Below are 115,343 nucleotides of genomic sequence, written 5' to 3'. Positions count from 1 at the left end.
CAAGTTGACCGGCTGTTCGGTGATGTCGGATTCGCTCGCGTCGGATGCCCTTAAGGTACAAGGCTCGGCTGGTTTACACGCGGATTGCCTGATCACTGTCGGCGGCCTGGTCCTGAACAACCCGGTCACCACAGTTTGCAAGGCCCCCGCACGCGCTGCGGCGGCCGTGGCTGGCGGCGTCGAGGGCACCGCGCTGTCGGCGAAGCTGGCGAAACTCGCTTTCCGAATCGAAGAAGCTCGAACAGACCCATATGCCCGTCCAGGTCGAGATGGTGAGGCGCGCCGACGACGCCGGACGCGATTGGACGGCGAGCCGTCAAAGGGAACAAAAACGGTTAAAGTCTGAATTGCCGGCCTGGCATTCAGACTATTGCCCTCTACCCCAATACCTAAGTGATTGATTTGATGGCGCGAGTGACGGGGCTCGAACCCGCGACCTCCGGCGTGACAGGCCGGCACTCTAACCGACTGAGCTACACCCGCGCACTGACGAGCACGTGTCAGGCGTGTTCGTCGTTGGGGCGCTGGATAAGGGGTTCGTTTGCGGGTGTCAAGCGCGGCATGTGAGCATAACAGCAATCAGCAGAAGGTTTTTTGACAAGTGCGCCGGCATTGGCGAAATCCGTCCGATAGCGGGTGCGCCGGCTGTTCATTGGGCCTTGCGAATAGAGCTCTAACTGCTTAAAGGTCCGGCCCGGAGCGGGCGATTAGCTCAGTTGGTAGAGCGCTTCGTTTACACCGAAGATGTCGGCGGTTCGAGCCCGTCATCGCCCACCATATAACCTGCTGAATTTTAACGCTTATTTCCGATCGTGGGTTGCTTCACATTTCTCCAGATGGGCGCCCTAGCTACAAACTAGCAACTGGTGCATTTGAGTGACTCCCCCTATTCCAGCTCGATAACGCCAGACAATGGGGCGGGAATCAATCATTCTCGGATGGTCCTTCCACTGCCAAAATTTGAAGGCTCTCGATCTCCTGCATCACCTTGCCGGCAATGCCCTGTAAGTCCCCGTACATACCGACTGTGGACTCGATGACGCTCTGGATCTGTGCCTCTCGCTTAGCCCAGAGCCGCGTAGTGGCCTTGCGTTCTCGGGCAAGGTCATCCTGCATGTCGGAGAACTTCTCCACGATGGCTTCGATGCGTTGCCGAAAGCGTGGGCCCGTCAGGTACCCATAGACCAAGTCCATCTTGGAAGCTTGACCTGTCTGGGCGAGGCGAGAGTTCGCCAGGGCGATAAGCGATTGTCGCAGCATCACCGCGATAGGAAGCGCGCATCTCGGATTTGCGATGTAGACACCGTCGATCAGGTCGAAAGTTTCTACGCCAGGGGGTAAGGCTTCTGAAATCATCAAGGCTATGTCCGCCTTGGCGGCACGCTGATCGCTTCTCAGTTTTGGCAGCCACCCCTGGCTCCAATTCTTGGTCCTTTTCGATTCCCAAAGGATCGAGCCGCACTGTTGACCGGCCGGTCCGACGACGCGCTGCAAGACATCGCCACCGAACTCCCCCTTGGCGACTGGCTCGACGATATCGACTGGGAACCTGGCGGCTATGAGGGACTCTAGCTCAAGCTCTAAAACCTCGCCCTGGAGCTGCTGCGAGCCCTGTTCTGCGCGGCGCTTCAATTCCTCAATCTGCCGCTGCATGCCCGAGATCTGCTCCTCCTTCTCGGCGACCTTCATCCGCAGCCCTTCTTCGGCTTCGGTCTTGGCCTTTGAGCGCACCAGCTCCAATCCCTCCTGGACGCGCTTCTCGATCGTCAGCGCGATCTCACGCCGTTCATCGTCCAGCGCGCGCTGCTGTTTCAGGAACTCCGCTTGCTGCTGTTGAGCCTCGGCTAGTTTTTCATCTCGGGCCTGCAACGTGGCCTTTAGTTCCGCCAGCTTCTTGTCCCGCTCTTCCAGATCGACCGAGACCAACAATTTGGCTTTGCGGGCTTCGTCGGCCTCTATGCGACCACGTTCAATGCTGACCTTCTCGGCAACTTCACTCTCGATTGCGTGTTTCGCTGCATCGATCTCGGCTCGCTCGCGCTCCAGCTCATTTTCCTTGGCGGCCATGGCTGCATTGCTCTGAGCAAGGCGGCGTTCGTAGTCCTCTCTCGTCGCCGCAATCAATGGAGCCGCAAGGGATTCGTTGAGCTTGATGCTCGTCTTGCAGCTGGGGCAACTGATCGTCGGTTCGCTGAAAGTCCTGGGCTGTTCCGTCATCGCGATCGGCCTCGCTGAGAATCTCCACTAGTCCAACTCAGTTTAACCTAGGTCTTCCTATCAGAAAAGAACAAAAGGCGAACATTTGTGCTAATCCAAAGCTGATTTCTGAAGGGCAGGGCCGAAGGAATGAACACGGCCTTCGAGCGCTTTGTTTTGCCCTCTCGAACGCCGCGACGCGACGTGAGAGCGTCAAATGACCTTTTAGACACACCTTGGTTTTCCTGGCTGGCGGTGGTCCTCAGCCTGATCGGCTTGGCTGTCTCGGTTCTAAAATAGGGTCTCCCACAGAATTTCTGGCCTTTGAGATCAGCCGGCGCACGTCTTCGACGGTGATCATTTCGGCCTTCGAATGGATCATCGCGTGGCAATTCGGGCAGACCGGAACGAGGTCGTTTACGGGGTCGACGTGGTATTGCTCGCCGATTTCCGAGATCTTGCGGCGGTGATGCACATGGATGAAACCGGCCCCCCGTTCACCGTACATCTTCTCGAAGTCGAGATCACACGCCTGGCACGTCACTCCGTAATGATCGAGGCAGGCCATTCGTGCAAGGCGGTTGCGCTCATACTTGTTGACCGTCACCTGCATTGCAGCGCCTTCGGGATATTCGGGTTGCGGCGGAAGCTCGTCCGGGAAAGTGGTGCCGCCTGAAGCTTCTCTGTTGAGCGCCCAAAACTGGATTTTCGGGCTTCCCCAGCCTTTCGGCGCCCGTCCAAAGCCGACCCGATCGGTGATCTCCACATCCTCTGTCAGATGCCTCAGCAGTTGCGAAAAGAAGCTGTTGGCCGAGTAGTTCCGCCCGGATCCTTTTCCGCCCGTACCATAGTCTCTGATGACCTCCTGATACTTGGCAGGCAACTCTCTAGCCACTACCTCAACAAACTGAGCCGTCGAGAAGCGGCCGTTACCGATTTGATGAAGGACCGTGTCGCGCTCTTCTTCGGATAGAAAATCCTGCAAGGCTGGCATCGGTCGCTCCACTTTTGGTTTCTGGGTGGCGGCTTTCTCCCACAGATGCCCAAACGTGCCTAGACGTGCGGAATATCATCCCCCGGCTATCCGCGAGATTCTGCGTTTTACAAAACAGCAGATGAGTCACGGGAAATGGCCGACACCGATAGCATCCAGGCAAAGGAAACTGGGCGCCGCGTCAACTTGATGCTGACCAGCGCCCTGGTGGAAATTGCCACCGCGTGATCCTGCCTCCGCGTCAAATGTGAATGCGCGGCCGTCCACAACCCGTACACGTCCGGCCGCGGCCCGACCTAAAGGGGTTGGGCGCCGTTTTGCCCAGCGTTGATGACCTTGAGTTGTTCCAAGCAGCCGACAACTACTTCGCCGAGGCGCCTGGGTTCATCGGTCGAAAATTGCCAACGACCTTCTGACCCTGGGAATTGCAGGATCACTCGATCGATTTGATCGTCGAGCAGAAGCGGTTCGGCAATCAGCTCAAACATCTCGGGTGTAAGCTGGGCAACTATCTCATGATTGAGCACCGTCGCGTTCACGGGTATCGGCCCGGGTGCTCGGATTATGAATCCGTTTGCCTCGCGAAAGAATGCTAGGCCGACAGCCTGATTGTCTTCGATGTTCCATGTCTGATTGCTGGAGTAGACAAGGGACCGATCACCAAACAGGCGTATTCCGAATTTCCGACCGGAGACGTCAGACTCCAGCTGACAATAGGATTCCTCGTCTGACTTGGTCAGTAATACGGTCCAATTTCCTTCGGACCCGAGAACCTCTCCACCACTGTTACATCCAATTAATAGGACCGTCGGCAACGCTGCGAGAGTCTTCAGATACGTCTTCGCTTTCGTGAAAATCCTCATGTCTCCAAACCCCCTTGGAATCTCGAACCTTCGCCGACGTCTCCGTGGCCTATTTAGGTTCTCAAATGGCTGATGATCCTGGTCCCGCGACAATTGTTTCCGTCCACGGACGGCTTCAGGGCCTAAGTGACATTTACATATTATAGTTGATAAACTCAAGCCAGCGTTTCCGCAATTGCTAGTCCCTATGGACATACGGAAACTCGTCGGGCGGAATCTTTCGAGAATTCGGAAGGCGACCGGTCTCACTCAGGAGGTCGTCGCAGAACGCGCGAATTTGAGCCAGCAATACGTCAGTGAACTGGAAACCGGAAAACGAAATCCAACGGTGGAGACCCTGGTGATTTTGGCCCAGGCGCTCGGGGTAAGCCACCTCGACCTCGTCAAACCGGACGATCAATTTCATCAAGAAAACCCGAGCTAAACGCCCAAAAACGGCATTTCAGTGCCTATTTGGCTTGAATATAGGAATATATGCCTATAATCTGGAGTTGTCCCCATCTCTGGAGCGCAACCCGATGTCTGGTCGTCAAGCCAAGGTCGTCACCGATTCAATGTTGCGCAAAATGCTTGCGCAAACGCGCAAATCATCGCGTCCGATGAGGGATCGAGTGATTATCCTCCTCTCCTGTAAGGCTGGGTTGAGGGCCTGCGAAATCGCCGGATTGGAGTGGTCTATGCTCCTCGATCCAAAGGGAAGGATCGGGAACCTGGTTGTGATCGAGGACCGTATCGCGAAACGTCAATCCGGACGTCGTATTCCGCTCCACCCTAGCCTGAAGGGTGCGCTCTCCCTTTTGAGAGAGCAGGAGGGTACCGACGGACCTGTGATCCGTTCAAGCCGCGGCGGCGCGATGAAGCCGAACAGCATCGTCAATTGGTTCGTCGAGCTTTACAGCGAGTTGAACTACGAAGGGTGTTCGTCTCATTCGGGACGGCGCACCTTCATCACGACGGCGGCACGGTCCGCGCACCGCGCAGGGGGATGTCTTCGCGACGTACAACTCCTTGCCGGACACCGGTCGCTATCGATGACCCAGAGTTACATCGACGGCGATACGGACGCCCAACGCCGCATCGTTTCCATGATCTGAGACAGCGACGATGTCTGACCGAAACGAAGTGGTTAGTGGGCCGATCGCGCGCGCGCGCGTTTTAAGGGTCCCCGTCGCTGAGAAGATCCTGGCACCTTTCAATCAAGGGGATTTGGATAGCCTCTGTGGCGTCTATTGTGTGATGAACGCTGTCCGGTTTTTGGTCCCGGAGCTTGGGCGCGAAAAGTCGATTGGCCTGTTCCAAGTTCTGTCGGAGAGCCTCACGACAAATAGCGTGACGGCGCATGAGACGGTTGGGTTGGGGATCGAAATCCCTACCGTCCACGCTCTTGTCGAGGCCGCCCGCGGTTACCTTCAAGAGGTAGTCGAGGCGCCGATCAGCGTGGCGATGTTGACGTCGAAAGTCCGTCGGTTCGACGATCTGTGGGCCGCGTTGCGCGAAGGTCTGCGCGGCAATCAAGTCGCTATCATCGGTCTCTCTGGTCGCCACGATCATTGGACGGTCGCCTATCGAATGACTGCTCGCACGATCCGGTTGTTCGACTCCGACTCGATGAAGGTTCTGCAACGGGCGCGGTGCTCGCTGCGAGACCCGAGAGTTCCTTACCAGATCGATCCTGATGAGATCATTCTCATTCGAAGGGGAGGGGTAGTTGGTAGTAGGTTCTAGTAGAAACCTTGGCGGTGGTTCCGACTGTCAGAGGTTGGTCCGGATGGGATCATTCTCGATCGAAGGGCAGGTAGTAAAATCTAGTAGAAATTCCGTCGATCGTTCCATCGGGGTGAAATCTCACTTCCACACTGAGAGAGCGCGGTCGAACGCAGCGGCGCTACTGGAACTCGGCCGGTGACGTTGGACGAGTACCTCACCTATCGGGAAATGGTCAGGGAACTCGACCCAGAGGCTTTCAAACGTGTGCGAACAAAGTTGCCGCCAACCGACGCAACGGATTTCGCCCTCCGAGTGTCATACGTGATCCTCAACAGTGGGATGAGGTGGACGGTTACCCAAGACATCTGGTCACGGATGAAACCATCTCTGGTCGATACGGGTGAGGTTGGGGAGACGTTCGGTCATCCTGGGAAGAGGAAAGCCATTAACCTGGTCATGTCGAACCGTTCGGGGCTTTTCGAAAAGTTCAAATCAGCATGGGCACTCGGGCCGGAAAAGGTGGTCGAGTACTGCGAGACCCTTCCTTACGTCGGTGGGATCACGAAGTACCACCTGGCTAAGAACTTGGGGATTGATACCGCAAAACCAGACGTCTGGCTCGAGAGGGTCGCAGCCAACTCTGGTGAGGCTGTGCAGGAACTGTGCGCGCGACTTTCGCAACTGGCCGGCGACAGTGTCTCGACCGTTGACTACGTGATTTGGAAGGCATGCCAGCAAGGGTGGTGGCCTCTCGTAGCATCGCCGAGCGACGATCCTAAGAACGAATGACCGCGTCCGCCGCGGGCTGACGACTCCAGAGCAAAACAGAAAAGCGGGACTGACCGTCAATAGGGCCGGCCAGAAGGGTCCCCTCATATCAAAGAAAGGGAAACCATGACGAAGGAGAAATCAGACATGCTCTTTGGCGAAGCTACTGACATCAACCAGGCACACGACGAAACCATCCTTAAGATCAGATCACTAAACGACGATCTGAGGATCAGAAGCCTTGGCGGGGTTGTCGTCATTACCGACGGGATCGCTGCACTTGGTCCCTCGACAATCAGGGACATCATATCAGCCGTAACCTCCTTCGACGGGTTCACTCCCGAGAACGATCCCTATGGTGAGCACGATTGCGCAGTCATGACCTTCAGTGGGATCAAGATCATCTGGAAGATCGATTACTATGATCTAACCCGCCGCTATCATTCCACAGACCCATCTGACCGAAACGTCACATCGCGGGTCATGACGATCATGAGGGCCGACGAATACTGATCCGGCCGATCATAGACATTACTGATACGAGCCGCCCCCGCCTGAATCCGGCAACATCGCCACTGGCGTCTAACCCATGGCCCGCGATTGTGGGACTCGGGCCAGATCATCACGTTCGAGGCAGCCCACATCGTTTAAAAGAACTGGCGCAAACGCCAATTAGCGAATGCTCTTTGTAGCTTATTACTTCTGACCGCAAGTGTTATAGCTATAATAATAAGAAACTCTTGCTTGGTTTCTCGTCCCGCAATTGCTGCAAATGAGTTCTGTATCAATGGTCTGCGTAAGTGGTTCTTCGGAATCAAAAAACGCAGACATGAATTTTCGAGAATGATAACCTTGGTCGAAAGCTGTTTTCACGAAATCAAAAAAAGTGAGTTTTGAACCACAATTAGTGCATGAATCCGGTAAACACCCAAATACCGGACTTTTTTTCTCGATTGAATCCAATGAAGTTCCAAGAAATTCGGCGACAGCTTTGTTCACCTCGGTCGGTACCGGGCGAGGGTCAACCATGAATTCGCCTCCCTGTGATTTTTTGTAAAAGCACTCGAACTGGATGCTCCCAAACCAACTCTAACTTTAACAAAATTCGTCCCGACCGCCAAGCCGAATTCCATCAAGCGATTGAGGGCAAATCGCGAAATATAGGGTTTTTGCTACGCTCCAATATTCATGACGTCGGACCTGGAGACCTGGAGTGTCGAAGTTTGGTTATGGCGCTCTTTCGTGTAGTGAGGAATTTGTCCACTCCCCAAGGAGCCAGTTTCATAGCTGCAGTCGCAATGGTCTATCCGGGTGTCGTGGATCAGAATGGCTGAATTTCGGGGCCACCAGCAAACGGCCTGGTTGCATTTGTGGGGCAATAGGGGGCTGACCAAGCAAACAGTCCGGCGTTCCCTTGCCGCATTTATGACGGGGGTTTCCCATGCGTCGCCTCTGACACCATTCCGTCTCGCCGGGAACTCGCCCCCCTGTACACGGTCTCCTGGTAATCAGTGCCTCGCTGGTAAGGCTCGCGTCCGGCGCCGGAGATGAGGCTGCACAAGTCATCCGCGGAGAGTTCCTGCCCGTGTTCGGCGCCAGCGGCGCGCGTGATCGACTCGTTCATTAGAACACCGCCGAGATCATTGGCGCCTGCTTCGAGACACAGGGCCGCGCCTTGGGGTCCCATTTTCACCCAGGAGGCCTGGATGTTGGTAATCCCAGGGTCAAGCGTGAGGCGAGCCACCGAATGCATGAGAAGTGCCTCGCGGAAGGTTGGTCCCTTGCGCGAACGGCCCTTGAGATAGATCGGCGCTTCCATGTGCACGAACGGCAAAGGCACAAATTCGGTGAAGCCTCCGGTGCGCGCCTGCAGATCGCGGACGCGCAATAGATGACGTGCCCAGTGACGATAAGCGTCCACGTGGCCGAACATGATGGTCGCGGTGCTCTTGAGTCCGACCGAATGCGCTGCTTCCATGACCTCGAACCACTCAGCAGTCGAGATCTTATCGGGGCAGAGAACGGCACGTACCTCGTCGTCGAGGATCTCGGCAGCCGTACCCGGCAAGCTCGCGAGTCCCATGGCCTTCTGGCGCACGAGATAATCGCGCAGTGAAAGGCCAAGTGTCTCTGCCCCGTGCCAGATTTCGAGCGGAGAGAATGCATGCACATGGATATGAGGGGACGCGGATTTCACCGCTCCAACGATCGCGAGATAAGTGTCCCCTGTGTAGCCGGGACGGATACCGCCCTGGAGACAAACTTCCGTCGCGCCACGCTCGGAGGCTTCCTCGACCCGTTTCGCGATCTCCTCGAGCGCTAGATCATAAGGCTTGTCGCGATGACCGATATTATGTCGCCCCTTGGAGAAAGCGCAGAACTTGCAACCATATGTGCAGATGTTCGTGTAATTGATGTTGCGATTGACGACATAGCTCACGCGGTCGCCAACGCGCAGCTTGCGCAAATGGTCCGCAGCTCGGCAGAGCGTACTGAAATCAGCTCCACGCGCTTCGAACATCGTGACAATCTCGGCTTCGTCGGGCGGGCTGCCGTCCATGACCTTGCGGATGATACGGTTGATTGCGCGGGAGGCGTTCGTCTTGCTTGAGCGCAAGAGCGTAGTGGCAGGCGTCGGCAGGGGCTCGAGGCCCCCTGGTGCCCAGCCATCCTCGCGCGCAAAGCCGCTCGTATCGATCATCCGCAGAACTGGTGTTTGCAGTTGCGGGGAGAGCCAGCGTTCTGGCTCTAACGCGAAGTCGGGATAGATGGCGACACGCTCGACGAGCGAGCGTCCGGCCTGCTCAGTCGCTTGGCCGAGCGCGACAAGATGCGGCCAGGGGGCCTCGGGATTGACGTGATCCGGCGTCACCGGCGACACTCCGCCCCAATCATTGATGCCTGCATGGATCAGCTCGCCCAGACTCTCGGGGCGCAAATTCGGCGGCGACTGGATGTTCATTGTAGGCCCGAAGAGAATGCGGGCCACAGCGATCGTCCAGACCTGTTCCTCTAGTGTCGGTTCCGGCGCGTTTTCCATGCGCGTACCGGGCTTTGCCCGGAAATTCTGGATGATGATCTCCTGGATATGCCCGTAGCAGTCATGGAGATCGCGGATAGCCAGAAGCGCGTCGACTCGCTCTTCTCGCGTCTCACCAATTCCGATTAGTATTCCACTGGTGAATGGTGCACCGGCGCGCCCCGCGGCTTCGATCGCCGCGAGGCGCGCCGCAGGAGCCTTGTCCATCGAGCCGAAATGCGGGCCGCCTCGCTGCGACAATCGATGAGAGGTGGTTTCGAGCATGAGGCCTTGCGAAGCCGATACGCTGCGCAGCCGCCGCGACCAGGCTTCATCCGTCAGACCCGGATTGAGATGCGGCAAAAGCCCCGTCTCCTTGAGAACGAGACCAGCAATTTCTTCGAGATAAGAGAGCGTACTGGCGTGCCCGAGATCAGCAAGCGCGTTGCGGGCGGCAGCGTAGCGCCGCTCCGGCCTGTCGCCCAGAGTGAAGAGCGCCTCTTTGCAGCCTTGCTCTTGGCCGCGCCGTGCAATGTCGAGCACAGCTTCACGAGAGAGATACGCAGCTTCATCACGGCGCGGCGCGTGGGCAAAAGCGCAATAATGGCAAACATCGGCGCATAGCTGCGTCAGCGGGATGAAGACCTTCTTGGAGAAGGAGACGTTGGCTCCGTGGCCGACCAGGCTGAGGCCTTGCGCGACCGCACTCAAATGCCCTTTGGCCTCGCAGTTGACCAGGGCTAACGCCTGTTCGCGATTAACCTTTTTTCCAGCCTCGACCGTGTCGAGCAATTCGTCGATATCAATGCCGCGCCTCATGGCTCGGTTACTCCCGCTTCGCGTCCATGACCGTTTCGAGCGCGCCCTGTTTCGTGCAAGAAACCGTAGCGGGCTCCTTCGCGGCTTCGCTCCATTAAGATCGCCAGATCGTTCGGCTCGTCGATATCGGTAGCGACGCCCTTGAGTCGGATCGCCCGAGGAGAAAGGCCGCGCGCTCGCGCTTGTGCGCAATGGCGTTCAAAGCTGCCTGGCCCGAAGTTCGGCGGCAGCGCATCAGGGGGCGACAGCAGAAGTGCGTTTGTGCCGTTTCCGTCCCGAGAGGGAACGATCGTCATATATGATGGCTCCGCCGGATGTGCCGTCGCCATGATCTCGGCAAGCTCGGCGGGTGTTACGAAAGGCAAGTCCGCTGGAATGAATAGCACCTGCCCGGCACCACGCTGCTTTGCGTATGCTGCGCCGAGCGCCAACGCGGCGTTTAATCCGAGGCGCCTTTCTTCATGCAACACCGTCGCGCCTCTGCGACTTGCAAGCTCGGCGACCTCCGGTTCGGCGGTGACTACAAGCACGGCGTCAATAGCAGGTGTCACCGCCAGTGCGTCGAGCATATCCTTGAACATCGCGAAGACGAGGCAACGGCGTTGTGTTGGGGAAAGGGCAGACGAGAGCCGCGACTTCGCGTCAGCGAGTGTTTTCACTGGAACTATGGCGCAGCTCGCGTAGGGCTTCGCCTTGCCGCCGCGCAGCCTGTTCACCGCTGAGCCCCCTTGCGCAGTTCGGCGCAGAAATCGAGGCAGGCTCGCGCCAAGGAGATTTTGTCGTCGAGACTTCGCATCAGCGTGTTGGTGACGAGAGTGGGAAGCATGAGATCAACTGCCCGCCCGGCATCACACTTGTCGAGAACGAACGCGCTGAGCAGCCCCGCATAGTGCCGAGCGACCGTAACGGCGTCGGCGCTGCGCCCTAGCTGCTCCATGATTTTCGCGGTAGGCCCTTTGACAGCTTTGCCGGCGATGATGGGCGAGATTGCGATGACTGGTGCGTCGCAGGCCTTTAAAGCCTCCTTGATCCCAGGAACGGCAAGGATTGGATCGACGCTGAGATAGGGGTTCGAGGGACAGATGATGACACCCGACAAGTTGGGCTCTGCAAGCGCCGCGAGAGCGATTTGGCAGGGTCGCGCAGAGACAGCACCATCGAAGTTGATAGCGGAGATCCTCGGCCTGCACTGCTCACGTACGAAGTATTCTTGGAAGGCGAGCCGGCCGAGATCTGTGTCGACGATCGTGCGCACCGGATCATCGCTCATTGGGAGCACCTTGGCGGCAATACCGAAGCACTCGGCATAATGGGCCGTGACCGCCGTCAGACTCTCCCCGGCCCGAAGGCGGCGAGTGCGCTCCACGTGCATTGCGAGATCGCTGTCGCCCAACCTGAACCAGCCGGGGCTGCCAAGCTGAGCAATGGCGGCCATGAAGTTCCAGCTCTCGTCGCGCCTTCCCCACCCAGTGTCAGGGTTCACGAGATCGGAGAGAGTATAGATCGTCGTGTCGATGTCTGGCGAGACATAGAGGCCGAGGTGCTCGAAATCATCACCCGTGTTGACGATGATAGTGAGGCGGTCACCAAGGAGATTTGCAAGACCTAGAGAGAGCTTGGCGCCGCCCACGCCGCCGGAAAGCGCCACATAGCGCCCTTCTTGCAAACATTTGTCGCCTGCGCTCATCGGAAGAGATCCTGGTTCTTCGGTCTAGCCAAAGCCGATGCGGGACTAGGTTTGTCTTTCCAGTCGAGGCCTCGCACGAGAGCAGCGGGATAGCCCTCTGCAGCCTCCCCCATTACCAGAACGGCGGCTGCCGCAACTGCGTCGGCGAAGCCCGTCTCGGTTGCTTCAAGGATGCGCCCGGAGAGATCTGCTTCGCCCCGATGGTCACACAGCGAGGGGATGCCGGCCGCTCCAATGGCGAGGCCGACCGTACCGAGCCGCCAGGCGCGGCCAACGCTGTCCGAAACTATCAGGCCGATGTCGCTTCCAAAATGTGCATCGATTCGGGATTTGAGCCGCTCTGCACTTGCCTGTGGATCGAGCGGCAGGAGCAGTACTCGGCGGCCGTGATCCTCGGCTGAAAGATTTGATTGGTCGATGCCAGCATTGGCCATCACGAAACCATGCCGCGTCTCGACAACAATTACTCCAGGTTTCACCCGAACAACTTCAACGGACTCCTGCAAGATCGCCTCGATAAGGCGCTCGTCCTTATGTGTCATCTGAGCGAGCTCACGCGCACGGGGCGAGGGGGTGAGGCTAGAAAGGTCGAGAAAATGCCCCTCGGCTTTCGACACGACCTTCTGTGCAATCACAAGGATGTCGAAGCGGCGCGGCACAACGTACCCCCGCTCGAGCGCCGCGATCAGAAGTGCCGCGAGATCGTCTCCAGGCTCGACCATTGGAATGCCTTGCAACGCAGTGATGCTAACCGAGGGCACACTCAATGGCGCTCGTCCTGAGAAGCCGGCTGCCTATTGTCCGAGCAGCCCACGCGCGGCTCCGATGCTACATCCTGCGCCATCGGGATTCCGGTAATGCGAATGCCGGAGCCATTCACCTTGTAGGCACGATTGATGCCAATGAGAACGCAGGTCATCGCCTCGGCCGCGGCGGAGTTCGCGAGTGGGCCGCCATGAATACCTCGTAACCCCATCGCCTCAGCAAGCCCGATCGCCGTCTCCCTATCCTTCACATCGTCCCCGAACACCAGCACGTCGCAATGGATGTCGTCTCCCCTCTGGAGCTTGAGGGCGGCGACATTATGGAAAGCCGAGACAACGCGGGCCTCTGGGCCCAACCGCTTGCGCGCGGCGGCCGCAGCTGAACCCTCAGGTGGGAGCTCGACACGCGACATCCTAGAAGACTGAATCGGCACAGTTGTATCAATGACCAGCTTACCGACAATGTGCGGCTTGATGGCATCGAGGATGGCGGCCTGGCTCTCCCATGGCACGGTGACTAGCACGATGTCAGCAGCGGCAGCAGCGTCTTCGTTCGCTGCGCCGCGCGAGGCCGGCGCGCCGGCGGTATGGGCGATGCTGCGCGCAGCTTCCTCTGCCTTGTCGGCGACGCGTGAGCCGATGATCACGGGATAACCAGCCCCGGCGAAACGTCTGGCAAGTCCGGAGCCGAGGGCGCCCGTTCCCCCGATGATGGCGATGGTCGGCTTAAAAGCACCCATGATTAGTGCTCACTTTTGGTTGTTAGCGGTACCAGTCGGATGCCGGTAACCTTCATGCGAATCGCCGATCGACGGGACGTTAAATCTCAATCATCGGTGTCTTCAATCCTTGGCGTCATCAAGGCTCACCCAGAACTCCGCTTGGAGGCGTATCTGCGACAGGCCTGCGACGACGTCGACGGGGAGCGCAAAGATTCTCGCCATTCGCGTTGTGCGCCCGGATTGGCGGGGGTGCTCGAAACCAAAACAAATGCGATCACCGTTTCCTACCGATAGCGGGTTTCAGAGAGTCGAGCTAGGAGCTGATCACTTGAGCAAGCAGCATTGCAGAAACAACTGCAAGCCACACAGAAGCAAATCTTTGGACGATCGAAAGGCGCCGGCTGCCGCCGCTCATTTGAATCACCGTTCCAGCAGTACCCCAGACCAACGCTGCAGCCATTACCATGAGGCAAAAAAGTCCGAGTCGTTCCTTGAAATGTGGTTCGTCGGCCGTGGGCAGAAGAACGAGACCAATGATTTGTGCCTTAGGATTCAGCAACGTTGTCACATAAACTCTACGCGCCGTCACTTCGCCGAAGGAGCCAGCACCGTCTCGACGCGCCCAAAGGCTGATGGCGAGATACATCACCCAGAGCGCGGCCAGAACCTTTAATCCAACCGCCGCTCGGGGCCAGGGCTCTAGCAGCTTACCGTTCAAATACACCAGTGGCAAAATAGCCGAAAGATACCCAAGTAACTCTGCTGGCATCATTTGGATAACAGAGTGCAATCCTTGTCTCGCCCCGCGAAGAGCTATTAAAGCGTTCGTAGGTCCCGGGGAAAGAAGAATCGCAATTGCAGCAAGAACGAAAGCGTAGTTCTCCATCGCTCAACCTTGCGTTCCAGATTATCGTTTGATTGCGCCTAACGACACAAACTGCTCTCTTCCGTCAACTAGGCAGGTAAATTCGAATGATCCGTCTGTCACATGACCGGCACGGCCCGGGAATTGAAACGGCCAGCCCTATGCCCCGTGAAGCTGATTTCGAGACGGCCGGCCCGGTTTCAATCTCATAGCTTTTATCCGTGCTTTTCGAACTCGACGACCGCATTCTAACAGGACGAAGGAGATTGACATTAGGAGATTTTATATTCAATATTTTGGTGACGGACTAGATGGGGAACTCCGATGGCAGAGGACGTGATCACCCTTCACCAGAAGCTGACGGATCTTATAAATTCTCCTGACCGAGGTCCTGAAGCGAAGGCTGCTGAGGATGCTCTTTTTGCGCCGAGTTCAGTCTATGTGAGCTACCCACCTCAATTCACGGCTCCCGTCAGCGATATTCCCGATTTTAGGATTGATAACCTGCATGAGGGGGTGTCCGGTCGAACAGTATTCGCTGAGGCCGTCATGTCTGGAACGTATCGAGGCACCAAGGGGTGGTTAGGAGCGAAGTCCTCTGGGGTAAAGTTCTCGATGCGTGTGGTTACGGCCACAACATTCAACGAAGCAGGCCTCATTACTCGAAGGGCCCTATATTGGGACAAAGAATCGATTCAGCGTCAGCTCGACGGCTCCTCACCCGCCACGGACTCTCAGCACAACGTCACTTTTGAGCTAACAGACAGTGACAAAAATCTTTTAGCTGAATTTGGTGTTGTAGCTAGGTACGCGGCTGAGTACGGCTACTACTAGACTTTGGCGAACCTTATGGCGGCAGAGATAGAGCTCCAGCCGCGAACTCGTGTGGTCGAGTCTAACGGGGCGCTTTATCTTCGCCTTCTTGACAAATTCGCGAAAATTGAACCCGCGGATGATTTTTCGCGGCGGTTGGTTAGGTCGCTATTTTCCGGCGGAAGCTTGGCAGACGTACTTAGTCGAGCTGCTCCAACGCCTGTTGAGAGCGCATGCCTCGCTATAATCGACGCGCTTATAGCTGAAGGCTTTGTCACTGAAAGGCCGACAACCTTAGGTTCGCTTAAGAGCGACTTTGATAGGTTTGAGCGCGAACTAGCGTATCTTGCTGCATGGGAGACCGGTGCCAACACGAGATATCAGATGCTCGAGCGAGTTCGGTCGGCGAAGATTGGAGTCTTCGGTCTAGGTGGCATTGGCAACTGGGTCGTTGCCGGCTTGGTCGCCATGGGCTTCCGTAAGTTTTGCCTTGTTGACCCGGATATAGTTGAAATTCACAATCTAAATCGCGCGATCTTATTTTCTCCAGCTGATGTTGGTACTAAAAAAGTTGAGGCCGCATCCGCCTTCATAAGGAGGATGGACGCCACGTCAGAAATTTCGTGTAACGACATTTTGATTGATGGATCGGACGCTTGCAGAAGGGCTTCTTCTGGATGCGATCTCGTCATTAGCCAGATCGACAAGCCTCTCGAAAATATTCAGCATTGGGTTACAAGAGGATGTTTAGAAGCCGGCGTTCCGCTCTTGCTTGTTAGCAGCTTAAGCGTAGGACCGTTCATGATTTCACGAAATTGCGGCTGCGTCGGCTGCTATCAAGCATCTCAAATGGATCGCCTGTCAATTGCCGGCAGGATCGAATATGTTGATCCGAGCTACCCCCGCCCAGAAAGTTCAATCTGTTACCGTGCGTCTATAACTGCCGGCGTAGCGTGCAGAGAGGTAATGGCCTTCATTTCGCGCGGACTGGATTTGACAACTCGCGATCGCGTCTGGCGAATGCATGAGCAGACAATGGAAGCTGAGTTGGTGCCATTCTCCAAACGAGCCGACTGCTCAACTTGCACGATCTTTTCAAAACAGGAGAGTTCAGATGTTCGCTACGCTCCGGGCTAGCAATGACCCTAACGTCCGCCGCTATGCTGAACTACTTGAGCATTCGGTTTTTGCGTCCGCACCGCGGATTTTTGGAGCAGCCTCCAAAGCAAGTGGGCAACAGTACTCCGCCATCCTGGCAGCACTGCGCGAGTTGACGGAACCTCAACGTCGATCGTTATTTCTCCACCCATATTTTACGACATGGTGGCACCAGGTGTATCATGCAATCGCTCGGCATGATCGAGGTTCTTCTCTTGAAGACCTGCTGCCGCACCTCGGTAGATTCATAGTTGGACAAGTAATAAGGCTACCAGGCGCGAGTCTGAGCAGGATCAGTATTCCTTTAGTAAATGGGTGTGAGCTACGGTTTCCCGGCGTCCAAACGCACTTGAAACTGTCGGCCCCAGAGATATGCCTGGTCAGTTCGTCACCCAAAGGCGATCTCACTCTAGAATGTGGCGGCGAAAGCTGGGACCTGCGCGATCTGCTAAGAGCTGGGAGCCAGAAGTCGCAGATATCGGTTTTGAGGGTGAGGCGGTCCGCGTTCAATGGAATTGAAGTGGATACAGAAGACCCTTTCATGGAGGAAACGTTTGCGTGGCTGCGAGATCGTGCAAGGGAGCACGGTCACACCGATCAGATTTTTGGAATAAGCATGACCGCCCACCGTAGAGGACAGCTTGCTGCAGCGGCTAGAGTTGCAAAAACGGTCTCCCCGAATCTTTGGGAAGAAGTGATTAGCTACGTTCAGCTTCTTGGCTTGATGAAGTCACCCAACGTCTCAAGCTTTACGACAACCAGAATGCCGGGTGCACTGCTACTGTCAGAGTCGAAGCATGCTTTTTCAGATCCTCTTTTCACTGCGGAACACTTTATTCATGAGGCTTTACATCAACGTATGTTGTATCAGCTAGCGGTGCAGAACCTTTACAATAATAATGAAGAGGATGAGATCTGGTCGCCTTTTCGCCAGCAATCACGTCCTATCCGTTACGTGGTCCAAGGAGCTTACGTGTTTGCAAGGCTTGCCGAGTTTCAACTGCTAGCTGCGAGTATATTGAAGGAAGAAATTGCGGCTAAACGGTTCCATGAGGTGCAGGCGATGGTGGCAGAATCGATCGATGGCTTGCACCGGCATGCTAGTCTGACTGCGGCTGGTTCCACTTGGTTTGGGCAACTGAAGACTCTGCACCAGAGACTCAACACCCAAGCGGCGATCTGAATGAAGCCCGATTTCGGCTATGACGTTGTCGTCATCGGCGGAGGCCCCTCAGGCTCCGCCACTGCAACGTGGCTCGCTCGTGCTGGTTTGAAAACCGCGCTCCTAGAGGAGAAGAGGTTTCCGAGGTTTCACGTAGGCGAGTCGTTGCTGGCGATGTCTACCCCGATCCTCGATGAGTTGGGCCTCGTCCCGCGTCTGGATAGCGAGTTTCCACGCAAGTACGGTGCTTTGTTCGTGTGGGGACAGGATCCTCGTCCCCGAGAGTTGTACATGCCCGGCGTGGGGTTCGCATATCAGGTCGAACGCTCGCGCTTTGACCACCTTCTACTCGAGAATGCTCGGGCGGCTGGCGTCGAGATATACGAGCAATGGCGAGCAACAGATGTATCGTGCGAAGACAATAGAGTCCAAGGAACTATCGCCAAAACCGTCGCAGGCCAATCCAGGAAGTTCAGATCTCATTATGTTGTGGACGCAAGTGGGCAGTCCAAGCTTCTTTCTAGGCGCCTAGGGCTTCAGAGAGAAAAGTTGGGCCCCGAACAGAGAGCAACGTTCAGGCACTACGCTAGCTCGAAGCGCCTTAGGGGTGCTCAAGAATATCACATAGTGACAGAGGCGGTGGGCCAAGGTTGGTTGTGGCACATCCCCCTAACACAGGGGAAAGTCAGTGTTGGATTTGTGACTATCGCCGGCGACCGAGTTAGCGAGGTTGGAGATGCGCTGAGCGAGGCGATACGATCGAGCAAGATTATACAAGATTTACTGGCCGACGCACAGCCACTTACTGCCGGCTCCCAGATGGTCTACAGAAATGAGATCGGGGAAAAGTTGTCCGGTCCTGGTTACTTCATCGTTGGTGACGCCGCTGCGTTTGTTGATCCACTGCTGTCGACCGGAGTGCATGCGGCACTATATGCTGCGAAATTTTGTTCGGCCGCTATAAGTTCGATAATTCGTGGGTCTGTTGCCGAAGAAATCGGTCAAAAGTTCTATGATGACGCTATTCGGCGCCATATGCACCGGGTCTCCTCTCTTATATCGTTCCTCTACGCGATAGGCGGGAAGTCGGGCGAGGTATGGACCGCGCGAAGCGCTTTGCTAGGTGCAGATATAGAAACAATTGTCGGCGGCGTGGGTCGGGTATCTCTTCCATTCCTTTATGGCGGCCTCGATCACCTTAATATTGGCAGTGAAATGGCACGTGTTGTTGAGAGCCGGTTCCGTAAGCCATCGCTAAGTTTGTCTCCACGCGACGAAATTCGTATTGCAAGTAACGTTCGTATTGATAGGTCCGCCCACCCGCGCGGGGGGGTATTGGTTCCAAGCTTATCGGCATATTTTCTCGGCGATCAATATCCAGTTATCGAAATTGAAGAAGCGAGTCTGGGGGGGCGCGTCCTGTGTTGGCTGAATGCGCCATGCTGCTTAGGTGATCTTATGAACAGCGTGCAAGCAGAAGTAGGCCGAACTGGCCTAAGTGCATTTTTGGAGGGGATTAAACTTTACGCTGACCTAGGAATCATTGAAACAATCTAGGAGTTTATAGGCTTTTGACAGCTGGTCGTTACAGATTTGGTGTTATTTTAGTATTGATATTGCCTAAACGAGGTCGGATGGGAAGCGGAACGTGTTAGGTTTAGCGCATTGGGGTCCATATGTTGACCTTTCCGAGCCCGACGGCGCTGCGGCTATACACACGCACGCGACTTATCATGCCTTCCTGCATCTGAATGATGGATGTGAACCTTGTCTTTTCCAGATCAGCCCATCTCCAAACCTGAGAGACAGCGTTTTGGAGTTCCTTTCCCGACAGGATCTCATTGCCCATTCGCCCGGTGACATTCCTGATTATCTGAGATCAAGAAACTGGCAGAATGTTGTGGAGTTGGTCGATCGTGCTTCACGACTGCCCGACGAAATTAATTTAAAGCTTGTAATGTTGCTGGGTAAACTCGGTATGTACGAGGCCGTGCTGTCAAATTTTGGGCATCCCAGCGATGCTGAAATCAGCAAATCTCCGTATTCCGCCCGCCTCGCGCTAAGGAGGTGTCAGGCGTTGGCCTGGCGCGGCCCCTCCGACTGGGAGAATGCGAACATGGAAACAGCGCGAATTCTTAAGCTCTCTATGGATCCTGTAGTTCGTGTACACGCCGCCCTCAGCTTGGTGGTTCATTTCTCAAAGCGAGAGTTCGATTTGGCTAGGGCGGCGGATGCTGGTTCGGTGCTTGTGGCAGATCTCAAGAAAATGGATTTCGAAAGGACGCCTCACCTTTGTCTAACCGGGAGCAAGGGCTACCGTGCACTTGCGTTTATACCCTATCATCGTGGCGATCGAGATGAGGTTCGACGCCTTCTCCAGACCGCAGAAGCATTGCACAACTCAATCCCGGCCTCGGATAACGGGGCGCTCTTAAAACAGGAGAACTCCCATCCCCTATACGAGACACTTGGCAAAGAGGCGCAATGGCGAGGAGACTTTGATCGTGCTTACGAGTTCGCCGAGTATTTGGCGGTAATCGATGGTGGAGACCCAAAGGTCTATCTCCAGTGGGGAAACGTCTGTGCGAATATGGGGCGATTGACGGAAGCGGTGACGCGATATAGGAGTGCCATCGCTTTGGGGCCCCCTACGCAGGCGCTTGCATGTCTCAAGCTTGGTGCCATCCTGGAAGCCGCAGGAGATTTCATCGGCGCGGCTCAGGAATACGTCGCTAGTGTTAAGTTGGAACCGCGCAATCGCATTGGGCGCAAAAATTTGAGACGCGTAGGTCTATTATTAGAAAACTCGGACTTGATAGCTCAAGCTGGGTCTATACACTAATCGTTGCAGTATGGCATGACGTCATTTGCGAACATCCGATAGGCGCGGCGCTTAAGTTCTGCCGTAGGATAGGCTGCCTCTAACAAAATCTGGCTTATGCTCAATTTGCGTAGCTTGCGGCAATCCTCCACTAGGTTGCTGACGGTGCCATGCATCATCAAGCCATCAACCGAGGTATCCCTAAATGAAAATGTAAGACGTATGCTTAATTCTAATTCGACCATATCTCGGCCAGCGCGGATGGCTGCCTCTTTCAGCTGTCGCAGAGAGCTATTTAGTTTTTCTTCTGAGTTAGTTGCGCCATGCCATCCGGTGCCGAGCGTTGCAGCGCGCTTAAATGCTGCAGGTGAATGGCCGCCAACCCAGAGCGGCACGCACGCTTGAACGGGCTTAGGGTACATTGCCGATGGGCCGAATGAGAAAAATTCGCCGTGAAAGACTACACGTTCCGACAGCCAAGCGGAGCGCATTACACGAATCGCCTCATCAGACCATCGGCCCCTGCGATTGAAATCAATTCCTAGTGCTTCCACCTCTGGTCTAAGCCATCCGACACCCACACCTACGATAACGCGGCCCGCGGAAAGCACGTCCAGAGTTGCAATCGCCTTAGCGAGCGGTAGCGGATGCCGATGCGGGAGTACCAAAACTGATGTTCCCAGTTTGAGCGAGCGAGTTTGAGCAGCGACAAAAGCTAGGGTAACCAGCGGGTCGGGGCAGGTTTGGTGTGGATCAAGGTCAACTGGCACATCATCGCGGTTGTATCTCTGAGGCACATCCCAAGGCACAATTACGTGATCGCTTGTCCACACGCTGTGATACCCTGCCTGCTCCATCTCAATGACCCAATCGATAAGCTCCTTGCCCCCCGGGGATAGCTTCGAGCCAGGCAGATGGAAACCAAATTTGATCTTCGGAGACAATGCGGTAGGCTCAGACATGATGCACTAGCCACCTATTCAAGGGGACTGCCAATGCTCTCGCTTTGGGGACGGCCCGAGTCGACTTGCGTAGCGAAGGTTGCGTGGACGTTATCAGAGCTAGGATTGTCATACCATAGCATCGAGGTGGGAGGTCCGCACGGCGGTACGCGTGACCCGAGATATCTCCGTATGAATCCGACCGGACTTATTCCCACTCTGGAGCATGATGGATTTTTTATTTGGCAATCGAATGCAATTCTCCGCTACATATGTAACTCGTTCAATGGTCGGCGATTTTATCCCGAGAATCCTCATAAAAGGGCGCTAGTTGATCAATGGATGGACTATTCAGCGATAGAACTGCAAAATTCCATTGGTTTATTTCGTACACTTGTTCGTCGTGATAACATTGGAGAATCAGTCGACGTGGCGTTGAGATTCGCCAATGAAAGGGTAAGCGTACTGTCCAGCACGCTCGCTCGATCGGATTATTTGGCAGGAGATGATTTCACGTTGGCAGACCTTTCGACTGGGCCTCTAATCCACCGATGGAATTTAATGATTGGGCGAAACGCACCTGGCAATTTGGCGGAGGTTACCGCCTGGTACGATCGTTTACTTCAGCGACCTGCGTTTCATCAGAAGGTTGTTGAGAAGGTTTCAGTCTGAGACCACTCCTAAAGCGGAAAACGCGCAATTCTTGCCGAGCATGGTGATTTGCGACAGCCGAACTTTGGGGCTAGGGCGTTGCAATCACGGAATATTGAATCATCCGGGCTGCACCCTGAGCCGTCAGGAAAAGATCGGGAACAGGGTTTGGCAAATAGTCAGGACATACTTGTTCCCGAATTCGACCGAAAGGTGATACGAAAAAGCAGATCGCAGGCCGCAAAGGTATCGAAGCGACTAGTCCGTGATTGTGTCAAAGACATATTGCTTGCGAGGCCTTCAGGGTCGCGGCCTGCGGATCAAGTCCTTGCACGTGCAGTTGATTTATATCGCGAAGGACCGATTGACCGCCGAAGGTTGAAGGCGGCCATCGCGCAACTTGAAACCAATCTTCGCAACGATATCCCCGATCTCGTTGTACTACGCGGTCCCAAGACCGTATCGGCTAAGCCAACAGCAGCTGGGGCTGATGGTTTACGAAACTCACGCAATCTTCGAAGGTGAACAGCAGTTCATCTCCGCAATGAATCACAGCGTGATACTGACTAATAACAACATCATTCTCATATCGGGGCTACTGCCAGGGGTCCGGCCGCATCTTTTCGAGCGTGTTTTTGAACATGGTGGCTCGCAGAAGACCCCTGGCGGAGTCCAACTCCACCTCTCCGATCTTTGGCCGACGCTCATTTGGATGAGAGCCGAGCAAAGAGGGCAGGGGCGAGGTAATCCGCTGAGGGTTACGATGACTCCCTTCCGTGACGGACTCCTTTTCGGGAGTCTTCAGAAAGTGACTATTCCTCCGGCCGGCCCAACAGTTTCAATTGTCAGCGCCCGCGGCCAACAAACTCGCGAGCTGCGCGACTACTACGGAGTTCTCAATGGGCACCGCCTGTGGGCGATGACTAACACTTTGGTGGATGGGTGGCTGCTGTCGCTAGATCAAGCGCAACTACGGGATATTCTGAATAGTTACATGAGCGCCTACAGCGATGTCGTAGCGGACAATAGCTGGCGGTGGGGTATTGGATTTGGGCGAGAAGGATCCCGCGGTGGCGATGGTAGCAAAGACCTTTCGTTTGACCGTTCCACATCACGCTCGCCGAAGCGCGGCCCTCGCCGGCCTGGAGGCAATTTTAACATCGGATCCATGGCAGAAAGTGGGATGAAAAAGCCTCTCCAACCTGAGGAGTGCTCATGTCGCGCCGGCCATTTTTGTGTTGGACCGCGAGGAGGGCACTTTTGCATCACTGACAGCGGCGCCAAGAGCTACCTCCGCAACTAGCTCGGTTACTGGGCTCTCAACCATGGATTCAGTGTGAAAACCCAATTTCACACTGTAGGGTAGGGGCTGGTGATCAAGGAGAAGCCGTCGGCGAACTCGGATCGAGTTCGGGCGCCCGCACGCGATAACCTTTCGACCCCTCGCGCGTTATGGCGCCAACCGTGGATGAACGCGACCACGACATAGCTTTGATGCTGATTAGCAGCGAGGGAGGAGGCGAGCTCATCAACCTGGCGCGGGTCATAGAGCCAGCCCTGATCGTCGAATTCCAGGATGGCCAGGTCATATCCCCCCTGGACATGCCGCTCAACAGCATTGCCGCGCCGGATGGCGCGATCGGGTACGCAAAATTTTCCGAGGAGGCGGTCGAGGAAATCCATTCTGTCCATCTACAGTCGGTTGCGGTAGGCAGGCACAGACGGTAGCGTATTCCGGTAGAAACGGCGCCGTCAGCCTAGACACGTTACTTGTCACGCACTTGCAGTTTGTAGTAGGTGGCTGAGTATATATTATGTGCGAGCTATTGGCACTTGGACAGCGCTGTGACGTAGAAGTTTTAGCTAGAGACGGTGCTTCCTGACCCGCGAAACGCGGAGTACGGCCCTCCGATCGCGGGCTCCATCCGATGAATGCCGCGCCGCAACTCGATGGGAAGTGCAAATGTAGGCAAAGAGCGTAGAATGGCCGCCGATGGGGGCAATCCGGAAGTAAATATGGTCGGTGCACTTACCCTCTGCTGTCAAATCTCACGATTGCTGCTACAAGATCATAGGCGTTAGCAAGATCGCGATGGGGGAAGCGATGCCGACTGTAACCGTACCTGCCGCCAGCGCAGAGGTCCGAGACCGCGTGGAGCCACTGCTAGCCGCGGTTTTCGAGCAGGCATCTGGCCTGGACAATATTGCCCTCAGCCCACTATCCGCCCACGTCCTGCTTGAGTGCGTCAGATTTATGCCGGGGAAGCTCAACGAGCGCGACATACTTTCCACCTCGACTGTATTCCTGACGACCCTGCTGCTGGCCCGCAGGCTGGCCACCCCCAGTTCTGGCACAGAAATCTCGGGCGCCGAACTCGACGAACTGCGGCGCTGGGGTGAACTCGTCCTTGATGGCTTTTCCACTCGCCTTGACGCCGCGGCCGCAAGCTTCTTTCAAAAGCCCCCCGTGCCCGACATCTTGCTGTTCGATGGGATCGAGCCGGGAATGACTCCAGTGGGCGTGCAGCTCGGCCCCGGCCTGACGCACGTTTTCCAGACCCTTGGGAGCCACCGTGAAATCAAGCTCGCGGACGTCGTCCTGCGCAGCCTCGACGATCCGGAAGCGCAACTGCCCCGTCGCATCGAAGAGTGGCAATTGGGCGCCCTGGTCAGGGGAATGAAGGGTGTCGCGAAGACCAATGTAGGTCGCATCCCGAGGATGACCCGGGAGGCAGATGACAAGGAGCTGTCGCTTTCCATCCAGGAATACGCAGAGGCGCTGGCAACAGTCCTTCGCAGCGCTGAGGGCGAGTTCACTTTTGCCCTCTTTGGGCCGTGGGGAAGTGGAAAGACGACTCTCACGCGGCTGCTCAAGCCTTTGCTCGAAAAGCCAGGCTATTTCGTCGAACAGACCGGGGCATCCAAACAGCGGTTTGCGAGGTGGCGCTATGAGGTTGCGGGCCACAATGCCTGGAAATATCGGCAGCCGCCTGAGGCCTGGGTCTATCTCTACAAGAGCCTCGCCGAGCGAGCTGGCGCCGGCCTGCGCAGTTACGACAAAATGGCTCTGGCGGCCAGAGCCTCCCATTTCCGGTATGGACCATGGCCGCTCGTCGGCGCGCTGGTGTCGCTCGCCGTCTTGGCGATGCCTCTCAGCGCAACCCTGCAATTGGCAGGGGTCCTGGCGACGTTGATCGGCGCCGGCGCGCTCGCGCACGTGGCGGCAATCGCACCCAAGGTGCAGACTAAGGTCAAGGCCATCTTTGAGAAGAATGCGAAGCTGAGCACGGGGCCGGAGCGGCTTGGCATGCTGGCGCTGATTGGAGAGGATGTGAAGGCGCTGCTGTCCGCCTGGACGAAGAAACTCCCTGGTGAGCGGTCAAAGGACGGCCAGTCTCCATCGGTCAACGAGCGCGAGCGATCCATGCGGACCAAGCTCGTGTTCCCCCTTGTGGTATTAGCGGGCGTGGCAGGTGGCTGGGCCTACGGTCTGTACAGCTCGCCTGACCCCCCAAAACCCGGTATTCTCGTCCAGAGCCTCGAAACGGTCGCCCGTATCCTCGCTGGGCCCGATAGCACCAGCAAACCGAAAACCGACTCAATCGATTCGGAAAATTGGATTCTGTTGGCCTGGATCGGCCTCGCCTTGGTGACGATGCTGGGCCCCTGGTTGATCTCGGCGCCAGGGCCGGATCGTGTACTCTTGATCGTCGACGACCTCGACCGCTGCGGCCCGGACGACATGCTGACCGTCATTGAGAACATGAAGCTGTTGTTGGTCGACGACCCGGTTCTCAACAACAGATTGCAGGTGCTAATGCTGGTCGACGAACGCGTTCTCGCCTTTGCGATCGCCAAACACTATACGGAAATGATCGCCGAACGGGCAGCTGATATTGTCGGCGTGAGCGCCGACAACGCACGACTGATTGCGGAACAGGAGATCATTGCCGAGCAAAACGAGAAGCTGTTCGCCTGCCACCTGCGCTTGCCGGTGCTTAGCGATCGCGACGTTGCGACCTTGGCCGTAAAGCTTTCCTCCCGCGAGCTGGAGGAAAACGAAGAGCAAGACAGGCAGGCCGCCGACAGGCGACGCATTGACGAGCTGCACCGGGCGGAAAGGATCCTTCAGAATGCGATAGCTGCCCAAGAAAGTGCGAAGTCGACCCTCGAGTCGGTGCGTGAGGGGCAGAAACGACCAATTATCGACATTGATGCGCCATCCTCGCTGCCAGTACCGAAGAACTTGCAGAGGCTGGGCGTTGATGGGTTGCCGCCATCGGCGCAGGAAAAGGCCGCCAGGATGCGACAGAAGGCGGCGGCCGAGGCGTTCAACGACAAGCTCGCCGCTATGACGGCCGAAGAGCGGCTCGCCGACAATCCCGACGTGGTCAGGCGCTACGACCAGACGGTCGCGATGGTGGAGCAGGCGCGGGGGGGCCTGGAACGGGCTCGAAATCGACCGGCTCAACTGGAAGTCATCCAGGAGGACACTCCGACCTTTCCTTTCGACGAAGGCGACGTGCGCTTCACGAGGGATGAGGTCGCAGAGCTGGGAAGGCTCGTGCCAGACTACTTCCGAGCGATCAACAGGCGCCCGTCGCCACGTGCTATCCGCACCCTGCTCTTCAAGATCCAGCTGTTTCGGTTGTTGCTGCAAGTGCGCGCGCCGAACCGGCCATTGGAGAGTTTCTCGATCGTCAGCATCTTAGACGCTTTCAGGCAGGCTGCAGACATCGAACCGACCGCAAAGCAAGACGAAGAGACCGTCGTGATCGCGCGGCAGGTCATTTAGCTCAATGCTGTCTTCCAACGTTTAGGACTACAAGAGACAACCAAGGAATAGCAAATTGTCAAAGGAAGATGCTTCTAATGGCGTCTTCGAGGTGACGAACATCATCGAAGGGCAATGCGATATCGACGCGTTGTTTTCGGAAGATGGCGATCCCCTGGTTAGCGGTAGGCGCCACTATCGGCCTGAATGTGTCGTCCAGCCATGTCCGCATATGCTCTACGCGCCGGGCCAGGAGTGTCTTTGTGTTCTGATCCCAGCGCCGCAGAAGACCCAATACAACCGCATCTTGTGGTGTCCAGTCGCGCTGACGCGAAACTTCTAGATAGCGGGTGTTCCAGACCAAATTCGGACGCCGTGGGTTGGGATTGAGAAGGTCAACGATATTAGCTGGTTGCGTTGTTGTAATTTTTTCTCCGTCGGCATCGGCGACAAATACGCCATGCAGCGGATATAAGGGCGGAATATCATGGTGCCAGGGCAGCACTTTCACCTGTAATGATGGTTCGGTAAGCGCGAGCAAGAAAAACTGCTCTGCCTATATGGGTGGTAGCGCAGGGCTCGTTGACAGCCAGCAAACGGAAATGTCGCCAACCAACGTACCTGAGGAGTGCTCATGTCGCGCCGGTCATTTTTGTGTCGGACCGCGGGAAGGGCACTTTTGCATCACGGACAGCGGCGCCAAGAGCTACCATCGCAACTAGCAAGGTTGCTGTGCTCAGAAGTCAATCATGGGGTCGGCGTGAAAGACTAATTTCACACTCTAGGGTAGCCTCGTCGGCGGGAGAGCCTGACTGGTAGATGCTGCAATCGGTTCGAATAGGTTTCTGAATGAGGCTGTGCATCCATCGCGGCAGCAAGGAAATTGGAGGCAGTTGCGTAGAACTGGATCAGGATGGATATCGAATCCTCCTCGATATCGGCCTTCCGTTGGATATTGAATTTGACGAGGCCGCACTGCCCCCTGTTAAAGGCTTACGGGAGCCAGATCCAAGCCTGCTCGGGATCGTCCTCAGTCACAGCCATCGAGATCATTGGGGTCTGCTCCCCAAAATAAAACATCCGATCGACGTCCATCTTGGCCGGAGGGCGCTTGCGGTCATGCGCGCAGCAGCTCCTTTCATGCCGGTCGGCTATGCGCCCGCTCCGTCAATCACCTATGAGGACCGAGAGCCCTTCGTGTCGGGGCCATTCCGGGTGACGCCGTATCTGACGGACCATTCAGGCTTCGACGCGTATTGTCTTCTCATCGAGAGTGGAGGCAAACGGCTCTTCTACTCCGGCGACCTACGCGCACATGGGCGTAAGGCGAAGCTCTTTGAGCGCCTTGTTGCACAGCCGCCAGAGTTCATAGACGTCATGCTTATGGAAGGTTCGAGCTTAGGGAGGCTTGAAGGAAGGAGTCGATTTGAGACCGAGGGCCAAATAGAGCAAAGGCTGGTCGACGCCATCGGCCGCACACAAGGAATGTTGCTGGTAGCCTGTTCGGTGCAGAACATTGACCGGGTCGTCAGCGTCTACAGGGCAGCCAGACAATCGGGACGGCAGTTGATCGTGGATGCCTACGGCGGCGAAGTGCTCCGAGCAACGGGAACTTCTACAATCCCAAAGCCGGCTGATGATTGGGAGGATGTGAAAGTCTACATACCGCAATCGCAGCGGCGCATGCTGGTTAGGAACCAAATTGCGCCAATCGTCGATGCTTACAAAGGTCGTCGCATTTTCCCCGAGATGTTACCGGCCGTGGCTGGGAAGTCAGTAATGATTGTGCGCCCCTGGATGCTGAATGATTTGGATAGGGGAGGTGCCCTTGTCGGCGCCCGGGCTATCTGGTCACAATGGGAAGGCTATCTCACCAGGGAACCCGGCATCAAATTCAGCGCCAACTGTCGGGAGCTCGGCATACCGACGGAAACAATTCATACATCCGGCCATGCCGACATTCATTCCCTCAAGAGGTTTGCTACTGCGTTAAGCCCAAAACGGTTAATTCCAATCCATACGTTTTTTCCGGACAGGTTCGGCAGCTTGTTCGACAATGTCACACCAGCGGTAGATGGCCAGTGGGAGCAGATTTGACTCAGAATGTGCTTCCCTCAAATGGCAGCTCGGTGCGTACTTCCGAAAGCGCGATGTCGTAGATATGGTCCAGGCACCCCGCTGCAGAGCCGAGCACTCTTTGCATGACGGTGCTTGCGCAACTCGGACAATATGCTGAGAGTGAATTACGAACCAAACTGAGGGCTTACAAACTTGACAACTGCTATCCGGCCGCCGCGTCTCCTTGGCAAGCCTTTTGAGAACGATCTGCTGGTCGGCCCTCTAAAGCCATTCCTCGACCTGGTTCAACGCGACCGGGATCTAATTGCAGAGATAAGACGCGAACTCCTCGATATTTACTGCAAAGGTCAGCGACTCGTCAGCATCCGGCCAAGCGGCGGATCATATCGCTTTGACTCGCACGAAAAGTTCTGGCCTCAGAAAAGCCAGACCTTCTCTACTGTCGACGCGGTAGCAAGCTTCTGCAGCGACGCTGTACCCTTCATCAAGCAGCGAATTGCAGAGCATGGCCCTCGGGGCAAGGAGATCGAATTCGAGCACCTTTTAGTCCGGGCCAACAATCTGGAGACGCTCAACACAGACTACATCGCGGTGGACCGGCAGGGGATCAGCGAGGAAGGAAAAGGCCGGACCGATGTGGTTGGCGTCTACTGGCCGGGACACCGGCGTGGCTCGGGAGATCGTCTCGCTCCGGCACTTATTGAGGTAAAATATGGACTGAAGGGCGGCATTGAGGATGTGGCAGACCAAATCGCGCGCTACTTCGACGATATGCGAACAACTCTGCCAAATTTTGTCGATGACCTTCAGAACCAACTTCGTCAAAAGGCTCGGCTAGGTTTGCTGTCTGGGCTGAGCAAGGGCGCTCAGGAGAAGATCCAACGCCTTGCCATATCCAACAGGATTGAAGACGTAAGAGCTGTCGTCGCACTGATAGATTTTAATCCGAGGGCAAGGCGTCTAAACCTGGAGAAACTGCGGGCCCTGCCTTTTGCGAATCAAATTGATCTGTTTCACCTTGGGCTAGGCCTATGGCGAGCGAACTCCTGTTTTCGGGTACAATCAGAGGAACCGTTGGAGGCGCTTACCGCGAAGTGATCCGCGCCTTCCGTTCCTGGGTCTGTTCCTGCTGCCGACAACGGCCGCAATTTGGCGCTTTGCGGTTAGGCTGCTATCGTTCCCCCACATCAAACCAATCAGGTGATTAATCCCGCGAGTTATCGGTTTGGCGCTCGCCGGGCGATCAACGCGTCACGAGGCGAGGGGAGGTTCAGTGTGAAAACCCAATTTCCCACTGAGACCGTTATCGGGAACGCAGCGAGTTTGCGCGTAACGTGGAAAGACAAAGTCGATCAACAGCGTGATGTCAAACCGATCGGAATATCTCAAGGGTTTTCGGTCGGCGTGGCAAGACGGTTCGGATGGGTGATCGAGTTTTGCCAGGCTCTTCCATATCGATGGCATCACAAATTCCACTTAGCAATGTATCCAGGTGTGAGCGTGACAAAACCTAATGTTTGGCTGGAACGGGTTGCAGCACGGTAGTGAAACAGTTTCAAGATCAGTGCAAGCGGTTGTCGAACAGTTCGGTGAAATGTCTCCAGGGTCGATTATGTATCTCCAATGCATGTAGTAGGAGAGGGAAATTCAAATCCGAGCTTGTTCATTCCCAGTTTTTTCAGACCGCCTATGCCAAGGCTTTTGTTAAAGCCTCGCCAATTTTGGAAAGAAGAAACGCACGTAGACGACCACAGGAGTGCGCCCGAGAGAGGTGGGCTGCCGGCTCTTAACCTGTGCGGCGCTGCGGCGAACGACGCCGTCGATCCCAAGGGCTTCACCGTTTCACCGATGCGCGCGCTCGGCGCGGAACGTCATGGTGCGTTTTGTCGACAAGAAGTTCGGCACGGACTATCCGTTGCTCACGAACATGCCCAACTCGGTGATATCCCCGCATAGCGGCGGTCCATTTCGACCAGCCAGATCCTAAAACGTCTCGACAGTCTCTTCCTGGCTTGTAACGATGCTGCCGTCGAGGGGCAAGTCAGACTAGGAAGAGTGCAGGCGCACGGAGGATGCCGTCAGTTGGCTAGGCGAGGCGAAATAGGTAAGCAGGTCGGCGGGTTCCTGTACGTCCACCGGGACGCGCTGCCGCACGTGTCCGAAGAAATGAGGCAGGCGGTCGCCCGCGCCGAGGCCGCGGCTTCTGGCTTCGCGTGGAACGTCGCCAAGGTCTCGCCCGAGCGGCAGTCGCTTCTCCTCTACGAAGACTTCTCGAAGTCCGCGTTCCCCGCCTTGCTCCGGTCGCTTTCCTTCGACGCGGACGGAGTTCCTTCCGTCATCGACTACTCCCGGCGCGACAACCCGCCAATCCTCCACCGCAAAGAGACGCTGCTTGCACCTGGTGACCCACGCATTCCGGCCTTTGCAGCGATAACGCGCAAGGCAGAGGAGTTCGGACTGTTCAACGACACCAAGCGCATCGGCACGCGGGCCAACTGGACGGCCATGCTTGCAAAAGCCGGCCTCCGGGTGGACGGCCCCCGGTTAGCGGCGACGGGCGAATCCGCAGTGGACGTCGCCAGGGAGAAGACCGCCATATCGAGGAACGGGCTCTCCCAGCCTGCCTCGATGATGATCCGGTACGGGATGCTGCAGCCCGGACACGAACTTTTCGACTACGGCTGCGGACGCGGGGACGACGTGGCCACCCTGCAGGCCAACGGCTACTTCGCCTTCGGATGGGACCCGAATTTCCTGCCCGACGGCGAAAGGAGGCGTGCCGACATCGTCAATCTGGGCTTCGTCATCAATGTCATCGAGGACCCTCACGAGAGGGAAGAGACCTTGCGCGCCGCCTGGGGCTTCGCGGCCAGAGGCATGACGGTGTCCGTGATGACCGCCGGGAAGTACAACATTGAGCATCACACCGCAGTCGCGGACGGCTACCTTTCCCGCAGGCAGACTTTCCAGAAGTACTTTTCACAGGAGGACCTGACTGAGATGGTCCAGCGTGCCACTGGAGAGCGTCCGATCGCGCTAGCCCCGGGCATAGTGGCCGCGTTCAGAGACAAGGACCTCGAGCAGCAGGTGAGCTTCCGGAGGAGATCGAAGGCGACGATATACGCCAACCTCGCCATTCCGTCCCGCGATCCCTCGCGCTTCCTTCTCCGTCCGAAATCTAGGCCTGTCGCCGAAAGGGCGAGCGAGGAACTCGAGGCGATCTGGAGGACAGCCCTGAATCTGGGAAGGCTCCCGCAGGATGCCGAAGTCGAACCGTCTGTGCGTGCCGCTCTGGAAGAAAAGGGTATAGCCATCGGCCGCGCGTTGGCGGCCTGTGCACGGGAAATAGCCGATCCAGCGCAGCTGAAGGTTGCCGGCGATGCCCGGCGCGAGGACCTTGTCGTGAACTTCGCTCTAACGCTGTTCCCCGGCGCCTTGAAATACGGTTCACTGCCCAGCTCAATTCAGCGAGACATCCGCACCTTCTTCGGCTCGCTCGCCGGCGTCGTCGACGCAGCTAAGGCAGAGCTGCGGGCACTCCGCGATAGGCAAGTGCTCGCAACGGCGTACGCCGACGCAGCAGCGACGGGCTTTGCGAGCTACGAGGACGGCATCGTTCGCTTCTTGTCCGAAAACCTGGAGCAGCTTCCGGTCAAGATCAGGATCGTGGCAGGGTGCGCCGAGATTGTGCACCCAGGGTTCTCTCTGCTGGACTTGGTCGAGATCGGCCCAGAACCGTGGCTCGTGCGTGGGCTGGAGTGTGACGTGGACGATAGCGCCCTTCCGGCAATCAGGTCGTCGGTCGAGGTGGACCTTGCTCGGTCGCGGTCCCGCAGGAAAACGTTCGAGAGCAGAGTGCTATACCTGAAGTCCCGGTACCTGCAGCGAGGCCATCCCGGTCTGGAAAAGCAGGCGGCTGCCGACAGGAAACTTCTGGAACTTGGAATAGTGGACGCCAACGGCAACGGCCCTCCGGCCGATAGGATTGCCGCCATGCTGGCTCACCGACCCGGACGGGAGCCATCAACCACTAGGTCACCAACAGCGCCGACCCGAATCCTATGAAAAAGGCTATAGCTAGCTGTGGAGCCTCAACAGGTTGTCCAGGGTTAGATCGAGGCGACTGATAGGTGGTTTCGACTTTAGGGCGCCATGTGGGCGATGCCAATGTATCTATGCAGCCAGACAGGCAGTTCGGCGGCGCGGTGATCTGAAGTTGGATAGGCGATGGCATAGGCCCATTCGCGCAGCGCCGTCTGGATGAAGCGCTCGGCCTTGCCATTGGTCTTGGGCGTATAGGGCCTTGTCCTGACGTGCTTGAGGCCGAGATCGCGGCAGGCCTTGGCGAAGGCCTTCGATCTGTAGCAAGAGCCGTTGTCGGTCATGACGCGGGCTATCGTGACGCCGAGGCTGGCGTAGTAGGCGACCGCCGCCTTGAGGAAGGCGATGGCGCTCTCCTTTTTCTCATCTGGCAGGATCTGCGAGAAGGCGATGCGGGAGGCGTCGTCGATGCAGACATGGACGAACTCCCAACTGCTGCCGCGCGAGCTGGCATTGCCGGTACGTTTGCCGGTAATGCGATGACCGATGCGCTCGAAACGGCCGAGCTTCTTGATGTCTATGTGGATCATCTCGCCGGGATGCTCGCGCTCGTAGCGCCGGATCGGTTCGGCCGGTTCGATATCCCTCAACCGCGACAGTCCGGCACGCTTGAGAACCCGACTGACTGTCGCGGGCGAGACGCCAACCTCATGGGCAATGTGCTTGCCGGTCCAACGTAGCCGCCGCAGCGCCACGATGCGTTCGGCGATCGACGCAGCGGTGGCCTGTGGCATATGGGCGGGCCGCGAGGAACGGTCGATCATGCCGGCTCGCCCTTCGGCTCTATAGCGCTCGACCCAGCGCGCCACGATCTTGCCCGACACACCATACGTTCGCGCCGCATGGGCTTTGGAAAAACCGCCTTCTATCACCGCCAGCGCCATCTCCTCTCGACGCAGCCGCGTGAGACGGGCATTCTTGTGGATGTTCATTCGGACCCTCCGGTGAGTGCTGAAGCCTGGTAACTCCAGTCTCCTCGGTCCGGTCCGAATGGACAACCTCCCGAAAGCTCACAGCTAGCCTACCCTGCCGGTACCCAGGTATGTCGGGGGAGGGATCCTCGATTGAATCACTAATTCAGACAGGTGATCGTCAAAATTTTGGAAAGAAATGCTAAAATTCTTCTCAACCACGGTACCCTTTGGCATTGGGATGTTCCAGGCGTGACAAGTGGGAGCTAGGGACAAATTAAGCGAGTTCAACTGTAGGCCAACTAAACTGCGGCTAAGCCCAAAACGGTCGGATCAAAGTCGCGCGCTGAGAGGCTCCTCATCGCCGATGACAAGCAGGAGACGGCGATTTCAACATCGGATTCAGTGGAAAAACGGCCCAATGAAAAGCGCAGACATTCTGCGGCGTCGGCGGCACTCAGGCCGATGGCGAGGACCACATGTGACGGGCCAAGCATCCCTGAGGTACATGCTGAGCCAGTTGAGGCCGCGACAAGCGGCTGAAGACGCATAAGCAAGTCACTCGCGCTTACTTTTGGAATCCTAATATGTAAGCAGCCCGGATGCCGTGGAGTTTGTTCACAAGACACTCTCAGTTCGGCAAACACGTCCTTTAGGCGTCGAGCTAGCGCGTCACGCAGGTCACCAACACGCCTGCGCTCGACCTCCCCTTCAATCGAGATCAACCGACACGCCTCGCCTAATCCGACACAGAGCGGAACCGGTAGCGTTCCCGGCCTCAAGCCCTGCTCTTGCCCTCCTCCAAACATCAATGGCTTTGGTCGCCAAGGGGCATCCAACGCGACGATTAGGGCGCCAATACCCCCCGGTGCATAGATTTTGTGTCCTGATAGACTCAGCGCGTCGGCACCCCACTCCGTCATATCGACATGCGTTGCGGCTAGCGCTTGAGTGGCGTCGACATGGAAAAATGCGCCAGCACTTCGCGTCAATCGTCCCACTAACGCGCTTGGCTGGATTGTCCCAATCTCGTTGTTCACTGCCATAACGGATACAATCGCTACTTCGTCGTCAAGCATCGCCTCAAGAGCCTGAATATCCGTCAGGCCATCATGGGTGACGGGCACCACTTCGACTACAAACCCGAAACGCTCCGCCGCATACGCGGCGGCAGACACCGACTTATGTTCGATGGCGGATACCAAGATCCGGCGGCGGCGCGGGGGCGCAGCCATCGCCGCCCCCAAGATCGCGATGTTGTTCGCTTCTGTGGCGCCGGAAGTGAAAGTCACCTCTTCAGCGACGGCATTGAGGCTCTCAGCGACAAAACCGCGAGCGGCTTCGACTCTGCTTAGAGCCGCCCACCCAAAAGCGTGCTCTTCAGAACTCGCATTTCCGGGCGCATCATACGCCGCGTCCACCGCGATTCGCACTCGTGGGTCGAGTGGTGTCGAGGCCTGATAGTCGAGATAGACTGCTTTTTGAGCCATACCGGAACCAATCCACTGGTGAGCTTCGCCAGGAGGTTGACATAGCCCCTCAAAGCGGTTCATTTCAACTGGTATCAACGTCCAGTGAGTTGCCATGTCCCGAAGCCTTCTCGATAGCTCCGACAGCCGGCTGCAGTTTGCAGGTCACGAGACTTTTCCGCTTCGCTATGGTTGGCTAAAGAAAGCATATGATGCTGTCAGAACATCTCTAAGTAACGATAGTCAAATCTGCAGTGTCTTTACTGATGATTCAGCAATTGCTCATTTTGGTGTCGGTCGCAATATGGTCCTTTCAATTCGGCACTGGGCGATCGCAACCGATGTGCTGTCTGCGGAAGACCGTCCGGGCGAGCGCGCCGCTCGAATAACCACTGGAAAGTTAGGCGATCTACTGTTCGGAGATTCGCTCGATTCGTATCTTGAGCACCCCGGATCACTCTGGCTTCTACATTGGATGTTAGCCGGAAAGCCGGGCCGGGCGACCACTTGGCACTGGGCGTTCAATGAGTTTCACGAACCGACGTTTGATCGCGAACTCATGCGTCGCCGCTTGAGTCGTCGTTGTGAGGAACTCGTTGATGCAGGCCGGCTCGGCAAGGGCCGAAGCATTAGTGGCATCACCATACGCCGCGATGTCGATTGCCTCTTGCGGACCTATTTCGCCTTAACAGGGGGGGCGCGCCGCGTACCCGAGGATAGCATTGAGTCGCCGCTCGCTGAACTTGGGCTGGTTCAAAAGGCCGGCGTTGGCGAGCTGTTTCGTTTCCGTCGCGGACCTAAGTCGTCCCTTCCGGACGAGGTATTTTTGCTCGCCTTGGTCGATTTTTGGCGGACTTACTATCCGTTGCGGCGCTCGTTTTCCGTCGATTTTCTGACATTTGAGCGAGGTTCCCCCGGGCAAGTCTTCTTGTTGGACGAAGAGGCTGTAGCTGAGCGATTAATCCGGCTTGATGCATTAACAGATGGCGCTCTTAGGTGGGATGAGTCTTCCGGAATGCGACAACTCTACGCGCACAACCTCGACGACATCGACGAGTGGGTTGTTCTTCGAGCCATGTTCCGGCGAGATCTCAGGTCGGCAGCAGCATGACTAAAATGCTCAGCGAAACGGTACGCGTCGCCCGGCGCTTCACCCGATCAATTAGGCTGGACACCGACCTTGGTGATCCGGGCGCACTGGAAGGGTATATTTGTTCTCAATCCGCCGTCGACGCCTTGTTGATCATGGGCCGCCATCGGGAGGCGACCGCACATAGTGCCTTTACTTGGACTGGCCCTTATGGCAGCGGAAAATCTAGCTTGGCAGTGGCCCTGGCTGCTTTGTTGGCAGGGCCCGCAGAGCGCGTCGCGAGGTTATTTGCTGACGCCAATCCAGACGATGCGTCTGAAATGATCAGCCTGTTTCGTCCGACTTCTAAACCTTGGTCAATTGTGCCGGTGGTCGGACAACGGGCCGATGCCGCTACCGTGCTGAGGTCTGCGATTGAGACTTCGCTGCGGGAAGAGCTCCCTCAACAAAGGGCTAAGGAAAGTTTCGCAGCATGGATTGGTCGGGCGGCCACCGAGGTTTCGTCGGGGGGCATAGTGCTTCTCATCGATGAGATGGGGAAGTTCCTTGAGCACTCCGCCATAGACGGCGGTGATGTGCACGTCTTTCAGGACCTCGCTGAAGTAGCTGCCCGCTCTCGTGGCCGCCTCATCGTAATCGGCATCTTGCATCAGGCCTTTGACGAATATGCTCATCGGATGTCGCGGGAGGCGCGCGATGAATGGCTGAAGGTTCACGGGCGTTTCCTCGATATCTCCATCAGCCTCGCTGGCGACGAGCAGATCGAATTGATATCACGAGCGATTGAATCGGCGGCTAAGCCGCGCGGTAGAGATCCTGCGGCATCGGTAGTAGCCAAAGCAATGCGTGGTGCGCGGAGCGGCCATACTGAATCTTTGGAGCAGCGGCTTACCGCTTGTTGGCCCCTGCATCCAGTTGTTGCTGCCCTTCTAGGGCCTATTTCTAGGCGGCGATTTGGTCAAAGCCAGCGTAGCATCTTTGGCTTTCTTACCTCGGCTGAACCCTTCGGCTTTCAAGAATTTCTCGGGATAACGCCTGCAGACGGGTCGGTTTTTTCTCCGGAACAGCTGTGGGACTATTTGCGATCAAATTTAGAGCCCGCGATTCTAGCATCGCCTGATGGACACCGATGGTCGACGGCGGTCGATGCCGTTGATCGATGTGAAACTCGAGGTGGAACAGCGAACCATCTACGAATCTTGAAGGCGATTGCGCTCCTCGACCTCTTTAAGGATCGCTCAGGGCTCCCACCCACGCCTGAGATTATCGCGTCCTGCACCACCAATGGCCAGGTCGACTTCGAGGCCCTCCTTGAGGACCTTGCAACCTGGTCGGTAGTCGTGTTTCGCAAACACGCCGGCGCCTTCGCGATCTATGCCGGAAGCGACTTCGACATTGAGCAGGCCGTGGACAGTGCGAGGAAGGCCGGGGTCTCAATCGATTACCGACAGCTGGCCAGGCAAGCCGCGCTGCAGCCCATCTTGGCAAAGCGTCACTATGAGATCACGGGCGCGTTAAGGTGGTTCGAAATTGATCTCGCCCCGCTCCATGAGGCGGAGGAGCGGGTCCGAGCTTACCGTCCAGCCGCTGGTGCCGCCGGGTTGTTCTTGCTACTCGTAGGCGCTAACGGCGAGCCTCAGTCAGAGGCACGCAAAATTATTAAGGCTGCGGCGGGCTGGGCTGGGGATCGCCTGATTGTAGTCGGATGGACGCGCGATAGCTTTCGACTTCGTGAGATGGCAGGCGAGCTCACAGCTCTAGAATATGTTCGAGCTACTCGGTCTGAGCTGGAAGGGGATGCGATCGCGCGACGTGAGATCGATGCTCGAATCTCGCGGTTGTCAGCCGATCTCGAAGATCGGCTTGGTGAAGCGATTGATGTGGTCGACTGGCGCCTTCCTACCGGCGCCGATGTCAGCACACACTCGCACCTCAGTGGGCAGGCAGCGCTGAGTATATTGGCATCACGCCTAGCGGACTGGCGCTATCCAAAAACACCTCACCTTAGAAACGAACTCGTCAATCGTACCCGACCATCGTCAAATGCTGCCGCGGCGACGCGGGCGTTGTTGAAAGCCATGGTCGAGCAGAACGGCAAATCTCGTCTGTCGATGGAAGGCTATCCGCCGGAGGCAGGATTGTACTCTAGTCTGCTTGAAGCGACCGGATTGTACACGTCCGATGACGAGGGCGCTTGTCGCTTTCGGGCTCCTGTCGACGGCGATTGGCACCGGCTGAGCGCTCTCTGGACCGCGGGTGAAAACCTGCTCAAGAACTCGGAAATAGGCGCTTCGCTGTCCGAACTGTTTGCGCTGTGGCGAGCCCCACCATTTGGTGTGCGTGACGGCCTCCTCAGCATCCTTGGCGTAGCGTTTTTGCTCACAAACGTTGAGCGAGCTGCGATCTATCTCGAAGGCGTTTTCCGTCCCCAACTGGACAGCTTTCTCGTCGATCGGATTCTCCAAGATCCAAGCGCAGTGAGGGTCCGACTTATTGAACTCTCTGATCTCGATGCGAATCTCATCTCAGAGTTGGCTCGGCGGCTGACCACGGAGGAAGTCAGCGTTGCTCCTTCGGCGCTCGATGTAGCCAAGGCGCTAGTAAAAAACATTCGGGCGCTGCCCGCTTGGACGACACGAACGGCAACCTTGTCAAAATCGGCCACGGCATTGCGAAACCTAGGTCAGAAGTCGCACGATCCGAACCAACTCCTGTTCGAGGACCTGCCGCGCGCGATCGGTCAGGGCTGCAATGATCAAGGAGCACTATTGGCTAGCGCTGTGGAAGTGGCGCTCAGAGAACTGGAGGGCGCCTACGCCAAAATGCTCGCTGATCTGGCCATGACGTTGATGACGGAACTCCGGTTCAAGGGCGCAGCGGCGTCAGATTACGAACTGCTACACAGACGCGCCGACAACGTGAGGGGACTGTCGGGTAATTTCCGTCTTGACGCACTTGCGACGCGGCTTTCGACTTACCAAGGCGACCTAGATGACATCGAGGGTCTCGCCAGCCTCGCGGCTAACAAGCCGCCTCGGGATTGGGTTGACCGAGATATTGATGCAGCGAGAATCGAACTGGCGGCACTTGCCCAGCAATTCCTTCGAGCAGAAGGCTTCGGGCATTTGAAGGGACGTACAGACAGTCGAGTGACTATGGTCGTCTACATGAGCGACCCATCCTTCCCAGAACCCGTGACGTCAGAGATCGAGTTAGATCCTGCAGAGCGCCAGAAAGCTGATGAACTATTCCTAAAGTTGGTTGCTCTCCTCGGCAAGGAAGGTGCGGCCGACAAGGTGGCGCTTGGCGCCATCGCGAAGCTCGGTATGACGCTGAATGCGGAGCAAACCTCTCGAACCAAGCAGCGAGCGCGGGCCTGAAATGACGGAAAAGCACGTCCTTGGCATATCCGGTGGCCGCGATAGCGCTGCGCTTGCAATTTACATGCGACAGCACCATCCAGATTTGGAAATAGACTACTTCTTCACCGATACAGGAAAGGAGCTGCCGGAGGTTTATGAGTTCCTCGGTCGGCTGGAAGGTTTTCTCGGGAAGCCAATACTTCGGCTCAATCCAGATCGCGATTTCGACTTCTGGCTACGCGAATACAAAAACTTCCTACCTTCTCCTCAGACTCGGTGGTGCACTCGACAACTCAAGATTAAACCCTTCGAGAATTGGGTGCGTCCGTTTGTGAAGGCTGGCTATGTGGTCAACAGCTACGTCGCCATCCGTTCCGATGAGGATTATCGTGAAGGTTACGTCTCAGGGCAGGAAAATCTCCGCATCCACTTGCCCTTTCGCACAGACGGGATCGACAAGGCCGCAGTTATGGAAATCTTGGAGGCCGCTGGGGTTGGATTGCCCGACTACTACCGTTGGCGATCCAGAAGCGGCTGTACTTTTTGCTTCTATCAGCAAAAAATTGAGTGGGCGCGGCTGCTTGATGAGCATCCAGATGCATTTGAAGAAGCGAAACGGTACGAAAAGAATGCACTTGAACATGGATCACCCTTCTCTTGGAGCCATGGTGAGTCATTGGAAGACTTGGCAAAACCCCAACGGCTCGAGCAAATCCGTCTAGAGCACGAGAAACGGGTAGCCCGTCTGATAGCCCGACGCCCCGTGAACGCTCTGCTTAATGATGAACCTTTAGAACTGGACGAGATCTATGGCCAAAGCAAAATGTGTGTAACCTGCCATAAATGATCGAGCGTTGATCTCGCCCCTAGCCAACCTTTCCCTACTGGCTTAGCGTTGGGGGCACGAAACGCCGCCCTTAATTATGAGCGCACGACGCTTCTTTGACAGGATAAGCATAGCCTTAATGGCCTCTCGCTGCCGATTCGGCCCCCTTTTCAGTAACAATGTGAGCCGGGTTCGGTGAAATTCGATCAGTTTTTAACGCGCGCCGACGATGAGATTTTGCAGGCCCTGCTTGGTATTAGGGTTTTAAGACTTCTTAGAGCGCTCGACAGCACAGGGTTTAACCAAGGTCGGCAACGCTCGCTTCTGGTAGAGCAGACTAAGCCACAGACACTTCTAGCCAATTCGAAAACACGGGCATTGCTCTTAGACCTTCTTCGCCCCACGGAAGCGGAGCAGCTGTGTCGCGTATTGGGGCTGCGCACCGAGCGGCCATACGAGGTTCTGAAGACCATTAAGGTATCCGGTGATCGGCTGATAGCGCTGTTGGCGTTTTTCGAGCTGTCGCCGCTACAGGAAGAGGCCCGCGAAGAGATCCCCGCGTCGAGACTAGTTGAGCCTGTTTACGGACTATTTCCTCACCAGGAGCGCGCCGCCCGAAAGACTATCGCCGCTCTTATATCAGGTCGCAAGCGTGTTCTGTTGCATATGCCGACAGGTGCCGGGAAAACCCGAACAGCAATGCATATCATTGCTGAGAACCTACGATTGTTCCCGGACAAGTCGGTGATCTGGCTCGCGCACAGCGAAGAACTCTGTGATCAGGCCGCCACGGAGTTTGAGAAGGCATGGAGAAGCCTTGGCAGTCATCCAGTCGTGATAAGGCGGTTTTGGGGGGGGCGGTCGCTAGAAATTGACGACGTGCGAGGCGACTTCATTGTCGCGGGGTTGCCTAAGATGAATGCCACCGTGCGGCGCAGCCTCGCTACTATTGGGCGGCTTGGTGCCGGAGCGTCGCTAGTCGTTATGGATGAAGCCCACCAAGCCGTGGCGCCGACCTATCGGCTCATCCTTGATGCTCTTGTTTTGCCCTTCCCTTCAAGTTCTCTGCTGGGTCTGAGCGCCACGCCAGGTAGAACCTGGAACGACCTTGATGCGGATCAGGCGCTAGCCAACTTCTTCGGGCGTCAGAAAGTCTCGCTTCATATTGAGGGATATTCCAACCCGGTCGAATACCTTATTCAAGAAGGATATCTGGCAAGGACGATTTTTAGGCCGCTGTTGCTTGCAAGCGGTGTGACAATGACTGAGAAGGATCGAGCACGGCTAAAGGAAGAGCTCGAAATTCCTACTGAAATTTTACAGCGCTTGGCGGAAGTAGAGGTTCGTAACCTAGCAATTCTGTCTGAGATCGAACAACTTGCAAAGCGTCACCATCGAATCATCGTGTTTGGCACGACGGTCGAGCACTCCGATCTTCTAGCTTACACCCTTCGTGCCCGAGGGCTTTGGGCCAAGTCCATTACGGGGTCGACGCCAGGTTTGGAACGTCAAGCGACACTCCAAGAATACAAAGCGCCCTCTGAAGACGTCCGAATAATCTGCAATTTCGGCGTTCTAACGACTGGGTTTGACGCGCCAGAAACAAGCGCCGCCGTAATCGCGCGGCCTACGATTTCCTTGGTTCTTTATAGCCAGATGGTGGGTCGCGCGATCAGAGGGACCAGGGCGGGCGGCAATGCCGAAGCCGAGATAGTCACGGTGGTCGATAGCGGTCTGCCTGGCTTTGGTGATATTGGGGACGCGTTTCTCAATTGGGAAGATGTTTGGGGAGAGCCATGAACTTTTCGATCGTACCCGCGCATTTGGCGGTCAAGGCTATGCGCGACAACGGATACAAGAACGCCGCCTATGCAATTGCGGAGTTGATGGACAATGCCATTCAGGCCGGCGCTAAGAACGTCGAGCTATTGTGCGCTGAACAGACCACACAGTTGGCGCAACGCACCAGGCGCCGCGTTCACCAGATTGCGGTGCTCGATGACGCGTCCGGAATGGATAAAGACACTCTTCGCATTGCTCTGCAGTTTGGGAATGGTACGCGCCTCGACGAGGCAAACCAAACGGGGATCGGGCGCTTCGGAATGGGGCTTCCTGCGTCTTCAATTTCCCAGTGTCAAAAGGTTGAGGTGTGGTCATGGCGCGGCGGCGTAGCGAACGCGATTTACACCTACCTCGACCTAGGCGAGATCGCATCCCAAAAGATGACTGAAGTGCCTGAGCCGACAGCCAAGGCGATTCCAAAACTTTGGAAAAGGGCCGGCAACGAATGGGGGGAATCCGGCACGCTGGTTGTCTGGTCTATCCTCGATCGGTTGATGTGGAAGACTGCGGCCACAATCATTGACAACTCGGAATTCGTGATTGGGCGCATGTACCGGCGGTTTCTGAAGAAGGATCAGGTTCGGATCCGCATGGCTGCATTCGATATAGACCGTCCGGAAAACGTCACCGTTGATGAGTGGGCTAAGCCGAACGACCCTGGCTACCTTTCCACCGGCACTTCAACCCCAGCACCCTGGGATGACAAGCCTATGTTTGAAAAATGGGGCGGTGAGGATGGCTATGAGGTCACTCATAAGATTGAGTTCCGCGGCCAACAACATCCTGTAAAAATCCGATACTCGGTCGCTAAAGAAGAAGCGCGGCAAGGCATCAGCCCTGGTTCGCGCGACTACGGCAAACACGCGGCGAAGAATGAGGGTCTGTCGGTCGTGCGTGCCGGTCGCGAACTCGAACTGGACGATGGATGGGCCGATCCATCCGAGCCCCGTGATCGCTGGTGGGGGATCGAAGTTGAATTTCCGCCAGCGCTGGACGAGATCTTCGGTGTTACGAACAACAAACAGCATGCCCATGGTCTGTCAGAGCTCGCGAAGTTGGACCTCGATAATCTATTGAAGGATGGGAGGAGCCTCGGCGAGCTGCGCGAGCAACTCGACGACGATGAAGATCCTCGTGCACCTCTAATCGAAATCGCTCACCAAATCCAAAAAACGCGGAATGTGTTGCGTCGCTTGCTTCGGGCACAAACTGCGTCCGAGGAACGCCGTGACCGAACAAGGCATCCTGATCCGAATTCGCCAGAGAGCCGCGCGACCGAAATCACGCGTCATCGGCAGGAGGAGGGCCACGAAGGTCAGAGCGATGCGGGCGAGCAACTGCCGGCCGATCAGCGTCAAAGCCAAATCGAAGGGGAACTGGCGAGCCTTGGAATGCCAGCAGCCGCGGCTAAGGAACTGGCAGCTACAACCATTTCAGACGGCCTGAAGTACGTGTTTGCCGAGGCCGATCTTGAAAGTATGGCGTTCTTCTCGGTGAAACAGAGGGGCGGGTCGATTATCATCACCTTGAACACCAGCCATCCGGCCTTTGGCTCTCTTGTGGAAGTGCTGGAGAAGGATGCTTCGGGCGAGGACGACGCTAGCCTTCGCGAGCGTCTCACTACAGCCGCGGGTGGACTCAAGTTACTTCTGATGGCGTGGGCTCGCTATGAAGACGAGCAGCCAGATGGCCCGCGGCGCAACCAAGCCCAGGAAACCCGTGCGGACTGGGGGCGGCTGGCTCGCCAGTTTCTTAACAAGGAGAGTTGAGTAGTGTCGTCTCCCGTTGGAGAAACTCTGCTTACGGTTTGCCGCGACGCAAGGAACAAGCTGCTACTTGTCGCTCCATATATAAAAGTCGCTGCACTGGTAAAGGTGTTAGACGCGACTTCCCCAGGGGTGTCGGTGCAGGTGATTACACGCTGGCGGCTAGATGAGTTAGTATCCGGCGTTTCCGATCTAGCTATCTGGCCGGCCCTTTGCGCAAGGGGGCATGCTGAACTATGGCTACAGCCTTCCCTCCATGCCAAATATTATCGAGCCGACAATCGCTCTATCCTCGGTTCTGCGAACCTCACCGGCGCGGGATTGGGGTGGTCAGCGTCGTCGAACTTGGAGCTGCTTGTCGAGAGTTCCCATCTTGCCGAGCATCTCTCACTTTTCGAGTCAGAGGCATTTCGAGATGCGAAGAAGGTCGATGATGCAATATACCTAGCCTTCAAAATCGCGCTCGACAGCCTTCTTCCGCTACCACCGCCTCAGCTTGAAGATCCACAAATCGACAATGTGAAGTTTGCTACGTGGCGACCATCGCTGCGGTTTCCTCAGGATATGTGGCGGTACTATTCCGGCGACCGAAACGCTCTCACGACGGCCTCATGTGAGGCTGCACGATTGGACCTAGCCGCGCTCGACCCACCGGCCGCACTGACTCAGGACGTCTTTCACTCCTGGATTGCCCTGCAACTTCGCCAACATCCTGAGGTTCAAGCAATTGAGGCATTTGGTGTGCAGTCACGGCGATTTGGTGAGATGACATCGCTCTTGAGTTCCTTAGGTGCTCAGGACGGCGCCCATGCGTGGCAAACCTGGATGCGGTGGCTAGGTTATTTCGATCCTACGAGGTTCAAGTTTCACGTGGCCAACTACTCGGAGATATTCGAGGTCGTTGCGCCGACCCAATAGAGCTTTTAAGGCTCAATGTTCGGTGAGCCAACCAGCTTCGCAAAACGGACCAAAGATCGCTGTCTTCTCGTTGAAAGAGTTGCGTTTCGTCGACAGCCGGCGCCCGCATCAGCAATTGGATCACTATTTTTAAAATCTAAAATCCATTGGGAGTTCCACTTCGTACGGCATAACGAAGTCGAAAGTCTCCGGCATTAAGTCGAAATCGTCGCCGACCAGATCCTCTTCCGCCGACTGAAAGGATTTAATACCGTTAAGCATCAACTTTGCCTCGTCCGCTTTAAGGGCGAACGGTATGTAGATACGGAGTGCACCGGTTCCGAAATTTATTGACAAGAAGATAGCGTCACAGCCGGTATCGTCGACGAGGCGAGAGACAACGCGCGGAGCGAAAGAGCCTGCGCGAAGTCGGACGTCCACCACAAGATACTTACCCATCTTCTTCACAACAAGATCGGACCAGCGCCCGTCCTGGGCGGCGCAGTCCGCCGCCCAACCTTGGATCCCGTTCTGAAATTCTTCGGGAAGCTTCTCAAGCTGCTCTGCCGCTATAATGAGTTTCGCGCCACGGCGCTGTTGGCGATAGTGAGCGCTCATTTCGACGACCATCACCTTGAATTTCTCAAGTTGACGCATGTCACGATCGGTCAGCGGGCGGAAATGGGCCGCTTTGTGACGCAGTTGGTTAAATATCTTGAATTCCGCAAGGAAGATATCTTGCGGCGGCCACCGATCTTTGAACAATGGCCAAACCGCTTCGGACGTGATGATATCCTTCAGTTCGGAGAGCATCAGATAGCTTAGTAGGTTACGCGAATCCACATCGATAATGCGGAGCTGGCTTTCCTCATGCCGGCGGTCGCTAGCTTCTTTATAAAGCGACCCAAGTACACTTTTCCATCCCTTTCCCGAGTTTCCGACTAGCTCCCATCGTAACATTAACCTGAAATATAACTCAAGATTATACACCAAACGGTGACCGATCTCAGCATTGCCGGAGCAGAAAGAAGCGAGCCCTTCCGAGCTAAACAAGTCACGCCTCCCTCAAAATGCTGCGGAGATGCTCATAACGCACCTTCAAGTAGCGCTCGGGCTTGTCCGATTCGCCATCGAGACCTCTAGCTACGGCCAGTTTCACCATGCCCTTATAAGCGGGACGTCTTGCGTCCATAAGGTAGCTCAGCGTCTTAGCTGGGACGCCCGCAGCCCAAGCCTCTATACCGTCGAAAGTCGGTGCGGCAGTACCATGCACATGGATGATGAACGCGATTTCAAGCCATGCGCGAATGCGTTCGGCGCCGGCATTCGTAAACTCGATCGTGGAATCTGCAGAAAGGCCAGAACCTGCCCAAAAGGCCTCTTTTTTCAAAGCTGCATCGACCAGATCGAGCTTGGCCCTATTCAGTCTATTCATACATGCGATGAACAATTCACCGGCGTCACCACGGCCTTCTAGTTTCGGCGAATACGACTTGGGATTTCGGATCACATTGGCGAACGCGCGAAATAACGCGCGTTGGAATACCACTTTGAAAGCCCAATTATTTGCCTTCAACTCTTCGATTTCAGCCAGCGGGGCCTCGTAACGCTTCGCAAGCGTCCAGCCGTCGGTCTGCTGCATCGCGGCCTCGACAAGTCGCTTCTTCCGCTCCTGCCCCGACTTCGCAGGCATTGCCTCCTGCGCGACATATAGGTTTACAAACTGCGGACCGAGTAACTTGTGTTTTTCGGCGTAGTCCCAGATGTCAGAGTAGGGTTTGTAGTTGCGCAACAGGCCGCGCAACTGCGGACGCCATGTCGCTTCGAAGGATTGCTGGAGAATTTTGATTTGCTCCGGCATCCAGCTCAGGCGCGTTTGCAGCCTCGCGCAAGTTCGCACCTGAGATAGGATCTCTTCCCGCGCCGCAGTGTCAGTGATTGGAAGAATAGCGTCTAGCCAAACTTCGACGTTTTTTACGCTATTGTCGTCTTCGTCCAACTGAAGGTCTGGTACAGCCAATAGTTGCCGAACCGCCTCGTGCAAAAGAGTGACGGTAGTCAGGAAGGGGCCGTCGTCAATTTTGTTTCGGTCGGTCATCCAATCGACGAGTGAGAGGGGTACGCGATCCTCATCCGCCGTGTCGCCGAGCGAACGCCCGATCAAGGTTCGAGTGGAGACACTGACGATGCTAAGGTCATCGAGGAGGATTGTGCGACTAGGGGAGACTGGGCGCGCGTTCTTGTTTAAGTCTATGAAAACGTTTCGCAGTGCGGAAACAGTTCGCGAGGGGTCATTTTCGGCAAGCGGGGTGCGAAAGCCAATTCGTTCATCCGCGATCAGAAAAATGATGGGAACTGCGGCACCTTCCCAACGCTCACGTTTGGCCTCTTTGACGAAGCGCTTGATTGCCGCCAAACGATGCTGGCCATCGACTGCGACCGCGTCGACACGATCGGTCGCCCATCGCAGTTTGCCCGCACCGGATGGCACGTCCACATCAGAGCCATAGAACTGAATTTGTACGCCTCCAAGTCCGATGGGCTTGCCGAGCCCAGCGTCTACCAGCGGCGGAATGTCTATTGGCGGGCCGAAGTCTCCACCAAGGCTCTGGGTGTGACTCGGCATTAGAGCAACCGTGAGCGAATTGAAAAACTGCGGCCGCGTTGGACTATTCAAATAAGCGAGTATCTCATTGTCGACCCGTTCCCAAGAGATATCGCGTTGGAACAGCTCTTCCAGAGTCCATTCGCCAGTGTCCGCCTGGGGGAGTTCCTCAAATAGTTTAAAATACTTTTCAGCAAAGTTTAGAGGAACGTTGGTGGTGAAGAATGGAATCGAATAGTTCCATAGAGAAACGCTGCCCTTGATAAAAAGGAGTTCTGGGGTGAGTGCCTCAGGCACGGCACTGTTTATGACGAACGACAAACCCATATCCCCCCGAGTCAGTTTCGCGCAATTTACAGAATCGCGCGGCAGATGAAAGACCCGCGACCATATAGGTAACAGCTTCCCCTATATGCCTGAGACAGGTATGAAAGGCGCGATCATTGATGAATGATCGGGACAATAAGTTGGATGGGGCGCGCGGCCGGCGCTAAGTTTTCAGCGGAAACGATGGAGAATGCGATTGAGGACTTTGTCTGAAAGATTCGAAGAGGCAATGTTCTCGATTTACCGCCGGGCAAAGGAGGAGGCCAATTACACCGCAACGATCTTTCTTGGGATGCTCACTGATCGGGGTGGTGTGGCTACGGCGAAGGCCCTTATTAATGCCAGCAAGCCTTCCGACGGATATGCAGCGCTGTATGAGCGGCAGAGGCTAGATTTGACCGTCGAAGCTTTGGTGGTTTCGGAGCCGGAATGGCAGACGTTATTTCTACCCCAGGAGGTGGATCGTGCCAGAAGGCGCTTACGTCAGTACGGGTGGCCAGCATGAACTCACGCGATGCGGATTACTGCAGTTTCCTATATAAGCTGGAGCCGGGGTGTGGGCTCGGCATTCCGGGCTTCAACCGCAAGGCGGATTAATCAGAAAACAGCAGCGGCAGGGCGCAAATTCGCGGCCAATGAGGTTGATCCGATCAAGCTCGATAAGAAGCGCTTCACCAATTGCGGCAACACTTCGAACGTTTGCGCGCGCACTTGCTGATGACGTCACGAGCCTTCCAGACGTCAAGAAGGACTTTGGCGCCAAACTGGCTCTGCAGCAGCTGACAACGAAGGCCATATCGGCAAGGATCGCCGTGTAGTCGCATTTCGCCATCGTTACAAGAAACCGAATGCAGGTAAGAGGAGACGCAGACTCATGTAGCTCCAATGTGCGACCGCTTCCTATGGCCTCAAATAATCGCCGACAAATGAGGAGCACTCAGTGTGAAATACCCACCTCACGCTGAACCTTGTCATGAACGAACGGAGTATCTGCGAAACGACCGGGTGCAGCGGATCCCTCCTCAAATGGGTGAGGGACGTCGGTGTGAAACACCATTTTCACACTGAGGGGTTCTCCAGTCGAAAGTAAGGCACCAACTCCGAAGCGATCCTAAAGGGGTATTGGTGCCGTAGGTAAGATAGTTCGCGGCAATCACTTAAACGTCGGGACTGATAGCAGCGGCCCCTCGTGTTCAATGAAGAAGTCGAACAACCGACGCGCAGCTTCAAACACCGCTGCGAGAGCCTTTGCTTGGCCTTCGACCGAACGCTGCGGGTCAACATAAGGGACATCGATCCTAACGCTTTGCCAGCTCTGGCCTGGAGGCCCCAAACCTATGCCGTCGATCAACATTGGCTGCACCACCGTCGCAAAATCTAGGAACCGCACGTTCTTCACATAGAGTGCGACGTGGGTCTTACCAGAATGGACAACCTGGACCCTCTTACGCCTAATCTCCTTGGAATTACGAGCGAGATGGTTTTCATAGAAAGAGGGCCAGATCGATAACCCCGCACCATGCTGGCGATTAATGAAGATCGGTACATCAGGATAGATTGCTCGCTGGAAACCCGCGAGATCGCTCCAGAACTTGAGCACCCCGGGCAACGGCTTGTTCCATGCGTTCGATGGCTCAGCCGCTTGGTATAAGACAGCGGCATCGGCTCGCCCCTCTGGGATCCGGGCGAGCACCTTGGCGATGTCTTCAATGGCGAGAAGGCAATTCCATCCATCGTCGTTGTGATCGCCCAAGGGATAGGCATTTTCGAGATAGCCACGCGGTGCGGTCAGAATGCAACGGAATGCATCCCATGAGGCGCTTGCCTGCCGATATTCAGCGCGAGCTTTGTATCTCGGCCCCTGTTGGTCCATCTGGCGCGCGTCAACCTTGGCTTCGATCAGTAAGCCCACACGAGGCGTGGTACCGTCGCGCATTTCGACCGATGCAATTACCTCAATGTCGGTCTCCCCATATGCCAGAGGGTTGCCACCTGCACGCCTGTGGTCCCGGTGAACGTGAGGTATTGCGCTCTCGATGGCGAGCGCCTCAGCGCCAGGAAAAGCCTCCTGAATGAACAAGCGCGTCAATGGAGAGACGTGGGAGAGATGCCGAAGGATGATACCTTCTACCCGGCTCTCGAGAACCCGGCGGAATGGTTCGAGGATGATGGACATGTCTCCGCAACCCCCTCGCAGAAACTCCCTAGTCATGAGCCTCGCTGGCGGCATCCGGATTGTCAACGATCTTCGAAGGAGGCCTCTCGGCGCACTACCAAGTTGTTTGGAAAGGTCTGCCCGCTTGACGAGCATCTGTGTATAAGCTTTTACTAAAGAGCAGTAGAGGGGGCGATGGGTCGGAAGCTGCCGATTAAGGAAGCAACTTGGGCTCGGTTGACCGAGTGCAATCGTGCAGCGGTGGAAGAAGGGTGGGCATCGCCGGGGGTCTTTGCTACGGGCATCGGGCCCGAATACGATCCGAAAGGCGACTTGGGATTGCTCTACGTAGGCAAGAGTGCGGGCCCGTTAGGAACGCTTGTCGGCTCAGGGAGTGACCAGATTGCGAGCGGTTCTGCCTCCACCAGGTGGATGGTCGAAAAGAGAAACAAGTCAGCCTTCTGGCAAATGGTCGATTTACTTGATCCGTCGCGGCGCCGGATAGCTTGGACAAACATCTGCAAAATGGACGAGGTGGGCGGCAACCGACCACCACCAATGCATCGATGGCAAGCCATATCAGAACCGCATCGGCAGGCCTTGATAGAGGAAATCAAATGCCTCTCCCCTCGCGTCATCATTTTCGCTACCTCAGGATATTGCGGCGATACAGTCTCCGAGGTTTTAGAGGAGCTCGGCTACGGGAGCCAGCTGCTGAATTTCCGAGACGGCTACACTCGGCTGACTGCCACGCCCGGCGGAGCGTTCGCGATTGAAACGCGTCATCCTCAGGGATGGCCGAAGCCGGAGCGAAACCGTGTCGTCGGCTTGGCGAGGAAACTTCTCCACCAAGCTTAAGCAAGTCCGTCAAAGGGGCACTCGCGCGAATTGAGGAAAAGCAATGTTACTGCAGTCGGTCGAAAGGACGAGTGAGCTCGGCAGCCTTGGAGAGCGTCTTGCCGCGGAGTGTCTCGCGCGTGCAGGTTTTTCCGAGGTTGTGAATCTGAACTGTGTTCGACGACACTATCCATTTGCCGACCTGATTGGCGTGCGCAATAACGTCCGTTTTCTCATTGGGGTGAAGACTCGAAATGAAATGCGTCGCGGGCGCTTAAAAATGAACGAGGCCTATAACCTCGTTTTGGTCAGCAACCCAAAGAACCAAGCCTTGAAGTTACAAGGCAGGACGGTTGAAGAAATTACACGCATGGCATTGGAGGAAGTGCACCAACTAGCGCGAGCCGAAAGGGCAAAACCCGCTTGGATTACCGTTCCAATCAATGCTACCACCGCAACGTTTTCGGCATACTTTGGCTTGTTAGATGATCTTGGCTGCCGACGATCCGTGCCCATGACGTACGAGGCTCGGAGACGATATCTCGCGCTAGCCGAGGAGCGGCACGATGATAGAATAGCGCCCCATCTTCTCAATTGAGTGGTGCACCACAATTCCATTGTTGAATTGCCAGCCGGCGGATAATCGGCGATGACCACTTTCCTGCTGAAAACGAACTGCGAGTTGCACCTTGACGGGGCTGAACCGCGGCCGACCAAGGCCTCTGAATGGGAAGGAACGACCCTATCTGCTTTGCACCCGAGAAAGTTGGAAGGTGGTCCCGGCAAGGAACTTGCTACTGGTGATGCCCTTATCATTTGGACCCATGAGGATCCTGAATTCGGAAATGGACAAGGTTTAACTGCCACGGCAGCGGCTGGCGCCGTTACGGAGCGAGGGGAAACACTGGAAATCGTCCTCCGAAATGTGAAGTTAGTTCAACCTCATATTCGGCTGAACGATCAGCCACCTGGGTCGAGCGGAAGTGCTTTACTCGATTTCTTGAAACGAAACCGTCACAGGCGGACGATCGAGGTCGGCGACGAGGACCTCTCGCAGTTCTGGAAAGCGATTGGCAATGTAGAACGCGAGAGACAGGCGCGCATTGCAGCCTACGTCCAATCAATGCCGAAATCCGCCGAGCAGCAGGCTCTCAATGGTGACCAACAGCAGATTGCCGAAGGATTCGAGAGGCGGTTTGCCAACGTCGAGATAAGACCTGAGCAAGCCATATTCAGGCGCGCTCTTATTCGTCTATATGGCACAAGATGTCTGCTCAGTGGAAATCAGGTGGAAGCTGTCATCGAAGCTGCCCACATTGTTCCTTTCTCAGAGGGTGTCGAGTTCCGAAACGATGTCGGCAATGGGCTTCTGCTTCGAGCCGACATCCATAAGCTGTTCGACAAGTCTCTGATTTCCATCCGCCCGGTGGATAGCCGGGTAGCTATCGCGTCCTCCCTAAAGAGCACCTCCTATCAGAAACTTGAGGGGCGACTGGTTGAACACAGAGCCAAGCGCGAGTTCCTGTTTCGGCAGTACCAGGAGTTCGCCCGTCGCAACCCGTCTGGAGAGTCGTAGGTCGCGGCACCCTTCCGCCTTCATCGGCCGCTCGGCGGAAGCCGACCATCTGGCCCGAGAGATCGGCGCTCAGGCGGTTTCCTCTAGCAGTTCTTGTTCTTCTTCTCCACCGTCCAAAAGCTCGGAGTTGAAATCCGGCAGCTCCAGTGTTTCGACGTCTCGAAGCTTGCGCTCCAACGCCCTCGTTCGACGCCCAGCATCGTCGACTGTTCTCTTGGCTGTATCGAGCTGTTTTCCAAGTTTGCTCCAGACTTCGCCGTACTTGCGGAACTCGGCCTTGGCGGCCCCAAGCACCTGCCAGACTTCGCTCGACCGCTTCTCGATCGCCAGTGTGCGAAAACCCATCTGCAGGCTCGTCAGTAGCGCGGCGAGCGTGGTGGGGCCGGTCAGAACCACACGGAATTTGCTCTGGATGTCAGCACCGAGGCCGGGGCGCCGAATCACCTCCGCGAAAAGCCCTTCCGTCGGAAGATACATGATCGCGAAATCCGTCGAATGCGGCGGATGCACGTACTTCTCCGAAATCGTTTTGGCCTGCAGGCGAATGGCGCGTTCGAGACCCAGGCCGGCAGCCTCTATTTCGGCCGGCGATCCCGCGTCCTGGGCGGCCAGGAGCCGCTCATAGTCTTCCTGCGGGAACTTCGCATCGATCGGCAGAAAGACGGGAGCATCGTCGTTCTTGCCCGGGAGCCGGATTGCGAACTCGACAACTTCGTTGGAGTCCGGGTTGATGCGCACATTCTTCGCGTACTGGTCCACGGTCAGCAGATCCTGCAGGATCATTTCCAGCTGAATCTCACCCCATCCACCACGCGATTTCACATTGGTGAGGACCCGCTTCAGGTCGCCCACACCCGTTGCCAAGGTCTGCATTTCCCCGAGGCCTTTGTGGACCAGCTCCAGCCGATCGCTGACGATCTTGAAGGATTCGCCGAGGCGGCTCTCAAGTGTCCCTTGCAGCTTTTCGTCAACCGTCAGCCGCATCTGCTCGAGCTTTGCTTGGTTTTCCTTTCGCAAATGCTCCAGGTTTGAGTTCAGCGCCTCGCGGATGGACTCTTGCTTTTTCTCGTTCGATTCTGTCAGCAACTTGATTTGTGTGGCGACCGCCTCCAGGCCGTCTTTTTGGTCTCTCCGAGCTTCGATGTGCGCCTTTTCAAATCGTTCCGCCAGTTCCTTCATGGCTTGGTTTGTCTCGCCAAGGCGCGTCGCTTGCATGTCTGAAAATGCATCGGTGCTTTGCTTCAGGCCGGTCTCCAACGCTGTCCGGCCGTCGCTCGCTTCCTTCCGCAGTGCGCCAAGCTGTTCATTTTGCTGGGTCCCCAGAGTTGACAGGCGGCTTTCAACCAACTGAAGAAACCGAACCAGGAACTGGTTCAGTTCCTCTCTGCCATTGCGGCTGTCATCACGGGACGCAGCTTCCAGCTTTTGAATTCCTTGCTCGAATTGGCTCGGCTCCAAGGCGAAGCCTTTGAGGTGATTGATCTTAGTGCCGAGATAGAAAAGGCCAATCAGGGAAAGGACACATGCCAAAGCGGATGCTATGGCCGCGAGCACAGGAAAATCGATAATGTACACGGTAACAACCCCCACAAACCTGCAGTCCGGAATTTCAATTGCCTAGAACTTGAGTCGCCCGAGCCTTTTTGCGGCGGTGATCATTTCCCCGCCGTCGCTCATCACGAGATAGGTGTCGAGACGATCTGAGACCTTCGCGTACTGGCACCCTAGTTCGGCTCTGGCGCGCGCCTTCGCCTTGTGGTCCATGAAATAGACATCCGCGCCATGGCGACGGCGACGGCATCCGTAGGCAAGAATGGCGTCGATGACGTCGCCCCTGACGCCTCTTTGTTGGCAACGAGTTTGGGCATGGCGGGTAAACATCGGTCCTTCCTCCTTCCGTCGATCTCTGGAAGGTAAAGGGTAGGGGTGCCATTTCCTGTCATGCTGTATGCGAGGCCGTTTTTGCCTGGCGTCCGCTTTGAGCGCGGCCATATTGCCGCAATGCGCACAAGGTATTCACAAGCCGCATTTCGTGAATGTTGCTGCAGGGGATTTCGAGGAGCTTCGGGCTCGCAAAAACCAGCGCCAACACTTGTGCGCGCGAGACCGCTACGTTGATCCGGTTCAAGCTGAACAGGAAATCAACACCGCGCGGAATTTCGTCGTATGATGAACTCGTCATCGAGATCAGGCAGACAGGAGCCTCCTGGCCCTGGAACTTGTCGACGGTTCCGACACGGGCCCCGGCGGGGAGAGCCCTTTTAAGGGCGTTGACCTGCGCGTTGTAGGGCGCCACGATCAGGAGGTCATCGAGCGTTATTCGCCGTTGCCGTCCGTCGCGGTCATGAAATGTCTTCCCCAACAGACGTGACACCTCGCGGTTGATGGCTTCGATCTCTTCTAGAGAGGTTTGCCTGTTGCCGATGTGCACGATTTCGCGCAGACGAACACCCGAAGCGGGTTCTTCGACGACAATGGCCTGTCTTGCCGCATACTCGTCCGATCTCAGCCTACCATCATAAACCGTGTCGGAAACGAACCGGCAGAGATCGGGATGCATCCTGCGCGTGACGGGCAGGAAAACACCAACGTCCGGAGGGACCGTGTTGTGGCCGGCAAGCCGATATTCGAGTGATGAGAGACCGCTCTCGCCCGGATGTGCGCCTTGCACGGGTTGCGGCAGCTGCATCGGGTCGCCCACCAGAACGATATTTTTCGCACAGGTGCCCATGGCGATGAGGTTCGCAAGCGAAACCTGGCCAGCTTCGTCGACAAACAGATAGTCGAACCGCTGTTCGAATTCCGGTCTGGCGAAGAGCCAGGCTGTTCCACCCACCACGGATGCCGAAAAAAGCTGTCGGTCATTGTTGCCCGTCGCCACATAGATGGATCGGTTGTAGCCTTCATTGTCTGCATGGCCATTCTTCTTGGCGATGCTGACCGCCCTCTTGAGTTCGGCTGCCCTGTCCGCGACCGCAAAAAGAAGATTGTCGATTGCCTTGTGGCTGTTCGAAGCGACTGCGACGCGCTTGCCCCGCCCGACCAGGTCCAGGATGGCGCGCGAGCTGACGTAGGTCTTGCCCGTCCCTGGCGGCCCCTGGATCACCAGGGTGGTCTCATCCATGTCAACAATGGCCGAGACAGCTTCCTGAACAAGGTCCCGGTCCGGGCTGATTATGCTTGCTGCCCTGTGGCGGGCGCGGAAGCGAGGCTTTCCGCGGTGCAGCAGGTTAAGGACGGCTGGATATCGCCGGTCATCACGAATGATGGCGTCCACCACCCGTTCCACGGCCCTCTCGATGGCATCGGTTCTCAGCGGCCCCTGAGGGACAAGCGAGATTGCCGCTGGGGCGTCATCGAACCACTTCTTGGGAAAAAGAACCTCGGCCGTGTTCTGGGCGAGATCGATCTCTGCAGAAACAGGAGCGGGGACTCCAATCAACTCGACGTGGCAGTCTCCCGACTGGAGCTTGCTTTCCTGCTCCGGGAAACGATAGCTGCGTACCCAATTCTTGCCTTCGCTTCTGGCCGGCGACGTGGCCTCCAGCGCCCCAAGGCAATCCAGATCATCGACGAGCCTTTCTGGCTCCCGGCCCATCTTGTCGAAAACTGACCACCAGGCCGGTTTCCGTTCGCGCCGGTGAAAATGGCTGAGATCAAAGAGCAGATCGGCAAAGGGGTCCCCGAACCGCTGCCGCACGGGAGCCAGTCTATTGTGCAACTCGTCAGCCCAAGACTGTTCAACACTGACTTTCTCAAAATCGAAGATCTTTTCGTCGGCGATCACCTTTTCTTCTCGCCAGGGCATATCGACTGGACGCACGGCAGCAATGAGCCAGTCCCGCAGCTTCTGTGTCGAAATGCAGTCAATCCGATTGTAGTCACGGATTTCGTCGAGGATGTGCTGGTCACCGATTTCTCGCCATTCCTCGTAGGCTACAACGCTACCGCCTGCGGTCTTCACCTCTCCTGTTCGCTCCTCCATGTAGAAGACCTCGATGTTCTTCAGTGAATACCTCGGCTCTGAGACAATGATGCCCCCGGAAACTACCCGATAGAGGTCGACGAAACGGCCTTCCCGCAGCATCTGGTCAAGCAGTGATTCACCAATCCCATGAATGCTGGTCAGCCGCCGCAGAGCGGCGACTTCATAGTCTGCATAGTGGTATATGCGCGCGTTGGGGTACTGGCGGAGCCGCGTCTCGAAGAACGCCATCAGCTGGCGCAGGGCTTCCTTTTCTTCTGCGCGGTCGTGGCCCCAGAAGTCCTTGAAGATACCGCCTCCGTCGTCCTCAAACCAGAGGCCGTGCAGGTATTCCAGGCCGCCTTCATAGAAAGGGTCGCCCTCAATGTCATAAAAGAGGTCACCTCGATCTGGTCGGGGGAGCAGGGCTAGTCCGCGCCGCGGATCAAGAGACTTCAACTCGAAAGTTGGCGGGCCACCCGCACGCCGATCCGTTTGCAGGCGGGCCTGTATCTTCAATCTGGCAAGAGTGTCGTCGGCAAGCTTCGAAACGCGTTTGTCGAGCCGCCCAAGAGCGGTCATCGTGGTCACGCCCGCAGCCGTCAACTTGTCCCGCTGGGATTTGGAGATACCCGCCACGAGCGCCAGGCTGTCGGTCTCCCCCCAATGCGCTTTGCACTGCTCGCGCCAGCGGCAGAGATTGCACATCCTCACCGGGTCAGGTGAGGTGTCCGGCGGGTCGGCGACAAACCCTTCGAGCCGCTCGCGCGCATTCCTTGCATAGGCGGCGTATTCATTCAGGCGAAAGGAAAAACGTTCGCCGGTACCAAGCTCAAGATGCGCCTGCTCGGGCTTGGTGCCCTGAATCCGTGCCAGAAGGTCAGAATACAGGACGAGCTGGAGGATGTGCTTGGGATCGGGCTTGCGCTTCAGCTTGGTGTCAATGACCTCGTAGGAAAACGGGCCCAGCAATGATGGCCGCTCCACCCTAACGAGGAAGTCCGACCAGCCTCCCCAAGGCGCGTCAAAGAAGGCGCCCTGAAAAAGGACATCCGGTCCCTCGAAGAGTTGTTCCCGCGTGAGTTCTGCCGCAACCGGCAATGCGAGGTCCCGCGAGATTGCGAGAACCCGCCGTCCATCATTCCGCAATTTGGCGAGATAGCTCGCTTCGTGCTGATCACCATACTTCTGGAGAAGTTGCGCGTCCTCGGAATCCTCCACCGGCACCAGAGGCTCTCCCTTGGCATAGCGAAGGTCCATCGCGGTGGCGTGCTGGCATCCCATGAACCGCATCAGATCGGATGCGGAAAGCAGGATCTTTCCACCCTCAAGTTTCATGCCCACACCCCAATGCCACAGATAATAAAACCGTAAGCAATGGCCGTGACAATAGCTGGCACCCCGGGGCGGCGATGAAAATGTCATTCGAAAAGGCACAAGAGCTTATCGGTCTCGCAACTTTTGTGGCTGCGCGATGGACAGGCGTGACGCTTGGCGACGTGATCGATCGGCTTCAGGTCTCGAAGCGGACCGCGCAGCGCATTCTTCACACGCTAGAAATCCAATTTCCCGATACGGAGGTCTTCTTCGACGACGAGGGTAGGAAGCGGTGGCGCTTGGAGAGCGGTGCACTGCGTGATCTCATCACCCTTACCCCTGACGAATTGGCCGCGCTGGACCTTTCTATCGAGATTCTGGAACGGAGTGCGCAGGGTGCAGAGGCTGAACAGCTCAAATCGTTGCGCGAGAAAATTGTCGCGCTTGTTCCGCGCAAGCGCTTGGCACGTCTGGAAACCGATCACGACGCATTGCTAGAGGCGCTCGGTCTTGCAGCGCGCCCAGGTCCGGTTTCACGCATCGCGCCGACGGTCGCCGCTACGATTGCGACCGCTCTGAAAGCCTCGGGACGGCTCCGGATTGTCTATCAATCCCGGCAATCGGCCGAGCCGACGGAACGTGTCGTCGAGCCCTATGGCGTGCTGATTGGCATCAGGCGCTATCTGGTCGCTAAGCCGAAATCCGACCCAGCAGGACCGTTCCGTCATTATCTCGCCGAGAAGATCGAGACTGCCCAACTGACGGGCGAGATCTTCGAGCGGGATCCCAATTTCGATATTCATCGACATGCCGATAAGGCCTTCGGGGCTTTTCAGAATGACGGCGAATTCGAAGAGGTTGTATGGCGATTTACGCCTGAAGCGGCCTCCCATGCTCGAAGTTTCCTGTTTCATCCAGGCCAAATCTTGGAAGAACGGCCCGACGGATCATTAGTGGTTCGCTTCCATGCCGCCGGTCATCTCGAGATGTGTTGGCATCTGTACATGTGGGGCGACAAGGTGGAGGTGATCGCTCCCGACGCTTTACGTGAGATGGTGAAGAATTATCGGCGCCCTGATTTCCCTTCGCTTCCCTAGGAAACGGACTCGTCCTTGTCGCATGACGCGAAGGCTCGCCTGTCCGGTGACAGGTTTTGTCGTCCGGCCAATGCATATTTGTATGGCCGGGCAGTTGGTCAGCGTGGCGTGTCAAGGAGCAATGACCTTGATCTACGAAAGTCTGCTATCCCGCGTCCAGTTCGGGCGCGAGTTAGCCGCTCCTCTACGGCGAGGATTTGGTAGTCTATCCAAAGGGCGATTCGAAGTGGGAGGGTTTTAAGTGCGCGAGCAGACAATTGATCGGGCGAAGGATGAGTTCGACATTCTTGGCGAACTCAGTGCACGCCTGTCACAAAAGATACGTGAAGGCTATCGGGCTGCGCGGCCTGAAGTCATCCGGAATATTGAGCAAGTGGAGCTGGTGAATATCAGCGACGGTTTGACAAAGGCGTTCGAGGAAGTCGCGAAGCGTGGGTATGGACGCGTCGTGTTCGCGGACGAGTACGATGAAAACGGGGACTACTCTGGCGCTACCTATTATCGGGTTTCACAAGCCAATGCCGGTTTCCCGGACAGACCAATCCGCCTTGTAGCTCGCAATTCGCCAGTAGGAAGCCAAATAGCGTCGTGCTCTATCGGAGATGAGATCTCGGTACGCGTCCCGAAGAAGGGAGAGCGCTCGATCCTTGTTACCGGAATTGTCGACGTCACCGGTATGAGCAATCTTCTCCGCGAAAATCCGGACGCGAAGAGGCTCCTGTTTAGGGTTGGCGAGGGCCTTGCGGACGAGGAGGTGTTCAATCTTCGGGCGTTCGTCCGCTCGTTGCCGGGTCCCGCCCGAACGCCAGGTTCCCAAGAAGTCGAAAGCGAGCCTGTCGCTAGCGGTTCTTCAACCGAAGTCGATGAATCTCCGTCGGTTGCTAGCCATTCAAAAGACGAGGTCATTCAAGCGCAGCCAACGCCGGAGTTGGGTCCGTTGCCTTCGGACGAAGGGTTTGAAGATGCTCAAGCCGATTCTTTCTGGGATATCCGCCGAGGCGCTTTTTTTGGGGACGACGCGGAGGTTTCGCTCGGCACGCAATTCTTCACACAAACAACAGCCAATCAGGAAGCCGGCATTCAAACGGTAAGGGGTCTGCAGATTGTTCATGGTATCGCGGGCAGTGGCAAGACCTCGGTCGCCCTCGGTCGGTTGAAGTTCTTCGCGAACTTCAGATCACTGGAGAATCTTCTTGAGTACGGGTTGCACGAGCGAGACTTCGCCGACTTTGACGCCAGCGGGATGATTGGCTTCGTGCTCAGCCCGAGTCTGGTCTCGTATCTGAAGCAGACGGCTGAGAGCTTGGACATCGGAGCGATGAAGATCCAAGATTTCGCGGAATTCCTGAATGCCGAGCGCACACATCGTCGCGTATTCAACAGTCGTCCGTTCAAGAAGTCTTCGGAAACCTGCCACCCGGAGCAGAAGTCTGTGCGCTGGCTGAAGATACTGGACATCGTAGCGGCAGCGTACGTCGCAGACGGTATGAGAGAGATAGCCGCGGCTCCTCTCGTAAAGCCCGCGGTCCCCGGAGCTGAAAAAATATCGGACCGGCGCTGGGAGCAACTGGTTACGGATACCTGGGGCAAAGGATCACTGAGGTTTCGGCTTCAGAGCTTGGTCAGAAGCTTGGAGGTAACGCCGGACCTCGACGTGCGGACGTTTGTTTTGCGCAAAGTGGCGATCGAGATCGATCGCCGGGTCCGCCTTGGGGAAAATGAATTGGGCGGCATCGAACAGAGTGAGCGGCGAATTCTCCGCGAAGCGGTCGAGAGCGTTCAGCAGCGGTTGTTCAGGCTTCTCAATCCACAAGAGCTGTATGTCCGCATATTTACTGGGCCTGCGTACCGCACACGCATCGAGGAGCTTGCCCTAAGTGTGGGCATCTCGTCGAAGGACGTCGTTGAACCGATAGTCGAGCGTCTAAATCAGAACCTGGTCACAGATGACGATGTTATCTGCGCGCTGTGCCTGAACGCACTGTCGTGCGATCAATTCGAGCGTGACATCAGGGCTATCCCATACCTGCGAACATTTGCGGAGCGGGTTGGCGTCTTTATCGATGAGTACCAGGATTTTAGCGAGTTGCAGGTCCTCCTGATGGGCTACAAGGCCCTCCCAAAGTACTGGCTCGTCACAGTCTCTGGAGATGCCAGCCAACGGCTTCATCGCGACGGTCTTGCAGAGGTGCAGCGGGCGTTCCCTCAAATAGCAATGCGCCATGCATCCGTTCTTCTGGACCGCAACATGCGCCAGACCGGTCCGCTTGCCGCGCTGTCAGCCTGTTTCCGTTCGCTGACGGAGGTGGATGGTGGTCAGGTGGTCGGTGCCTGCAATGCCCCTTTAGATGTGTATGAGGATCCCGCGGAGTTCGCCCGGACGGCGATCGATCGCATTGTCGCGCTTCCGGAGACAGCTAGCGTGGCTGTCATTTGTGCAAACGACCAGGATGTTGATCGCTGGTTCGCGTTAATGCATGACGATCTCGATGCGAACTTCCGAAATCCGATGATCTCAGATCATTCAAAGCTAACGATGCGTTTTCATACTCATTTCACGACCCCGGTAGAAGCAAAGGGGCTTGAATTCGATGTGGTTGTGATCCCGAACTTGGCAGCATACGACGGCTCCGACGCGGTTGGCAGGAATTCGCTCTACGTCGCGGTTAGCCGTCCGCGTCATGCGCTTCTGATGGGGTGCGACTATGAGGCCATCGGTTCGTCGATGGTCGCCGGTATGGTGGATGACGGACATCTCGTACTTCGAAGCCAAGAGCTAGTAGATGACCCAGTCGACCGCGTAGCGTAGCGCTAGCAGCTGACCTAGAGCCATGACCGCTCGTTGCCTATTTGCACTCCCTGCTTGACAGCCGACGCCCCGAAGAGGGCCATGCTCGTGGGCAATCGGGGAGGGACTCTCAGTGTGAAATTCCAGTTTCACACTGAGGACGTCCTTGCGATATTCCGCAATGGGGATTCCGCGAGCCACAAGGGTGCGCGGAATCGCTGCAAGGCCATCGGCTGGGTATTGACGGATTGGATCGTTATCGCCTCCGGATTTTCGCGTTCACCTCGAAGCCGGGTGGTCTCCACCGGCAGCACTCTTATTCGTCTGCCTATCGCCCTTGGCTGGTGGCCGAGTTAATCGAGGAGGACGGCTGGGGGCGGAAATGCGCTTTTTCTGGGATGGGGAATCATGAGCAGGCGGATTGCACTTTATTTCGTTTCGGCCGTTGCCCTGCTGGGAGTCGGTGCCTTCGTCCTGCCGAAAGGTTGGCAGGCAACTCACACATTCTTTAGCGAGGAAGCCTCGGTCCAATATCAGATCGATCATATTCCCGCGAATGACTACCTGGCGGGCGTCAATGATGCCTTGAATAAGAAGGACACCGAACTCGCCCAGAGCATTGTCGCTCTAGCGAGTGACCAAGGCATCCAGATGCCTGCTGACGTGAATGGCAGGATCAAGGATGCCGAGGAAAACACACCGTCGGTTTGGGAAGACATTTGGGAAGGCATGACGACCGGAGAGGCTGACACCACGCCGGGCTCAATCGCGGCTGGGATAACTGACCTCCTGGTCATCGGAGATATGAGAGACCTGCATGAGCAGTATCAGCTCTATCCGAAATATGACCCTTTGACCGTTGCTCTGGCGGCCGGAGGAATCGCTATCACGGGGGCAACTGTTGCCACCGCAGGCGGCGCCTTGCCTGCGCGTGCCGGCGTGACGCTTCTCAAGTCGGCAAAGAAGGCTGGCGGCTTAAACAAGGAACTGGTCGTCGCTCTGGAAAAGACAGTCGCTAAAACGATCGACAAGGACGCTCTTCAAACCGTCGCCAGGAACACCTTTCCCCCCAATCTCAAGGTCATCAGGGAAGTGGCTCCCAAGATCGTGTCGTCAGAGTCGATCACGATGCTGAAATCGATGGGCTCGGCTGTCTACACGATCGGCAAAGATCACGGCAAGAAGGCAGCAATGCAGACATTGAGCGTCGCTGAAAATGCTGCTGACCTTGATCGTTGGGCGCGCATCGCCAAATCCGCTCCCAAGAAAACATTCAGGGCTATGGTCAGACTTGCACCGACAGCAAGCAAGGGTCTTCTGCATCTAGGGACACTAGGAATTGAGGCCGGCGCCTGGACGGCCACCCTGGTGCTATGGCTGCTTTCGACCTTCTACTTCGGATTCAAGCTGTTTCGGTTTGGATTTCGGATGCTTCTGAAAACTGGAAGATGGGGAATCCGGACCGTTAAGCCATGATGCCCCTGTCGGTCTTCATCTATCAGCCCGGGGCGAGATGGAGCGAGCCAACCCTTCAGGACAATGATCGGAGCCGCTGCCCGCCTCGGTTTGCATACACCTGTCGAAGGATACTTGCTCGCGAGAGCAGTTCCAGCAGGGTGGGTCTACATCGAACCGAGGAGAACGCGGACGAGGGTGTTTCATCCGCGCAGCAATCGCTGGCCCAATTTCCTGGAACGGCACACTCGCCGGGTCGCCATAAAACCATTGGGCCTTCCCTTCAGAACCCACCGCTAGAGTTCATATCCGCAGACCAGGATGGCATCGGGGCGCAGTTGTTCAAGCACGAGTTCAAAGGGCAATCGGCCAAGAGGGAACCTGTCGCCGGGACGAATTCGGGACTCCGTTCCCACATACACGGGAACATAGTTATAGAACGCAATCGAACGCCAGATTGCGGTAACATCGCCATGGGACATCTGCCACTTGGGTTTTCCACTGATGACCTGTGTGATCCCGGTAAAGAACCGATGGACCCCTTCAAGTGCGTATCGCTGTACTGCGTAGCTTGTCACGTCCGGCTCACAAAGGGCCCACTAGCTCAGGCTTTGCAGGATCACAGTAATGAGATTCTCCTAACACCAGCAAGCGGGTGCCTTGAAGGGCGTTGTCACAGTGCCCCCCATCATCTCCAACCCATGGCTTGAACATCAGAAGCCCTTCTGCGTCCGGGCAGCCTGATAGGCAGCGTTGAGACGCTTCGTTTCGCGCTCTGCCAGTTCCTGGAGCTTCGAGCCGAGCCCAGAGACGCGGTCCGGATGATAATCTTTCACGGCATTTCGATAGGCTATCTTGATCTCGTCAGGCGATGCTGATGGTTCCACTTTCAATATCAGATGCCAATCGTTACCTGCCTCCTCGTCAATGCTCTTGCTCCGATCAGCGAAATCTTCTTCGGCATCTTGGAATAAACTCTCGAAGTGAGACGCCGTCCATTTGCGCGACAGTGCATGCCACTGTGCCAGCGCATCTGCATCCACTCGATCGAGAAGCTTTTTTTGGTGGTATCTGAGCAGTAAAGGGAACGATATCGCCGAACCTATTACGCCAATCAAGAGGGGACTTAGCAAGATGTCTGGGAAAGGCTTCCAAGCAAGAATATTTTGGAATGACAAAAACCACTCTTGAAAGAAAAGCGAGCATCCATAAGCAATGACAGAAATTAGAAATAGGTAGCGAACTGATTCGAATAACGCAACTTTAGCAGATTCCCATCTCTTCCATTCATAAAACTTCATGCTCCAACCATCAAATGGAAATTTGGTTGTTACATCGGATATCTGATCTTCTATAACGTTTGATAGTTTAGTGACCATCTCTTCAGCCGCTTCTATCTTGTCATTCAATTCTCGGCCAAGGCTCGATCGCGTGTCAAATCGTGTTTCATTGCTCCCCTTCGTCAAATGTATGCCACCCTCTTCGCCGAGCGCATAGAATTTCTGGATGTGATTTACGAACTTAGAGCGTGTCCCGACCAGTGCCTTGACTTGATCCGCAACGGCTTCTGAGTCGTATTCGGAGGCGCTCGGTATCTCTGGGTAGGATTGGCGCCTATGGCGAATATATAAATACGAGCCAAGTACGATAAGTGGATATAGATAAAACAGCCATGTGATGAGAAATATAATTGCGATCAGTGCAAACACAATTGCAATTACAGAAATAACCAATAGGGTCACACCCCAACCGATAAGGTCATCAACGCCAGATTGTTTACGCCTTGCCATTATGAATGACTCGTAAGAAGCAGGAAAACAATATATGCCAATATGATATAGAAAAGAACGCTGAATGCATACGTCATGAAGGGGCTTCGCGATTGCCGAGTTGCGGCAACAATTGCGCCATAGTTTCCACTTGGAAACATATACATCAGCCACTGAAGGATAAAGCCGGGCAGGAGAAGCCACTTCCATCGGCGATCAAACTTCAGACCGGGAATGTTTTCCCGTTGCCAGCCCATTCCACCCCCCAAAAAAAGGCACGCACCCCGACGGGGATGATCACTGTTCGGTTCCTAGTGTCAACAAAAACAAAGCACCGCGCGCCGCATCGACAGATTCTCCTGCCAAATGCTTCTAGGCCCAGCGATCCGGAAATGGTCATCGGCAGGCGGAGCGGAGGGGTTCGCGCCCGTGTTGAGGCCGAAGTTTAAACCGACTTAACTAATCGAAGGAAACGAGCAGAGCAGCTGCGTTAATCGTCTGCTGGTTGCGAACGCATCCGGCAAGCTAGGTCTAATAGAACTTCGCCACCGCTGACGCGTCCACGGCGGCTCCCTGCGCGCATGCCACAAAGACGGCACCCGGGAAGGTTTCGTTGCCGACTCTCAGCTTCTTGGACAACGAGCCCTCGAGCCGCCATCCGATCTCAGCGGCTACGTCCGTGAACGTGAGGAAGTGCGTTTGATTGGGGATGCGGAAAACCCCGACCAAGTAAGAACCATCATGGACCGCTTGACGCAGACCAGAAAGCATCCCGCCGTAGCCGGAAGCCACCGTTCGCCGATATGCGGGCATGATCCCTTTTCCCTCGGTCATCATGAGGTCTTCAAAACTCGGCCCAGGCAGGTATGGCTGTTCAATGCCGCAAGCCGACACGACAACGTCAAACCTTCCGACACTCGACAGGCGAGACATATCGATTGTTTCGAACTGAACGTTGACGGGATTGTTCGCCGTCTTCGCCGCTCCAATGAGATTGGCCGCTCTGTCAATCCCCCACACTCTTGCCGACGGACGCGATTGGGCGATGAGGCGAGCTAAGGTTCCAGTTGCGCATCCTACATCCGCGATTGCCCTTGCATGCGGCGGTATCGAAGCCAGTATCCATTCGAAAGAATGTGCGATCCGTTCCCGGTCCTGGCTGAACAGCAGATGAGCTTGCCTAAGCGTTTTCGGGAATTCGTAGAGCCGCTCCAGCCGTAGCTTTTCATTCCGCGTGGCCCAAGCTTTCTCCAGTCGCTTCGCTTGGATCGGATCACATACCCAGCGCAAGCGTTCGTCCAAACGTGCTGACGACGAGACCAGGTCATAGCCTTCGTTTTCGAGGTATTTTTCGATCTCGGTCTTTGTAAGGGCGAATATCTCGGCAGCGGCCGGAATCGTCTCGATCTGACTCATTTACCCCAAACATCCTCTCATAGTTGCAGCCTCTCTGACACATCACGCTGCGAGCTCTCCGGCGACCCCGGAAGCTACGAGCCAGTCAACCCATCGTCCGAGGAAGGCGCGATAGTCCGGTTCACTGATCCGGAGCAAGTTCACGGCAACGAGCTTGTCATCCCCATCAAACTTGCCGCTCGCGAAGAGGAGCTTTTCGACCGGATTGCCATAGGTGCTCCTTCCATTCTTGTCGAGATACGCGATGCCACCGTGCGCCATTGCGTTTCGCAGAATGCCGCACCACTGCGATGTCGGCATCCTGCTGGCTCGTGTCTCAGCTTCGTCATCTGAGAGCTGACTTGCGATCGCATCCGGCAGGCCGCGTGCAATGTTTGGCAGCGGTGACTTTGTGCATGTCGTGAAACGCCATGCGCCTTGCACAAAGAAAGGTGCACGTTTCAATTCGTGGCCACCAAGAACCTGCTCCACGGCCGCACACACCTTCGCGTCAATGTGTCGGTCATCCGCGTAGCCGTCAGACGTGCTGTTCTTGTGTCGTTCGAGCCGTTCGACTGGAAGATTGATGATCGGCATCGACATGGAAATTAGGAAGGTAGTCGAAAGAGGCCCTAGATCGGGACGTTCCCGCTGCCGCGTCCGCTGGACGGCGGGCCACAGCTCTTCGATAAGCTGCAAACATCGCTGCGGAAGTTCGACGCTGTAGTGAATCGGATTGCCCATTTCGATGCCCACCGAAGACGAAACAAAAGACAATGGCCATGAGCAGGATTGAAAGCTGCATTATATTGCCGTGGCCCGTCGGCTTGATTAGCCAATCCTAGCTATGCCGGATCCCACCCCGAAAGAGAAGGTACTCCGGCCGCCAGTGTTGTTTCATGACGGACACGACCGCTGGCTGCGCGTCCCACCGCTAGCATGCGGCTCAGCTGTTCAGGCTGCCAGTGCGGCAACCTTACTCTGGAGGAGTTCGCGATTGCGTTCGATCGGATCGGGCGCAACCTTTGCTGACAACGCAGCGCGCATCTTCCGGCCGAGGAAGAATGCGATCCGTTCGGCGTTCGCTCCGCTGGGATGCGGAAGGCCGGAGAGGATGCGGTTGCGGTCGATGCCAAGGCCTTCGGCAGTTCTTTCCAGGATCCCGCCAATCTGCGGACCCAGCGGAACGAAGATAGCGTTCGACAGCGCAGCCATTTCGGGAAAAAACCACTGACGCAGCTGGTCGATCAGAACCGACGTTGAGGCGATCGCTGGCGTTCCGGAGTAGTTTCCGCCATCGATGAAGACCGGATAGCGAAGCGCTGACGTAAACTGGACCCGGTTGCTGGCTTTGCCCCACAACGAGGCCGTGCTGTCCAGTCCCAGCACTTTGTCGATGCCGATCCCGTCTAGTAGCGACACGAGATTCGCTCGCATCGGCCCGGAGAAGCTGGCAAACACCTTCGCGCCCGCCATCACTTCGTCGTCGCGGCCGCCCATCTGGATAAGACGGTGTGCTTCGATCAGCGCGTTCCGCATCTGCTGGCGACCAGGCGCGATGCCAACTATGACAATGTCGGCTTCTCGATTGACGTGATCGAAGGGCGCGTAGACCACTTCAATGTTCTTGCGGCCAAGCGCCGAAGTTGCAACGACCAGCCTGTTCGGGCGCTCGATTTCCTGATCGAGATCGGCGCGGCTCATATCCTCGAGGATTGGACGGAAGTGGAAAAACAGTTCGGTATTCTGCATGAGGAGACTTCTCGAACCTTTCATGATTTCGCGGGAAGGTGGGACGTGCATGATGAGCGGCTCAGGCGGCTTTGAAGACGATTTCCTGCGGCGAGATCAGTTTGACTTTCTTTCCACGCACGCCCTGCATGCGTACATGGAAACGGCGGCGGACATACGCTTCGAGCTCCTCTTCGGTGTCGACTGCAATCTGATATTCGGCCTTCTTCTTAACCGCGCCGTGACGCGGGTCGGCCACGCGGAACTTGCCGTCCTGATAGCGGTACGGGAGGAACAGCTCTCCGGTCACGGGATGAATGCGCTTCATGATCGTCTCCTTGTTTTGATGGTGATTGAGGTTCAGGCGAGAAGGGCTTTGACCCGGTCGGCATAGGCCCTGCCGTCGAGCCCGGCTGTCACTGCAATTGAGTGTGCCTGTTCGGGATCGATATCGTTCCCACGCGTCCAGTTGCGGACCCGTTCGACGGGCCAGGAGAGACGGGCCGCGAGTTCCTCAGTGGTTGTTCGGTTGATCCATGTCACCAGACCGGGCAGCGCCCCGAGCGCGCGCAAGCTTCCGATTTCTGGGACGCGGCGGTCGACCCATTGCGGAGAGAGCGGTCCGGGCTGAAACCCCCTCCGGCCCGACAGCCATTCGATGGAGTCGAGCGCATCACCCCAGACGAGATCCGGCCGCGAAGCTTTTCCGCCCATCGTCTCGGTGCGGATCGGCTTGTTGCCGTTTGGTCCCATGACGTTTCGCACAGTTCGAATGTTCACGTCGCCAAGAAGCGAGATGTCCCGTGGCGTAAATACGCAACGGGAGCGCCATTCCTTCTCCCACGACGCAGTCGCTCTGGTCACCTCGTCGACATATTCAGCCAGGGTCAGACGCGCAGATGCCAGATCGTGAAGGAGGCGCAGATTCGAGTCCGGATCATGCTTGATGCCGGAGTAGTCCCCATCTGTTCCATAGGAATCGGTTGGGATTGTCGACAGAAAATACCAGAGCCAATGCAGGCCATCGTCGCGATCGTCCTGATACTGGATTTCCTCGATCGGTCCACGTGTCGCGACCAGATCATAGCAGCGCCGCGCCGCATGGGCGAAGTGCGTGCCTTCGATATCGATCTTTGCCAGGAATTCGGAATCGGGGCGGCGTTCGAACGAGTCGTACGCCTCTTCAACCACAAAGCCATTGATGCCGCTGAGGTCCGGCAGGCCTAGGAGCGCCGCCGCTGCTGCGTCGCCTCGACCATTCGGATCCCTCATGCCGATCATATTACGGCAAACATCCGCTATCAGCGACATGACGATCCGGATGTCGGTTTCGATATTGGACCATGCGGGCGACGGCTTCATGATGCGCTCCAATCACATTAAGTGATATTTGCGTATCATATACCCGGCGGCGAAGCAAGCTAAAAATGATCATCGCATATCATTTTCGCCAGCTTCCTTTGACCCATTTCGTTGGCGAGAACCTTCGCCAAATCCGCCTTGACGCTCGCCCGGAGCAGTTCCGCGTAACGCTTGTCGGCCCTGAAATTGCTCTAACTCGTAGCGCTCCACCTGCTCGGCGGCTTCCAGCGTGACGATGCGGCCGGTCATCAGTCGTTCCCCATCAACAGCTCAAGATGCTGGCCGGCTCGGGCACGGGCTGGGATGGACCGGCGGACATTCTGGTCAAGGCCTTGACCGGCCTGCGGTACGAGCGTGACCTTGCGAACATCGGCGTGGGCGCTGGACCGTCCTACTACATTTCGCAGTTGCAGAACGTGCTGATCGCCATGGGCGCGGGCTGTAACTCGGACAAGAACAACACGGCCGAGCGGACCGGCGCCAAGTCGCTCTACCGCCTGACCATCGCCCCGGCGCTCTCGCTGGGTCTGACCGCGCTGAACGCCAGCGGCCCGCCCGGATGGGCAGCACGCCGGCCTGACCACGGTCACGTCGGACAGCGCGGCCGACAAGTTCGCGGACTGGACGGTGGGTGAGGCGGACAGCAGCCGGGGCAAGAAGGAACGCGGCGAGGAATAGCTGCGAGAGAGGGGCGCGAAAGCGCCCCTTTTCTGTGCTGCATATTGCAGCGCAGACCCCATTTTGCAGCATCGCAGCACAAATTTTGTCGGCCAACACAAACTTTGCGGACGGTCCCGGACCCGGAAATCTTTGGTTTCTGGTGTCTGATGTGTCTGGCGATCGACCCTGTTACTCCCTTGGTAAGGGAGAGGTCGAGCTACAACTTCCTCGCGCTTTAATGGCAGCCATTTTATCCTCGATCGTCGAGAAGCGGACTGTCTGCAAACAGCTCCCAAGACGGCCATTCGCCGATGCGGGCCCAACGTCAGTGTAAAATACCCATTTCACACTGAGCCGTTAACCGCCGCCCAGTCAGAACGAATTTTTCGGGAGCTTGGAGGAATATTTTTACTACCGGAAGTAACCTGTACTTCTCGATCGACAGGTCTGCGTTCGACCAGCTCGGTGTGCCATTCACCAGGCACTCGGCCAAAAGCACGAGTCGATAGCGTCACACACCGTCGTCGCGTGACTAGACAAACATCATAACGATGATCGCACCGATGATTATCAGGACAAGCCCACCGATAAGCATCGGCAGCAGACTGTTGGCCGGATCGATACCAGAATCAATCTCCTTTGTCGCATGTTGACCGTTCTTCGTTGGTTCAGCCATGGCTCATCTCCATCCGAACAAAAGCAGCACGCATCGAAACCACGCAACGTTATACGCCGTTGCATGCCGCCCCGGAGCGAACGGGTGGTATCGGGCCGCCGAGGAAGTCCTCCGGCATCAGCGTGATGTCGGCCAGCGTGTAGCGGTCAAGGGTGTTCTGGAAGGAGGTCATCGCTTCGCCCAACATGCCTGAAAGCTTGCAGGAGGCGGTTAGTACGCATTGGTTTCCAGTGGCGAAACATTCAACCAGTGCGAAATCCGGCTCGGTTAACCGTACGACATCGCCAATCCGGATCATCTCGGGTCGGCGCCCGAGAATAAGACCACCGGAACGGCCTCGGATTGCCTTCAGATAGCCGCTACGGGTCAGGGTATTGGCTACCTTGTTCAGATGCGTTTTCGACACGTTGAAGGTGCGGGCAGCTTCCTCGATCGTTATGAGTTGGCCACCAGCGGAGGCCGTGTACATCAGCATCCGCAAGGCATAGTCCGAGAAGCTGGTCAGCCGCATGGATGCCTCCTGTTGTCGATCGCTGTGAATTTATGGAACCCACTTACAAACCAGTCCTGCATCACAAGTCTTTCTCGACGATGGGTTCGATGCCAATCGTGGTCGCGCCGCGATTGAAGGCGATCGCGAGACGGAAACTGTGAGCGATACGCAGCGCGCGCTCCATAAAAAGCGCCGCCATCTCAGGCGGGCAAATGCGGCGCACCGTTGCGCGAAACAACTTTAACCAGCGACGGAAATGCGCCGTGCCGAGGCCGGCTATGGCCAGGTGTGGCGGCAGTGGCCGGCCTTCATATCGGGAAGTCCGAAGTAACGTCGCAGACCAGAAGTCGCACATCTTCGCTAGATGCTGTGGCCATCTGTCTGGCTTGATCCGATCGTGGAAAATGGGGCCGAGAAGGTCATCGCGTCGAATTTCGTCATAAAAACCGTGGACCACGCCGCGGATCATTGTCTCGTCGAGCACGTTCGGCAACAGGGTGCCGTGGACGACGATAGTTCTCTTGCTCCGACCATCCTCGCTCATCGGTATATCCCGTTTTCTCCCATGCAAGCCACTCCTTAAGGGATCCTCTACAAAAGATAGATTGTCAATCTATGTTATGTGAGGCAAGACGTCCCACGAAGGGTCCGGACCAGAGGTGTGGGGCTGTCCGACCTAGTGTTGCTGAACAGCGGCCAGACCCGACACAGGAAGTATGCAGACTGGTGGAAATTCCTGATGCGGCTCAGTTTCGAGAATTGCCAACACTTCATCAGATGACCGTGCCTGCCGGAGCTGCTCAACCTGGGATGTCCGAAACAGCCGGCACATCTGCGAAAGGGCGGGGAGAAAAGTGGAAGTGGCAGAGCGCGGCCAGAGCACAGTGTAAATGAGATTAACGGGGTCATCGTCCGGGCCCTCGAAATCGATGGGCGGGGCCAGACGTGTCAAAGACGCGACAGGTGAAGAGATTGTGCTGAGCAGAGCATGGGGGATCGCGACACCACGACCGATGCCCGTCGAGCCGAGGCGCTCGCGGTCGAAAAGACCACGCAGAACCATTTGCTCGTCGAGTCCAGTTCTCCGCGCAATCCTGATCGCGATTTTTGACAAGGCTGATTGCTTTCCCTTTGTCGCAAGGTCAAGCGAGATGTCTTCTTTCGACAAGATGGGGGAGATCATCAGGGTCAAACCTCCGCGTCGATCCAAGCGCGACCGCAAATGAGCGTTCAGCCGCGCTGCTTAGGCAGAGCCGAAATCACTTTCGAATTTTGAGATCCTGGCCGTCCCGGACGCGAAGCCACAGCCTTCTCGCGGCCGGGCTAATGGCCCGTTTTGAGGCGTTTTGGCTCTCGCCGGAAATTGAGGCTGAAGATGTTCATAGCAATTCAGAGGTAGTGAGAGATTTGTCGAAATCAAGCAAACAGAGCCCGCCCTGGCGAGCAGAAATAATGCACTGAAATGTCAGTTAATTTCGTTTGACGACCAGAACAGTCTCCTGCTTGCTGGTCGGACCCGGACGGGTCGTGTCGCCAATGAAGATCGGTTTTTTTTGAGCCTTCTTCTAGATCATCGGCCATCGCGTTTTTTTAGTTCGACAAGGAGATACCGTGATGAAAAAGCTTGCCCTCGCAGTCGTCGTGACAATGGCCAGTTCGCTTTGTGCCATGGCGGCGGGCGATGTCATCAAATCTCCGCCACCCGCTCCTTACGAACAGGTAAGCAAACTCGTGAAATTGCCCGACTTCCTTCCGGGCATGGGCCAACTCTTTGTCGATCCGGCGACATTGCCTGCGGGTCCGTTCCTTGCCTATGACCACGGCGGCAAGCTTGTCAGCACCATCTACATGCTGCCGATCAAGGATCTCAATCCGGACAAACGTTTTGATAACCTCGCGGCGCCGGGCGGCAATGTCGACCATGTCGACGTTTACTACAATGCCGGGCACCCGGGCGTTCCGGAACCGCATGTCCACGTCGTGCTGTGGCATGTCCCGGCCGCCGACGAAGCGCGGGTCGCCAAATGATGCTCACGCGTCGTCAGGTACTTGGCGGGGGCGGCGGGCTCGTCGCCGCCCTTTCCCTCTCTTCCCAGGTCGCGTGGGCCGACGACGTGGTGGAAATCAGGATGCAAGGGCGCGACGACGGCTCACAGGTCTGGTTCGACCCGATAGGCATTCTGATCAAGCCAGGGCAGACTGTTCGCTGGACAAATCTCAATTCCGGCAATTCGCACACTACAACTGCCTACAGTCGAACGAACTTCGATCGGCCGCGCCGCATCCCCAAGACGGCAAGACCTTGGGATTCCGGCTACCTCCTGCCCAACGAGAGCTTTTCGGTTACCCTCACCGAACAGGGGACCTATGACTACTACTGCGTCCCGCATGAGCCAGCCGGGATGGTCGGTCGCATCATCGTCGGCGCACCTGAGGCTCATGACTGGAGTGAAATGGTCGGCGCGGATGGCGATTTGCCGGAGGCGGCCCTCAGGGCATTTCCGAACGTCGAAGACATCATGACACAAGGAATCATCCGGCGTGGTTAGATCATGCCCACGAAAAAAGCCTGGCTGAACAGGAGGACTGAGTACGACGATCAGTCTGGGGGCGCGGCTTCCTTGGCTATCGTCAGTGACGGCAGGGGGCGGCTTCATGACGGACAAGGTGTATCCATGCGAAAACAAATCGCAGTTTCAACTAGAACGAGACGGGCGCTCCCAGTTGCCGGGCGCTCCCCTCGCTGCCTTAACCGCAATCGAACGACGCGAGCATACGGCCTATCGGCTTGCCGCGTTGGGCGAGATGACGAGCGGCATTGCTCATGATTTCCGAAATCTGCTGACGGTCATCGAATCCGGCCTGAGACTCGCGGAAAAAAGAGCCGACGAGCCCGAACGTGTGCATGCCTTCATTGCGATGGCGCGGGAAGGGATCGATCGGGGGATCGATTTGACCTCGCAACTGCTCGCTTTCGCAAAGCACCGGGAGCTCGAAGCACATGCCGGCGACCTGAATGAATTCCTCAGGTCCTTCGAGCCGTTGCTGAGGTACGGCGCCGGGCCCGACATACGCGTCCGGCTTGAACTTGGCTCCGATATTCCGGATTGCCTGATCGATCCCGCGCTATTCGACACCGCGGTGCTCAATCTCGTCGTCAACGCGCGGGACGCCATGCCCGACGGTGGCGAGATTAGGATCGTAACCGAGCCATTGGTGCAGGAGACCCCGACGCCTGACCCGCCGGGACCAGGAACCTTCGTCTGTGTTCGCGTCAAGGACCAAGGCTGCGGCATGACCGCGGAAGTCCTGCGAAAGGCGTTCGATCCGTTCTTCACCACCAAAGGCGAGAAGGGCACCGGCATAGGGCTGTCACAGGTGCAGGCATTGATACGGATGGTTGGCGGCCATGTCCGCATTGCAAGCGAACCGGGGCTTGGGACGACAGTCGACCTGCTGTTCCCTTCGATCCAGCCGGAAGCCTAGGCGTCATCAAAAGTACCTATGGCTTAATGTCACCGCCCGCAACAGCATGCAGTCCCACCAAGGCAGGGCCTACTACACTCTCGTCGGCACTTGCGGATTGCACTGCGTAAACCGGATAGGAGAACTGCGGCATTTCAGGCACAAGATGAAGCCGACCGGCCTCTATGTGGGGTTGCACTGAGTTCATTCTGAAATATCCGGAGCCGCCCGTCGCAAGAACATAGCTCAGTGCGAGCGGTCCCAAATCGAAAGAAAGGTCCGGCGCAGCACTCGGGAAATTCATCCCGTGGTGGAGTCCAAAATCCGGCCCCCAATCCATATAAACATAATCGGATTCGTCCAGGACGCGCGCTTCGGAATTTGTAGTTACGAGGACGAGTTTTTCGTCCAGAAGCAGATCGATCTTCAAACCCGGTCTGTGGGGGGGCGCGTACATGATTGCCAAGTCGACCAGTCCCGACGCGACCTGGTTGATCAAATCCTGCGGCACGTCGACGTGTACTCTAAGCGCAATATCCTGAAGCGAGCGGCGCATCCATCGGACCCAATCGAGCAGAAGAGGTTGCGCAAGGCTGACTTCGCTGCCGACCGTGAGAACAGCTCGGCGGCCCGGCGGCACGGCAACCTGATGAAGGGTGCGCTGCCATAGCTGGACAAACATCGGGGCGTGACGCAGGAACTGCTCGCCAGCAGGGGTGAGCGAAGCTCCACCCTTGTGCCGAACGAAGAGCGCGCGGCCCAACTGCTGCTCAAGATTGCGGATTCGCGCGCTCACCGTCGTCTGAGCCACGTTCAGCCGTTCAGCGGCCCGAATGAAACTCCCAGTCGAAACGATCTCGATAAAGGTGCGGGCGAGTTGAATGTCCATATCGCAGATAGCATAAAAATTGCGCTTAAATGTCAATGAATTTCGTTTGCCACATAACTAGCACGAACAGTAGGCTTCAGGAAATCCACCGAGGCTTAGCGCTGAATGCTGCGCAGCGCCGGGTTGGGGTGGGCGCGAGCCCTCTCCAACCTCACCCACCGTTTTGCCTGCAGCATCACAGGAGAAATCATGTCGACGAAAGAGAAAAGCGACCAAGGCGGCGTAGGACGGCGTGACTTTCTGAAGCTGTTCGGCGCGGCCGGGGCGGCAGCGAGCACTTTGCCGTTAGGCGGATCGGCGTCGGCGGACGAAATCGTGGCTGCGGCCTCCGACACGAAACATCATCACGTGGCCACGGCCACCGAACCTCACGCCGGAGGAGCCGGCTATGAGTTCTTCAACGCGAACGAATCCGCCTTTGTCGAGGCGGCGGTCGACACCCTCATTCCGAGCGATTCAACCGGTCCCGGCGCAAAGGAGCTCGGCGTCGCGACCTACATCGACCGGCAGATGGCCGGCGGGTACGGCAAGGGCGATCGGCTGTATCTGGAAGGGCCGTTCGGCGAAGGCACGCCGGAGCAAGGCTATCAACTGCCGATGACTCCGTCGGAGTTGATGCGGGCCGGCATCGCCGACGTCAGCGCCTATGTGCAGAAGGAGCGCAAGAGTACCTTCGACGGCTTGTCGGCAAAAGACCGTGCCGCAGTGATGGCCCACCTCGACAGCAAGAAGGTCGAGCTTCCGACAGTGCCGACGGCGACCTTCTTCGGGCTCCTGCTGCAGCTCACGATCGAGGGTTATTTCGCGGACCCGATGTATGGCGGGAACAAGGGCGCGGCTGCCTGGAAGATGATCGGCTTTCCCGGCGCGGACGCCATGTACGCGGACAAGATCGAGCCGTTCCGCAACAAGCCCTACAAGGCTGAGCCGAAGGGAATCCAGGACCTTATTTGACCGGCGGAAGAAGAAGGAGACTTTGACGTGGCCACCAAACTGAACGCTGTCGACGTCCTGATTGTCGGCCTTGGATGGACAGGCGGCATCATCGCCAAGGAGCTTGCGTCCACCGAGCTGAAGATCGTCGCGCTTGAGCGGGGAGGGCCGCGCGACACCAATCCGGACTTCATCGACCCGGAAATCCATGACGAATTGCGCTACGCCGCCCGCCACGACCTCATGCAGAATGTGCGGCGGGAAACCATCACGTTCCGCAACAACGAATCGCAAACGGCGCTGCCGATGCGTCAGCTCGGCTCGTTCCTGCCCGGCAAGGGCGTCGGCGGCGCAGGTGTGCACTGGAACGGTGTGACCTGGCGCTGGCTTGAATGGGACCATCAGGCGCGCACCCGGACCGTCGACAAATACGGGGAAAAGATCGTCCCGTCGGATATGCACCTGCAGGACTGGCCGATCACCTATGACGATCTCGAGCCCTATTACGACAAGTTTGAAAAGACCTGCGGCACCTCCGGCAAGGCCGGCAACATCAACGGCCGAAAGATCGATGGCGGCAACATCTTCGAGGGATCGCGAAAGGCAGAGTATCCCAATCCGCCGATGATTGCCGCGCAGAGCATGGTGATGTTCGAGGAGGCCGCCCGCAACCTCGGCTATCACCCTTTCCCCAACCCGTCGTCCAATGCGTCACGGGACTATGTCAATCCCGATGGCGTGGCCTTCGGCCAGTGTCACTATTGCGGCTTTTGCGAACGTTTCGGTTGCGAGGCCAATGCCAAGGCTAGCCCGCATTTCACCGTCATTCCGCTGGCGCTGAAGAATCCGAATTTCGAACTGCGCACAAATTCGATCGTGTTGAAGGTCAATCTCGACTCGACGCGCAAGAAGGCGGTCAGCGTCACCTATCTCGACGCGCGCGGCCGCGAATTCGTGCAGCCCGCCGACCTGATCATTTTGTCGGCCTATGCGCTCGGCAACGTCAATCTGCTGCTGCAGTCGGGGATTGGCGTTCCCTATGACCCGGCAACGGGAAAGGGCGTGGTTGGCCGGAACTATGCCTACCAGTGCGGTGGCGGGGCTACCGCGTTCTTCGACAAGAAAACCATCCTGAACCGCTACATGGGCGCCGGCGCGCTCGGCACCTGCATGGATGATTTCAACGGCGACAACTACGATTTCGTGAAGGCCGGCTATATCGGAGGCGGCGGCATCAGCTGCAGCAACTCGGGCGCCCGGCCAATCCAGTCGCATCCGACGCCCCACGGCACGCCGCGTTGGGGCTCCGACTGGAAGAAGGCAGTGATAGAGAACTACGACCACGCGGCCAGCGTCGGCAATCAGGGCGCGGTGATGGCCTACAGACAGAACTATCTGAGCCTCGATCCGACCTATACCGACGTCTTTGGACGTCCGCTGATGAGGATGACGTTCGATTTCCAGGAAAACGAGATAAAGCAGATGAACGGTCAGGCCGACATCTGCGTGAAGATTGCCAAGGAGATGGGTGCGACCAAGGTCGATCGGAGCATTCCGCCCGTGCCTTATTCCATCGTGCCATACCAGAGCACGCACAACACGGGCGGCGCAGTCTTCGGAGCCGACCCAAGCACGAGCGTTTTGAACAAATATCTGCAGGTCTGGGATGTCCCGAACGTATTCGTAACCGGCGCTTGCGTGTTTCCCCAGAACGCGGGGAAGAACCCGACCGGACCGGTAGGCGCTCTTGCCTACTGGGCAGTGGACGCAATCAAAAACCAGTATCTGAAGAACCCCGGCCCACTGGTTCCCTCCTGAAGCGAAGTCTGCCGGATCCGGATCCGCGGGTTCGGTTTCGGCAGACTGGGTGCGTGTATCGACCCCAACATTGTCCGGGCGGATTCGGCCGGGATCAGCCTTAGCTCATTGAAAGAAGCGAACATGAAATCGACCTTGCTCGGATTGGCGACCGCGATCCTCACCGCAGTCGGCTCTGCGCAGGCCCAGGACAAATCTCCTGGCAATGCTGACGCCGGCGCCTCGGTCTTCAAGAGGTGCATGGCCTGCCATGCGGTCGGCCCCGACGCTAAGAACGGAATAGGGCCTGTATTGAATGGCGTCGTTGGCCGTGCGGCAGGCACTTACCCGGGTTACAACTATTCCGCGGCGAACAAGAATTCGGGCCTGACCTGGGATGAACCGACGCTGACCACATATCTGCACGCGCCGCGCAAATTGGTGCCAGGCACGAAGATGACATTCGCCGGTCTCAGCAAGGATCAGGAGATCGCCGATGTGATCGCCTATCTAAGACAGTTCAACGCTCAAGGGCAGAAGGCCTCCCCCTGAGCCAGGGACGATCTGTCCTGGCTTGCAAAGCACAACCTTATGAAATTCCTCCTGCATCAGGGCCTGGGGTATTCGACGGTTCATCAGATCGGTGACTACCTGCGCAGCCACGGAACCGGCCATCACTGGATCGAGCGGTATCGGGGTAGCATCTTCGTCATCGTATCCGATCAAGCCGACGCGATGATACTTCGACAGGAGTTCTCCGGGCTTCTCGATGCCGTCAACGAAAAGGAGACGGACGGATGAGCGGGAAAGTCATCGACGAGAGGATAAAACTGAAGCGGGCATATCAGAGCCCAGCTGCCGACGATGGCACGCGGGTGCTGGTTGACCGGCTTTGGCCGCGCGGGGTCAAGAAGACCGACGCCGGCATCGACTGCTGGATGAAAGAACTCGCGCCAAGCGCCGAGCTTCGGAAATGGTTCGGACACGATCCCGCCCGCTGGGAGGAATTCCGTCGGAGATATGCGGCGGAAATCCACGCACATCGCGATGAGCTCGACCGGCTCCGCGACCTGATACGACACGGCGCTGTCACGCTCGTCTACTCGGCTCACGACGAGGCCCACAACGATGCCGTCGTCCTGAGAGAGATTTTGCTGGGACATCGCTAGAGACGTCGCGCCGCGCTGCCTTTGCCATCAAGGATATGAGGCGTGTGACCACTACAGCGGGTCCAAATCACTTTTCTGGAACCAAACCGAGGAAGGTTCATCAAATCATCGAGGAGACGCACAATGAAATTCTTTATCGATACAGCCGATATATCTGAAATTCGCGAGCTTGCCGCAGCAGGCTTTGTCGATGGGGTGACCACGAACCCGTCGCTCATCTCGAAGACCGGTCAACCGATCAGGGATGTGATCAAGGAGATCTGCGGGACGATCGAAGGCCCGGTTTCGGCGGAAGTCACCGCGACCGACTTCGACGGCATGATCGCCGAAGGAGAGCGTTTGGCGATCATTGCCGCCAATGTGGCTGTCAAGGTGCCCTCCACCTGGGATGGTTTCAGAGCCTGCCGGACGCTCGGCCAGCGCGGACACAAGGTCAATGTCACGCTGTGCTTTTCGGCAAATCAGGCGTTGCTGGCGGCCAAGGCCGGCGCGACGTTCATTTCGCCGTTCGTCGGCAGGCTGGACGATATCGGACTGGACGGGATGGAAGCGGTCCGTGAAATCCGCGCGATCTACGACAATGACAAATCTTTCACGACTGAAATCCTGGCGTCTTCAATTCGCACCCCTCTCCATGTCAAGGAGGCGGCGATGGCAGGCGCCGATATCGCGACGGTGCCACCAGCAGTACTTAGAAGCCTCGCCAAACATCCACTCACCGACAAGGGTCTGGCGTCTTTTCTCGCAGACTGGAGTAAGACGGGGCAAGCGATCCTTTAAAAACCTGCCGGCGGCGGTCCGATATGGCTTGAGCCGTGAGCAGCCGAAAGGGCGGATTGGTCGAGAACGACGCGCCGCGGTGACACCGCCGCCTCAAAGTGGCCGGCATGTTCACTTTGTCCTCACGGGCACAGACCTCCGATGCAACTTTTCGTTCGTCCATCGCATGGTCCTGGAATCCAACACAAAAAATGCATTCAATCGCTCACTAAATTCGTTTGCATGGTGCCCTGGATGGCAGGAGACTGGGGACGTAGCGGTTCCGCTTTAGTCGGGAGCTCCGGTGAAAACGAAAGCGTCGGTCTGAAGGCGCGCCTGGATGGAACATGTTTCAGGGCTTGCGAAGTCTATCGAGGCTCCAGTTATCGATCTTGCGCTGAGAATCGCCAACGGAGACGAAAATGGCTGAGAGCCATTCGAAAGCAAATGGTCCGGATCTTGTTCAGGGCATCGCGATCGCCGAGCTTGAGGATGGCGGCAAGCTCGTCGGCCATTGCGGCGACGAGCAGGTGCTGCTGGTGCGACGCGGGAACGAGGTATTCGCGGTCAGCGCGACATGCACGCATTACGGCGGGCCGCTCGTCGACGGTCTGGTAGCAGAAGACACGGTTCGGTGCCCGTGGCATCACGCATGCTTCGATCTGCGCACGGGCGAGGCCCTGCGCGCACCCGCCTTCAACCCACTCGCCTGCTGGTCGGTGGAACAGCGAGAAGGCAAGATATTTGTGGTCGAGAAGCGTAAGCGCACGGCACCCATGGTGCGAGATGGCGGCGCGGCTCCGGAGAGAATTATCATTGTCGGCGGCGGCGCGGCCGGGTTCGCTGCCGCCGAGACACTGCGGCGCGAGCAATACCAGGGCAGCATTATCATGATCAGCGATGACCAGGCGCCGCCCGTCGACAGGCCGAACCTCTCAAAGGACTATCTCGCTGGCAAGGCGCCGCAGGATTGGATTCCGCTGCGCGGCGAGAAGTTCTATTTGAAAAACAACATCGACCTGCGCCTCGATACGAAGGTCGACCGCATCGACCCGCGCTCCTGCGAGGTTGTCCTGTCGGATGGCGTCAGGATTTCTTACGAAAGGCTGCTGCTTGCCACGGGGGCCGAACCAGTTCGGCTTGCTATCCCCGGAGCCGAGCAATCATTTGTCCACACGCTGCGCTCTTTCGCCGACTGCAAGGCGATCATCGAGCGGGCCGCGAATGCGAGATGCTGCATCGTGCTCGGCGCCAGTTTCATCGGCCTGGAGGTTGCGGCGGCGCTGCGCTCGCGCGGCATCGACGTTCACGTCGTAGCGCCGGACAGGCGGCCTATGGAGCGGGTCCTGGGTCCGCGGATGGGCGACTTCATCCGCGCCCTCCATGAGGAGAAGGGTGTCGTCTTCCATCTCGAGGCGACTGCGGCCAGCATCGACGGCAACAAGATGAAGCTCAGCAGCGGCGGCACGTTGGTGGCGGATTTCGTGGTGGCCGGCGTCGGCGTCAGGCCACGCACCGGGCTCGCCGAAAAGGCCGGGCTCAAACTCGATCGCGGTGTCGCGGTGAACGCGTTTTTGGAAACAAGCGCGCCCGGAATTTTCGCGGCCGGCGACATTGCTCGATGGCCCGATCCTCATAGTGGCGACCATCTTCGGGTCGAGCATTGGGTGGTTGCGGAGAGACAAGGTCGCACCGCCGCACTCAACATGCTTGGCCATCGCGAGAAGTTCGCGGCGGTGCCGTTCTTCTGGAGCCAGCATTACGATGTGCCCATCAACTATGTCGGCCATGCCGAGCGATGGGACGAGATCTCGGTCGATGGAGACGTCGCGGCCAGGGATTGCCTGCTCCGATTCAAACGGGAGGGGCGCACGCTCGCTGTCGCCTCGATCTTCCGCGACCTGGAAAGTCTGCAGGCCGAGCTGGAAATGGAGCGCCAAACAGCAAGCTAGAGCGCGCTCTCGAGCACGGGTGGGAGCGCACCGAGAATGACGCAGCCGAGTATGTCGCCGCGACCTAAAGGAGACCGATCTATGTCCGCATTGCAACACGACGTTGCCAGGGATTTGCAAATCATTGCGCCCACTCAGCATCATTCAAAGATCGTCGCGTTCGCCAAGGAGGTTGCCGGACAAGAGTCCCATCAGATGCCGACGTCGGTCGAAATCTTCTCCGACAGCGGTCGCTGGTACTGCCAGGTCCGTCGCGGCAATGAAAAAACGCGGCCGATGGGCCCCTATACCAAACAACAGGCTGAACGGGTTCAGGAAGTTCGCAGAGCCTTGATCGCCAAAAGAGGCACCGCTCGGATTATGTTCGAGTAGGCGGGGACCTGACGATCGCGCCGGCCGGCGTACTCCTCACCCTAACCATCGTTCGTCATTGAGTTTGTTGGAACCTTGCCGGATGTCGCGGCGGGCCCTGTTGACGTTTGCGTTCCGGCGCCGGCTTCAACTGCAACCAACGGAAGGAAAGCCGATATGGGCTACAAGTCAATCGTTCTCAATCTCGACATCGACGGGATGGTCGCTCCTGTTGTCAAGCTCGGCGTCGATCTGGCCCAGCGCTTCGATGCGCGCCTGATAGGTCTATCGGCTGCCGACGTTCAGCCGTCGGTTGTAATGGAAGGTGGAGTGGCCTTCGAAGGGGAGAGCATGATGCGCCAGCGCAAGAACATCAAGCGACGGCTCGATGACCTCCACGCGCAGTTCGAAAGCATTGCTGGCGCGACGGTTCATACGGAATGGCGTGCGGCCGTGGGTAATCCGACCCGATTGCTGATCGAATCGGCGCGATTGGCCGATCTCATCGTCACAGCCTCGCCCGAGGGTGCCAGTTTCGGCAACGCCTATCGTTCCACCGACCTCGGCAATCTGATCCTTCAGGCCGGACGGCCCGTATTTGTGGCAGCGACCAACCAGGAGAATTTCCGTATCAACAAGGTTCTTGTCGGATGGAAGGACACGCGTGAGGCCAGGCGCGCGGTCGTAGATGCCATGCCTTTTTTGCAGATGGCTCAGGAAGTCCGTGCCATTACGATCGACGACGGTCCAACCGACGAAACCTGGAACGGGCTGGACGATATTGTCGCCTTCCTTGAATTGCACGGCGTAGAGGCCAAGGCGGAGGTGTTTCCGGAAAATCCCAATGGCGCAACGATCGCCGACGTCGCCGGTGCAATGAACGCGGATCTGGTCATATCAGGCGCCTACGGCCACAGCAGGTTCAGGGAGTGGATCTTCGGCGGCGCTACCCGCTCGCTACTTGAAGCTGATCGACTGAACCGGGTCATGTCGAACTGATCGCCGGCATCGATGGCCGAGTGCATCCCACCGGCTGACAGATTTCGCGAACGCATCCCAGCCGTTGGGTTGGCTGCTCGTTAACCGCGACAAACCTGCCGGCCGGACCCTATCGCAAGAACTCAGGCTTGTTGTTGTTCGCCCTCGGTGGCGATCAACATCCAGTTCCGCTTCCTTGACTGGGTTTGGCAGGCAAACGTCCAGGTATCGATCATCTCGACGATCTCCCGGGGGTCGCCAGCGATGACTGCATTGTCGGCAGAGCGTGTAGCGCTGATCACGTCGGAAACATACCGAACGACGATCTCGGCGGTACCATCCGCCACGAACGCGTCGACAACCTTGGCTTCGTCCGTACCTATGAAGGTGAGCTCTAGTATTTCTTGCCGATCCCGGCGTTCGACGATCTCTCGCTCGAAGGCGGCAAGCACCTCCGATCCGACAAGGCGCTTCAAGGTCTGGATGTCACTATCCGCAAACGCCCGCAGGATCGCTTCATAGGCCCTCCTGGCGCCTGACAGGAATGCAGCGAGGTCGAAATCCGGATCGATCTTGCGAAGCGCATCCTGGAACATGTCCGCGCAGGACGCGTTTTCGGTACTGACGTCCTGCTGCGGCGGCACAGCGTTCCGCTTGGCCCTCTCGTCGTTCCAGCGCGACAGAAGTTCGCTCCAACTCCCAAGCATTGCCCAATAAAGCGCCAGGATCGCAACGAGAAAGATCTGGCTGTTCGGGTCTGTGGTCTCGCTCATGACATTCACCCATCGACTTGTCGAAGATGCACATATCAGTGGATGCGGGGCAGCCTTTCCCACTGATGGAATGGCGGCGGCGAGGGCAGCTGCCATTCCAGCGTGGTCGCCCCTGCGCCCCATGGATTGGCGCTGGCCGGGCGCTTGCGGCTGAAGGCTTCCGCGACCGCGACGAAGAAGATGATCAGCCCCACGGTCGAGATGTAGGAGCCGATCGAGGACACGAAATTCCAGCCGGCGAAGGCATCGGGATAGTCGGCGTAGCGGCGCGGCATGCCGGCCATGCCGAGGAAATGCTGCGGGAAGAAGACGAGATTGACGCCTATGAACATCGTCCAGAAATGCAGTCTTCCCAAGGCTTCGCTGTACATGTAGCCGGTCATCTTCGGGAACCAGTAGTAAAAGCCAGCGAAGATGGCGAAAACCGCGCCCAAGGACAGCACATAGTGGAAGTGGGCGATTACGAAATAGGTGTCGTGCAACGAGCGGTCGATGCCGGGGCTTGCGACTATGATCCCGGTGACACCGCCTATGGTGAAGAGCAGGACGAAGCCGATGGCCCAAAGCATCGGGGTCTTGAACTCGATCGACCCGCCCCACATCGTGGCGAGCCAAGAAAACACCTTCACGCCCGTCGGAACGGCGATGACCATCGAGGCGAAGGCGAAGTAGCGCTGGCTGTCGACGGAGATGCCGGTCGTATACATGTGGTGCGCCCAGACGACGAAGCCGATCGCGCCGATCGCCACCATCGCATAGGCCATGCCGATATAGCCGAAGATCGGCTTCTTGGCGAAGGTCGAGATGGCGTGGCTGATGATGCCGAAACCGGGCAGGATCATGATGTAGACCTCCGGATGGCCGAAGAACCAGAACAGGTGCTGGTAAAGGATCGGGTCACCGCCGCCGTCGGGAACGAAGAATGTCGTGCCAAAGTTCCGGTCGGTGAGCAGCATGGTGATCGCGCCGGCAAGCACCGGCAGCGACATCAAAAGCATGAAAGCGGTAACCAGCATCGCCCAGGCAAAGAGCGGCATCTTGTGCATCGACATTCCTGGCGCACGCATGTTGAAGATGGTCGTGATGAAGTTGATCGCGCCGAGGATCGATGACGCTCCCGCAAGGTGGATCGAAAGGATCACCAGATCGACCGCGGGACCAGGCTGGCCGGAGGTCGAAAGCGGCGGATAGAGCGTCCAGCCGCCACCGTGGCCGAGCGTGCCCGGCGCTCCCGGCACGAACATCGAGGTGATGAAGAGGATGAACGCCATCACCAGCAGCCAGAACGAGATATTGTTCATGCGCGGAAACGCCATGTCGGGTGCGCCGATCATGATCGGCACCATCCAGTTGCCGAAGCCGCCGATCAGGGCCGGCATGAGCACGAAGAAGATCATGATGAGGCCGTGGGAACTGACGACAACATTGTAAGTCATCGGATCGCTGAATATCTGCAGGCCGGGCTCCTGGAGCTCCATCCGGATCAGCACCGAAAGCGCGGTGCCGAGTATCCCTGCCATGATCGAGAACAACAGATAGAGCGTCCCGATATCCTTATGGTTGGTCGAGTACAGCCACCTGACAAGAAATCGGGGCTTGTGGTCGTCGAAGGATGCCGCTGGATTCGACATGGTACTCTACCTGCCTTTCATTCAGGCATGCCGGATCGTTGTCGCGATCGACGACGTTCAGCCGCCGTCGCGATCGGAGAACTAGCTCCTGCCTGCTTCGTGTTTCAGTCGTCCGTGACGATTGCGTCCATCGCAATGTCGTGGGACTGCGGACGGATCGTTTGGAGCCGGCTTCCGGCGTAACCCACTCCGATGGCCAGCGGCCGCCTGTGCATCGCCGCGAGCGTTCTGTCGAAGAAACCGCCGCCATATCCCAAGCGGTAGTTCGCTGCGTCGAAACCGACCACCGGCGCAATCACGACATCTGGCACGACCGATGGTCCGCGTGAGGGGACCAGGATGTTCCACACGCCACGCTCAAGCGGGTCGCCCGGCCTCCAGACGCGGAATTCCAGCGGCCAGCCCTTCCTGATGACGACCGGAAGCGCGATCCTGCCGCCGCGCTCGATGATCGTGATCGCCCAGTTGCGAAGGTCGGGTTCGCCGCGGAACGGCCAATAGCTGCTGACGATGCGCCCGCTGACCTTGCCGATGGCAAGATCGAGGCGCGAAGCGATGCGGGCCGACCTTTCCTTCCTCTCGTCGACCTCGATGGCGAGGCGCTCCTCGATCAACCTCTGCCGCTCCGCCTTGCGCCAGCGAAGGACATCGCTCCAGGAATCTCCTGGCTCCGATCGTCCGCCATATTCGGATGTAAGTTCGTGTGCGAAGCAGGGCGGGGAAGCGTATTCGTGGATTTCAAGGTCGGGGTATCTCTTCTCGGCCATCGCCAGCTCCGTATCCGTGCGCCCCGCACAGTTGCTGCAACGTGCTCCGTCGGAAATAGGAAGGCAAACGGAATTAAATGCTGTATGAATGCAAAATTATTGCACTTAAGGAAAGTCCAATGGACATAGATCGCGCGCGCACGTTCCTTGAAATCGTCCATTCGGGCAGTTTCCTGAAGGCAGCGGATCGCCTTCATGTCACGCAGACCACTGTCAGCGCGCGCATACGCACGCTGGAGGACGAGCTCGGACGCCAGCTCTTCATCCGAAACCGCAACGGCGCGCAATTGACGCCGTCCGGGCGCGAGTTCGAGCGCTTTGCCCAGTCTTTCGTTCAAATCTGGGAGCGTGCCCGCCATCAGCTTGCTATCCCGTCGGGACGGACAAGCGTCGTTGCCCTGGGCGGCGAACTCAGCTTGTGGAATCCGCTGCTGCTCGACTGGCTGGTGTGGATGAAGAAGGCCAAGCCGGAGATCGCCATCCATGCCCAGGTCGGCGTGCCCGACCAACTTCTCGACCAGCTCAGAACGGGTGTTCTGGACATCGCCGTGCTTTACGCGCCGAAGCTCTTGCCAGGCTTCAAGGTGGAGTTGCTCGTCGAAGAGCAGCTTGTTCTCGTCAGGACCAAGAACGAAGAGCCGGCTGGCGCAAAAGACTACGTCTATGTGGATTGGGGACCACTGTTCGCGGCGCAGCACGACGCAAGTTCGACCGCTTTCGGAGAACCTGGATTGCTGGTTGGCCTGGGGCCGTTGGGTCTTAGCTACATCCTGCGCGCAGGCGGCATGGGCTATTTCCGCAGGGGCGCCGCAGCTCCCCATATCGAGGCGGGGCAGTTGGAGATCGTGGATGGCGCGCCGGAATTCACCTATCCGGCCTATGCTGTCTATCCGGAAGCAAGCGAGACGCGCACCGACATTCAGGAGGCGCTACGCGGCCTCAAGCATGTCGTGAAATGATTGTTCCTTCGAGGAGCGAACCAAGTTTGGGCCAGGATGATCGTCACGGATTGACCGAAAATGCCTCATCCATTCTACACCATCGGTCACTCGAAGCGGTCAATCGCCGAATTCGTCGCCCTGCTGCAAGTTGGAGAAGTCGCGCTGGTGGTCGACATAAGAACGGTGCGGCGTTCGCGGGCAAACCCGCAATTCAACAGCGAGGTACTTCCCGAAAGCCTGGCGGCGTTCGGCATCGTATATGAGCACATTGCCGAGCTTGGCGGCCTGCGCGGCAAGGCACACGACGTTCTGCCGACGCTCAACGCATTCTGGATCAACCAGAGCTTCCACAACTATGCCGACTATGCCTTGTCCGCGGAATTTGCCAGCGGCTTGAACAGGCTTGTGTCCCTCGGCAGGCGGCGGCGGTGCGCCGTCATGTGCTCGGAAACGCTCTGGTGGCGCTGTCACCGCAGAATCGTGGCCGACTATCTGATCAGCCACGGCGAAATCGTTTTTCATCTAATGCGTGATAACAAGGTCGAGCCTGCGAAGCTCACCGACGGTGTGAGGGCAAGGGCCGACGGAACGCTTGTCTACCCGCCTTTACGCCCCTGAGGCTAGCCGCTTCCTTAGGCGGCCGGCGGACCCGGGTCGTCGAACCCGGCGTCGAAGGCCTCCGCAACCTCGTTGCGAGGTTTGTCGCGCGATTCATCGGAACGATGAACGACTCGCAGGCCCGGCTCGCTCGGCCGCCGCGGTTCCGACGCAACAACTCCCGCGAGCTTCAGCCTCTCGCGCCTTGCGGCTTCCGGTTGATAGACCACTTCATGCACGGTCAGCGTTTCAAGGCTGCCGTCCGCTGTCGGAATGGACATGGACTGACCCTCGGCCAGACCGAGCAACGCTAGGCCGCGCAGATTGGTTATGGGCAACAGCATGCCAACCAGGCCGCGCATCTGGTCATGTGCGATGATGCGGGTTTCGGCAGGGCCGTCGTTCACCCGATAGGCAACGCGGCTGTTGAGTGTCACGATGTTTGCCGGGATGTCATCCCGAAACATTACGACTGCGCTCGAAATCTTTCGTTGGAGAATAGCCCAGAACGTTTCATCGCGCATTGGATGACGGTCCCTTACCACCTCAAGAATGGTGTAGTCTTTGGTGGTCAGTTGGCAGCTATCGGTAGTGGACATGAAATGTCTCCAGCCGGAGCGGTCAGAGGCGATCCGGCATCAAGCAATTGATCGTGTGATGTGGAAAGATACCCCTGCGCCGGACCGGGCCGGCCCAGGGGTCAGACTCCCGCGATCAGACTGCCTGCATGATTGAGGAGACGGAAGGAGACGCCCATGTCTAGAGGCTCGCCGCGACCGCTGGAGTCGGAGGGGCGAGGCTTTGGGCGCCATCGACTTCCTCCGCGCTGGGTTTGCTTACACCAAGCACCAACAGTTCATGCCTGCGTCCGTCCCGTGCCGTCCACATGATAGACTGCCCGGCCGATAGGCCGATCAGGGCCGTGCCGATCGGCGTCAGGATTGAAACCTTGCCTGCAGAAATGTCCGCTTCACCCGGATAAACCAGCGCGACCGTTTTCCGATCGCCGGAGTCGGGCTTGAACGTCACAGTCGAGCCCATCCGGACAGTGCCGGAAGAGACCCAGCCATCGGCGACGACGCGCGCACGCTCGAGTTCGGCAAGGAGTTCGTCAGACGCTTCCGGGTTTCGTGCGGCAAACGTGCTCGCCAGCGCTGACAAACGCGCATGGTCCGACTGCGAGATCCGGATTTTCGGCTTACGCGGGGTTCTGGTGTTGTGCAGCATTTCGAATTCTCATGGCTGTAACGGCCAGCAGCCATCACGGTGGCGGAAACTGGCCAATTCGGGGGGTATTAAGGCGGCGATGCGCGGAGACGTGCAGCCGCTGCGGATCATGTCGATTGAAGTCGGCCCCTCGGCTCGGGGCACAGGCAGCCGAGCCGGGGGTTAAGATCCCGCGATGGGGCAAACCCGGAAAAGAAAATCGAAAAGAATTTTAGTAACGACGTTCATAAGCACATAATTGGGGAAGCAATCCCGGAAGTCAAGGCGACCATCTCGACGGCTGCAGTCTTGGGCTATTCGGGGCGAGCGCCGAGCAGCGTGTTTATCACCAGTTCTCTTCCAGCCCTGTTTATGCCTGTCCCGTGCGGTCTCTTTTCCGCCAGTCCGAGGAAGACAAGCCGTTCGGCCAATTCTTTCGATAGAGCCGGATAGGGTCCGCGATTTATGCGCTTAAGCGCTGTCTGCTCCTCTTCGGTGAGATCACCCCACATGATCTTCAAGACGCTCTCCATGACTATCCGGTCGCCCCTGAAATTGTGATCAGGAGGGGATCGTGAATTGGTCGCTCCTCCTAAGCCGGAACTTATGGAACGGCATCCGTTCCAACGATACCGCCCTCATTCTCCAGGACGCCGATCCTTTTGACCTCCGAGCGGTTGAGTTTCAGGCGAACACCGATACCGCCGCCGTTCTCGGCAATGAAAACAGCGCCGGCCTGTTCGAGCGTGGTCTGGAGCGTGTCGCAGATTTCCCGGTCCGGAAGGGTGATACGTCGCTCGAATTCTTCGATGACCAACCCATCGACACCCGAATTGCTGGCGAGCTTTTCACGGGTCCATTCGACCAGCGCGCGAGCGGCGCGGCATTGAGCACCGGTGATCATCATAAATTCCCTTTTCAGACGCTTGCGGGACTCGTCCGCTGAAAGCCGTTACACTCTCGCGCCGCGGCTCAACCTTTAAGATTGGATATCGAGTCCGAAAAAGGAAAGGGCCAACGCCACTCCTCAGGTCGAAATTATGATGCAAGAAAGTTGCGTTAAAGCCGCAATAAATTTCGTTTGTGTTGCATAAACGAAAAGGGGATGCTTTCGCCACGGCTTGGCAGCCGGCGCCGACGGTTCACACCGGCGAAAGTGCGAAGTCTTGGGAAAGGCGCGATGAGGCGCGCAGACCATGGATAGGTCCAAAAGCGATAGCCACCAGGTGCTTTCGTGGCCTGGCGTTCGGCCTCCCGACAGAGCACGGACGCTGGTTGCAATGGATATAATGAGGTCACCGGTCGTCGCGGTCGGGCCAGACAGCACATTGGACGAAGTGTGCGACCTACTTGTCACGCGCGGTTTGAGCGCGGTCGCGGTGATTGACCGAGGCGTGATGCTCGGCACCGTAAGCGAAGAGGACCTGGTCCACAGGGCGGAAATTGGGACGGTCGCGCCGCGGCGTTCCTGGTGGTTCCATCTCTTCGGCCGTAACGCCGCGCTCGCGGCGGACTATTTGAAGTCGCACTCCGCCCATGTGACCGACGTCATGACCAGGCAGGTGATCACCGTTTCACCGTGCACTCCGATCGACGAAATCGCGGCGCTGCTTGAAGTCAATCGCACTCGGCGCGTCTTCGTCGTCAGCGGCGAGCGCGCCGTGGGGGTTGTCGCCCGGGCAGATCTGGTGCGCACGCTGGCGTCCGCCAGGCAAAGCCGGCCTCGCCCGGTCTCATTCCACGACGATGCCAGCATCAGGCGCGAAATTGTCGACGCCCTGCGGGTCGAGGCGTGGCCGTCGATCGGAGCAGCCGACGTGAGCGTGAAAAACGGGGTGGTCACCTTGTGGGGCGGCTATCTGTCGGAACAGGAACGGAAGGCATCGCTGGTTCTGGCCGAAAACACCGCCGGAGTTCGGGCCGTCGATGATCTCCGCGTCCCCCTCGACGTTGCCTACGCGATGGTCTGAGGCAGGGCGAGGACCGAACCAGTGACAGGCGCCGCATGACGTTCGTGGTCACCGACAACTGCATCAAATGCAAATACATGGACTGCGTAGAGGTCTGCCCCGTCGACTGTTTCTACGAGGGCGAGAACATGCTCGTCATACATCCCGACGAATGCATCGATTGCGGCGTCTGCGAGCCCGAGTGTCCCGCCAAGGCAATCTTTCCCGACACCGCGCCCGACCTTCAGGATTGGCTGTTGTTGAACGCGGAGTACGCGTCTCTGTGGCCGAACATCACGGTCAAGCACGATCCACCTGCGGATGCCAAGACGTTCGACGGCGAAGCGGACAAGTTTCCCCGATACTTCTCCTCTAATCCAGGGCAGGGAGACGGATGAACGCGGCCATCGGACACGCCTTTCCGCTCTATCTCGGCATCGATACGGGCGGCACCTACACGGACGCCGTCCTTTGGTCCGAAGCCGCCGGCATTGTCGCGAAGGCCAAGTCGCTGACGACCCGGCACGATCTCGCCCAAGGTATCGCCGGCGCCGTCGACGCCGTTCTCGGCGAGGCGGCCATCTCTCCCGGCGCGATCAAGCTGGTGTCGATGTCGACGACGCTCGCCACCAACGCGCTTATCGAAGGGCAGGGCGGCCGGGTCGCCCTGGTGATGGTCGGCTTCGCCGAAGCCGACCTTGCCAGAGGCGGTTTGTCGAAGGCGCTGGGGTTCGATCCCGTTGTCTTTTGCCAAGGCGGGCATGACGTTCACGGCGAACCGCGTGCCCTTGCGCTGGACGCTCTAGAGGAAGCGTTGCCGGGGCTTGCCGACACTGTTTCCGGGGTCGCAGTCGCGGCCTATTTCGCCGTTCGCAATCCGGAACACGAGATCGCGGCGCGCGAGCTCATCCGCGGGCGCACGGGGCTTCCAGTAACCTGTTCGCATGAACTGTCGTCCAAGCTCGGCGGGCCGCGACGCGCGCTGACGACGCTTCTCAATGCTCGCCTCATCTCGATGATCGACCGCCTTATCGATGCCACGGAAGGCTTCCTCGAAAAGCGCGGCATAGCGGCGCCGCTGATGATGGTGCGCGGCGATGGCACGTTGGTCACCACCAAGTTTGCCCGGGCCCGGCCGATCGAGACCATTCTCTCAGGTCCGGCAGCCAGCCTGGTCGGAGCCCGGTACCTGACAAACCTGGACGACGCGGTGATTTCCGACATCGGCGGTACGACCACCGATATCGCCGTCTTGCAAGCCGGCCGCCTGCGGCTCGATCCCGAAGGTGCGACGGTTGGCGGCCAGCGCACCATGGTAGAGGCTGTCGCCATGCGCACGTTCGGCCTCGGAGGAGACTCGGAAGTTTCGCTTCGGGAGCGGTCGCTGACTTCGGCGATCGTGCTCGGGCCGCGGCGACTCGTGCCGCTGGCGCTGGCTGCCGTGGAGCATGGCGACGCGGTGCGCAAGGGTCTGCAGCGTCAATTGCTCAAGCCCAACACCGGGCGGCTCGATGGTCGCTTTGCATTGCGCACGGGGGTTCCAGACCGGCTCGCAGCCGGCCTGACGGCGACGGAGGCTCGGCTCTACGCCAGCATCTCGGCAATTCCCGCCAAGCTCGATGACCTGCTCATGTCGACCTCACAGGTAGCGACACTCAACCGCCTGGTCGCGCGCGGTCTGGTGCACATCGTCGGCTTCACGCCATCCGATGCGGCCCACGTGGTCGGCAGGCAAGCCAACTGGGATCCTGCCGCGGCCCGGTTGGGTGCGGCGCTATTTGCGCGCAGGCGCGACGGCCAGGGGCGTCAGATCGCGAAAGACGCGGACGCATTTTCGGAGATGGTCCTCGGCTGCGTCACACGACGCTCGGCCGAAGCCGTCCTGGAAACGGTCTTCGCCGAAGATGGGCTGGACGGCGACGTCTCCGTTGCCAATTCGCTGGTCCAGAGGGCGGTTCGCCAGCGCGGCGGGATGGCGCGGCTGTCGATCGAACTCGACCGGCCTGTGATCGGGCTGGGAGCCTCAGCGTCGCTTCACTACGCCGGCCTGCCACCCCTGATCGGCAATGACTGCCATATCGCCGAGCACGCCGACGTCGCGAATGCACTGGGCGCAGTCGTAGGGCAGGTGCGCATGTCGGCGGAGGCTCGCGTCAGCCAGCCGGAAATTGGGCTCTTCCGTCTGAATTCCGGCGAGCGGCTGGACGACTTCGACACCGAGGACGAAGCCATGGCCGCCGCCGAGGCCCATGTTCGCGTCCTGGCGGCAAGTCTTGCCGAGCGTGCCGGGACCGATCAGGCCCGGATCGAAACCGCGCGGCAGATCAAGGTAGCGACGATCGAGGGCGAACGCAGTTTCGTTGAAGCCATCGTCGTTGCGACCGCCACGGGGCGTCCGCGCATCGCTTCGTGAGGTACGTTGGGAAACCGGGGTGGCTAACGTTTAGGTAGCGTTACGGCGACGTTGAACCCATGGTTTGCGAAGAACCGACGAGTACTGGTGATTTTGAGGGCCTTATCGGCCCGGTTCATCTTGAGACCATCAAGCTCCGCCAGTTCCACCAGCGACGCGACAAAATCCGCAGCTGAGACCTTTCCTTGGTTTTTCACAGCACGGTCAAGGGTACCTGCAATTACAGCCGTAATGTCCTCGTTGCAAAGCTGCGGTTCGTCATTATCGATGATCGAACAGAATAGCTCATGAAGGTATTCCAACCATGCAACTACCATCACGTCGTCTTTTTTTAACTGCCGTACCAGATAATCAAAGTTTTTCACGAATGGGATGGGTACCTGCCGCTGTGGCTCTCTACGCTTCACTGTCTGCGAGAGCCATTCGATCAAAGCGCTCTTCTCAACGATATCGGAACGTTTCAGAATGGTAGTCGTCATAGTTGTCTCCAAAATTGTTTGCGATAGGAGGATCAGGTTGCTACCTGATCCTTGGGGCGACCAACTCTGTTGCGGATGACTGACAACGGACACAATTGTTCGCATTGTCACCGGGTTGAATTAGTTGGTCATGTAACCTTTACGGTGGAGCTTTTGCTGTGATCTTGCACGCGTTGGCGTCACCCAGCGAAAGCGTTTCAAGTCTATTTTAACGCATGTCTGAAGCGCAGTTGACAGCTGCATGCGGGAAACAGCGCGGCGAGGCTCCCCCGCGGAAGAGGAGCCTTTTGTCGGGACTCAGCCAACAAAGACGTCGGTCATAAGCCGGCGGCGTTCTTCAGCGCTTTCAGTTTGAAGACGACGAACCGAACTCTCTGCCGCCGCCCGTCGACGGAAACGCGAATTTGGCGAGTCCGCTTGCCACCTTCCCCGTTCAAAACGATTCCCTGGCTGTTCAACCGATCAATGGTTGCCTTGCAGCAGTCGGGGAACAGCTCGGAGATCGCTTCCGTGCTGATGAACAGTCGCCTTTTACCCGGCGAGCCGGCAACAAAACCCGGGCATGACTCGGCAACTTCGATATCGTCGCTGTCCTCGAAACGAGGAAACCTGCGACGGTCCTGAGCGGCCTGCCAGACAACGGTCGCGGGGTCGTTCTGAGGCATTTCGCGATCTTCCGCGCCCTCCTGGGATAGGCGATAGATCCTTAACAGAAGTCGATCGCAATCGCGCTGCGTCCACGGCAGTATCCCGGCCTTTATGGCCAATCTCGCGGCGGCCAAAACCAAACCGAACTTTTGAGCGATGCGCCGCTGTACGCCCCCTTGCTCACGGCACACGTGATCAACGAACTTGTCGATGAGGTGTGTTACCAATGTTTCGAGAGTGTCCTGATTATCCACCAGGTAAGTCACCCATTCGATCAACGCTGTCCCATGATCTTTCTCAGCGGAATTGGCGAGGCATTCCGATGCGTTAGCTCTCGCCTTTTCCCCGCTATAGTTGGCCGCCGACCATATGCCGCCACTTGCCTTGTCCGGTACTCGAATATCGATCGTTCGGGCTCTGTCGCCATCTGTGCGCTCGCGGCCCCCGCGGACGAATTCTGCTTCAATCGAAAGCGGCCCGGTCGATAGTCCCCACACGTCGAACTTTACGTTCGGCAATCGATCCTGCACCGCCTGCGAATAGGTCGTTCCCTTGCCACCGGTAAGCTGATGGATAGTTGAGCTGAGGATCTGCCATTTCGCGCCGTTCTTGATTTTCTCGGTGTCATCGAGGACCAACTGAAGGCCGTTTCGGGTGGCTCCAAGCTCCTGCAACGCACGTGTGCTTGCATCCCAGTCAGGCAAGTGCTGCTGCGGACCAGCCACTGAACCTCCCACCTTCAACGCCGTCGTCTTTCCTGTCGAACTGCTCGACCACAGATGGAAGAGCGCCCCCTCACGAAGTCTTGAGTGTGAGAACCGAAACAGGGGTGCGGCGAATGAGTGTAAGATCGCGAACGCCGCGTAATCCGAGCGCAGGGCCGGTTTTGCAACGTTCTCTTGCCATCCTGCGAATGTGCCTTTGCTGGAAGGCGTATCAAGAGTGCGTCCTGGCTCCAGCGCGGGGTTCAGTAGGACGTCGTCGGCCCCAATGCACCGGTTGCCGGTGATTAGAAAGGATCGATTATGCCATCCGGTCCGGCTCGCCAAAATTCCGCAATCTGGCGGTAGCTCGGCCTCCAGCCGGGCGAAATCGAGATTGGCTTCGTCTTGTGTCGCACCACGAGCTAACAGAGCACTCCTGAGCTCCTTGGGGTTCATTGCCTTTTGCCTCGGCAGCAACTCAGTCTCTTCGAGGTGGTCGTATCGCTTGAAGGCTATTAAGACCCACTCTCTACCGTCCTCGTCGCGGTATCGGCGGATTTTCGATGTAGGTGACATGACTAATTTCCTTAGCTTTGCCTCACTTGCCTCACATGCCTCACCAGATTTGGACACAGGTCGATCTGTCTCCGGCTCAATGAGTTGCGCGAAAGGTCGTGAGCGATGTGGTGATGAAGGTGCAGTTGTGTAGATGATCGACTGAGTATTTTACGGTCGCGGCGTATGGATCAGTCATTCATGACCAAGAAACGCACCGCGTGTCATTTTTCAATTCTCGTCGTCTTGTCGTTCAGGACTTCAAGTTGACTTCTATTTCTCCGAATTCCAAACAGGATGAGCAGGTCGCCGACTTTGTGTTTCAGTAGGAATTCGTCGAATAACGCTTCATAACCGACGATCAATCGTTGCCGATCGAGAGCAAAATTCAGCGGTGCGTCGCAGTGATTAGGCAGACCGCCTAGCCGGCATTTAAGCGCGTAACGAAGCGCACCCTTGTCTTCGACCGGAAGAACTTTGACCGGCTTTAGCGTCCGAAATGCCTCCCGATCGTAACGTTGTCGGAGGTGGGTCTTGAGCGTTCGTTCGTCCGACCCTGCAACCACTAGATGGACATGAGGGCGGACTATGACCTTTCCGTCCAGTCCGTAACCGAGGTCGAAGTCCACCCGACCAACGGCTACGATGGCTTGACCTGAGGCTCCTTCTGCCTTCTTCAGACCCCTTTTGATCGATTGAACGATGCCGCTGACTTTGAACTGGGGGAGGTCTTTGGGGGCCAACCAGTAGGTCGGGCTGGCCACGGTCACGAACAACGGTTGGCGATCGAGAGGGGCCAGGATCTGCGCTATCCTAGGCCCCTCCTTTCGCTCCAATCTGATATGAGCCACCCGACATATGGCCGAGCAGGGGAAGGGGTTCGGCGAGGTCGTTCTGTGTGGAGGGATTTCCGATCGTTGCCCGCAACGACCACTTCGGCATTCGAAGAGTTCGTCGTCAGGGGTAAGCTTTCCAAGGCCGCGGAGCCGACGCAGCCGTAGTTGATGATCGGCGATCGCGTGATCCATGTCACGGTACTGGCGCCATTTGGTTGGCCGGCGCAGGGGGTGCTTGGCTTTAGCCATTGTGACCTCGCTGCGACGTATTCTGACGGGTGTGTTCTTCCTCCCATGACAGAATGTCCGAGAGCCGATAGCGGACCGAACGAGACAATTTTACGTACGGTAGAGAGCCGCCGGTGACGCGGCGATTTCTCAGGGTCTTGACCGAGATCGACCATCTCTTTGCGAGCGCATGCTCGTCGAGAAATGTCTCGTTCTCCGGGTCTAAAGGTTGTGTTGTTTCAGGCATTTACGGGTCCTTCCGTTGTTGGTGAGGACCAGAAAATGCTTCAGGGGCAAACGGCAAAAAATGCCGAAAAATCAGCCTACTATGGATAAATCAAAAATACCTGGAATTATTGCTTCAGTGGACGACCAGCCCTCCTTGCTGACAGCTTGATCAGCTTCGCTTTAGCGTCCTCACTTATGGGCTCGGGCTCAAATGGTTCAGTCTCCACGGGCAAGCCATTGTCCTCCTTCTTCATAGGCACGGGGGTGAGGCTGTCGTAGACATACCTCGCTCTGCGAAAGGCCTGCTGAACGCACTCGGAATGTGAGTAGAGGCTCGCAGGGTCAAAGAGTATTCGATGGAGGAGACGCTTCCCGCCGCCGTCTAGCGTGTTGTAAGCAGCGTAGGCGAAAGCTGGTGCGAACGCTTTATCCGCGACGTCGTTTTCGATGGTTTTTCTTTTCCGAGGCGTCCTCGCAATCGGTTCCAGGTCAGGGCGCCAGTCAATCTCGTCAGGGATGTCATAGGCCTTCATTGCGCTTAGCGCGCCGGCCGAGGCAGTGCTGACTGCGGACCTGATAACGTGGAGGCCTGTGTACATAATCAGGGTATCATGGATCCAGGTCGCGGCATTCAAAATCTCGGCTGCCATCTGCTCCGACGTGTTGGCTATCGAAACGCTTCCGACGCCACCGACTTGCTCATAGATTCCGTTGTAAAAGGTTTGGTTGCGCTTAGCTAAACGCGCGTAAGCTTGGTCAACGGTATGAGCGCGACGATTAGATCCCTTGTGGGATCCCTCCAGCTTATCTGCTGTCGCTCGAACGGCTGAACGCAACGCACTTAGGTGAAGGTCTTTGTCCGATGGGTCTACTAGCCAAGCGACGAACATTCTCCCGGGGATAGGCTCCATCTCTTTAGGAAGATCGGGGTCGAAAAGAACGGACTGCAACTCTGCTATGTCCACCACCCCACCCTCGGTTACAGACTTGAATGGGCTCGTCTGATCGACAGGTGCAGGCGTCCAAGGTTCTCGAAGGATCCGCCGCAGCATCTTCGATGTGAGCTTGACCCTTTGAATCTGCCAAAAACGCTTCATGCCAAGGCGAATTTTCTGGCTCGGCTCAGCTGTCGAGCCGCCTTCGTCACCGCTGTTTGTCATCGGACTTTACCCCATGTCGCTAAGGTTATCCGTCGTTAGCATCTACCGCTAGTCGCCTTGCAATCTCTTCTGACACCTCCGTTGAGGCTGATGCGAGAGCCGCATCCGGCCGGTGAACGTATCGCGACGTAACGGTTCGTCCTTTGTGCCCCAGCATTCCGGCAATGGTGCCGTCCGAATAGCCCAGTTCTGAAGCAACGGAGGCGAAGGTATGCCGCAGAACATGACAACTTACACCGTCCAAACCAGCCGACCGAAATAGCTTTGGCGCGATCTTATTAAGCCCCTGAAAATGCGAAATTCCTCTCGCTCCCGGGAACACATACGGGCACCCTTTTTGTCTAGGTAGTGACGCCAGGATCTTGGAAGCCGCGGAACCGATGGGACGGAGGCTTCTCCCAGATTTGGTATCCTCGAGGCGCAGGCACGAGTGGTCGAGATCCACCTCGCTCCATCTCAATTTTGTAATCTCGCTGGATCGGCAGCCCGTCAGGCACAGGAGTTCGACTATTTGAATCCCGGCTGGATGAAGATGGACTCCGGATTGATCTTTCCCATTCCGCAACTGAGCACCTAGTTTGGCGAGCTCACCATCGCTCAAGAACCGGTCTTTGGCTTCGCTTCTAAAGCGCCGGATACCATGAACCGGATTAGCCGTGACGATCTCCTCGTCAACAGCCCATGACATTATTCCGGAAAGGAGGTCTGCGACGCGAGCAGCCGTGGATGCTCCCCCTAGCACCCTCGCACGACCCCGCGGTTTGGTTTTCACGGTAACTGCGGTTTTTCCGAGCGTGATGTCTTGGATGAGACCTTTGACCTTGCGCCCGTCCAAATCTACGACCGCAACCGAACCGATAAGAGGCTTTATGTGTCGCTCGATGCGACCGGTGTCGATTGACAGGGTTGAAGTCTTCTTAGGCCTATTGAAGCGTGTCAAAACGGCCCCGGACTCTGCCGCGATCATGTAGCGATCGCAAAGGTCCGCTATGGTGACCACAGCGGTCGTTTCGTTTTGCGGAGCGCGACGCCGTGGTGCATCACCGGCCGCGATCTGGCCGAGGAGTACCTTCGCTTGAAGTCTCGCTTCGTCGACGGTTAGGGCACCGAAGCGGCCGATGGTATGCCACCTCTGTCGACCGGCCGCAGAATATTTTAGGACGAAAACGGCATGCCTTCGTTGCCGCCTGACACCGAAACCGGTCACGCTTCCGCGACCAGTGTCCCAGAGGATCGAATTCTGGGTCAGCCTCTCCGCATCCGTCTTTGTGATCGGCACGCGCCCCTCCTAGCAACAAACTAGCAACTAGTATCGAGGGAATGCGGGGTACAAACAAGGTAACTGGGCAGAAAAAAGATGAACAAAATCAACAAAAGACGGTAGCGGGAGGACACTGCAGGATACCGGCCTTCTTCGTTTACACCGAAGATGTCGGCGGTTCGAGCCCGTCATCGCCCACCACTTTCCCGGCACAATCAAGAACTCACGGCGGCGTCAGGCGGAAATCCTGGCCTTCGGGCAGGAGCTGGCCGCCATCGACGACGATCGTCGTGCCGGTGATGTAGCTGGCGTCGTCGGAGGCCAGGAACAGGAAGGCGTTGGCTACGTCGCGCGGCGTGCCGAGACGTCCGAGCGGCACGGCGTCCTCCATGCTCTTGATGAAGGCGGCATCGCGGTGAAGCTTCATGCCTTCGGTCAGGATGTTGCCAGGCTCGACGCCGTTAACGGTGATGCCATAGCCAGAAAACTCCAGCGCCGCCGAGCGGATGAAGCCGTTGATGCCGGCCTTGCTTGCCGAATAATGACCGTGGCCGGGGCTGCTCACTTGCGGGCCGGTAATGGAAGAGGTGAAGAGCATGCGACCGCTGCCCTGAGCCTTCATCGGTGGAAGCGCTGCCCGGGCGGCGTTGAAGCTGCCGCGCAGATTGACCGCCATGACCCGGTCCCAATCTTCCGGGCTGGTGTTCTCGATCAGTTGCCAGGGATAGATGCCGGCGTTCTGGACGATGATGTCGAGGCAGCCGTGACGCTGCAGCGCCAATGCCACCACCGCTTCGGCGTCGGCCATCTTGGAAATATCGGTGCGGATGAAGGCGGCACCCAGTTCGTCGGCGCTCGCTCTGCCGGCTTCGGCTTCACTGTCGGCCAGCACAAGGCTGGCGCCTTCCTCGGCGAAGCGCTGGGCTATGCCCCTGCCGATGCCACGCGCGGCCCCGACGATCACCGCCACCTTGCCTTGGATGCGTCCGGTCATGCGAGCCGCCCTGTCATGCGAGTCTTTGGCGAATGGTTTGCTTGAAGGCGTCGAGAAGCACGGCCGCCAGCACCAGCAAGCCGTGGATGACCTGGGTGAAGTTGGCCGGCAGGGCCATGAGGTTGATGGCGGTGTTGATGGCCGACAGAAGCAGCACGCCGGCATAGACGCCGGGCAGGGTGCCGACGCCGCCTTTCAGGCTGACGCCGCCAATGACGACGGCGGCGAAGGCGTTGAAGAGCAGGCCGACCCCGAGATTGGCGGTGGCGCCGGAGGTGCGGATGGCGAGCAGCCAGCCGGCGAGGCCGGCGATGGCGCCGGCAAGCACGAAGGCGATGATCAGGTTGCGGTTGACGCGGATGCCGGCGCGGAAGGTCGCGGTCTCGTTGCCGCCGATCATCACCAGATGCCGGCCGAACGGCGTCTTGGCGAGAATCAGCGAGAAGACGACGAAGCAGCCGACAGCGATCCAGGCGGTGAGCGGCAGCCCGACGAGCCGCTGGATGCCGAACCAGCGGATGGCCGGCGCAAGGTCCTGCGCCGAGCGTCCGCCTGAAACGACAAGCACCAGGCCGCGCACCCAGATATAGGAGGCAAGCGTGATGATGAAGGCGCTCATCTGCAGCCTGACGATGAGGAAACCGTTGATGACGCCGATAATGGCTCCCACCGCCAGGGCTACGGCGAGCGAGACCGGCACCATCAGCCAGTCCGGATGCAACTGCAGGCCGAGGCCGATGCCTGACGAGCAGAACATGATGCCGACTGCCATGGCGCTGAGCGCCGCGACCGATTCAACCGACAGGTCCATGTGACCGGCAATGATGACTAGCGCCAGGCCGATCGACATCACGCCCAGCACGCTCGATGCCTCGACGATGTTGGCGAAGATGCCGAGCTGGAAGAAGTTCGGAATGAGGGTCGAGAACACGGCCAGCACGAAGACCAGCATGAACCAGACGAGATTGTCGAGCACAAGCTCGAGACTGTGGCGGGTGCGTGGGCTCATCGGCCGATCCGGTTAGCGTCGAATTTGAATATGCGGCTGCCGCGGGGCGGGCCCGCGAGGCTCCGGGCCGGGAGGCCCGGAGCTCGATGGAAAAGGCCTACTCGACGGGCTTAACGGTATCCGTCGGCGGCTTCAGGTTGCCCCAGAAAGCGGGGTTGTCGACATTCTCCTTGGTGATCGCCGCGCCCGGGATCTTGATGTTCGGGCCCCAGGCTTCCTTGGTCACCACCGACTTCAGGCCGAGCACGTCGTACTCGCCGGGCTTGATCTCCTGCTTGTTGACGACCTTGTCCATGAACATGGCGACGGCCGCGGCCTGGGCGTAGAGCGGCTGTTCGACTTCGACGTTGAGCCAACCCTTGCGGATCAGGTCGAGGCCGACCGGCGCGCCGTTCGAGCTCATCATCATCACGTCGCCCGGCTTCTTACCGGCAGCCTCCAGCGAGGCAACGCCCGCGACCGAAAGATGCGCGGCGTGGCTGAAGATCAGGTCGATGTCGGGATTGGCCAAGATCTGGTCGGCAACGATGGTGCCGGCGTTGCTCGCCTCCCACTGCATGGCGGGCAGCGAGATGATCTTGACGTCCGGAAACGCCTTCATCTTCTCCTCGAAACCCTTCTGGATGTCGAGCGTGTAAGGATCGCCGGGATCGCCGAGCACCTGCAGGATCTTGCCCTTGACCGAGCTATGCTTGGCCTTCAGCAGCGCTTCGGCCTGCTCCGCCGCAATGTGGCCGATCTCGACCGTGCCGGCGACCGATGTGAAGTCGGATGGCGTGGCGGTGATCTGGCGGTCGAACTCGACCACAGGGATGCCGGCCGCGCGGGCGGCTTCAACGGATGGCTTCAACGCATTGAAATCGACCGCGGCGAGGATGATCGCCTTCGGCTTCAGCGCGATCACGTCGTTCATCTGCGATTGCTGAGCGTCGGTCTTGTTGTCGGCGTTCAGTGTCTTCATCTCGTAGCCGACCTGTTTCAGGAACAGTTCCAGCGCGCTCACCGAGCCGGTCTGGAATTCGTCGAGCAAGGTCGGCACCAGGTAGTAGACGGTACCCTTGGACTGGGCGAATGCCGGCGTGAGCGTGGCAATGGCCAGGGCCAGGATACCGAAGACAGAAAGTAGCATTCGCTTCATGTCGTTCGCTCCTCTTTTCGCCGGACCCCTCATTTGTCCCTCAGCCCGCCGGTCCGGCACCGGCGAGCGTTTCCCCGGTGATCATGTTGATCACCGCATCGGGACTTGTCTTGTTGCGGGCAACGTCGCCCGCCACGACGCCCTGGCGGATCACCACGATCCGGTCGGCGACCTGGAAGGCCTGCTGCATGATGTGGGTGATGATGACGACCCCGATGCCTTGGCTCGCCACCTTGCGGATCATGTCGAGGCCGCGGCGCGTCTGCTCGACGCCGAGCGCGGCGAAGGGCTCGTCGAGCAGCACCAGCTTGCCGCCCCAATGAACGAAACGGTTGAGCTCGATCGCCTGCCGCTGGCCGCCCGAGAGATGCTCGACCTTGGTGCGCAGCGAGGGAATGCGAGTGCCGGCAATGGCCAGCGCCTTCGCCACTACTGACTCCATCGCGCGCTCGTCGAGCACCGGAACGCCCAGCACCTTGCGGGTGATCTCGCGGCCCATGAAAAAGTTGGCCACCACGTCGACATTGGTGCAGAGCGAGAGGTCCTGGTAGACGGTCTCGATGCCGGCGGCCTTGGCCTCGGCGGGGGTTTTGGCGAGGAACTCCTTGCCTTCGAACAGCATGCGGCCCGAGGTCGGCTCGAGTCCGCCGGCGATGATCTTGACCAGCGTCGACTTGCCGGCGCCGTTGTCGCCGAGCAGCGCCACCACCTCGCCGCGCGCGATCGAGAAGCTGATGCCCCTCAGCGCCCGGATGGCGCCGTAATTCTTGGTGACGTTGTCAAGGACCAGCAGGGGTTCGCTCATGCCGCGATGTCTCCGCCGTTCAGAAGGTCGCCTTCGCGCTGCCGCTTGGCGGTGAAGATCTGGCCGAAGCGCGGCGAAAGCACGCCGGAAACCGCAAGTGCCGCGGCGCCGCGCAACACGGCATGCTGCCCGCCCTGCGCCACGAGGATGCGCGGCGCGGCGCGATCCTTGCGAGCCGAAACCGAATTGTGCAGCGGCTCCGCCAATGCAGCCAGGCGTTCGAGCAACTGAGGCGAGGCGAGGCCCCCAAGCACGATCGTCTCGGGATCGAAAAGATTTTCAATCACGACGATGGCATTGCGGAAGATCGGAGCGACTTCGGCCACCCATTCGGCGTCGTTGCCGTTCCAGCGGCCGCGCGCCTCGAGCGAGAGATAGCGTTCGAGGCAGCCCCGGTTGCCGCAGGGGCAAAGCTCGCCTTCCGGAACGACGGGGATGTGTCCGATCTCGCCGGCATTGCCCCAGGCCCCGCGCAGCACGCCGCCGTCATGCACCATGGCGCCGCCAAGCCCGACGCTGAAATAGAGGTAGTAGTAGTCGGATCGCTGGAGGCCGAGGCCGTAGAGGCGTTCCCCCATGGCCGCCGCCGCCATATCGGTCTCGAAGAAGGCGGGCAGGCCGGTCGCGGCGGCAAGGCGCTCGCGCAACGGCACGCCTTTCCAGCCCGCCATTGTGGTCGGTCCGACGAAGCTCATGGACTCGACGCCGAACGGGCCGGGAAGCGCCATGCCGACGCCGATGACCCGTCCTCCGGCGCGGCGCCCGGTCAGATCGGCAACCATGGCGCCGATCGCCTCGAAGGCGAGATCGGGTGTCGGGCTCGGCGCTTCGCGATGGACGCTCTCGATCACGTCGCCGCTCAGGTTGATGAGTGCGGCGTCTATCCCCAGCGGGGTGAGGTGGATGCCGACGGCATAGCCGCCTTCCGGGTTGATGCGCAGCGTGGCCGGCGGCTGGCCGCGGCCCTTCGGTTCCTCGCGGACCGACAGTATGTAACCCTGTTCCTCCAATTCGCGCACGATGGTCGAGACCGTCTGAACGGTGAGCCCGACGTGGTGCGCGATGTCGCCGCGGGCGATCGGACCGAAGCGGCGGATGGATTCGAGCACGATGCGCCGGTTGTATGGCCGCCCGAACTCCTGATTGGTTCCCCGCAACGCCATGGCTTGCGCTCCTGACGGACGCAAGGTTCGCAGAGAAGATTTATTCAGTCAAATGGAATTCAAAAATAATTTGCCCGGCTCCCGAGGAGAGCAAGTTTCCCTGCGGCCCCGGCGCTTGCGACCCGGGCAATGTGCGGAAAGCTAGTATCTGATGACGCGACGCTCGATCAGCACGACGATGCAGAAAAGCGCGATCGACAGCGACGAGGACAGCACGATCGCGGCGTAGAGCCGGTCGGATTGATAGTTGAACGTCGCCTGGATGATCAGCGCGCCGAGGCCTTTGTCCGAGCCGATCCATTCGCCGACGATGGCGCCGATCACCGCAGTGGCCGAGGCGATGCGCAGCGAGGAGAATAGCATCGGCAAGGCGCGGGGCAGGCGCAGAGCCCAGAAGATCTCCGAGCGTGTCGCCGACAGCACGCGGAACAGCTCGTGTTCGTTGTCGCTTGCCGAATCCAGGCCCCGGATCATGTTCACCAGGGTCGGGAAGAAGCAGATCACCGCGGCGATGACGATCTTTGGCGTCATGCCGAGGCCGAAGATCAGGATGATGATCGGCGACAGCGCCAGGATCGGTATAGTGTTGAAGAACAGGACGATCGGGAAATAGGCGGCCTGCAGGATGCGGCTGTGCACGAAGACCACGGCAAGCAGCACGGCGGCGAGATTGCCGATGACGAAGCCCGCCAGCGCCTCGATCAGCGTCGGTCTGAGGTTGTCGATGAGCAGGGCGAAATTCTTCTGGAAGACGCCGAAGATCGCCGTCGGCGTTGGCACGATATAGGCCGGCACGCCGAGCAGCGGCAGGAGATACTGCCAGGCAATCAGGATCGACGCCGCGCCCAGAACCGGAAGCGCAATCGCCATTTGCGGGGCAAGCGGCGCCGGTCTCACGATGCGCGCTCCAGCGCTGCACGCAACTCGGCCATGGCGCCGACGATCGCCGCATCCTCGCGCTTGCAGCGGTTGCCTTCCTGCTTGAAGGGCCGCAGGTCAAGGTCCTTCACCACCCGTCCCGGATTGGCAGCCAGCACAATGACGCGCTCGCCGAGATAGGCGGCTTCGGCGATCGAATGGGTGACGAAAAGGATCGTTGTGCCGGTGCGCCGCCAGAGCGTCAGCAATTCGTCGTTGAGGCGATCGCGCGTGATCTCGTCCAGCGCGCCGAACGGCTCGTCCATCAGAAGCAGCCTGGGCTCGCCAAGCAGGGCGCGCGCGATGGCGACGCGCTGGCGCTGGCCCCCCGAAAGCTGATGCGGCAGGCGTTCACCGAGTCCGCCAAGCCCCATCAGCTCCAGCAGTTCGCTGCTGCGGTCATCGATCTTGCGTGTGAGGCTGCGCTGGCCGACGCCGAGCGGCAGGCGCACATTGTCGCGCACCGTGCGCCAGGGCAGCAGGGTGGAATCCTGGAAGACGAAGCCGACGTCGCGGCGCGAGCGCACCGCGTGCGGTGTGGTCCCAAGCACGCTCATCGTGCCGTCCAGCGGGTCGAGCAGGTCCGCTACCACGCGAAGTAAGGTCGACTTGCCGCAGCCCGACGGGCCGAGGATCGACAGGAAGGAGCCGGCCGCGACCGTGAGGTCGAGGCCGGACAGCACTTTGACGACCTTCTGCCGGCCGCCATAGCCGACATCGAGCTTCTGCGCTTCGATGGCGTTCGGCATCAGGCCGCGGGCGCGTCGAGCTTGGGCCGGTCCGCGGCCGAAAGCTCCAGGATCTTCGTGGTGTAGACATCTTTGGCGGCCGGGCGTCCGTTCGGGTACTGGCCGACCTTGTCGAGCAGCGTCAATTGCTCCTCGATGGAGGCAGGGTCGAACGTGCCCCAGCCATCTTTGGCGGTCGCGCCGTCGAAGGAGAGTTTCAGCACCAGGTTGACGGTCTTCTCTTCCCAGCCGAGATCCATCTCCGGATAGGCGGCGACCATCTTCTTCACCGCTTCCTGGGGGTTGGCGTGAACCCAGCCCCAGCCCTTGCCGACCGCGCCGACGAACTTCGCCAGTGTGTCGGGGTCCTTCTCGATCGCCGCGTCGGTCGCGAAATAGACGTCGGCGTAGGAAGCGAGGCCGAGGTCGCGCACCAGGAGATCGATGCGGTCCTCGCCGACCACGCTCAGCGCCTGGGTGTTGGTGATCCAGCCGCCGATGGCGTCGACGTCGCCGCGCACCAGAGGCGCCTTGTCGAAGCCGACATTGACGATGGTGACTTCCGACGGGTCGATGCCGTTCTTGGCCAGGATCTCATCGATGACGAAGCGCGCGGTCGGCTGGATGCCGATCTTCTTGCCCTTGAGGTCGGCAACATTGCGGATTGGCTTTCCCGGTTTCGAGGTCAGCGCATAGGGGCCGGTGCGGAAGCCGCAGGCGATGATTTTGATCGGCACGCCGCTGGCGCGCGCCGCATAAAGCTGCGGCGTTTCCGAGAACTGGCCGAGCTGCGCGGCGCCGGAGATCACCGGCGGCACGGTCGAGGCGTTGGGCCCGCCAGGGCTGAACTCCACCTCGAGCCCGGTATCCTTGAAATAGCCGTTGGCGACGGCCGCGATGTCGCCGATCTGGCCATTGGACATCAGCCAGTCATACTGGATGACGACCTTGCCGGCGGCCCTGGCGCCCGGCGTCAACACCAATTGCATACCGGCTGACGCGGCTGCGACCGCTGCGAGGCCGCCCTTCACGAAAGCGCGGCGGTTCAATTCGTAGTCTTGGTTCCCACTCATTTGTCGCTCCTGTTGCAGACTTCTTGTCTCTTCTTTCCAAGCGCCGCTCCCTCGGCGCGGCGTCGCTACGGCTGTTGGTCGTGGTAGTCGCCAGGGCCGCCGTCGAGCCAGGCGTAAAGCTCCCAAAGCGTGTCGTCCGGATCGGTGAAATAGGCGCAGCGCGCATTCCAGACGTAGTTTTCGGGCGGTCCATAGAAGGGCACGCCCTTGGCGCTCAATTCGCCGTGCAGCCGGTCGATCTCGGCCGGCGATCCGAGCTGGACGGCGACGCAAACCTTGTGCGCTTGGCGCGGCGATCTCTGGTTCGAGACGCCGGTGTGTCGGTTGATGTGGTCGAGCTCCCAGGCGGCGAGCGTCACGCCCTCGCCATGGAAATCGGCAAAGCCTTCGGCACGCCGACGCAGCCGGAAGCCGAGTTTCCCGACATAGAAGTCGACCGTACGCTCGATATTTTCCACCAGCAGGCAGACGTCGGAGATGCGGGTGAGGTTGGCCGGCATGACTATTTCGTCCCGCCGGTCTTGGAGAGTGGCAGCTTCACGCCGACGCGGTTGGCGGCGCCGATGATGTGCGTACGCATTGCTGCTTCCGCCGCCGCCGGATCGCCCGCCACCAGCGCCTCGTAGATGCGCACATGCTCGCCGACATTGATCTCGACGAGATCGTGCAGCGGGTTGGTCATGCGGGCATAGTGGATCGACTGGCGGATCTGCTCACAGACAAAAGAGATGAAGGTGTGGATGTAGCTGTTGCCGGTCGCCCGCGCGATCTCGCGGTGGAAGAGCAGGTCGGCGTCGATGCTGCCTTCTTCCCAGCGCTCCTCGCCGCCCATGCGGTCGAGCGCCGCCTTGATCGAATCGAGATGCTCCTGCCCGCGCCGCGCCGCGGCGAGCGCCGCCGACTCGGCCTCGAGGATGCAACGCAGCTCGAACAGCCGCTCCATATTGTGGGTATCCTTGAGCGCCTCGCGGTCGATGCGGATGGCGGCCCTTTGCTCGGGCGCCAGCACGAAGGCTCCGATACCTTGCCGCGCTTCGATCATGCCGTCGGCCCTGAGCTGGGCGATCGCCTCGCGCACCACATTGCGGCTGACGCCGAACTTCTCGGAAAGCTCCTGCTCGGTCGGCAGCCGCGCGCCGGGATTCAACTCGCCGGATTCGATCTCGCGGCTGAGGAAGGCCGCGACCCGGTGCGGCAGGGTTTCGACGGTGCCGATGGCGGCCAGTCTCTGCTTCATAAAAAACGCTCCGTCGAGGGCAGCAGGCAGCCGGGATTCATCACCCCTTTAGGGTCGAGCGCAGTCTTCAGCGCGGTAACCATGCGGCGATGCGCCGGCGAGAGCCCGGCCCAGAATTCTCGGGCACGGCTGCGGCCGATGCCGTGCTCGGCGCTGATCGAGCCGCCGAGGCTGACGGCGATGTCGTAGAGTCCCGCCGTGATTTCCTCGCCGCGCACCCGGGCTTCGCCATCAGCGAGATCGAGCGGCGGCAGCACATTGAAATGGATGTTGCCGTCGCCGGCATGGCCATAGGCCAGTGCAATCCAGCCCGGATGTTCGGTGGCGACGAAGCGGCGGGCGCGCTCGACAAGGGCAGGGATATCGGAAATGCGCACCGAGAGATCGGTGCGCACGTGGTAGCCGCGCTTCGCCTGGCCCTCGACCAGTCCCTCGCGGATCGCCCAGAAGGCCTTAGCCTGCGCGTTGCTGGTCGCGAGGACTGCGTCGGCCACCAGGCCGCTTTCGAGCGCATCGGTTAGAAAACTGGCGAGCACGCCGTTGAGGTCGATGGTCGGTCCGGAGGACAATTCCATCAGCGCATGGACGGGTGCTGCGACAGGCGCCATCATTCCAGGATCGACCAGCCGGGCCAAATCGATGCATTCCGAGCCGATGATCTCGAAGGCGGAAATCAGATCGGAGCAGCCGCGGCGCGCTCGGTTGAAGAGGCCGATGGCCGCCTCGAACGAGACGAGGCCGAGATAGGCAGTCTCGACACGGGCGGGCTTCGGGAACAGCTTGACCTCGACACCGGTAATGAGGCCGAGCGTGCCTTCGGAGCCGATGAAGAGCTGCTTCAGGTCATAACCGCTGTTGTTCTTGCGCAGCCCGGAAAAGCCGTTCCACAGCTCGCCATCGGCCAGAACAACCTCCAGCCCCAGGATCAGGTCGCGCGCCATGCCGTAGCGCAGCACGTTGACGCCGCCGGCATTGGTCGCGGCATTGCCGCCGATCTGGCAACTGCCTTGTGCGCCGAGCGCCAGTGGGAACAGGCAATCTTCGGCCCCGCTTGCCTCTTTGATCGTCTGCAGCACGCAGCCTGCGTCCGCCTGAAGTGTGAAGTTCGCGCGATCGATCCGGCGGATGGCGTTCAGCCGCTCTAGGCTGACGACTACACCGCCGGTGGCGGTGCCATCGATGGCGCCCGAAACCAAGCCGGTGTTGCCGCCCTGTGGAATGACGCCGAGTCCCAACTCGCTGCACAGACGCATCAGCGCTTGCACCTCCGCAACCGACGCGGGGCGCAGTACGGCCAGCGCGCTGCCTCGATAGTCGCCGGCCCAATCGCCGAGATACTTCGCCATTCCAGCAGTGTCGGCGGTGAGACCGCTCGGCCCCACTGCGTCTTCGAGGACGCTGAGGATATCCGGTGAGAGGCTGCGAATGGTCATCAGCGGCGCAATCGGTGAGGCGATAGGGTGATGTATATCATCCTACAACTTGGATTGAGTCAATCCGAAGCGAGCGCTGCCAGGCAAGACGGTGGATAAATCTGGAGGGACCTCGGGTCGGCCGCGAGGCGTGCGCTAAAGGTAATGCGCGACCTTCTTGCCGACGGCGAGGAAGCGCAGCGGGTCGACCGCCTCGCCATTGTGGCGCACTTCGTAGTGGAGATGCGGACCGGTCGAGCGGCCGCTGCTGCCAGTCTTGCCGATCACGTCGCCGGCGGCGAGCTTCTGGCCGACAGTCACGTCGATCTCGCTGAGGTGGCCATAGCGCGTCGCAAAGCCGTTGCCGTGGTCGACCTCGACCATGCGGCCGTAGCCGCCGTTCCAGCCGGCCTTGGTGACGACGCCGGCAGCGGTGACCTTCGCCGGCATGCCGATCGGCGCCCTGAAATCCATTCCCGTATGTAGGGCGGCCGTGCCGAGGATCGGGTCGGTGCGCACCCCGAACGGGCTGGTCACGGTATGGCCCGGCGCGGGATTGCTGAGCGGCAGCTTGCGCGCCTCTTTCTTGACGTCATCCAGCGCATCAAGCGCTTCATCCAGCTCTTTGACTTTGCTGTCGAAGGTCATTGAAGAATCGAGCGGCACCAGCGGCCCGCCGACTTCGTTCTTGTCGAGCTCCGTGTCGACCGGCAGCCCGGCGGCTTGCAGCGCCTGCGAGATCGCGTCGGCGTTGCGATAAGCGTTGTCCGCAAGCGTGGTGATGCGCGTGAGCTGCTGGTTCTCGATGGCCTTGAGCGAAGCGTTGATCGACACGAAGAGCTTGTCGGCACGATCCGCTGCCGTTTCGTTGTCGAGCGGGTCCGAGCGTGTCGACCACAGGGAGAATGGCCTCGTGTCGCCGGCGCCCAACGACGCGACGGAGTAGGTCGGCGCCTGCGAAAGACCGCCGGTGATCTCGGCGCGCTCGTCGGGTTTGGTCGCGGTGGCATTGGCTGCGGCGGGCACATCGCCGACCTCGCTCTCGGCGCGTTCGAGGATCGGCCCGAGCCGGCCGTGGCGCTGGCTGAGCTGGGTCTGCCTGGCCAGCAACTCGCTGACCTTGGTCTCCATGAGCTGCTGGTCGAGAAGCTGGCGGCTGGTGATGCGATCGACCTGGGCGCGAAGCGCGGAGATGCGATCCTCATAGGCCTGCTGCATGCGCGCCTGCCTGGCTGCGGTGGCGCCGATCAGGTCATCGCGCAGCACCAGGTAGGAGGTGGCGAGCAGATAGCCGATGGCGATCGCCGCAAGCGCCGACCCGATGAAGGCGGCGAGCCACGGGCGGATGGTGAAATGCCGGATCTCGTTGCCCCGGGCGATAATGACCGTATGGGGCTCCTTGCGCCTGCCGAAGACCGCTGACTGACCGTTCACGGGACCAAGCTTTCGTTACGACTCCAACGACAGCTCGATTACACATTATTAGGGTTAACAAAGCTTTGCTGGCGGCGATGTCGGCATATCCAAATCCCGCAACGCGGGTGGCAGGTTGCAGGGAAGGAGGCCAGCAAAATCGCGGAAGCTTTGGGTCTGCCCCGCTTCACAGCGCGCGCACCGCCTCCAGCACCTCTTCGGCATGGCCCTTGACGCGCACCTTGCGCCAGATGCGGGCGATGCGTCCGTCCTGGCCGATCAGGAAGGTAGCGCGCTCGACACCCATGTACTTGCGGCCGTACATCGTCTTCTCGACCCACAGATGATAGGCCTCGATCGCCTTGCGCTCCTCGTCTGCGACGAGATCGAGGGTGAGATCGTATTTCGCCTTGAATTTGTCGTGTTTCTTGACGCTATCGGGGGACAGTCCGATGACTACGGCGCCGGCCTTCTCGAATTCCGGCTTCAGCTGCGAGAAGCCGATCGCCTCGTTGGTGCAGCTTGTGGTGTCGTCCTGCGGATAAAAGTAGAGTACGACAGGTTTTCCCCGGATCGCGGCGAGGCTGAGGGTGCCGCCGCCGTCGCGCGGAAGATCGAATTGCGGCGCAACGTCGCCCACGTCGAGATCAGCCATGTCGATGCCCTTGTTTGCGGTTACGCGCGGATCGAGCATCGATATAACGTGAGGCGGGGATTCGTCCACGACGAGTACGTTTACAACGGAATATTGCTTGGATCAGGAGCAACCGCAGCACGAGAAGATCAGGTTCAGGCGTGACGAGATCACCGACCTGGGAGCTTTTCCGTCCGCTTGCAGCGTGCCGCCGCTCGGCCGTGCTTCGGTGCGCTGGCGTTTCCGCATCCTCGGCCGGGTGTTCGCCGGACTCTGCGCACTGGTGCTTCTGGCGGCAATTGGCGTCTATGTGCTTGGCACGTCAGGCATCGGCACGGAACGACTTCGCGCCGAAGCCGAGACGGCCATCGAGAAGCTCGCTGGCGTCGATCTCAACGTCACCGTTGGGCCGGCGCGGTTGACGCTCGATGGGTCGAGCTTCGTCGCCCTGCAGGTCAGCGACGTCAGCTTGAAGACGGCCGACGGCAAGCCGATGGCCGATGTCGGGCGCGTCCGCTTCGGCATGCGCCTGCTGCCGCTGCTATCCGGCGAGGTCAAGCTCACCAGCGCCCGGTTCTCCGATGCTCGCATCATGGTCGCCGCCATGCCGTCCGGCAGCGGTGATTGGACGGCGGCTTTGCGCAACGAGGATGGCCTGGTCGATCCGGAGAAAGTATCTGCGGCGGTGTTTGGCGGCGTCAACGCGGCGCTGGATGCGGTGCGCGCGGAATCGATGCGCCAGATCGACCTCCGCAACGTCGAGTTCGAATTGCCGCCGGGCGGATCGGTCAGGCGTGTGACCGTCGCCGAGGCCACGGTTGGGCAGACGGGCACAGGCAGCATGGAACTGTCTTCAAAAGCCGATGTCGACGGCCGGCATGTCAGCCTGAGCGCCTCCGCGGCGCGCGATCCGAGCGCCAGGCGGATCGCATCGCTGGACGCCGCCGTCGCGACAGCGGACGTCGGCGTAACGCCCGCTCAGGGAAGCTCCAGCGGCGGGAACTTCGCCGCCCAGGGCGGCAAGCTTGGTTCTGTTGCGCTGAAGCTTTCGGGCGTCGAGGCGTCCGGCGACACGCCGTCGCGGCTGACGGCGTCGCTGTCGCTCGGCGGCTCGGTGCTCGATCTCGGCTCGCGCGGGCTGCTGCCGGCCGACGTCGATGCCAGGGCCACATTGGTCGCGGGATCAAACAAGGTCTCGGTCGACAAATTGCTGATCAGGACCGGCCGCTCGACATTCGATTTCTCAGGCTCGGTCGGGCCGAAACCGGCAGCCGCGGGCGAGGAGCCGTCCTACCGCTATGACCTTGTCAGCGACGGCTCGACGCTCGCGCCTTCGGAATCGCCGGAGCCGGCGCTTCAGTTCCTTGCCCGGGTCGCCGGCGTCTACCAGACCAAGAGCCGCAAGCTCGTCGCCGAGCAGATCGGCGTCCGCTCCGGCGGTTCGAGCGACGTGCTGGGCACGGCGTCGCTCGCCTTCATCGACAATGGCCCGCCGGGTGTGTCGCTGTCGCTCAATGTCCACGACATGCCGGTTTCGCATGTGAAGCAGTTGTGGCCCTGGTTCTCCGCCCGCAACGCGCGGCTTTGGGTGCTGGACAACCTGTTCGGCGGCCGCGTGGTCGACGCCAACCTGCAGTTCCAGGTCGTTCCGGGGCGGCTCGGCAATGGCGTTCCGCTTTCCGGCGACGAGGTGTTCGGCCGCTTCCAGGTCGAAGGCTCGCGCTTCGATACCGCGGGGCGCATTCCGCCGATCCGCGATGCGGTCGGTGTCGTTGCCTTTCATGGCAACGATGTCGATATCACGCTGTCCTCGGGCAGCGTTTTTATGCCGAGCGGCCGCACCGTGGCGGCAAGCGGCGGCACGCTGACGATCAAGCAGGCGAATGTTTCCCCCGTGATCGGCTCGCTCGACATCGATGTCGCCGGCGAGGCCCCGGCGATCGCCGAACTCGCCTCCTTTGAGCCGATCAACGCCATGCGCCATGTCGGACTTGCGCCTGAGGATTTGAGCGGCACCGTCACCGGGCATGTGCGGGCCGACATTCCGCTGACCTCCGGCGTCGATACCTCGAGGCTCGACTGGCTGGTGGCGCTGGACTACCAGGATCTTTCCTTAGTCAAACCGTTCGAGGACCAGATGGTGACCGAGGCCGACGGGTCGATCACCGTGAGCCCCGACCGTGCGGTGATATCGGCCAAGGCGAAGCTGAACGGCATTCCGGCCGAGCTCGACCTGGTCGAGCCGCTCGAGGACAGTGGCCCGCCGCGCAGCCGTAAGGTCGCGCTGGTGATCGACGACAAGACGCGCACTGCAGCAATGCCCGGCCTGTCGCCGCTGCTTTCCGGAACCATCAAGGTGGCGATCGACAAGAGCGGCGAGGGCGTCCAGAACGTGTCGGCCGACCTGACCAACGCAAGGCTCGACATCCCTTGGGCAGGATGGAGCAAGGGTGCCGGCATTCCGGCCAAGGTCACCTTCACGATGGCAAAGTCCGGCAGCACGACCACACTGTCCGACTTCGATCTCGACGGGAAGAGCTTTTCGATCGACGGCGATGTGACACTGGTCAACGGGGCGCTGTCCTCGGCCCGGTTCAGCAAGGTCGCGCTCAACAGAGGAGACGACGTCGCGGTCTCGGTCAAACGGTCGGGCAAAAGCTATGCGGTCAATGTCAGCGGCGACTCTCTCGACGCCCGCTCGCTGATCAAACAGTTCACCTCAGACGTCGATACAGCCACAAAGGGCGCCGGCGCCGACGCGATCTCGGTCAGCGCCGACGTGAAGTCCCTGACCGGCTTTCACGACGAGGTGCTGTCGAACCTCAAGCTGAATTACAGCGCTGCCGGCTCCCGGGTGAATGGTCTCGATGTCAGCG

102 protein-coding genes, 2 tRNA genes and 1 pseudogene (2 of these 105 running past the window's edge) are annotated in these 115,343 nt (G+C 58.3%); 48 read left to right on the top strand and 57 right to left on the bottom strand.

What is annotated here, in order from left to right:
* A protein-coding gene (locus tag CK218_RS31085; RefSeq protein WP_245435016.1) for a hypothetical protein crosses the window boundary here: on the top strand, nt 1-346 show its 3' portion. The gene continues 56 nt to the left of window position 1, outside the view; only the last 346 of its 402 coding nucleotides appear in the window; the start codon falls outside the window, past its left edge; the stop codon is at nt 344-346.
* Between the two features lie 60 nt (nt 347-406).
* Here the strand turns inward: CK218_RS31085 and CK218_RS12940 are convergent.
* A tRNA-Asp gene (locus tag CK218_RS12940) sits at nt 407-483 on the bottom strand.
* A 218-nt stretch (nt 484-701) separates the two neighbouring features.
* Here CK218_RS12940 and CK218_RS12935 point away from each other — a divergent pair.
* Nucleotides 702-777: transfer RNA gene (locus CK218_RS12935), tRNA-Val, on the top strand.
* A gap of 147 nt (nt 778-924) precedes the next feature.
* On the opposite strand, the gene CK218_RS12930 is transcribed toward CK218_RS12935, so the two are convergent.
* The 3 genes from CK218_RS12930 to CK218_RS12920 form a co-directional block, all read right to left on the bottom strand.
* Nucleotides 925-2,217 (bottom strand): DUF2130 domain-containing protein, encoded by a 1,293-nt coding sequence (locus CK218_RS12930; protein WP_095827951.1) that lies wholly within the window; start codon nt 2,215-2,217, stop codon nt 925-927.
* Between the two features lie 241 nt (nt 2,218-2,458).
* A complete protein-coding gene (locus CK218_RS30930; RefSeq protein WP_210201062.1) occupies nt 2,459-3,190 on the bottom strand; it encodes an HNH endonuclease in 732 nt (243 codons plus the stop codon).
* Between the two features lie 296 nt (nt 3,191-3,486).
* Nucleotides 3,487-4,053: a hypothetical protein gene (locus tag CK218_RS12920; RefSeq protein ID WP_095827950.1), complete on the bottom strand. Its 567-nt coding sequence runs from the start codon at nt 4,051-4,053 to the stop codon at nt 3,487-3,489.
* Between the two features lie 187 nt (nt 4,054-4,240).
* Here CK218_RS12920 and CK218_RS12915 point away from each other — a divergent pair, with 187 nt between their 5' ends.
* The 5 genes from CK218_RS12915 to CK218_RS12895 all read left to right on the top strand — a co-directional run bounded on the left by CK218_RS12915 (nt 4,241) and on the right by CK218_RS12895 (nt 7,041).
* A complete protein-coding gene (locus tag CK218_RS12915; protein WP_095827949.1) occupies nt 4,241-4,477 on the top strand; it encodes a helix-turn-helix transcriptional regulator in 237 nt (78 codons plus the stop codon).
* Nucleotides 4,478-4,571: 94 nt separating this feature from the next.
* The gene (locus CK218_RS12910) at nt 4,572-5,147 is read left to right on the top strand and encodes a site-specific integrase (RefSeq protein ID WP_095827948.1); all 576 of its coding nucleotides are present in this window, start codon (nt 4,572-4,574) and stop codon (nt 5,145-5,147) included.
* Between the two features lie 10 nt (nt 5,148-5,157).
* A complete protein-coding gene (locus CK218_RS12905; protein ID WP_095827947.1) occupies nt 5,158-5,778 on the top strand; it encodes a hypothetical protein in 621 nt (206 codons plus the stop codon).
* Nucleotides 5,779-5,955: 177 nt separating this feature from the next.
* Nucleotides 5,956-6,549 carry a hypothetical protein gene (locus tag CK218_RS12900; protein ID WP_095827946.1) on the top strand — a complete coding sequence of 198 codons (594 nt, stop codon included), beginning with the start codon at nt 5,956-5,958 and terminating at the stop codon, nt 6,547-6,549.
* Nucleotides 6,550-6,654: 105 nt separating this feature from the next.
* Entirely contained in the window at nt 6,655-7,041 is a 387-nt protein-coding gene (locus CK218_RS12895) for a DUF3768 domain-containing protein (protein WP_245435013.1), read from the top strand.
* Nucleotides 7,042-7,951: 910 nt separating this feature from the next.
* On the opposite strand, the gene cofH is transcribed toward CK218_RS12895, so the two are convergent.
* The 6 genes from cofH to CK218_RS12865 all read right to left on the bottom strand — a co-directional run bounded on the left by cofH (nt 7,952) and on the right by CK218_RS12865 (nt 14,425).
* Nucleotides 7,952-10,366, bottom strand: a complete 2,415-nt coding sequence (gene cofH / locus CK218_RS12890; RefSeq protein ID WP_095827945.1) for a 5-amino-6-(D-ribitylamino)uracil--L-tyrosine 4-hydroxyphenyl transferase CofH — start codon at nt 10,364-10,366, stop codon at nt 7,952-7,954.
* Nucleotides 10,363-11,082: a 2-phospho-L-lactate guanylyltransferase gene (cofC, locus tag CK218_RS12885; protein ID WP_179294493.1), complete on the bottom strand. Its 720-nt coding sequence runs from the start codon at nt 11,080-11,082 to the stop codon at nt 10,363-10,365. The genes cofH and cofC overlap by 4 nt, the downstream gene beginning before the upstream one ends.
* Nucleotides 11,079-12,053: a 2-phospho-L-lactate transferase gene (gene cofD, locus CK218_RS12880; protein WP_095827943.1), complete on the bottom strand. Its 975-nt coding sequence runs from the start codon at nt 12,051-12,053 to the stop codon at nt 11,079-11,081. Before cofD ends, cofC begins: the two co-directional genes overlap by 4 nt.
* A complete protein-coding gene (gene cofE, locus CK218_RS12875; RefSeq protein WP_210201063.1) occupies nt 12,050-12,814 on the bottom strand; it encodes a coenzyme F420-0:L-glutamate ligase in 765 nt (254 codons plus the stop codon). The genes cofD and cofE overlap by 4 nt, the downstream gene beginning before the upstream one ends.
* Nucleotides 12,815-12,816: 2 nt before the next feature.
* Nucleotides 12,817-13,557 carry an NADPH-dependent F420 reductase gene (gene npdG / locus CK218_RS12870; protein ID WP_095827941.1) on the bottom strand — a complete coding sequence of 247 codons (741 nt, stop codon included), beginning with the start codon at nt 13,555-13,557 and terminating at the stop codon, nt 12,817-12,819.
* 295 nt (nt 13,558-13,852) lie between these two features.
* Nucleotides 13,853-14,425: a hypothetical protein gene (locus CK218_RS12865; protein WP_095827940.1), complete on the bottom strand. Its 573-nt coding sequence runs from the start codon at nt 14,423-14,425 to the stop codon at nt 13,853-13,855.
* 303 nt (nt 14,426-14,728) lie between these two features.
* Between CK218_RS12865 and CK218_RS12860 the strand changes: the two genes are divergently transcribed.
* The 5 genes from CK218_RS12860 to CK218_RS12835 all read left to right on the top strand — a co-directional run bounded on the left by CK218_RS12860 (nt 14,729) and on the right by CK218_RS12835 (nt 20,379).
* Entirely contained in the window at nt 14,729-15,238 is a 510-nt protein-coding gene (locus CK218_RS12860) for a hypothetical protein (RefSeq protein WP_095827939.1), read from the top strand.
* 15 nt (nt 15,239-15,253) lie between these two features.
* Nucleotides 15,254-16,354 (top strand): ThiF family adenylyltransferase, encoded by a 1,101-nt coding sequence (locus CK218_RS12855; protein ID WP_095827938.1) that lies wholly within the window; start codon nt 15,254-15,256, stop codon nt 16,352-16,354.
* Between the two features lie 637 nt (nt 16,355-16,991).
* The gene (locus CK218_RS31080) at nt 16,992-17,558 is read left to right on the top strand and encodes an HEXXH motif-containing putative peptide modification protein (RefSeq protein ID WP_245435010.1); all 567 of its coding nucleotides are present in this window, start codon (nt 16,992-16,994) and stop codon (nt 17,556-17,558) included.
* Nucleotides 17,559-19,094 (top strand): NAD(P)/FAD-dependent oxidoreductase, encoded by a 1,536-nt coding sequence (locus CK218_RS12845; RefSeq protein WP_095827936.1) that lies wholly within the window; start codon nt 17,559-17,561, stop codon nt 19,092-19,094. It abuts the gene before it with no gap.
* 91 nt (nt 19,095-19,185) lie between these two features.
* Nucleotides 19,186-20,379 (top strand): tetratricopeptide repeat protein, encoded by a 1,194-nt coding sequence (locus tag CK218_RS12835; protein WP_143749636.1) that lies wholly within the window; start codon nt 19,186-19,188, stop codon nt 20,377-20,379.
* On the opposite strand, the gene CK218_RS12830 is transcribed toward CK218_RS12835, so the two are convergent.
* Nucleotides 20,376-21,320, bottom strand: coding sequence for a TIGR03619 family F420-dependent LLM class oxidoreductase (locus tag CK218_RS12830; protein ID WP_095827933.1), 945 nt, complete (start codon nt 21,318-21,320; stop codon nt 20,376-20,378). The two genes, CK218_RS12835 and CK218_RS12830, sit on opposite strands and share 4 nt — an antisense overlap.
* Between CK218_RS12830 and CK218_RS12825 the strand changes: the two genes are divergently transcribed.
* On the top strand, nt 21,273-21,971 hold the full coding sequence (locus CK218_RS12825) for a glutathione S-transferase family protein (RefSeq protein WP_143749635.1): 699 nt from the start codon (nt 21,273-21,275) through the stop codon (nt 21,969-21,971). The genes CK218_RS12830 and CK218_RS12825 overlap by 48 nt on opposite strands.
* Nucleotides 21,972-23,300: 1,329 nt before the next feature.
* On the opposite strand, the gene CK218_RS30075 is transcribed toward CK218_RS12825, so the two are convergent.
* Entirely contained in the window at nt 23,301-23,633 is a 333-nt protein-coding gene (locus CK218_RS30075) for a hypothetical protein (protein WP_143749633.1), read from the bottom strand.
* 421 nt (nt 23,634-24,054) lie between these two features.
* Between CK218_RS30075 and CK218_RS12810 the strand changes: the two genes are divergently transcribed.
* Nucleotides 24,055-26,745 carry a P-loop NTPase fold protein gene (locus CK218_RS12810; protein ID WP_179294490.1) on the top strand — a complete coding sequence of 897 codons (2,691 nt, stop codon included), beginning with the start codon at nt 24,055-24,057 and terminating at the stop codon, nt 26,743-26,745.
* Between the two features lie 58 nt (nt 26,746-26,803).
* On the opposite strand, the gene CK218_RS30600 is transcribed toward CK218_RS12810, so the two are convergent.
* A complete protein-coding gene (locus CK218_RS30600; protein WP_179294489.1) occupies nt 26,804-27,265 on the bottom strand; it encodes a hypothetical protein in 462 nt (153 codons plus the stop codon).
* Nucleotides 27,266-27,573: 308 nt separating this feature from the next.
* Between CK218_RS30600 and CK218_RS12795 the strand changes: the two genes are divergently transcribed.
* The 3 genes from CK218_RS12795 to CK218_RS12785 all read left to right on the top strand — a co-directional run bounded on the left by CK218_RS12795 (nt 27,574) and on the right by CK218_RS12785 (nt 32,868).
* On the top strand, nt 27,574-28,821 hold the full coding sequence (locus tag CK218_RS12795; protein ID WP_095827928.1) for an MBL fold metallo-hydrolase: 1,248 nt from the start codon (nt 27,574-27,576) through the stop codon (nt 28,819-28,821).
* Nucleotides 28,822-28,995: 174 nt separating this feature from the next.
* Entirely contained in the window at nt 28,996-29,901 is a 906-nt protein-coding gene (locus CK218_RS12790) for a hypothetical protein (protein WP_095827927.1), read from the top strand.
* A gap of 984 nt (nt 29,902-30,885) precedes the next feature.
* Nucleotides 30,886-32,868, top strand: a complete 1,983-nt coding sequence (locus CK218_RS12785; RefSeq protein WP_143749632.1) for a DNA phosphorothioation-associated putative methyltransferase — start codon at nt 30,886-30,888, stop codon at nt 32,866-32,868.
* A 12-nt stretch (nt 32,869-32,880) separates the two neighbouring features.
* On the opposite strand, the pseudogene CK218_RS12780 reads toward CK218_RS12785, so the two are convergent.
* A pseudogene (locus CK218_RS12780) lies at nt 32,881-33,836 on the bottom strand (IS481 family transposase).
* 281 nt (nt 33,837-34,117) lie between these two features.
* On the bottom strand, nt 34,118-35,401 hold the full coding sequence (locus CK218_RS12775) for a cysteine desulfurase family protein (protein ID WP_095827925.1): 1,284 nt from the start codon (nt 35,399-35,401) through the stop codon (nt 34,118-34,120).
* On the opposite strand from CK218_RS12775, the gene CK218_RS12770 reads away from it, so the two are divergent.
* The 6 genes from CK218_RS12770 (at nt 35,400) to CK218_RS12745 (ending at nt 45,088) form a co-directional block, all read left to right on the top strand.
* A complete protein-coding gene (locus tag CK218_RS12770) occupies nt 35,400-36,395 on the top strand; it encodes a DUF4007 family protein (RefSeq protein WP_095827924.1) in 996 nt (331 codons plus the stop codon). The two genes, CK218_RS12775 and CK218_RS12770, sit on opposite strands and share 2 nt — an antisense overlap.
* Before the next feature lie 5 nt (nt 36,396-36,400).
* Entirely contained in the window at nt 36,401-39,754 is a 3,354-nt protein-coding gene (locus CK218_RS12765) for an ATP-binding protein (RefSeq protein ID WP_143749631.1), read from the top strand.
* Nucleotide 39,755: 1 nt separating this feature from the next.
* On the top strand, nt 39,756-40,583 hold the full coding sequence (locus tag CK218_RS12760; RefSeq protein WP_095827922.1) for a phosphoadenosine phosphosulfate reductase family protein: 828 nt from the start codon (nt 39,756-39,758) through the stop codon (nt 40,581-40,583).
* 174 nt (nt 40,584-40,757) lie between these two features.
* Complete coding sequence (locus tag CK218_RS12755; protein ID WP_095827921.1) at nt 40,758-42,362, top strand: DEAD/DEAH box helicase; 1,605 nt, start codon at nt 40,758-40,760, stop codon at nt 42,360-42,362.
* Nucleotides 42,359-44,173, top strand: a complete 1,815-nt coding sequence (locus CK218_RS12750) for an ATP-binding protein (RefSeq protein WP_095827920.1) — start codon at nt 42,359-42,361, stop codon at nt 44,171-44,173. Before CK218_RS12755 ends, CK218_RS12750 begins: the two co-directional genes overlap by 4 nt.
* 3 nt (nt 44,174-44,176) lie before the next feature.
* Nucleotides 44,177-45,088, top strand: coding sequence for a phospholipase D family protein (locus CK218_RS12745; protein WP_095827919.1), 912 nt, complete (start codon nt 44,177-44,179; stop codon nt 45,086-45,088).
* A gap of 129 nt (nt 45,089-45,217) precedes the next feature.
* Here the strand turns inward: CK218_RS12745 and CK218_RS12740 are convergent, their stop codons facing one another.
* Both CK218_RS12740 and CK218_RS12735 read right to left on the bottom strand, forming a co-directional pair.
* Nucleotides 45,218-46,120 (bottom strand): hypothetical protein, encoded by a 903-nt coding sequence (locus tag CK218_RS12740; protein WP_095827918.1) that lies wholly within the window; start codon nt 46,118-46,120, stop codon nt 45,218-45,220.
* Nucleotide 46,121: 1 nt separating this feature from the next.
* On the bottom strand, nt 46,122-47,993 hold the full coding sequence (locus tag CK218_RS12735) for a DNA sulfur modification protein DndB (protein ID WP_179294488.1): 1,872 nt from the start codon (nt 47,991-47,993) through the stop codon (nt 46,122-46,124).
* 235 nt (nt 47,994-48,228) lie between these two features.
* Here CK218_RS12735 and CK218_RS12730 point away from each other — a divergent pair, with 235 nt between their 5' ends.
* Entirely contained in the window at nt 48,229-48,504 is a 276-nt protein-coding gene (locus tag CK218_RS12730) for a hypothetical protein (protein ID WP_245435008.1), read from the top strand.
* A 648-nt stretch (nt 48,505-49,152) separates the two neighbouring features.
* Here the strand turns inward: CK218_RS12730 and CK218_RS12725 are convergent.
* Nucleotides 49,153-50,175 carry a hypothetical protein gene (locus CK218_RS12725; protein ID WP_143749630.1) on the bottom strand — a complete coding sequence of 341 codons (1,023 nt, stop codon included), beginning with the start codon at nt 50,173-50,175 and terminating at the stop codon, nt 49,153-49,155.
* Between the two features lie 880 nt (nt 50,176-51,055).
* On the opposite strand from CK218_RS12725, the gene CK218_RS12715 reads away from it, so the two are divergent.
* Nucleotides 51,056-51,589 carry a hypothetical protein gene (locus tag CK218_RS12715; RefSeq protein ID WP_095827914.1) on the top strand — a complete coding sequence of 178 codons (534 nt, stop codon included), beginning with the start codon at nt 51,056-51,058 and terminating at the stop codon, nt 51,587-51,589.
* A gap of 51 nt (nt 51,590-51,640) precedes the next feature.
* Nucleotides 51,641-52,567: an HNH endonuclease gene (locus CK218_RS12710; RefSeq protein WP_095827913.1), complete on the top strand. Its 927-nt coding sequence runs from the start codon at nt 51,641-51,643 to the stop codon at nt 52,565-52,567.
* A gap of 69 nt (nt 52,568-52,636) precedes the next feature.
* Here the strand turns inward: CK218_RS12710 and CK218_RS12705 are convergent, their stop codons facing one another.
* From CK218_RS12705 to CK218_RS12695, 3 genes are read right to left on the bottom strand one after another with little or no spacing between them, the layout of a single operon-like run.
* Complete coding sequence (locus CK218_RS12705) at nt 52,637-54,142, bottom strand: DNA recombination protein RmuC (protein ID WP_245435005.1); 1,506 nt, start codon at nt 54,140-54,142, stop codon at nt 52,637-52,639.
* A gap of 42 nt (nt 54,143-54,184) precedes the next feature.
* Entirely contained in the window at nt 54,185-54,448 is a 264-nt protein-coding gene (locus CK218_RS12700; RefSeq protein ID WP_095827912.1) for a hypothetical protein, read from the bottom strand.
* A 58-nt stretch (nt 54,449-54,506) separates the two neighbouring features.
* Nucleotides 54,507-57,869: a TM0106 family RecB-like putative nuclease gene (locus tag CK218_RS12695; RefSeq protein ID WP_095827996.1), complete on the bottom strand. Its 3,363-nt coding sequence runs from the start codon at nt 57,867-57,869 to the stop codon at nt 54,507-54,509.
* A gap of 80 nt (nt 57,870-57,949) precedes the next feature.
* Here CK218_RS12695 and CK218_RS12690 point away from each other — a divergent pair, with 80 nt between their 5' ends.
* The 3 genes from CK218_RS12690 (at nt 57,950) to CK218_RS12680 (ending at nt 63,209) form a co-directional block, all read left to right on the top strand.
* Nucleotides 57,950-58,945 (top strand): WYL domain-containing protein, encoded by a 996-nt coding sequence (locus tag CK218_RS12690; RefSeq protein ID WP_179294486.1) that lies wholly within the window; start codon nt 57,950-57,952, stop codon nt 58,943-58,945.
* Nucleotides 58,946-59,186: 241 nt separating this feature from the next.
* Nucleotides 59,187-61,754 (top strand): ATP-binding domain-containing protein, encoded by a 2,568-nt coding sequence (locus CK218_RS12685; protein ID WP_095827910.1) that lies wholly within the window; start codon nt 59,187-59,189, stop codon nt 61,752-61,754.
* A 387-nt stretch (nt 61,755-62,141) separates the two neighbouring features.
* The gene (locus CK218_RS12680) at nt 62,142-63,209 is read left to right on the top strand and encodes a hypothetical protein (RefSeq protein WP_095827909.1); all 1,068 of its coding nucleotides are present in this window, start codon (nt 62,142-62,144) and stop codon (nt 63,207-63,209) included.
* A 692-nt stretch (nt 63,210-63,901) separates the two neighbouring features.
* Here the strand turns inward: CK218_RS12680 and CK218_RS12675 are convergent.
* The 7 genes from CK218_RS12675 to CK218_RS30070 all read right to left on the bottom strand — a co-directional run bounded on the left by CK218_RS12675 (nt 63,902) and on the right by CK218_RS30070 (nt 69,694).
* Nucleotides 63,902-64,978, bottom strand: coding sequence for a DnaJ family molecular chaperone (locus CK218_RS12675; protein WP_179294485.1), 1,077 nt, complete (start codon nt 64,976-64,978; stop codon nt 63,902-63,904).
* A gap of 510 nt (nt 64,979-65,488) precedes the next feature.
* Nucleotides 65,489-66,373, bottom strand: a complete 885-nt coding sequence (locus tag CK218_RS12670; RefSeq protein WP_095827907.1) for a class I SAM-dependent methyltransferase — start codon at nt 66,371-66,373, stop codon at nt 65,489-65,491.
* Between the two features lie 42 nt (nt 66,374-66,415).
* Nucleotides 66,416-67,096, bottom strand: a complete 681-nt coding sequence (locus CK218_RS12665) for a hypothetical protein (RefSeq protein ID WP_095827906.1) — start codon at nt 67,094-67,096, stop codon at nt 66,416-66,418.
* A gap of 210 nt (nt 67,097-67,306) precedes the next feature.
* On the bottom strand, nt 67,307-68,104 hold the full coding sequence (locus CK218_RS12660; RefSeq protein ID WP_179294484.1) for a hypothetical protein: 798 nt from the start codon (nt 68,102-68,104) through the stop codon (nt 67,307-67,309).
* 61 nt (nt 68,105-68,165) lie between these two features.
* Entirely contained in the window at nt 68,166-68,411 is a 246-nt protein-coding gene (locus CK218_RS12655) for a hypothetical protein (protein WP_095827904.1), read from the bottom strand.
* A 32-nt stretch (nt 68,412-68,443) separates the two neighbouring features.
* Nucleotides 68,444-69,445 carry a hypothetical protein gene (locus CK218_RS12650; protein WP_095827903.1) on the bottom strand — a complete coding sequence of 334 codons (1,002 nt, stop codon included), beginning with the start codon at nt 69,443-69,445 and terminating at the stop codon, nt 68,444-68,446.
* A 69-nt stretch (nt 69,446-69,514) separates the two neighbouring features.
* Nucleotides 69,515-69,694: a hypothetical protein gene (locus CK218_RS30070; protein ID WP_143749629.1), complete on the bottom strand. Its 180-nt coding sequence runs from the start codon at nt 69,692-69,694 to the stop codon at nt 69,515-69,517.
* A gap of 26 nt (nt 69,695-69,720) precedes the next feature.
* Between CK218_RS30070 and CK218_RS12645 the strand changes: the two genes are divergently transcribed.
* Entirely contained in the window at nt 69,721-70,080 is a 360-nt protein-coding gene (locus CK218_RS12645) for a hypothetical protein (protein WP_095827902.1), read from the top strand.
* Nucleotides 70,081-70,637: 557 nt separating this feature from the next.
* Here CK218_RS12645 and CK218_RS30595 read toward each other — a convergent pair.
* The 4 genes from CK218_RS30595 to CK218_RS12630 all read right to left on the bottom strand — a co-directional run bounded on the left by CK218_RS30595 (nt 70,638) and on the right by CK218_RS12630 (nt 72,457).
* Nucleotides 70,638-70,781, bottom strand: a complete 144-nt coding sequence (locus CK218_RS30595) for a hypothetical protein (RefSeq protein ID WP_179294483.1) — start codon at nt 70,779-70,781, stop codon at nt 70,638-70,640.
* Nucleotides 70,782-70,830: 49 nt separating this feature from the next.
* The gene (locus CK218_RS12640) at nt 70,831-71,292 is read right to left on the bottom strand and encodes an Rrf2 family transcriptional regulator (RefSeq protein ID WP_095827901.1); all 462 of its coding nucleotides are present in this window, start codon (nt 71,290-71,292) and stop codon (nt 70,831-70,833) included.
* A gap of 61 nt (nt 71,293-71,353) precedes the next feature.
* Nucleotides 71,354-71,818 carry a group III truncated hemoglobin gene (locus tag CK218_RS12635; RefSeq protein WP_095827900.1) on the bottom strand — a complete coding sequence of 155 codons (465 nt, stop codon included), beginning with the start codon at nt 71,816-71,818 and terminating at the stop codon, nt 71,354-71,356.
* Between the two features lie 132 nt (nt 71,819-71,950).
* On the bottom strand, nt 71,951-72,457 hold the full coding sequence (locus CK218_RS12630) for a PTS sugar transporter subunit IIA (protein WP_095827995.1): 507 nt from the start codon (nt 72,455-72,457) through the stop codon (nt 71,951-71,953).
* A gap of 431 nt (nt 72,458-72,888) precedes the next feature.
* On the opposite strand from CK218_RS12630, the gene CK218_RS12625 reads away from it, so the two are divergent.
* The 3 genes from CK218_RS12625 to CK218_RS12615 all read left to right on the top strand — a co-directional run bounded on the left by CK218_RS12625 (nt 72,889) and on the right by CK218_RS12615 (nt 74,760).
* The gene (locus CK218_RS12625) at nt 72,889-73,302 is read left to right on the top strand and encodes a DUF5602 domain-containing protein (RefSeq protein ID WP_095827899.1); all 414 of its coding nucleotides are present in this window, start codon (nt 72,889-72,891) and stop codon (nt 73,300-73,302) included.
* On the top strand, nt 73,299-73,823 hold the full coding sequence (locus tag CK218_RS12620; protein WP_095827898.1) for a plastocyanin/azurin family copper-binding protein: 525 nt from the start codon (nt 73,299-73,301) through the stop codon (nt 73,821-73,823). The genes CK218_RS12625 and CK218_RS12620 overlap by 4 nt, the downstream gene beginning before the upstream one ends.
* A gap of 175 nt (nt 73,824-73,998) precedes the next feature.
* Nucleotides 73,999-74,760, top strand: coding sequence for an ATP-binding protein (locus CK218_RS12615; RefSeq protein WP_245435002.1), 762 nt, complete (start codon nt 73,999-74,001; stop codon nt 74,758-74,760).
* A gap of 16 nt (nt 74,761-74,776) precedes the next feature.
* Here the strand turns inward: CK218_RS12615 and CK218_RS12610 are convergent, their stop codons facing one another.
* The gene (locus CK218_RS12610) at nt 74,777-75,664 is read right to left on the bottom strand and encodes a LysR family transcriptional regulator (protein ID WP_245434999.1); all 888 of its coding nucleotides are present in this window, start codon (nt 75,662-75,664) and stop codon (nt 74,777-74,779) included.
* Nucleotides 75,665-75,733: 69 nt separating this feature from the next.
* Here CK218_RS12610 and CK218_RS12605 point away from each other — a divergent pair, with 69 nt between their 5' ends.
* From CK218_RS12605 to CK218_RS12565, 9 genes are all read left to right on the top strand, one after another.
* Entirely contained in the window at nt 75,734-76,582 is an 849-nt protein-coding gene (locus CK218_RS12605) for a gluconate 2-dehydrogenase subunit 3 family protein (RefSeq protein ID WP_095827895.1), read from the top strand.
* Nucleotides 76,583-76,609: 27 nt separating this feature from the next.
* The gene (locus CK218_RS12600; RefSeq protein WP_095827894.1) at nt 76,610-78,379 is read left to right on the top strand and encodes a GMC family oxidoreductase; all 1,770 of its coding nucleotides are present in this window, start codon (nt 76,610-76,612) and stop codon (nt 78,377-78,379) included.
* A gap of 108 nt (nt 78,380-78,487) precedes the next feature.
* Nucleotides 78,488-78,910: a cytochrome c family protein gene (locus tag CK218_RS12595; RefSeq protein WP_348628722.1), complete on the top strand. Its 423-nt coding sequence runs from the start codon at nt 78,488-78,490 to the stop codon at nt 78,908-78,910.
* 39 nt (nt 78,911-78,949) lie between these two features.
* Complete coding sequence (locus CK218_RS12590) at nt 78,950-79,159, top strand: hypothetical protein (protein WP_095827893.1); 210 nt, start codon at nt 78,950-78,952, stop codon at nt 79,157-79,159.
* Nucleotides 79,156-79,527, top strand: coding sequence for a DUF488 domain-containing protein (locus CK218_RS12585; RefSeq protein WP_095827892.1), 372 nt, complete (start codon nt 79,156-79,158; stop codon nt 79,525-79,527). The genes CK218_RS12590 and CK218_RS12585 overlap by 4 nt, the downstream gene beginning before the upstream one ends.
* Before the next feature lie 123 nt (nt 79,528-79,650).
* Complete coding sequence (fsa, locus tag CK218_RS12580) at nt 79,651-80,307, top strand: fructose-6-phosphate aldolase (RefSeq protein ID WP_095827891.1); 657 nt, start codon at nt 79,651-79,653, stop codon at nt 80,305-80,307.
* 401 nt (nt 80,308-80,708) lie between these two features.
* Nucleotides 80,709-82,238 carry an FAD-dependent oxidoreductase gene (locus tag CK218_RS12575; protein ID WP_095827890.1) on the top strand — a complete coding sequence of 510 codons (1,530 nt, stop codon included), beginning with the start codon at nt 80,709-80,711 and terminating at the stop codon, nt 82,236-82,238.
* A gap of 81 nt (nt 82,239-82,319) precedes the next feature.
* Nucleotides 82,320-82,610, top strand: coding sequence for a hypothetical protein (locus tag CK218_RS12570; protein ID WP_095827889.1), 291 nt, complete (start codon nt 82,320-82,322; stop codon nt 82,608-82,610).
* 156 nt (nt 82,611-82,766) lie between these two features.
* On the top strand, nt 82,767-83,588 hold the full coding sequence (locus CK218_RS12565; RefSeq protein WP_095827888.1) for a universal stress protein: 822 nt from the start codon (nt 82,767-82,769) through the stop codon (nt 83,586-83,588).
* Between the two features lie 122 nt (nt 83,589-83,710).
* On the opposite strand, the gene CK218_RS12560 is transcribed toward CK218_RS12565, so the two are convergent.
* The 3 genes from CK218_RS12560 to CK218_RS12550 form a co-directional block, all read right to left on the bottom strand.
* Nucleotides 83,711-84,436 (bottom strand): Tim44/TimA family putative adaptor protein, encoded by a 726-nt coding sequence (locus CK218_RS12560; protein WP_179294482.1) that lies wholly within the window; start codon nt 84,434-84,436, stop codon nt 83,711-83,713.
* Nucleotides 84,376-85,971 carry a cytochrome c oxidase subunit I gene (ctaD, locus tag CK218_RS12555; RefSeq protein ID WP_095827886.1) on the bottom strand — a complete coding sequence of 532 codons (1,596 nt, stop codon included), beginning with the start codon at nt 85,969-85,971 and terminating at the stop codon, nt 84,376-84,378. Before ctaD ends, CK218_RS12560 begins: the two co-directional genes overlap by 61 nt.
* Nucleotides 85,972-86,075: 104 nt before the next feature.
* Nucleotides 86,076-86,738: a 5-formyltetrahydrofolate cyclo-ligase gene (locus CK218_RS12550; RefSeq protein WP_095827885.1), complete on the bottom strand. Its 663-nt coding sequence runs from the start codon at nt 86,736-86,738 to the stop codon at nt 86,076-86,078.
* 119 nt (nt 86,739-86,857) lie between these two features.
* Here CK218_RS12550 and CK218_RS12545 point away from each other — a divergent pair, with 119 nt between their 5' ends.
* The gene (locus CK218_RS12545) at nt 86,858-87,697 is read left to right on the top strand and encodes a LysR family transcriptional regulator (protein ID WP_095827884.1); all 840 of its coding nucleotides are present in this window, start codon (nt 86,858-86,860) and stop codon (nt 87,695-87,697) included.
* A 60-nt stretch (nt 87,698-87,757) separates the two neighbouring features.
* Nucleotides 87,758-88,297, top strand: a complete 540-nt coding sequence (locus CK218_RS12540; protein ID WP_095827883.1) for a DUF488 domain-containing protein — start codon at nt 87,758-87,760, stop codon at nt 88,295-88,297.
* A gap of 14 nt (nt 88,298-88,311) precedes the next feature.
* Here the strand turns inward: CK218_RS12540 and CK218_RS12535 are convergent, their stop codons facing one another.
* The 4 genes from CK218_RS12535 to CK218_RS12520 all read right to left on the bottom strand — a co-directional run bounded on the left by CK218_RS12535 (nt 88,312) and on the right by CK218_RS12520 (nt 90,389).
* The gene (locus CK218_RS12535; protein ID WP_095827882.1) at nt 88,312-88,875 is read right to left on the bottom strand and encodes a nucleoside-diphosphate kinase; all 564 of its coding nucleotides are present in this window, start codon (nt 88,873-88,875) and stop codon (nt 88,312-88,314) included.
* Between the two features lie 160 nt (nt 88,876-89,035).
* A complete protein-coding gene (gene rnk / locus CK218_RS12530; protein WP_095827881.1) occupies nt 89,036-89,503 on the bottom strand; it encodes a nucleoside diphosphate kinase regulator in 468 nt (155 codons plus the stop codon).
* Between the two features lie 293 nt (nt 89,504-89,796).
* On the bottom strand, nt 89,797-90,003 hold the full coding sequence (locus CK218_RS12525) for a hypothetical protein (RefSeq protein WP_143749628.1): 207 nt from the start codon (nt 90,001-90,003) through the stop codon (nt 89,797-89,799).
* Nucleotides 90,004-90,086: 83 nt separating this feature from the next.
* Nucleotides 90,087-90,389 (bottom strand): hypothetical protein, encoded by a 303-nt coding sequence (locus CK218_RS12520; RefSeq protein ID WP_095827879.1) that lies wholly within the window; start codon nt 90,387-90,389, stop codon nt 90,087-90,089.
* Nucleotides 90,390-90,771: 382 nt separating this feature from the next.
* Here CK218_RS12520 and CK218_RS12515 point away from each other — a divergent pair, with 382 nt between their 5' ends.
* From CK218_RS12515 to CK218_RS12505, 3 genes are read left to right on the top strand one after another with little or no spacing between them, the layout of a single operon-like run.
* The gene (locus CK218_RS12515) at nt 90,772-91,452 is read left to right on the top strand and encodes a CBS domain-containing protein (protein ID WP_179294481.1); all 681 of its coding nucleotides are present in this window, start codon (nt 90,772-90,774) and stop codon (nt 91,450-91,452) included.
* 35 nt (nt 91,453-91,487) lie between these two features.
* Entirely contained in the window at nt 91,488-91,829 is a 342-nt protein-coding gene (fdxA, locus tag CK218_RS12510) for a ferredoxin FdxA (protein WP_095827877.1), read from the top strand.
* Nucleotides 91,826-93,844 carry a hydantoinase/oxoprolinase family protein gene (locus CK218_RS12505; protein WP_095827876.1) on the top strand — a complete coding sequence of 673 codons (2,019 nt, stop codon included), beginning with the start codon at nt 91,826-91,828 and terminating at the stop codon, nt 93,842-93,844. Before fdxA ends, CK218_RS12505 begins: the two co-directional genes overlap by 4 nt.
* A 23-nt stretch (nt 93,845-93,867) precedes the next feature.
* Here CK218_RS12505 and CK218_RS12500 read toward each other — a convergent pair whose 3' ends face one another.
* The 17 genes from CK218_RS12500 to CK218_RS12415 all read right to left on the bottom strand — a co-directional run bounded on the left by CK218_RS12500 (nt 93,868) and on the right by CK218_RS12415 (nt 112,488).
* Nucleotides 93,868-94,323 (bottom strand): hypothetical protein, encoded by a 456-nt coding sequence (locus CK218_RS12500; RefSeq protein WP_095827875.1) that lies wholly within the window; start codon nt 94,321-94,323, stop codon nt 93,868-93,870.
* A gap of 317 nt (nt 94,324-94,640) precedes the next feature.
* Nucleotides 94,641-96,251, bottom strand: a complete 1,611-nt coding sequence (locus tag CK218_RS12495) for a DUF927 domain-containing protein (RefSeq protein WP_095827874.1) — start codon at nt 96,249-96,251, stop codon at nt 94,641-94,643.
* A gap of 203 nt (nt 96,252-96,454) precedes the next feature.
* Complete coding sequence (locus tag CK218_RS12490; protein WP_143749627.1) at nt 96,455-97,006, bottom strand: hypothetical protein; 552 nt, start codon at nt 97,004-97,006, stop codon at nt 96,455-96,457.
* Nucleotides 97,007-97,647: 641 nt separating this feature from the next.
* Nucleotides 97,648-98,682: a hypothetical protein gene (locus tag CK218_RS12485; protein WP_095827872.1), complete on the bottom strand. Its 1,035-nt coding sequence runs from the start codon at nt 98,680-98,682 to the stop codon at nt 97,648-97,650.
* Between the two features lie 1,484 nt (nt 98,683-100,166).
* Nucleotides 100,167-100,937 (bottom strand): SDR family oxidoreductase, encoded by a 771-nt coding sequence (locus tag CK218_RS12475; protein WP_095827870.1) that lies wholly within the window; start codon nt 100,935-100,937, stop codon nt 100,167-100,169.
* Between the two features lie 13 nt (nt 100,938-100,950).
* The gene (locus CK218_RS12470) at nt 100,951-101,946 is read right to left on the bottom strand and encodes an ABC transporter permease (RefSeq protein WP_095827869.1); all 996 of its coding nucleotides are present in this window, start codon (nt 101,944-101,946) and stop codon (nt 100,951-100,953) included.
* A gap of 97 nt (nt 101,947-102,043) precedes the next feature.
* The gene (locus CK218_RS12465; RefSeq protein ID WP_095827868.1) at nt 102,044-103,084 is read right to left on the bottom strand and encodes a sugar ABC transporter substrate-binding protein; all 1,041 of its coding nucleotides are present in this window, start codon (nt 103,082-103,084) and stop codon (nt 102,044-102,046) included.
* Nucleotides 103,085-103,124: 40 nt separating this feature from the next.
* Entirely contained in the window at nt 103,125-103,889 is a 765-nt protein-coding gene (locus CK218_RS12460; protein ID WP_095827867.1) for an ATP-binding cassette domain-containing protein, read from the bottom strand.
* Nucleotides 103,886-105,052: an ROK family transcriptional regulator gene (locus CK218_RS12455; protein ID WP_095827866.1), complete on the bottom strand. Its 1,167-nt coding sequence runs from the start codon at nt 105,050-105,052 to the stop codon at nt 103,886-103,888. Before CK218_RS12455 ends, CK218_RS12460 begins: the two co-directional genes overlap by 4 nt.
* Nucleotides 105,053-105,193: 141 nt before the next feature.
* Nucleotides 105,194-105,949 carry an ABC transporter permease gene (locus CK218_RS12450; protein ID WP_067328257.1) on the bottom strand — a complete coding sequence of 252 codons (756 nt, stop codon included), beginning with the start codon at nt 105,947-105,949 and terminating at the stop codon, nt 105,194-105,196.
* A complete protein-coding gene (locus CK218_RS12445; RefSeq protein ID WP_095827865.1) occupies nt 105,946-106,719 on the bottom strand; it encodes an ATP-binding cassette domain-containing protein in 774 nt (257 codons plus the stop codon). The genes CK218_RS12450 and CK218_RS12445 overlap by 4 nt, the downstream gene beginning before the upstream one ends.
* The gene (locus tag CK218_RS12440) at nt 106,719-107,771 is read right to left on the bottom strand and encodes an ABC transporter substrate-binding protein (RefSeq protein ID WP_170950200.1); all 1,053 of its coding nucleotides are present in this window, start codon (nt 107,769-107,771) and stop codon (nt 106,719-106,721) included. The genes CK218_RS12445 and CK218_RS12440 overlap by 1 nt, the downstream gene beginning before the upstream one ends.
* A gap of 65 nt (nt 107,772-107,836) precedes the next feature.
* The gene (locus tag CK218_RS12435; RefSeq protein ID WP_067328264.1) at nt 107,837-108,271 is read right to left on the bottom strand and encodes a VOC family protein; all 435 of its coding nucleotides are present in this window, start codon (nt 108,269-108,271) and stop codon (nt 107,837-107,839) included.
* 2 nt (nt 108,272-108,273) lie between these two features.
* A complete protein-coding gene (locus CK218_RS12430; protein WP_066995066.1) occupies nt 108,274-109,008 on the bottom strand; it encodes a FadR/GntR family transcriptional regulator in 735 nt (244 codons plus the stop codon).
* Nucleotides 109,005-110,441 carry an FAD-binding oxidoreductase gene (locus tag CK218_RS12425; RefSeq protein ID WP_095827863.1) on the bottom strand — a complete coding sequence of 479 codons (1,437 nt, stop codon included), beginning with the start codon at nt 110,439-110,441 and terminating at the stop codon, nt 109,005-109,007. The genes CK218_RS12430 and CK218_RS12425 overlap by 4 nt, the downstream gene beginning before the upstream one ends.
* Nucleotides 110,442-110,576: 135 nt before the next feature.
* A complete protein-coding gene (locus tag CK218_RS12420; RefSeq protein WP_095827862.1) occupies nt 110,577-111,854 on the bottom strand; it encodes a M23 family metallopeptidase in 1,278 nt (425 codons plus the stop codon).
* 166 nt (nt 111,855-112,020) lie between these two features.
* Nucleotides 112,021-112,488, bottom strand: coding sequence for a peroxiredoxin (locus tag CK218_RS12415; RefSeq protein ID WP_095827993.1), 468 nt, complete (start codon nt 112,486-112,488; stop codon nt 112,021-112,023).
* A 97-nt stretch (nt 112,489-112,585) separates the two neighbouring features.
* On the opposite strand from CK218_RS12415, the gene CK218_RS12410 reads away from it, so the two are divergent.
* Nucleotides 112,586-115,343 carry the 5' portion of a DUF3971 domain-containing protein gene (locus CK218_RS12410; protein WP_095827861.1) on the top strand. The gene runs 653 nt beyond the window's last position, so the window shows 2,758 of its 3,411 coding nt (coding positions 1-2,758); its start codon is at nt 112,586-112,588; the stop codon falls past the right edge of the window.

The sequence above is a fragment of the Mesorhizobium sp. WSM3879 genome (assembly GCF_002294915.1).
Classification (GTDB): domain Bacteria; phylum Pseudomonadota; class Alphaproteobacteria; order Rhizobiales; family Rhizobiaceae; genus Mesorhizobium.
This window is presented reverse-complemented; position numbering and strand designations above follow the sequence as displayed.

Excerpts from the sequence above, each read along its gene's own strand:
- CK218_RS12930 (WP_095827951.1), bottom strand. The coding sequence starts at position 2,217 with ATGACGGAACAGCCCAGGACTTTCAGCGAACCGACGATCAGTTGCCCC.
- CK218_RS30930 (WP_210201062.1), bottom strand. The coding sequence starts at position 3,190 with ATGCCAGCCTTGCAGGATTTTCTATCCGAAGAAGAGCGCGACACGGTC.
- CK218_RS12920 (WP_095827950.1), bottom strand. The coding sequence starts at position 4,053 with ATGAGGATTTTCACGAAAGCGAAGACGTATCTGAAGACTCTCGCAGCG.
- CK218_RS12915 (WP_095827949.1), top strand. The coding sequence starts at position 4,241 with ATGGACATACGGAAACTCGTCGGGCGGAATCTTTCGAGAATTCGGAAG.
- CK218_RS12910 (WP_095827948.1), top strand. The coding sequence starts at position 4,572 with ATGTCTGGTCGTCAAGCCAAGGTCGTCACCGATTCAATGTTGCGCAAA.
- CK218_RS12905 (WP_095827947.1), top strand. The coding sequence starts at position 5,158 with ATGTCTGACCGAAACGAAGTGGTTAGTGGGCCGATCGCGCGCGCGCGC.
- CK218_RS12895 (WP_245435013.1), top strand. The coding sequence starts at position 6,655 with ATGACGAAGGAGAAATCAGACATGCTCTTTGGCGAAGCTACTGACATC.
- cofH (WP_095827945.1), bottom strand. The coding sequence starts at position 10,366 with ATGAGGCGCGGCATTGATATCGACGAATTGCTCGACACGGTCGAGGCT.
- cofD (WP_095827943.1), bottom strand. The coding sequence starts at position 12,053 with ATGAGCGCAGGCGACAAATGTTTGCAAGAAGGGCGCTATGTGGCGCTT.
- npdG (WP_095827941.1), bottom strand. The coding sequence starts at position 13,557 with ATGGGTGCTTTTAAGCCGACCATCGCCATCATCGGGGGAACGGGCGCC.
- CK218_RS12865 (WP_095827940.1), bottom strand. The coding sequence starts at position 14,425 with ATGGAGAACTACGCTTTCGTTCTTGCTGCAATTGCGATTCTTCTTTCC.
- CK218_RS12860 (WP_095827939.1), top strand. The coding sequence starts at position 14,729 with ATGGCAGAGGACGTGATCACCCTTCACCAGAAGCTGACGGATCTTATA.
- CK218_RS12855 (WP_095827938.1), top strand. The coding sequence starts at position 15,254 with ATGGCGGCAGAGATAGAGCTCCAGCCGCGAACTCGTGTGGTCGAGTCT.
- CK218_RS31080 (WP_245435010.1), top strand. The coding sequence starts at position 16,992 with ATGACCGCCCACCGTAGAGGACAGCTTGCTGCAGCGGCTAGAGTTGCA.
- CK218_RS12845 (WP_095827936.1), top strand. The coding sequence starts at position 17,559 with ATGAAGCCCGATTTCGGCTATGACGTTGTCGTCATCGGCGGAGGCCCC.
- CK218_RS12825 (WP_143749635.1), top strand. The coding sequence starts at position 21,273 with ATGGAAACCAAATTTGATCTTCGGAGACAATGCGGTAGGCTCAGACAT.
- CK218_RS12830 (WP_095827933.1), bottom strand. The coding sequence starts at position 21,320 with ATGTCTGAGCCTACCGCATTGTCTCCGAAGATCAAATTTGGTTTCCAT.
- CK218_RS30075 (WP_143749633.1), bottom strand. The coding sequence starts at position 23,633 with ATGGATTTCCTCGACCGCCTCCTCGGAAAATTTTGCGTACCCGATCGC.
- CK218_RS12810 (WP_179294490.1), top strand. The coding sequence starts at position 24,055 with ATGCCGACTGTAACCGTACCTGCCGCCAGCGCAGAGGTCCGAGACCGC.
- CK218_RS12795 (WP_095827928.1), top strand. The coding sequence starts at position 27,574 with ATGAGGCTGTGCATCCATCGCGGCAGCAAGGAAATTGGAGGCAGTTGC.
- CK218_RS12770 (WP_095827924.1), top strand. The coding sequence starts at position 35,400 with ATGTCCCGAAGCCTTCTCGATAGCTCCGACAGCCGGCTGCAGTTTGCA.
- CK218_RS12775 (WP_095827925.1), bottom strand. The coding sequence starts at position 35,401 with ATGGCAACTCACTGGACGTTGATACCAGTTGAAATGAACCGCTTTGAG.
- CK218_RS12765 (WP_143749631.1), top strand. The coding sequence starts at position 36,401 with ATGCTCAGCGAAACGGTACGCGTCGCCCGGCGCTTCACCCGATCAATT.
- CK218_RS12760 (WP_095827922.1), top strand. The coding sequence starts at position 39,756 with ATGACGGAAAAGCACGTCCTTGGCATATCCGGTGGCCGCGATAGCGCT.
- CK218_RS12750 (WP_095827920.1), top strand. The coding sequence starts at position 42,359 with ATGAACTTTTCGATCGTACCCGCGCATTTGGCGGTCAAGGCTATGCGC.
- CK218_RS12730 (WP_245435008.1), top strand. The coding sequence starts at position 48,229 with ATGTTCTCGATTTACCGCCGGGCAAAGGAGGAGGCCAATTACACCGCA.
- CK218_RS12725 (WP_143749630.1), bottom strand. The coding sequence starts at position 50,175 with ATGTCCATCATCCTCGAACCATTCCGCCGGGTTCTCGAGAGCCGGGTA.
- CK218_RS12715 (WP_095827914.1), top strand. The coding sequence starts at position 51,056 with ATGTTACTGCAGTCGGTCGAAAGGACGAGTGAGCTCGGCAGCCTTGGA.
- CK218_RS12710 (WP_095827913.1), top strand. The coding sequence starts at position 51,641 with ATGACCACTTTCCTGCTGAAAACGAACTGCGAGTTGCACCTTGACGGG.
- CK218_RS12700 (WP_095827912.1), bottom strand. The coding sequence starts at position 54,448 with ATGTTTACCCGCCATGCCCAAACTCGTTGCCAACAAAGAGGCGTCAGG.
- CK218_RS12695 (WP_095827996.1), bottom strand. The coding sequence starts at position 57,869 with ATGAAACTTGAGGGTGGAAAGATCCTGCTTTCCGCATCCGATCTGATG.
- CK218_RS12690 (WP_179294486.1), top strand. The coding sequence starts at position 57,950 with ATGTCATTCGAAAAGGCACAAGAGCTTATCGGTCTCGCAACTTTTGTG.
- CK218_RS12680 (WP_095827909.1), top strand. The coding sequence starts at position 62,142 with ATGAGCAGGCGGATTGCACTTTATTTCGTTTCGGCCGTTGCCCTGCTG.
- CK218_RS12675 (WP_179294485.1), bottom strand. The coding sequence starts at position 64,978 with ATGGCAAGGCGTAAACAATCTGGCGTTGATGACCTTATCGGTTGGGGT.
- CK218_RS12670 (WP_095827907.1), bottom strand. The coding sequence starts at position 66,373 with ATGAGTCAGATCGAGACGATTCCGGCCGCTGCCGAGATATTCGCCCTT.
- CK218_RS12665 (WP_095827906.1), bottom strand. The coding sequence starts at position 67,096 with ATGGGCAATCCGATTCACTACAGCGTCGAACTTCCGCAGCGATGTTTG.
- CK218_RS12660 (WP_179294484.1), bottom strand. The coding sequence starts at position 68,104 with ATGCAGAATACCGAACTGTTTTTCCACTTCCGTCCAATCCTCGAGGAT.
- CK218_RS12655 (WP_095827904.1), bottom strand. The coding sequence starts at position 68,411 with ATGAAGCGCATTCATCCCGTGACCGGAGAGCTGTTCCTCCCGTACCGC.
- CK218_RS12650 (WP_095827903.1), bottom strand. The coding sequence starts at position 69,445 with ATGAAGCCGTCGCCCGCATGGTCCAATATCGAAACCGACATCCGGATC.
- CK218_RS30070 (WP_143749629.1), bottom strand. The coding sequence starts at position 69,694 with ATGACCGGCCGCATCGTCACGCTGGAAGCCGCCGAGCAGGTGGAGCGC.
- CK218_RS12645 (WP_095827902.1), top strand. The coding sequence starts at position 69,721 with ATGCTGGCCGGCTCGGGCACGGGCTGGGATGGACCGGCGGACATTCTG.
- CK218_RS30595 (WP_179294483.1), bottom strand. The coding sequence starts at position 70,781 with ATGGCTGAACCAACGAAGAACGGTCAACATGCGACAAAGGAGATTGAT.
- CK218_RS12640 (WP_095827901.1), bottom strand. The coding sequence starts at position 71,292 with ATGCGGCTGACCAGCTTCTCGGACTATGCCTTGCGGATGCTGATGTAC.
- CK218_RS12635 (WP_095827900.1), bottom strand. The coding sequence starts at position 71,818 with ATGAGCGAGGATGGTCGGAGCAAGAGAACTATCGTCGTCCACGGCACC.
- CK218_RS12630 (WP_095827995.1), bottom strand. The coding sequence starts at position 72,457 with ATGATCTCCCCCATCTTGTCGAAAGAAGACATCTCGCTTGACCTTGCG.
- CK218_RS12625 (WP_095827899.1), top strand. The coding sequence starts at position 72,889 with ATGAAAAAGCTTGCCCTCGCAGTCGTCGTGACAATGGCCAGTTCGCTT.
- CK218_RS12620 (WP_095827898.1), top strand. The coding sequence starts at position 73,299 with ATGATGCTCACGCGTCGTCAGGTACTTGGCGGGGGCGGCGGGCTCGTC.
- CK218_RS12605 (WP_095827895.1), top strand. The coding sequence starts at position 75,734 with ATGCTGCGCAGCGCCGGGTTGGGGTGGGCGCGAGCCCTCTCCAACCTC.
- CK218_RS12590 (WP_095827893.1), top strand. The coding sequence starts at position 78,950 with ATGAAATTCCTCCTGCATCAGGGCCTGGGGTATTCGACGGTTCATCAG.
- CK218_RS12585 (WP_095827892.1), top strand. The coding sequence starts at position 79,156 with ATGAGCGGGAAAGTCATCGACGAGAGGATAAAACTGAAGCGGGCATAT.
- fsa (WP_095827891.1), top strand. The coding sequence starts at position 79,651 with ATGAAATTCTTTATCGATACAGCCGATATATCTGAAATTCGCGAGCTT.
- CK218_RS12575 (WP_095827890.1), top strand. The coding sequence starts at position 80,709 with ATGGCTGAGAGCCATTCGAAAGCAAATGGTCCGGATCTTGTTCAGGGC.
- CK218_RS12570 (WP_095827889.1), top strand. The coding sequence starts at position 82,320 with ATGTCCGCATTGCAACACGACGTTGCCAGGGATTTGCAAATCATTGCG.
- CK218_RS12565 (WP_095827888.1), top strand. The coding sequence starts at position 82,767 with ATGGGCTACAAGTCAATCGTTCTCAATCTCGACATCGACGGGATGGTC.
- CK218_RS12560 (WP_179294482.1), bottom strand. The coding sequence starts at position 84,436 with ATGGCAGCTGCCCTCGCCGCCGCCATTCCATCAGTGGGAAAGGCTGCC.
- ctaD (WP_095827886.1), bottom strand. The coding sequence starts at position 85,971 with ATGTCGAATCCAGCGGCATCCTTCGACGACCACAAGCCCCGATTTCTT.
- CK218_RS12550 (WP_095827885.1), bottom strand. The coding sequence starts at position 86,738 with ATGGCCGAGAAGAGATACCCCGACCTTGAAATCCACGAATACGCTTCC.
- CK218_RS12545 (WP_095827884.1), top strand. The coding sequence starts at position 86,858 with ATGGACATAGATCGCGCGCGCACGTTCCTTGAAATCGTCCATTCGGGC.
- CK218_RS12540 (WP_095827883.1), top strand. The coding sequence starts at position 87,758 with ATGCCTCATCCATTCTACACCATCGGTCACTCGAAGCGGTCAATCGCC.
- CK218_RS12535 (WP_095827882.1), bottom strand. The coding sequence starts at position 88,875 with ATGTCCACTACCGATAGCTGCCAACTGACCACCAAAGACTACACCATT.
- rnk (WP_095827881.1), bottom strand. The coding sequence starts at position 89,503 with ATGCTGCACAACACCAGAACCCCGCGTAAGCCGAAAATCCGGATCTCG.
- CK218_RS12520 (WP_095827879.1), bottom strand. The coding sequence starts at position 90,389 with ATGATGATCACCGGTGCTCAATGCCGCGCCGCTCGCGCGCTGGTCGAA.
- CK218_RS12515 (WP_179294481.1), top strand. The coding sequence starts at position 90,772 with ATGAGGTCACCGGTCGTCGCGGTCGGGCCAGACAGCACATTGGACGAA.
- fdxA (WP_095827877.1), top strand. The coding sequence starts at position 91,488 with ATGACGTTCGTGGTCACCGACAACTGCATCAAATGCAAATACATGGAC.
- CK218_RS12505 (WP_095827876.1), top strand. The coding sequence starts at position 91,826 with ATGAACGCGGCCATCGGACACGCCTTTCCGCTCTATCTCGGCATCGAT.
- CK218_RS12500 (WP_095827875.1), bottom strand. The coding sequence starts at position 94,323 with ATGACGACTACCATTCTGAAACGTTCCGATATCGTTGAGAAGAGCGCT.
- CK218_RS12495 (WP_095827874.1), bottom strand. The coding sequence starts at position 96,251 with ATGTCACCTACATCGAAAATCCGCCGATACCGCGACGAGGACGGTAGA.
- CK218_RS12485 (WP_095827872.1), bottom strand. The coding sequence starts at position 98,682 with ATGACAAACAGCGGTGACGAAGGCGGCTCGACAGCTGAGCCGAGCCAG.
- CK218_RS12475 (WP_095827870.1), bottom strand. The coding sequence starts at position 100,937 with ATGACCGGACGCATCCAAGGCAAGGTGGCGGTGATCGTCGGGGCCGCG.
- CK218_RS12470 (WP_095827869.1), bottom strand. The coding sequence starts at position 101,946 with ATGAGCCCACGCACCCGCCACAGTCTCGAGCTTGTGCTCGACAATCTC.
- CK218_RS12465 (WP_095827868.1), bottom strand. The coding sequence starts at position 103,084 with ATGAAGCGAATGCTACTTTCTGTCTTCGGTATCCTGGCCCTGGCCATT.
- CK218_RS12460 (WP_095827867.1), bottom strand. The coding sequence starts at position 103,889 with ATGAGCGAACCCCTGCTGGTCCTTGACAACGTCACCAAGAATTACGGC.
- CK218_RS12455 (WP_095827866.1), bottom strand. The coding sequence starts at position 105,052 with ATGGCGTTGCGGGGAACCAATCAGGAGTTCGGGCGGCCATACAACCGG.
- CK218_RS12445 (WP_095827865.1), bottom strand. The coding sequence starts at position 106,719 with ATGCCGAACGCCATCGAAGCGCAGAAGCTCGATGTCGGCTATGGCGGC.
- CK218_RS12440 (WP_170950200.1), bottom strand. The coding sequence starts at position 107,771 with ATGAGTGGGAACCAAGACTACGAATTGAACCGCCGCGCTTTCGTGAAG.
- CK218_RS12435 (WP_067328264.1), bottom strand. The coding sequence starts at position 108,271 with ATGCCGGCCAACCTCACCCGCATCTCCGACGTCTGCCTGCTGGTGGAA.
- CK218_RS12430 (WP_066995066.1), bottom strand. The coding sequence starts at position 109,008 with ATGAAGCAGAGACTGGCCGCCATCGGCACCGTCGAAACCCTGCCGCAC.
- CK218_RS12425 (WP_095827863.1), bottom strand. The coding sequence starts at position 110,441 with ATGACCATTCGCAGCCTCTCACCGGATATCCTCAGCGTCCTCGAAGAC.
- CK218_RS12415 (WP_095827993.1), bottom strand. The coding sequence starts at position 112,488 with ATGGCTGATCTCGACGTGGGCGACGTTGCGCCGCAATTCGATCTTCCG.